The 83,919-nt window shown below is 37.4% G+C and carries 72 protein-coding genes and 1 pseudogene; 38 read left to right on the top strand and 35 right to left on the bottom strand.

The window, feature by feature from the left end:
• The 11 genes from ACI6PS_RS10340 to ACI6PS_RS10290 all read right to left on the bottom strand — a co-directional run.
• The coding region (locus ACI6PS_RS10340) for a leucine-rich repeat domain-containing protein (protein WP_421012492.1) at positions 1-1,271 on the bottom strand (1,271 nt) is incomplete at its 3' end.
• 100 nt (positions 1,272-1,371) lie between these two features.
• Complete coding sequence (locus ACI6PS_RS10335) at positions 1,372-1,800, bottom strand: hypothetical protein (protein WP_421012491.1); 429 nt, start codon at positions 1,798-1,800, stop codon at positions 1,372-1,374.
• Positions 1,801-1,970: 170 nt separating this feature from the next.
• Complete coding sequence (gene sucD, locus ACI6PS_RS10330) at positions 1,971-2,843, bottom strand: succinate--CoA ligase subunit alpha (protein WP_421012490.1); 873 nt, start codon at positions 2,841-2,843, stop codon at positions 1,971-1,973.
• Between the two features lie 96 nt (positions 2,844-2,939).
• A complete protein-coding gene (locus ACI6PS_RS10325) occupies positions 2,940-4,082 on the bottom strand; it encodes a hypothetical protein (protein ID WP_421012489.1) in 1,143 nt (380 codons plus the stop codon).
• Between the two features lie 4 nt (positions 4,083-4,086).
• Positions 4,087-4,449, bottom strand: a complete 363-nt coding sequence (locus ACI6PS_RS10320) for a nuclear transport factor 2 family protein (protein WP_421012488.1) — start codon at positions 4,447-4,449, stop codon at positions 4,087-4,089.
• A gap of 2 nt (positions 4,450-4,451) precedes the next feature.
• A complete protein-coding gene (locus tag ACI6PS_RS10315) occupies positions 4,452-5,381 on the bottom strand; it encodes a UDP-3-O-(3-hydroxymyristoyl)glucosamine N-acyltransferase (RefSeq protein WP_421012487.1) in 930 nt (309 codons plus the stop codon).
• 93 nt (positions 5,382-5,474) lie between these two features.
• A complete protein-coding gene (gene efp / locus ACI6PS_RS10310) occupies positions 5,475-6,041 on the bottom strand; it encodes an elongation factor P (RefSeq protein WP_421012486.1) in 567 nt (188 codons plus the stop codon).
• Positions 6,042-6,087: 46 nt separating this feature from the next.
• Entirely contained in the window at positions 6,088-6,873 is a 786-nt protein-coding gene (lpxA, locus tag ACI6PS_RS10305; protein WP_421012485.1) for an acyl-ACP--UDP-N-acetylglucosamine O-acyltransferase, read from the bottom strand.
• 69 nt (positions 6,874-6,942) lie between these two features.
• Positions 6,943-8,331 carry a bifunctional UDP-3-O-[3-hydroxymyristoyl] N-acetylglucosamine deacetylase/3-hydroxyacyl-ACP dehydratase gene (locus ACI6PS_RS10300; protein WP_421012484.1) on the bottom strand — a complete coding sequence of 463 codons (1,389 nt, stop codon included), beginning with the start codon at positions 8,329-8,331 and terminating at the stop codon, positions 6,943-6,945.
• Between the two features lie 22 nt (positions 8,332-8,353).
• A complete protein-coding gene (lpxD, locus tag ACI6PS_RS10295; RefSeq protein ID WP_421012483.1) occupies positions 8,354-9,376 on the bottom strand; it encodes a UDP-3-O-(3-hydroxymyristoyl)glucosamine N-acyltransferase in 1,023 nt (340 codons plus the stop codon).
• Positions 9,377-9,410: 34 nt separating this feature from the next.
• Entirely contained in the window at positions 9,411-10,646 is a 1,236-nt protein-coding gene (locus ACI6PS_RS10290; protein WP_421012482.1) for an HD domain-containing protein, read from the bottom strand.
• A 163-nt stretch (positions 10,647-10,809) separates the two neighbouring features.
• Here ACI6PS_RS10290 and ACI6PS_RS10285 point away from each other — a divergent pair, with 163 nt between their 5' ends.
• On the top strand, positions 10,810-11,601 hold the full coding sequence (locus tag ACI6PS_RS10285) for a hypothetical protein (protein WP_421012481.1): 792 nt from the start codon (positions 10,810-10,812) through the stop codon (positions 11,599-11,601).
• Between the two features lie 6 nt (positions 11,602-11,607).
• Positions 11,608-12,018 carry a hypothetical protein gene (locus ACI6PS_RS10280; RefSeq protein WP_421012480.1) on the top strand — a complete coding sequence of 137 codons (411 nt, stop codon included), beginning with the start codon at positions 11,608-11,610 and terminating at the stop codon, positions 12,016-12,018.
• Between the two features lie 35 nt (positions 12,019-12,053).
• Here the strand turns inward: ACI6PS_RS10280 and ACI6PS_RS10275 are convergent, their stop codons facing one another.
• The 7 genes and pseudogenes from ACI6PS_RS10275 to ychF form a co-directional block, all read right to left on the bottom strand.
• Entirely contained in the window at positions 12,054-14,705 is a 2,652-nt protein-coding gene (locus ACI6PS_RS10275; RefSeq protein ID WP_421012479.1) for a DNA gyrase/topoisomerase IV subunit A, read from the bottom strand.
• A gap of 30 nt (positions 14,706-14,735) precedes the next feature.
• Positions 14,736-15,142: pseudogene (locus tag ACI6PS_RS10270) on the bottom strand (DUF1016 N-terminal domain-containing protein).
• Positions 15,143-15,262: 120 nt separating this feature from the next.
• On the bottom strand, positions 15,263-17,116 hold the full coding sequence (locus ACI6PS_RS10265; protein WP_421012478.1) for a DNA topoisomerase IV subunit B: 1,854 nt from the start codon (positions 17,114-17,116) through the stop codon (positions 15,263-15,265).
• 338 nt (positions 17,117-17,454) lie between these two features.
• A complete protein-coding gene (locus tag ACI6PS_RS10260; protein ID WP_421012477.1) occupies positions 17,455-18,444 on the bottom strand; it encodes a transglutaminase domain-containing protein in 990 nt (329 codons plus the stop codon).
• Between the two features lie 74 nt (positions 18,445-18,518).
• On the bottom strand, positions 18,519-19,193 hold the full coding sequence (locus ACI6PS_RS10255; protein WP_421012476.1) for a TIGR02117 family protein: 675 nt from the start codon (positions 19,191-19,193) through the stop codon (positions 18,519-18,521).
• Between the two features lie 3 nt (positions 19,194-19,196).
• Entirely contained in the window at positions 19,197-19,724 is a 528-nt protein-coding gene (locus ACI6PS_RS10250; protein ID WP_421012475.1) for an NADPH-dependent FMN reductase, read from the bottom strand.
• A 77-nt stretch (positions 19,725-19,801) separates the two neighbouring features.
• A complete protein-coding gene (gene ychF / locus ACI6PS_RS10245; RefSeq protein ID WP_421012474.1) occupies positions 19,802-20,896 on the bottom strand; it encodes a redox-regulated ATPase YchF in 1,095 nt (364 codons plus the stop codon).
• 159 nt (positions 20,897-21,055) lie between these two features.
• On the opposite strand from ychF, the gene ACI6PS_RS10240 reads away from it, so the two are divergent.
• On the top strand, positions 21,056-21,595 hold the full coding sequence (locus ACI6PS_RS10240; protein WP_421012473.1) for a hypothetical protein: 540 nt from the start codon (positions 21,056-21,058) through the stop codon (positions 21,593-21,595).
• A 55-nt stretch (positions 21,596-21,650) separates the two neighbouring features.
• On the opposite strand, the gene ACI6PS_RS10235 is transcribed toward ACI6PS_RS10240, so the two are convergent.
• Complete coding sequence (locus ACI6PS_RS10235; RefSeq protein WP_421012472.1) at positions 21,651-22,811, bottom strand: hypothetical protein; 1,161 nt, start codon at positions 22,809-22,811, stop codon at positions 21,651-21,653.
• A 125-nt stretch (positions 22,812-22,936) separates the two neighbouring features.
• Positions 22,937-23,287: a 4Fe-4S dicluster domain-containing protein gene (locus tag ACI6PS_RS10230; protein ID WP_421012471.1), complete on the bottom strand. Its 351-nt coding sequence runs from the start codon at positions 23,285-23,287 to the stop codon at positions 22,937-22,939.
• A gap of 131 nt (positions 23,288-23,418) precedes the next feature.
• On the opposite strand from ACI6PS_RS10230, the gene ACI6PS_RS10225 reads away from it, so the two are divergent.
• From ACI6PS_RS10225 to ACI6PS_RS10210, 4 genes are all read left to right on the top strand, one after another.
• On the top strand, positions 23,419-24,477 hold the full coding sequence (locus ACI6PS_RS10225) for an acyl-CoA reductase (protein ID WP_421012470.1): 1,059 nt from the start codon (positions 23,419-23,421) through the stop codon (positions 24,475-24,477).
• A gap of 4 nt (positions 24,478-24,481) precedes the next feature.
• On the top strand, positions 24,482-24,622 hold the full coding sequence (locus tag ACI6PS_RS10220; protein ID WP_421012469.1) for a hypothetical protein: 141 nt from the start codon (positions 24,482-24,484) through the stop codon (positions 24,620-24,622).
• Between the two features lies 1 nt (position 24,623).
• Entirely contained in the window at positions 24,624-25,004 is a 381-nt protein-coding gene (locus tag ACI6PS_RS10215; RefSeq protein WP_421012468.1) for a YchJ family protein, read from the top strand.
• Positions 25,005-25,171: 167 nt separating this feature from the next.
• Complete coding sequence (locus ACI6PS_RS10210; RefSeq protein ID WP_421012467.1) at positions 25,172-25,420, top strand: hypothetical protein; 249 nt, start codon at positions 25,172-25,174, stop codon at positions 25,418-25,420.
• Between the two features lie 152 nt (positions 25,421-25,572).
• On the opposite strand, the gene ACI6PS_RS10205 is transcribed toward ACI6PS_RS10210, so the two are convergent.
• Positions 25,573-26,751: an MFS transporter gene (locus ACI6PS_RS10205; RefSeq protein WP_421012466.1), complete on the bottom strand. Its 1,179-nt coding sequence runs from the start codon at positions 26,749-26,751 to the stop codon at positions 25,573-25,575.
• A gap of 144 nt (positions 26,752-26,895) precedes the next feature.
• Between ACI6PS_RS10205 and ACI6PS_RS10200 the strand changes: the two genes are divergently transcribed.
• Positions 26,896-27,771 carry a 3-keto-disaccharide hydrolase gene (locus ACI6PS_RS10200; protein ID WP_421012465.1) on the top strand — a complete coding sequence of 292 codons (876 nt, stop codon included), beginning with the start codon at positions 26,896-26,898 and terminating at the stop codon, positions 27,769-27,771.
• 7 nt (positions 27,772-27,778) lie between these two features.
• Here ACI6PS_RS10200 and ACI6PS_RS10195 read toward each other — a convergent pair whose 3' ends face one another.
• Positions 27,779-28,141 (bottom strand): hypothetical protein, encoded by a 363-nt coding sequence (locus tag ACI6PS_RS10195; protein ID WP_421012464.1) that lies wholly within the window; start codon positions 28,139-28,141, stop codon positions 27,779-27,781.
• A 374-nt stretch (positions 28,142-28,515) separates the two neighbouring features.
• On the opposite strand from ACI6PS_RS10195, the gene ACI6PS_RS10190 reads away from it, so the two are divergent.
• Entirely contained in the window at positions 28,516-29,454 is a 939-nt protein-coding gene (locus tag ACI6PS_RS10190; RefSeq protein WP_421012463.1) for an alpha/beta fold hydrolase, read from the top strand.
• 293 nt (positions 29,455-29,747) lie between these two features.
• Here ACI6PS_RS10190 and ACI6PS_RS10185 read toward each other — a convergent pair whose 3' ends face one another.
• The gene (locus ACI6PS_RS10185; protein WP_421012462.1) at positions 29,748-33,188 is read right to left on the bottom strand and encodes a methylmalonyl-CoA mutase family protein; all 3,441 of its coding nucleotides are present in this window, start codon (positions 33,186-33,188) and stop codon (positions 29,748-29,750) included.
• A 189-nt stretch (positions 33,189-33,377) separates the two neighbouring features.
• Between ACI6PS_RS10185 and ACI6PS_RS10180 the strand changes: the two genes are divergently transcribed.
• The 4 genes from ACI6PS_RS10180 (at position 33,378) to ACI6PS_RS10165 (ending at position 36,331) form a co-directional block, all read left to right on the top strand.
• Entirely contained in the window at positions 33,378-34,301 is a 924-nt protein-coding gene (locus tag ACI6PS_RS10180; protein WP_421012461.1) for an EamA family transporter, read from the top strand.
• Positions 34,302-34,467: 166 nt separating this feature from the next.
• A complete protein-coding gene (locus tag ACI6PS_RS10175) occupies positions 34,468-35,190 on the top strand; it encodes a DUF4197 domain-containing protein (protein ID WP_421012460.1) in 723 nt (240 codons plus the stop codon).
• Positions 35,191-35,202: 12 nt separating this feature from the next.
• On the top strand, positions 35,203-35,910 hold the full coding sequence (locus ACI6PS_RS10170; protein WP_421012459.1) for a DUF4197 domain-containing protein: 708 nt from the start codon (positions 35,203-35,205) through the stop codon (positions 35,908-35,910).
• A gap of 271 nt (positions 35,911-36,181) precedes the next feature.
• On the top strand, positions 36,182-36,331 hold the full coding sequence (locus tag ACI6PS_RS10165) for a hypothetical protein (protein ID WP_421012458.1): 150 nt from the start codon (positions 36,182-36,184) through the stop codon (positions 36,329-36,331).
• Here the strand turns inward: ACI6PS_RS10165 and ACI6PS_RS10160 are convergent.
• Positions 36,326-37,132, bottom strand: coding sequence for an ABC transporter substrate-binding protein (locus ACI6PS_RS10160; protein ID WP_421012457.1), 807 nt, complete (start codon positions 37,130-37,132; stop codon positions 36,326-36,328). The genes ACI6PS_RS10165 and ACI6PS_RS10160 overlap by 6 nt on opposite strands.
• A gap of 233 nt (positions 37,133-37,365) precedes the next feature.
• On the opposite strand from ACI6PS_RS10160, the gene rlmH reads away from it, so the two are divergent.
• Positions 37,366-37,839 (top strand): 23S rRNA (pseudouridine(1915)-N(3))-methyltransferase RlmH, encoded by a 474-nt coding sequence (gene rlmH / locus ACI6PS_RS10155; RefSeq protein ID WP_421012456.1) that lies wholly within the window; start codon positions 37,366-37,368, stop codon positions 37,837-37,839.
• 28 nt (positions 37,840-37,867) lie between these two features.
• Here the strand turns inward: rlmH and folP are convergent, their stop codons facing one another.
• On the bottom strand, positions 37,868-38,695 hold the full coding sequence (gene folP, locus ACI6PS_RS10150) for a dihydropteroate synthase (protein ID WP_421012455.1): 828 nt from the start codon (positions 38,693-38,695) through the stop codon (positions 37,868-37,870).
• Positions 38,696-38,827: 132 nt separating this feature from the next.
• Between folP and ACI6PS_RS10145 the strand changes: the two genes are divergently transcribed.
• The 5 genes from ACI6PS_RS10145 to ACI6PS_RS10125 all read left to right on the top strand — a co-directional run bounded on the left by ACI6PS_RS10145 (position 38,828) and on the right by ACI6PS_RS10125 (position 42,278).
• Positions 38,828-39,370, top strand: coding sequence for a DUF1599 domain-containing protein (locus ACI6PS_RS10145; protein WP_421012454.1), 543 nt, complete (start codon positions 38,828-38,830; stop codon positions 39,368-39,370).
• A gap of 66 nt (positions 39,371-39,436) precedes the next feature.
• On the top strand, positions 39,437-40,537 hold the full coding sequence (locus tag ACI6PS_RS10140; protein WP_421012453.1) for a BT_3928 family protein: 1,101 nt from the start codon (positions 39,437-39,439) through the stop codon (positions 40,535-40,537).
• Between the two features lie 100 nt (positions 40,538-40,637).
• The gene (locus ACI6PS_RS10135) at positions 40,638-41,150 is read left to right on the top strand and encodes a thioredoxin-like domain-containing protein (protein ID WP_421012452.1); all 513 of its coding nucleotides are present in this window, start codon (positions 40,638-40,640) and stop codon (positions 41,148-41,150) included.
• Positions 41,150-41,905: a triose-phosphate isomerase gene (tpiA, locus tag ACI6PS_RS10130; RefSeq protein ID WP_421012451.1), complete on the top strand. Its 756-nt coding sequence runs from the start codon at positions 41,150-41,152 to the stop codon at positions 41,903-41,905. The genes ACI6PS_RS10135 and tpiA overlap by 1 nt, the downstream gene beginning before the upstream one ends.
• A 139-nt stretch (positions 41,906-42,044) precedes the next feature.
• On the top strand, positions 42,045-42,278 hold the full coding sequence (locus tag ACI6PS_RS10125) for a hypothetical protein (protein WP_421012450.1): 234 nt from the start codon (positions 42,045-42,047) through the stop codon (positions 42,276-42,278).
• Positions 42,279-42,322: 44 nt separating this feature from the next.
• Here the strand turns inward: ACI6PS_RS10125 and ACI6PS_RS10120 are convergent, their stop codons facing one another.
• The gene (locus ACI6PS_RS10120) at positions 42,323-43,300 is read right to left on the bottom strand and encodes a sugar phosphate isomerase/epimerase family protein (protein ID WP_421012449.1); all 978 of its coding nucleotides are present in this window, start codon (positions 43,298-43,300) and stop codon (positions 42,323-42,325) included.
• Positions 43,301-43,444: 144 nt separating this feature from the next.
• On the opposite strand from ACI6PS_RS10120, the gene galA reads away from it, so the two are divergent.
• The 6 genes from galA to ACI6PS_RS10090 all read left to right on the top strand — a co-directional run bounded on the left by galA (position 43,445) and on the right by ACI6PS_RS10090 (position 53,171).
• Positions 43,445-46,300, top strand: coding sequence for a beta-galactosidase GalA (galA, locus tag ACI6PS_RS10115; RefSeq protein ID WP_421012448.1), 2,856 nt, complete (start codon positions 43,445-43,447; stop codon positions 46,298-46,300).
• A gap of 78 nt (positions 46,301-46,378) precedes the next feature.
• The gene (locus ACI6PS_RS10110) at positions 46,379-46,936 is read left to right on the top strand and encodes a 2'-5' RNA ligase family protein (RefSeq protein ID WP_421012447.1); all 558 of its coding nucleotides are present in this window, start codon (positions 46,379-46,381) and stop codon (positions 46,934-46,936) included.
• 192 nt (positions 46,937-47,128) lie between these two features.
• A complete protein-coding gene (locus tag ACI6PS_RS10105) occupies positions 47,129-49,945 on the top strand; it encodes a TonB-dependent receptor (protein WP_421012493.1) in 2,817 nt (938 codons plus the stop codon).
• 76 nt (positions 49,946-50,021) lie between these two features.
• Positions 50,022-51,005, top strand: a complete 984-nt coding sequence (locus tag ACI6PS_RS10100; protein ID WP_421012446.1) for a metallophosphoesterase — start codon at positions 50,022-50,024, stop codon at positions 51,003-51,005.
• Positions 51,005-52,057 (top strand): phytase, encoded by a 1,053-nt coding sequence (locus ACI6PS_RS10095; protein WP_421012445.1) that lies wholly within the window; start codon positions 51,005-51,007, stop codon positions 52,055-52,057. The genes ACI6PS_RS10100 and ACI6PS_RS10095 overlap by 1 nt, the downstream gene beginning before the upstream one ends.
• Before the next feature lie 241 nt (positions 52,058-52,298).
• Positions 52,299-53,171, top strand: a complete 873-nt coding sequence (locus ACI6PS_RS10090) for a hypothetical protein (RefSeq protein ID WP_421012444.1) — start codon at positions 52,299-52,301, stop codon at positions 53,169-53,171.
• Positions 53,172-53,236: 65 nt separating this feature from the next.
• Here ACI6PS_RS10090 and ACI6PS_RS10085 read toward each other — a convergent pair whose 3' ends face one another.
• Positions 53,237-56,968, bottom strand: coding sequence for a metallophosphoesterase (locus tag ACI6PS_RS10085; RefSeq protein WP_421012443.1), 3,732 nt, complete (start codon positions 56,966-56,968; stop codon positions 53,237-53,239).
• Between the two features lie 25 nt (positions 56,969-56,993).
• Between ACI6PS_RS10085 and ACI6PS_RS10080 the strand changes: the two genes are divergently transcribed.
• Complete coding sequence (locus ACI6PS_RS10080; RefSeq protein ID WP_421012442.1) at positions 56,994-58,184, top strand: Pycsar system effector family protein; 1,191 nt, start codon at positions 56,994-56,996, stop codon at positions 58,182-58,184.
• A 14-nt stretch (positions 58,185-58,198) separates the two neighbouring features.
• Here ACI6PS_RS10080 and ACI6PS_RS10075 read toward each other — a convergent pair whose 3' ends face one another.
• The 3 genes from ACI6PS_RS10075 to ACI6PS_RS10065 all read right to left on the bottom strand — a co-directional run bounded on the left by ACI6PS_RS10075 (position 58,199) and on the right by ACI6PS_RS10065 (position 61,179).
• Entirely contained in the window at positions 58,199-58,492 is a 294-nt protein-coding gene (locus tag ACI6PS_RS10075) for a type II toxin-antitoxin system RelE/ParE family toxin (RefSeq protein WP_421012441.1), read from the bottom strand.
• Position 58,493: 1 nt separating this feature from the next.
• Positions 58,494-58,736 (bottom strand): type II toxin-antitoxin system ParD family antitoxin, encoded by a 243-nt coding sequence (locus ACI6PS_RS10070; RefSeq protein WP_421012440.1) that lies wholly within the window; start codon positions 58,734-58,736, stop codon positions 58,494-58,496.
• Between the two features lie 82 nt (positions 58,737-58,818).
• A complete protein-coding gene (locus ACI6PS_RS10065; protein WP_421012439.1) occupies positions 58,819-61,179 on the bottom strand; it encodes a GAF domain-containing protein in 2,361 nt (786 codons plus the stop codon).
• Between the two features lie 104 nt (positions 61,180-61,283).
• Between ACI6PS_RS10065 and ACI6PS_RS10060 the strand changes: the two genes are divergently transcribed.
• From ACI6PS_RS10060 to ACI6PS_RS10015, 10 genes are all read left to right on the top strand, one after another.
• Complete coding sequence (locus tag ACI6PS_RS10060; RefSeq protein WP_421012438.1) at positions 61,284-61,865, top strand: Crp/Fnr family transcriptional regulator; 582 nt, start codon at positions 61,284-61,286, stop codon at positions 61,863-61,865.
• 249 nt (positions 61,866-62,114) lie between these two features.
• Positions 62,115-62,990, top strand: a complete 876-nt coding sequence (locus tag ACI6PS_RS10055) for a pirin family protein (protein WP_421012437.1) — start codon at positions 62,115-62,117, stop codon at positions 62,988-62,990.
• A gap of 93 nt (positions 62,991-63,083) precedes the next feature.
• Entirely contained in the window at positions 63,084-63,614 is a 531-nt protein-coding gene (locus ACI6PS_RS10050) for a YceI family protein (protein ID WP_421012436.1), read from the top strand.
• Positions 63,615-63,617: 3 nt separating this feature from the next.
• Positions 63,618-63,917: a hypothetical protein gene (locus ACI6PS_RS10045; protein ID WP_421012435.1), complete on the top strand. Its 300-nt coding sequence runs from the start codon at positions 63,618-63,620 to the stop codon at positions 63,915-63,917.
• 252 nt (positions 63,918-64,169) lie between these two features.
• Complete coding sequence (locus ACI6PS_RS10040) at positions 64,170-64,457, top strand: hypothetical protein (protein WP_421012434.1); 288 nt, start codon at positions 64,170-64,172, stop codon at positions 64,455-64,457.
• A 39-nt stretch (positions 64,458-64,496) separates the two neighbouring features.
• Positions 64,497-65,219, top strand: coding sequence for a hypothetical protein (locus tag ACI6PS_RS10035; RefSeq protein ID WP_421012433.1), 723 nt, complete (start codon positions 64,497-64,499; stop codon positions 65,217-65,219).
• A gap of 162 nt (positions 65,220-65,381) precedes the next feature.
• Complete coding sequence (locus ACI6PS_RS10030) at positions 65,382-65,840, top strand: hypothetical protein (protein WP_421012432.1); 459 nt, start codon at positions 65,382-65,384, stop codon at positions 65,838-65,840.
• A gap of 680 nt (positions 65,841-66,520) precedes the next feature.
• Positions 66,521-71,578: a translocation/assembly module TamB domain-containing protein gene (locus tag ACI6PS_RS10025; RefSeq protein ID WP_421012431.1), complete on the top strand. Its 5,058-nt coding sequence runs from the start codon at positions 66,521-66,523 to the stop codon at positions 71,576-71,578.
• Positions 71,571-73,844, top strand: coding sequence for a BamA/TamA family outer membrane protein (locus ACI6PS_RS10020; protein ID WP_421012430.1), 2,274 nt, complete (start codon positions 71,571-71,573; stop codon positions 73,842-73,844). The genes ACI6PS_RS10025 and ACI6PS_RS10020 overlap by 8 nt, the downstream gene beginning before the upstream one ends.
• Positions 73,845-73,868: 24 nt before the next feature.
• The gene (locus tag ACI6PS_RS10015; protein WP_421012429.1) at positions 73,869-74,414 is read left to right on the top strand and encodes a hypothetical protein; all 546 of its coding nucleotides are present in this window, start codon (positions 73,869-73,871) and stop codon (positions 74,412-74,414) included.
• A 46-nt stretch (positions 74,415-74,460) separates the two neighbouring features.
• On the opposite strand, the gene ACI6PS_RS10010 is transcribed toward ACI6PS_RS10015, so the two are convergent.
• The 5 genes from ACI6PS_RS10010 to ACI6PS_RS09990 form a co-directional block, all read right to left on the bottom strand.
• The gene (locus ACI6PS_RS10010) at positions 74,461-74,682 is read right to left on the bottom strand and encodes a YgaP family membrane protein (RefSeq protein WP_421012428.1); all 222 of its coding nucleotides are present in this window, start codon (positions 74,680-74,682) and stop codon (positions 74,461-74,463) included.
• Positions 74,683-74,896: 214 nt separating this feature from the next.
• The gene (locus ACI6PS_RS10005; RefSeq protein WP_421012427.1) at positions 74,897-75,631 is read right to left on the bottom strand and encodes a LytR/AlgR family response regulator transcription factor; all 735 of its coding nucleotides are present in this window, start codon (positions 75,629-75,631) and stop codon (positions 74,897-74,899) included.
• A gap of 67 nt (positions 75,632-75,698) precedes the next feature.
• Positions 75,699-77,723, bottom strand: a complete 2,025-nt coding sequence (locus ACI6PS_RS10000) for a tetratricopeptide repeat protein (protein WP_421012426.1) — start codon at positions 77,721-77,723, stop codon at positions 75,699-75,701.
• Between the two features lie 385 nt (positions 77,724-78,108).
• Complete coding sequence (locus tag ACI6PS_RS09995) at positions 78,109-80,139, bottom strand: dipeptidyl-peptidase 3 family protein (protein ID WP_421012425.1); 2,031 nt, start codon at positions 80,137-80,139, stop codon at positions 78,109-78,111.
• Positions 80,140-80,227: 88 nt separating this feature from the next.
• Positions 80,228-80,449 carry a hypothetical protein gene (locus tag ACI6PS_RS09990; protein ID WP_421012424.1) on the bottom strand — a complete coding sequence of 74 codons (222 nt, stop codon included), beginning with the start codon at positions 80,447-80,449 and terminating at the stop codon, positions 80,228-80,230.
• A 185-nt stretch (positions 80,450-80,634) separates the two neighbouring features.
• Between ACI6PS_RS09990 and ACI6PS_RS09985 the strand changes: the two genes are divergently transcribed.
• Positions 80,635-81,717, top strand: a complete 1,083-nt coding sequence (locus ACI6PS_RS09985) for an SRPBCC family protein (RefSeq protein ID WP_421012423.1) — start codon at positions 80,635-80,637, stop codon at positions 81,715-81,717.
• A 93-nt stretch (positions 81,718-81,810) separates the two neighbouring features.
• Complete coding sequence (locus tag ACI6PS_RS09980) at positions 81,811-83,820, top strand: ATP-binding protein (RefSeq protein WP_421012422.1); 2,010 nt, start codon at positions 81,811-81,813, stop codon at positions 83,818-83,820.
• Positions 83,821-83,919 lie beyond the last annotated feature (99 nt).

Genomic DNA, 83,919 nt, shown 5'->3' with positions numbered 1-83,919 from the left:
CCTGTCAAATTTAAAGAAGTTAATAAATTATGATCGCAGTTAAAATATTTCAGATGGCTTAAACCATTTAAATTCAAAGATTCAATTTGATTATTCGAACAATACAGCCCTATCAACGAAGTTGCACCCGATAAATTCAAAGTTGAAATATTCGAATTAGTACAAGTTAAAGCTAATAAAGTTGTAAGTCCGCTAATATCTATTTCTCCTAGGGCTGTATTATTACACTCTATTTGCATTATCGTATCTAAACCAGTAAGAGTGATAGTAGAAATAGGACAATTAGAAAACTTTAAATTTTTTAACTTAGTTTTTCCTTCTACATCTAGCGCGGTAATTAAGTTGTTATTGCAATTTAATATCTCAAGATCAATGAGTTCGCCCACACTTATTTCTGATAGTTGATTATCAAAACATTCTAACTTTTTCAAATGCACTAGACCTCCTACATTAATACTTGATAAAACATTAGTTGAACAATTCAATTTCTCTATATTCTCCAGACCATCCATATTCAAAACGGTCATTCCATTTGTATGACATTGTAGACTTTTTAAATTTTCCAACATGCTAACATCTAGCGATCCTATTTGATTTTCTTCACATAGCAACTCCTCAATATTTATATTAGGAGTTACATCTAATGCTGTAAGATTATTTTTTGCACAATTCAAATTTGCTAGGTTTATACAATCCGTCAGATTCAATACTGTAAGTTCGTTCTCTGAACATTCCAAAGTCGTCAAATTTATACAACCTGAAATATTCAAACTCAACAAACTATTTTTACCACATTTTAAAATCCTGAGATATTCCATTCCTGAAACATCTAAAGACTGGAATAGATTTTGGGTGATATCAAGATCTTCTAATAATGAAGTACTCGTGTCAAAAATTAGATTAGTGAGATTACTATTAGTAAAACTAAGGGTTGTTAAGTTCGTAAGTGCACTTATATCAAAAGTAGATAACGAAGGTGAAACCGTTTTGAATGTTTTTAAATTTGTAAAATACTCAAGACCCGCAAAGTTCCCAATAAAATAACCAACTCCCTGTGTTAAATCCAATTCACTAACCTGAAGAGCTTCACTAACCTCTATTTGACCATTGTTGTTAGCATCAACCTTAAAATAGACCCCTTCTAGATTTTTAGCAATGTCTGTATAGTATACTAATTTGCTTTTAAAAGTACCATCAGGAAAATTAATAACCTGTCCTTTAACACTAACCACCGCAAAGATTACTATAACCAAAAAGTAAAGTTTTTTCATAAAATAAATATAAGTCGTCAAATATATAAAAACCAATTCTTTAAAATAAAAAAAGCCTTACAATTTGTAAGGCCTTCGGTAATTTATCTCTGTTGTAGTCTTAGAACGCCACGTTCCATCTTGGCAACTTCCCGTTCTCGTCCAAATAGTTTTGCAATATTTGCCCTTCTACAAAAGTTGGGATCACCTTGTTCTTCTCGTTGAAGGTTACAAACCAATCTACCTCAATACGCCCCATGTTTTCGAGCTTCATTTGTGCCGGCCAAGAATACTTTCTTCCTGTCTTGGCAAATTGGTGTCCGTTTACGATCTTGTCGTATAGGCCACCGTTTTTGCTCTTCAACGTTCCGTCGTTTTGGATTGTTCCGGTAGAACCTACCATAATCAATTCCCTTTCGCCATCTACTATATCATAAACCAAGAATACACCACTCCCATCTTCGGGTGCGTTGCAAACAGTTTCTAGGCTCTCCTCTGGTCTGAAGCCAAAGATGCTATAGGTTTTGAATTTCTTTAATTCTTTGTACATAAATTGTGTATTTGTTTATTCGTGAATTCGTTTATTCGGTCATTAGCTATCTGAAGTACAACCAAATAAACGAATAAACACTTTAAAGAAAAAGCTCCACTCTAAAAGTGGAGCCTTATTTATAGGTTTTATTGGTATTGCCTCTTGGCTCTTTTCTCTTGCCTCAAGTATTAACCCAATACTTCTTTTACTTTTTTACCGATTTCAGCAGGAGAGTCAACTACGTGGATTCCGTTTTCTCTCATGATGCGTTTTTTAGCTTCGGCTGTATCATCAGCACCACCAACGATTGCACCTGCGTGACCCATTGTTCTTCCTTTTGGAGCTGTTTCACCTGCGATGAAACCTACAACTGGCTTACGGTTACCGTCAGCTTTCACCCATTTAGCAGCATCAGCTTCAAGTTGACCTCCAATTTCACCAATCATGATGATGATTTCAGTTTCTGGATCGTTCATCAACAATTCAACCGCTTCCTTAGTAGTAGTTCCGATGATTGGATCTCCACCGATACCAATAGCAGTTGTGATTCCCAAACCTTGTTTTACCACTTGGTCAGCCGCCTCATACGTCAACGTTCCTGATTTAGAAACGATACCTACGTTACCTTTTTTGAAAACGAAACCTGGCATGATACCAACCTTAGCTTCACCCGGAGTGATTACCCCTGGACAGTTTGGCCCGATTAAACGGCACTCTTTATTTTGAATATAAGCGTAAGCTTTGATCATGTCTGCAACCGGAATACCTTCAGTAATAGTGATGATTACTTTGATTCCAGCATCTGCAGCTTCCATAATTGCGTCAGCAGCAAAAGCTGGCGGAACGAAAATGATTGTTGTATCAGCTCCGGCTTGCTCTACAGCATCCTTCACAGTGTTGAAAACTGGACGCTCCAAGTGAGTAGTTCCTCCTTTTCCTGGAGTAACACCACCTACAACGTTTGTTCCGTATTCAATCATTTGAGAAGCGTGAAAAGTACCTTCACTCCCTGTAAAACCCTGAACAATTATTTTAGAATCTTTGTTTACTAAAACGCTCATAATATATCTTTTTAATTATTTTTTGAAATGGTGATGCAAAAATAGGTTTTTAGAGGCAAAGTGTAAAGCAAAAACAGGAAAAATCGCAATAGAATTTTACTCTACCAGCCTTATATTTTTATTTCCGTACGGATAGGTGTAATAAACAAATGTTTTTTTAACCTTTGGATATTTCCCTTCAAAGCTTTCCTGTAGTTTCCTGAACACTCTTTCCTCCGGATATACCGCAACTTTCAACTCGTCCAGTGCCCATGTTGTGGTATTAATCAAGTAGCTATCATTGCAATACCTGCTGCTTCTTGCGGTAGATTGATAGGGTTTCAATTCGGGATATTCTTCTAGATCTTCCACACAGACTACCAGTGTTTTTATATTTCCAGAATATAAATTAAACGACAAATAATCATCCCATTTCCCGAAAAGGCAAAGAACAGGCATCACACCAACAAAAAGAAATGCACCCACATTAAGCTTGCTCCTAAAGAATGAAAGGGAAAAGTTTGGCTCTGCATTTTTATAGAACAATACACCAACTAGCGCCATCATGGCCAAGTTCCAAGGAAAGATGATGATGTTGTAATTCAAGCCCGAAGGTCCAAAAATCAGAACGATGATGAGATGCATAATGATGGCAACAAGAGCAAAATATTTTCTGGTTCGAACAAATAAGATACCGACTCCAATAGCCACTTCAACAACCGACAGCATCAACCCAGAATAATGATAAAGCGGATTCATAAACTCGCTATAAGAAAGACCAAACAATCGATACAAGACTATCTTATCCCAAAAAGTATAGAGGAAGCTTCCGCTGAATTTATGTATCCCACTAAAGACGTAAGTTGCCGCTAACAAAAAAGTAAAAAGCGAAAGAAACTTTTTTCTATCTTTTGCAAAAAGAAAAAAAACAAGAGTAAGCAAATATTGATATTCCCAAGGTTGCCATCGCATATAGTCCAAACTACACGAGAATAACTCGAGGATGATGACGCCTATCAGGATTATTTTTTCATTGGGAAAGAGAAAAATACTCGCAATTCCTATCAAAGAAATTGCATAAAGAATAAGATGAAATTGATTTGGGAAAGATAAAAAATCAAAAACTGGAGCAACGGGAAAATACCTGTCAATAGTCCAAACTTTGAAGGAAATGATTTTGGCAATGAGCCAGGCAATACAGGTAATTTTTATAAGTATTACTTCTTTGGGATAGGAAACTGTAATACCTCGCCATTTCATTGGCTTAAGAAATTTGACTCATTTGGTAACCGCGGAACAATTTGTCGTCCTTGATTTCCCAAATCACAAAAAAATGTGCCAAGAGCATTTCTTCGCGTGGGTTTTCGAAAGTCTTGACATAGTGTGAAAAGCGCAACGAAACCATGTTTTTCTCCACAATAATCGGGTTGATTCTGGCTTTTGATCGAATATAGGCCTTGCTCATATTTTCAGTCAGCGAAATGATCTCGTCATAACCAAGTTTCAGAAAACCTTTGGTACTGTTCCATTCTAAAATTACCTCTGGATGCAAATATTCCGCCATTACCTTGGCATCAATCAAGGCATCCGATTTATAAAAATCCTGAACTATCTTTTTAGCAGACATAATTATTTTAGTTTTTCGAGTATTTGCGGTATCTTCTTGATATTTGCCAATTGTTTCAGCTTTTCACGAGATTCTTCAATCGGCGTTCCGAAGTAGGTTTTCCCTCCTTCAACTGATTTGGTAACACCTGTTTGCCCCATCACCACAGCCTTCGATCCAATTCTGATGCCACTTGTGGTTCCTACTTGTCCCCAAAGCGTAACTTCATCCTCGATGATTACACAACCTGCAATTCCGGTTTGTGAAGCGATAAGGCATTTTTTACCAATCACTGTGTCATGTCCAACATGCACTTGATTGTCTAGTTTTGTTCCTTCGCCAATAGTCGTATCACCCGTAACTCCTTTATCGATGGTACAAAGAGCTCCAATCCCAACATTATCTTCTATGACTACTCTTCCGCCAGAAATCAATTGGTCAAAACCTTCTGGACGCTTCTTGTAATAAAAAGCATCAGCTCCAAGGATAGTTCCTGCGTGGATCATCACGTTATCTCCAATTACGGTATTGTCATAAATGGAAACATTGGAATGAATCAAGCAATTCTTACCGATAACAACATTATGTCCGATAAAAGTATTCGGCTGAATGATGGTTCCGGCTCCTATTTTTGCCGAAGGCGAAATAGATACATTCGAAAACTGGAACGGTCTGAAATGATTGGTCAATTTGTTGAAATCCCTAAACGGATCATCAGAAATAAGAAGCGCTTTTCCTTCAGGACATTCTACATTTTTATTGATTAAAACAATCGTTGCCGCCGATTGCAGAGCCTTGTCGTAGTATTTCGGATGGTCAACAAAAACAATATCCCCAGGCTCAACCACATGAATCTCGTTCATGCCGTGAACTGGGAAGTTATCATCACCAACATAATCAGTATTGATGATTGCAGCAATTTCTTTTAAAGAATGGACTTTTGGAAACTTCATATTTGATTTGAAGATTTGTAAATGAGATAATTTGAGAATTGAAAAACTTGTGATGCATTTTCAAATTATCAAATTATCTCATAATCAAATTTATTACTCTTTTACGCGCTCCATATAAGAGCTTGTAGCGGTATCAATTTTAATTTTATCACCTTCGTTGATGAACAACGGAACGTTTACAGTTGCTCCCGTTTCAACAGTTGCTGGCTTTGTAGCATTTGTAGAAGTATTCCCTTTTACTCCTGGCTCAGAATACGTTACCTCCAAAACAACTGAAGCAGGCATATCAACTGATAAAGGTGCTTCAGTCTCAGCATTTATGATCACTTTTACAGTTGTTCCTTCTTTCAACAATTCAGGTGCGTCAAGGATAGCCTTGTTCAATTGAATTTGCTCGTACGTTTCAGTGTGCATGAAGTTATATAAATCACCTTCTGCATACAAGAATTGAAATTCATGTGTTTCAACACGAACTTCGTCAATCTTATGTCCTGCAGAAAAGGTATTGTCCAATACTTTTCCGTTGGTTAAACTTTTTAATTTTGTTCTAACGAAAGCAGGTCCTTTCCCTGGCTTAACGTGTAAGAACTCAATAATTTTATAAATATCGTGATTGAACTTGATGCATAATCCGTTTCTAATATCTGATGTAGATGCCATTTTATATGTTTATTCGTTGTTTGTTAATTTGCTAATTTGTTTTCTTTTAGAAACTTCCTGTATATCCTTTCATGACACCTCTCGAAGAGTTTCTAATGAACTGTATGATTTCGTCTCTTTCTGGAGTTGCTTCCATTTCTGCTTCGATGATTCCCAAAGCTTGAGTGGTATTGTAATTTTTTTGGTATAAGATCCTGTAGATTTCCTGAATCTCCCTGATTTTCTCAGTTGAAAAACCTCTTCTTCTTAATCCAACAGAGTTAATTCCGACGTATGAAAGTGGTTCTTTTGCCGCTTTTGTAAACGGAGGAACATCTTTTCTCAACAAAGATCCACCCGAAATCATCGCGTGATCACCGATGCTGATGAATTGGTGTACTGCCGAAAGTCCGCCGATGATGGCATAATTTCCAACCGTTACGTGTCCGCCAAGCAAAACACCGTTCACGATAATCGCATTATTTCCAACATGGCAATCGTGGGCAATATGTGCCGTTGCCATGATAAGACAATTGTTCCCGATAACGGTTTGTCCTGAAGCAATGGTTCCTCTATTGATGGTTACACATTCCCTGATGGTTACGTTGTCCCCTATAATTACAAGAGAATCTTCTCCTCCAAATTTTAAATCCTGCGGTATGGCCGAAATGACAGCTCCGGGAAAAATATTGCAATTCTTTCCGATTCGTGCCCCTTCCATAATGGTAACATTTGAACCTATCCAAGTTCCGTCTCCAATAACTACGTTGTTATGGATTGTTGTAAAAGGCTCAATTACAACGTTTTTAGCTATTTTAGCTCCCGGATGAACATAAGCAAGTGGTTGATTCATTTTTTTTGTTTATCGTTTTACTGTCTAATCGATTAACCGAATAAACGATTAATCAAATCAACAAAAAAATTATTGTTTTTTGGCAATTTGCGCCATTAATTCTGCTTCCGCTACTAGTTTTCCGTTTGCATAAGCATTTGCCTGCATGTGGCAGATTCCTCTTCTTATTGGAGTTATTAAATCACATTTGAATATTAAAGTATCACCTGGCAACACTTTATGTTTGAACTTCACATTGTCTATTTTCATAAAGAAAGTAAGGTAATTATCAGGGTCTGGAACTGTACTTAAAACCAAGATTCCTCCACATTGTGCCATTGCCTCAACAATTAAAACGCCCGGCATTACAGGTGCATCTGGAAAATGTCCGACGAAAAATGGTTCGTTCATCGTTACATTTTTCAAACCAACAACATGTACATCTGATAGTTCGAAGATTTTATCGATCAACAAGAAAGGTGGACGGTGTGGCAACATCGTCATGATCTTATTGACATCCATCAACGGCTCCTGGTTCAAATCATAAACCGGAACATGATTTCTTTGTTCAATCTTGATGATTTTGGCCATCTTTTTTGCGAATTGCGTATTCACAAAATGACCAGGTTTATTCGCAATAACTTTTCCTTTGATTCGGGTTCCAATTAAAGCTAGATCTCCAACCACATCAAGCAATTTGTGTCTTGCCGCTTCATTTGGATAATGCAAAGTAAGGTTGTCTAATATTCCGTTTGGTTTAACCGAAATTTTTTCTTTCCCGAAGGCTACTTTCAAGTTCTCCATTGTTGCATCGGAAATTTCCTTATCAACATAAACAATGGCATTGTTTAGATCTCCTCCTCTAATCAAACCATTTTCAAGTAATGATTCTAATTCGTGAAGAAAGCTAAACGTTCTTGCATCGGCGATTTCTTTTTTGAAAGCACCAATATTTTTCATCGTAGCATTTTGAGTTCCTAGTACTTTTGTACCAAAATCAACCATTGCAGTTACCTGATAGTCATCGCTTGGCATTACTAGAATTTCACTTCCAGTAGCTTCATCTACAAAAGAAATTACTTCTTTTACTACATAGTATTTTCGTTCTGCTTCTTGCTCAACAATTCCTGCCTTTTCAATTGCTTCTACAAAATATTTTGACGAACCATCCATGATTGGAGGCTCTGAAGCGTTTAATTCTATAATAACATTGTCCACATCACAACCAACAAATGCCGCCAAAACGTGCTCTGAAGTTTGGATTTTTACTCCTAATTTTTCAAGGTTTGTGCCTCTTTGCGTATTTACCACATAATTGGCATCAGCTTCAATAATAGGTTGGCCTTCCAAATCAACTCTTACAAATGTAAAACCATTGTTGACTGGTGCTGGCTTAAAAGTCATTTTCACTTCTTTTCCCGTATGGAGTCCTACTCCTGTTAGAGAAATTTCGTTTTGGATGGTTGTCTGTTTAACCATTGTTTTTTGGTTTTTATTATACTTATTTATTAATCTTCTTCTTTAATTCTTCGATTTCAGTAACTATTTTCGGCAAGTTTCTGAAATGAACATAGGATTTGCTATAATCATTATAACCAAATGCAGGGCTTCCTTGTATTATTTCGCCATCCTTAATATTTTTACCTACACCTGTTTGAGCTTGGATTCTAACATTATTTCCGATGGTAATATGCCCAGCAATTCCAACCTGGCCGCCTATTATGCAATTACTTCCGATTTTGGTTGAGCCTGCAACACCCGTTTGGGCGGCAATTACGGTATTTTCACCAATTTCTACGTTATGGGCAATCTGTATCTGGTTGTCGAGCTTCACCCCTTTCCTGATGATGGTTGAACCCATTGTAGCTCTGTCAATTGTTGTGGCCGCTCCGATATCTATATAATCTTCTAATATAACGTTACCTATCTGTGGAATCTTTGTGTAAGTTCCGTCGGCATTTGGCGCAAAGCCAAAACCATCTGCTCCGATGATTGCTCCAGAATGAATGGCACAATAGTTTCCGATAATGGTTTCTGAATAAATCCTCGCTCCTGCAAAAATAATCACATTATCGCCGATAACAACATTATCGCCGACAAATGCATTGGGATATATCTTTACATTGTTTCCGATTGTGACGTTATTTCCAATGTAGCTGAAGCTTCCGAGATAAAAATCGGAGCCATATTTAACATTTTCCGAGATGGAAGATGGTTGTTCGATTCCGTTTTTGTTGTGTTTTACTTGGTCGTAAAATGCCAATATCTTTGAAAAAGCGCCATAGGCATCTTCTACCTTAATAAGTGTAGTAGAAATGGGAGCTTCTGGCACAAAAGATTGGTTGACAATAGTTACTGAAGCTTGAGTTGAATATATGAAATTGTGGTACTTAGGATTGCTTAAAAATGTTAGCGAGCCATCTGTTCCTTCTTCTATCTTAGACAATCTTGAAACTTCAGCATTAGGATTTCCTACTACTTCACCTTCTAAAATACCTGCTATTTGTTCTGCTGTAAATTTCATCCCGACAAAAATATAAAAAATAGATTTTTAATTGTTAATTTTCGGCAAGTACTTTTGGAAAACAAATATAAAATTTGGTCACCGGTTTGGTCAAGGCTTTTATATTCAATTGGTCAGAAGCGGTTACAACATCTTCAATTGACTTGTCTTTCTTGTATATCCTTATGGGTTCGGCCTCCTTGTTGTAGGCTTGGTTTTTTATTTTTCCTTTGTAAACAAAATATCCAGCATCGTGCAAGGATATGTTATTTAGCTTGGCAAAGGTTGTAATATAAACATCGGCATCTTCCTGAGAAAACTTTTCCTCGCTTATTTTTATCTTCAATAAATCGCGGTTGATGATCATTCTGCTGAGTGATTTTAAAACATAATCATCATGTGATTGCCAATTTTTCAAGGCGCTGATGATATCAAAATCATCCAGTTGGGCAAACAAATCGAGTGTTGCGTCATCAAAAGATTCCAATGTGATTTTATTCTGCAGAAAGAAGGAAAGTGATGCGCTACAATTTAAAACAATGCCTTTTTGCGTTAATTCTTTCGCTCTTTTTAGGACTTTCGTCAAAATTAATTCCGCCACTAGACTAGTTTTATGAAGATAAGCTTGCCAATACATCAATCGTCTTGCCATCAGGAATTTCTCTACGGAATAGATTCCTTTTTCTTCAATCACCAGAACATCCTCCACCACCGTCATCATTTGGATTAACCTGTCGGAATTGATGTTTCCTTCGGCTACACCGCTGTAAAAACTATCGCGTTTCAGGTAATCCATCCTGTCCATATCCAGCTGACTTGATATCAACTGCAACATAAATTTCCTGTGGTAATCGCCCTTGAAGATTTGTATTGCAAGACTCAACTCGCCATTAAATTCGGCATTGAGCTTGTCCATAAACAATAATGAAATTGACTCATGGTTGACGTCTTCAACGATACTGTGCTCCATTGCGTGCGAGAAAGGCCCGTGACCGATGTCGTGCAAAAGTATCGCAACGTATAAAGCACGTTCTTCTTCCTTTGAGATTTCAGTTCCCTTGAAACGGATGACTTCAACGGCTTTCTGCATGATGTGCATGCAACCCAAAGCGTGATGAAAACGTGTATGATGCGCTCCTGGATAAACCAAATACGATAATCCCATTTGCGAAATGCGTCTTAATCTTTGGAAATAAGGATGCTGCACTAGATCGTAAATAAGGGTATCGGGAATGGTAATGAACCCATAAATGGGATCATTGAGAATTTTTAATTTGTTTATCTGACTCACTTTTTACGTATACTTTTCAGGATTGCAAATATAAGGAAATGAAGTTATAAATAGAATATAGAAGCATCCCTAGAAGTAAGAAGTTCCATTTTATTTTTCCAAAACATGTAACAAAATGAACTATTTAGCGTTCTAATACACATCATCAATCAATTTAATAAAAATGAAACGAATATTATTAGCAGTAATCACGCTAATTACTATGCAAGGATGCACTCCATTGAAACCCGCTTTGAGTGACAATGATACAAGTAATACCGAAGAATTATCAGTAAAAGGACGCCAAGGAATTCTTATCAATCAGAAATTAGAATTTGGCAATTTTAAAACTTCTAAAGTAAAAAGATCATGGACCAAGGGAGGTAATTCAAGAGTAGGAATTTCAACCGGAACAGGCGATTTCTTCTATCCTGATATTATTTCCAAAGAATACATCAATCGCAATCAGGCATTTTATTTTCAATTGAATGATCATGAAAACAGAATTTCTGATGTTTATGCCTCTTCGGCTTTTGATTCTGAAAGCTTGACAATTGGAAAAAATCCTAATAGTGTCCTAAATATTTTTCATGACTTGGTTAACATCGAAACCAACGTCAACAGTTTCTTTTACCTACAAGTATATGTAGAAAATGGTATCAAACCTTGGCAATTGATTTTGGACAATCAGGCCTCGCAATTGAAAGCAGACAACTACACTGGCGTTTTTGCTTTCGACGAAAAAAACTATTATACTTTGAAGCCTATAACCAAGGTAGCTTCTAAAAAAGGACCAAAATCTATTCTATTTGGCTCTGTTGGATATGAAATCTTTGATGCCAATAATAAATCAGTAGCCGCCGTTTCCCTCATCGACAGAGGAATGGTATTCCTAAAAACTACTGACAATCAAGAACGCTTCCTGCTTTCCAATCTGTGCAGCGGTTTATTATTACAGCAACAAATTGATAACTAAAAATTTATGAAACCTCTTTTAAAATCAGTCATATTCCTATTCTTCCTCATCAGCTGCAGTCTTGACAAGGAATATTCTTTTCAGGAAAGCCAATCGGATATTGTACAGAAATTCAGAAAAGAAGGTTATTATGAATATAATTCTAAATTCAATGATGTATTGATGGCCGAATTAAACGGAATAGACAATGAAGTTCTATCTCCTTCCATGTTGGAAACCATTGAAACCTTATCTGAGAAAATAAAGAATGAAAAGAATGCAATTGGCTGTTATTTAATCGAATGGGAAAACTGTAAAGATGCTTCCGAAGATCGCAATTTTATTACACTTGAATGGAACACTAAATATGGCGTCATAGTTCGAATGTTTACAAAATCATCTGCCATCAAGCAACAACTTCCTCATAGTTCCTACTAAAAAAGAAACTCCTGTCTTTCGGCAGGAGTTTCTTTTTAATCTAAGCTCAAAGTGATTTGTCCGTCGTCGTCTAATTGGACATCACCAAAATCCTCTTCAATAACTTCTATCTCCTCTGGAATTTCTTCCACTGGAGGTTCATAAGGCAATGGCTCTAAAAGATTGACCTGCTTTAACTTTTCACCCGTCAATTGATTACCGATTGCTTTAATTCCTTTTACAGCAATAAAATTTTCCAAATCAATGGTCTGGTTATCTTTCTGAACGCCTTTAATTTTGGTAAAAACAATCTCGGCAACCGGACGATAATCTGTAGAGACTATTTCCAATTGAGATTTTGGATGTTCGGTGATGAAAATTTCTTCTTTATTTTCGTTTTCTATCAAGAAACGTTTGATGAAATATTTTTCTTTTTCTCCGTCGTAATAAATGGCCGAAACTGGTTTCTTGGGAATCCATTTTTCCAACACCACCATATCTTCATCAAAATGTGTAGTTAATTCAGGAATAATAGTTTTCAATTTTCCTGATTGATTGATAATCAAAAGTCGGTCATTTGGACGGAACTCACCCAACAACTCTCCTCTTCCATCTACATTTAGTTTTTGAACAGTATCGTCAAACCAGATTCTTCTTGGTTTTAAAGTAGAAATTCCCTTTTCTTTTAATTCGATTTTCTTGATCGGATATTTGGTCACCAAATTCCCTTTCGAAGCTCTTCCTTTGATCGCCAAATCGGCAAAATCAATATCAAATTTCAGCTTTTTTACAGAACCTACTTGGCGTAGTAAAATCGTAATGACTTCCGCTTCACCATTCGGATTATGCGAAAAATAAAGTACCTGAGACCCTGGCTTTTCTTGCGAAAGCGCATAAGCCTTGTCCCTTGTAATCCCGGAAACATTGAAACGCTTGATGTACGAAGGTCCGGATTTCCCGTCACGGTAAATCATATTATAAATCGTTCGCTTGTCTTGCTTGTCAAAAATCGCCACGTGAATGATGTCTTTGCCGATGAACTTCTTTTCATCCACTTTGGAAACCATCATGGTTCCGTCGCGAAGAAAAACAATAATATCATCAATATCAGAACAATCGGCAACGTATTCGTCTTTTTTAAGTCCGGTTCCAATGAAACCTTCCTCGCGGTTGACGTATAATTTTGTATTTCTCAAAACCACTTTTGTTGCTTCAATATCATCGAAAATTCGCAGTTCGGTTAGACGCTCTCTGCCTTTTCCGTATTTCTCTTTTAATTTCGTAAAAAAAGCAATTGCAAAGTCAGTAATATGTTCCAAATCATATTTCACTTGTTCGATATCACCTTCTAAAGCTTCAATCTTTTCCTGGGCTTTATCGATATCAAATTTCGAAATACGCTTGATTCGGATTTCCGTCAGACGCGTAATATCCTCTTCAGTTACGGCACGTTTCAAATGCTTGGTGTACGGTTTCAATCCTTCATCAATAGCCCTGATGACGCCTTCCCAAGTTGATTCTTCTTCAATATCGCGGTAAATTCTATTTTCAATAAAAATACGTTCCAAGGAGAGGAAATGCCATTGCTCTTCCAATTCATCCAACTGAATTTCAAGCTCTCTTTTCAACAAATCAACCGTTCTGAAAGTAGAAATTTTCAACATTTCGGAAACTCCGAGAAACCTTGGCTTGTGGTCTTCGATAATACATCCCAAAGGCGCTACCGAAGTTTCACAGGCTGTAAAGGCAAAAAGCGCATCGATGGTCTTATCAGGAGAAACCCCAGGAAAAAGATGAATTAAAATCTCAACTTCTGCTGCCGTATTGTCTTCAATTTTCTTGATCTTGATTTTTCCTTTTTCATTGGCTTTCAAGATACTTTCAATCAAAGATCCAGTGTTCGTTGAAAATGGAATCTGGGTAATCACCAACGTTTGCTTATCGAGTTGACCAATTTTGGCACGAACTCGAACACGACCGCCACGCATTCCATCATTATAATTGGAGACATCAGCAATACCAGCTGTTGGGAAATCAGGGTATAAAGTGAACGATCTTCCTTTCAATATTTTTATCGAACTGTCAATCAGTTCATTGAAATTGTGTGGCAAGACTTTCATCGAAAGTCCAACGGCAATTCCTTCGGCACCTTGAGCTAGCAAAAGCGGGAATTTTACCGGAAGATTTATCGGTTCGTTTCGTCTTCCGTCATAAGAAGCTTGCCAAGAAGTAATTTTTGGAGAATATAAAATATCATGGCCTAATTTACTGATTCTCGCCTCAATGTAACGAGATGCCGCGGCACCATCGCCTGTGAGAATATTTCCCCAGTTTCCTTGCATGTCGATCAGCAGATCCTTTTGCCCGATTTGCACCATAGCATCGCCGATACTCGCATCACCGTGAGGATGATACTGCATCGTATGCCCGACAATGTTGGCTACTTTGTTGTAACGACCGTCGTCCAGCTCCTTCATCGAGTGCATGATTCTACGCTGTACCGGCTTGAAACCGTCTTCAATCGCAGGAACGGCACGCTCCAGAATTACGTAAGACGCATAGTCCAAGAACCAATCCTTGTACATTCCAGTTACCTTGGTGATGGTATCCTGACTGTCGTCTTCTTGGTTGTCGTAAAAATGCTGCCCCGAAGATTCCGTCGATTCTTGACCTTCTTCTATTGGCTCTAAATTTTCTTCTTCGTCCATGTTATTTAACTCAAATTTTAAATCTGAAGATTAATTTTGCTTGATTAATTGCTCTAAAACTTCTTTACTTGGCAAAACTGTTTTGTATTTGCTTGCAAAAATTTGTTGGTTATCTTCTGACCACGTTAAAACGAACGGTAAATTCGTAGTTTCAAAATTCGCAGACACTGTCGACGATTTTTCATCAACTTTAGAAATACGAGACAGTGTCTCGGATATTTGCTCTGAATCAGAATTCGCAGACAGTGTCTGCGAATTTGAGTAGGTGATAAAAAACTTTCTTATTTGCTCTAAATTTCTAACTGAAAACCCTTTTCCAAATTCCTCCGTCAATCTTTGCGAAAGTCCAGCAAGTGTTTTCCATATTCAGCACGCTCTTTTCCATTCTGTTCTTCTTCAACAATCATTTTTCCAATGTTATAATACGTGTAAACCATTGTGTGATTTACCGTTCTCACAACCTGCAGCCTAGCCTCTTGCAAAAGCAAAACTATCTGATGAAAAAAGTTATTTTGAAGATTGTCTTGCATATTAAAAAATCAAAAACGAAAAATTAGCTACTTCTCCACCACATCCAATTCAACCTTCAAGTTGTTGATGATGAATTTCTGTCTGTCAGGGGTGTTTTTTCCCATATAAAACGACAAAAGTTGTTCGATTGAAGTTCCTTTGTCCATCATCACAGGATCCAAACGAATGGTTTCTCCAATGAAATTCTTGAATTCATCCGGAGAAATTTCACCCAAACCTTTAAATCGTGTGATTTCTGGTTTTGGCTTTAATTTTTCAATCGCATCAATACGCTCCTGTTCCGAATAGCAATAAATCGTTTCCTTTCTATTTCGAATCCTGAACAATGGCGTTTGGAGAATATACAGATGACCTTCCTTGATCAATTCTGGAAAAAATTGCAGGAAGAATGTGATCAGCAACAATCGAATGTGCATTCCATCAACATCAGCATCGGTTGCGATTACGATATTGTTGTAACGCAAATCGCCCATGTCTTCCTCAATATTCAAGGCCGCCTGAAGCAAATTAAATTCTTCATTTTCATACACAATTTTCTTGCTCATTCCGTACGAATTCAAAGGCTTTCCACGCAAACTGAAAACGCCTTGCGTATTCACGTCACGAGATTTTGTAATCGAACCCGAAGCAGAATCTCCCTCAGTGATGAAAAGCGTACTTTCTAAATATCTTGGGTTTTTAATATCGGTCAAATGCACGCGGCAATCACGCAATTTCTTGTTGTGAAGATTGGCTTTCTTTGCCCTGTCTTTTGCCAACTTTCGGATTCCAGAAAGCTCTTTACGTTCTCTTTCGGCTTGTAGAATTTTACGCAAAAGCAAATCTGCCGTTTCGGGATTTTTATGTAGAAAATTATCTAGTTTATTCTTTACGAAGTCATTGACAAAAGTTCGAACCGAAGGCAAATCTGGACCCATATCGGTTGAACCCAATTTGGTCTTGGTCTGCGATTCAAAAACAGGTTCCATCACTTTTACTGAAACCGCACTCACGATTGATTTACGGATATCGGAAGGTTCAAAACCTTTGTTGTAAAACTCACGAATTGTCTTTACAACCGCTTCACGAAAAGCCACCAAGTGCGTTCCTCCCTGTGTCGTATTCTGACCGTTCACAAAAGAGTGATATTCCTCAGAATATTGCGACTTGCTGTGTGTCAACGCAATTTCGATATCATCGCCAAGCAGATGGATAATCGGATACACCAAATCGTCTTCTGCAATGTTTTCTTCCAACAAATCCTTCAATCCGTTTTCAGAAAAATATTTTTCACCGTTGTAGATTATTGTCAAGCCTGTGTTCAGGTAGCAATAATTTTTCAGCATTTTCACCACATATTCGTTCCTGAATTTGTAGTTTTTAAAGATGGCTTCATCTGGCGTAAAGGTAACTTTTGTTCCTTTTCGCTTTGTTGTATCGATCACGTCTTCCTCCAGAACTAAATTTCCCGCAGAAAATTCGGCCGCTTTTTGTTTGTCCTCACGAACAGATTCTACCCTGAAATAATTAGACAAAGCGTTTACCGCCTTGGTTCCGACACCATTTAAACCTACGGATTTCTTGAAGGCAAGCGAATCATATTTTCCACCCGTATTCATTTTTGAGACGACATCAACGACTTTTCCAAGCGGAATTCCACGGCCATAATCTCTAACAGAAACCGTTTTATCCCTGATGCTCACCTCAATAGTTTTTCCGGCACCCATAACGAACTCATCGATACAGTTGTCGAGAACCTCTTTCAATAAAATATAAATACCATCGTCTGGCGAAGAACCGTCACCCAATTTTCCGATATACATTCCGGGACGCATTCTGATGTGCTCTTTCCAGTCGAGGGAACGGATATTGTCTTCGGTATACTGATTTTGTTCTGACATTTGAAATTTGTGGATTTGGTGCTAATATACAGTATTCACAAGAAAAAAGAAAGTCTTGAAAAGTAATTTTTTCAAGACTTGTTGACAAGTGGGTTGAAGATTTTTGTCCCGAAACTTCGGGAGAGGATTTTTGTTTTTTGAAGCGCAAATTTGAATGAAAAATAAATAATTTGAACATAAACACGGACTCTGCCCCAGATTGTAATGGAAAGCCCGGAATTCAAAAAGCTATTTTTTCCTGGCTGTAAAGAGCGACCAACGGAAGCTCCTTTTCAGCCTTGGAAAAAAAGCTTTTTGAATGAGGACTTGTAATGGAAAGCTGGAAATTGGCCCTAAAACTATCTCTGAATTTTATAGGTTGCGATTCCTTTATTGTTGATGTAAATCGTTAGATATCCGTTGGAATTATCAGGTAGAAAGACATTGAATTCTGTAATATCGCCGGTTACTTTCAGTTCTGGCAATTCGATTTTTCTGAAACGAGTTAAAGCGTAGGTTACTTGGTCTTCGGGGTTTAGATTTTTGATCTTGAATGCGATTGTATTGTATTTCTTCCCAGTGAAAATTCCTGTTTTTGGAGCTAGAATTGTATAATCGTCACGTATATATTCTCCAAAATATAAGGGGTAGGAAGCAAATTCCTGTTCTGTAAATTCACCCAAGAGCCATTTTTTGTTGTCGGGGAAATGGGTATAAACAAATATTTCTGGCGGTGTAAAAAAGTAACCGTCGTTGAATTTTGGAGTGAAAATTTTCTTGGCAGGATCTACCACTCCGGATGCCCAGGTTGGTTCTACCAATTTCCAATGTCCGTTGATTTTTACGGCATTCCATGCGTGGTCGCTGGCTCCGGGAAGCTTGCCTATCTGGGTTGCAGTTGTTTTTGCTGTTCCAGTAACGGTGACACTTTCGAGTCCGGTGAGTGCTGCCAGATGATCAAACAAGGCGGTGTATCCTTGGCAGACTGCTTTCTTGGATTTGAATGCATTCAAGGCAAAATCGAGCTTGAATTGGCGTTGCTTGGCTTCTTTTTCTTCCTGATTTCGAAACGTAAAAGCTACAGGGCGGTTGTTTTTTTGGGTATAAAAAGTTTTTACATCGTATTTGATATTTGTGGCAATCCAATAGAAAATTGCCCTTGCTTTCTCGTCTTCCTTTGTGAAATCCTTATTTATTTTTTCGGCTAAATCTTCGGCTTTTGAAAATGATTTTGGATAATTGCTTACCAATAAATCAACTTGTGAATAATCCTGGGCGAATGAATTTGTCGTAATAAAAAGAATAACGAGAACTGTGATTTTTTGTAGGTTTAGAATGAGGTTTTTCATACCCAAAAATAAGCAACTTTCCTGCCATAGAAAACTGACGAACAAAGATTTAATAAAAAATTAAGCTTTGAAGTTTATTGATAATGACAAAAAATACCAGTGTCGGAAGGCGTCCAGAGTGCGGCTTTTTGGTTGGCACTTTTTAAGGCATTGTTGGCCCAAGTGTTGCAGGTGTAAAACAGATGGTATTTGCGATTGGCTTCGTAAAAACTGTCGTTTTGACCGTAGGTCGTGGCGTTTATGAGGATTGGGCTTCCGTTTTTGTCGTATTGGAAACTCTCTTCGATGTAGGCGATTAATTGCTGATATTCAGCCTGACTGATCTTGATTTTGACACAGCTTTCGGTTTCTTTTACCTGTTTGAGAAACGTGGCGTGCATGGCGGAGGTTCCTAAATAAAATACGGCGTTAAAGGCGGTACTGAATTTCAAATCTGCCCATTCTGGCGTGTTGAGATAGAATCCTTTATCGCCCCAGCCGAAACCGATGTATTGCATAGTGGAATCTTGGGATTTGATGTGTGCGAACTGGACTTTCTGGCTCCAATCCTTGTATTCGGTTTTTATAGGCACGACAATATCGGTATGGACACCGTTGGTTTTGATGTAGATGGTGACGTCTTCGTTTTTATTTTTATTTTCTGAATTTACTGGAATTCTTGATAAAATGAAAGCAAATAGCACATAAACCACAACGAAACCAACGATTCCTAGTAGTATTTTACCGAGTATTTTGAAAGCTTTTTTCAATTATTAGAACTTGAAATTGGAAACGGTTTGCTTGAGTTCATTATCCAATTCTTCATTAGAAATCGTATTGTTTTCCACATTAAAGTTGTCATTGAAACTTGGCAATGAGAATACGGCTTTAATGTCTGCACCGTAACGAGGTAGGTTACTTTGGGCAATTTCCAGAACGCCCTTTCCTCCTCTTCCGCCAGGAGAAGTAGCCATCAAAAGGGTTGGTTTTTTTTGAAAGACATCTTTTTCAATTCTGGAACACCAGTCGAAAATATTCTTGAAGGCGGTTGAATAGTTACCGTTGTTTTCTGCTAAGGAAATCAATAACATATCGGCGGATTTCAGCTTTTCTAGGAACGCCAGCGCTTCTTCGGCTTGACCGATTTCCTTTTCGACATCTACACTAAAAAGTGGCGCCTGATAATCTCTTAAATCTAGAATTTCTACTTCTGCATTATTAAAAAGACTTGATGCGTAGGTTACTAATTTTTTGTTGATGGATTTGGAGCTGTTGCTTCCAGCGAATGCGATGATTTTCATGGTTTTTTATTTTATTTTTAAAAGTAACAAAAAAGGAGCCAAAAATGACTCCTCAATATTAAATATGTAAAATGGAATTATACATTGAAACGGAAGTGCATCACATCGCCATCCTTTACAATATACTCTTTTCCTTCCACTTTGAATTTTCCTGCTTCTTTGGCTTTTGCCTCAGAACCGTATTGCACGTAATCATCATACGAAATAACTTCTGCACGGATAAATCCTTTTTCGAAATCGGTATGGATCACTCCTGCGGCTTGTGGCGCGGTTGCTCCGATATTGATTGTCCAAGCACGAACTTCTTTTACACCAGCCGTGAAATAGGTTTGCTGTTTCAATAATTTATAGGCAGCACGGATTAAAACTGAAGCTCCTGGCTCGGTTAATCCCATATCTTCAAGAAACACTTGACGCTCTTCGTAGCTTTCCAACTCAGTGATATCAGCTTCGGCTCCAACAGAAAGAATGATTACCTCTGCGTCTTCGTCTTTTACCAATTCGCGCACTTGATCTACATATTTGTTTCCGTTTACAGCTGAATTTTCATCTACATTACAAACGTATAAAACGGGTTTTGCAGTAATCAATTGAAAGGATTCCAACAAAACTTCTTCGTCGTTACTTTGTGGTGTAATTGTTCTTGCAGATTTTGCCTGCAATAATGCTTCACGGATTCTGTTTAATAAAGCTTGCTCTACCTGCGCTTCCTTGTTTCCTGTTTTTGCCGCACGGTTTACTTTTTCAAGGCGTTTTTCAACCGTTTCTAAGTCTTTCAATTGCAATTCGATATCGATAGTTTCTTTATCGCGGATTGGATTTACATTTCCGTCAACGTGAACTATATTATCGTTATCAAAACAACGCAAAACGTGGATGATTGCATTACATTCTCTGATGTTTCCAAGAAATTGATTCCCTAATCCTTCGCCTTTGCTTGCTCCTTTTACCAATCCGGCAATATCTACTATATCTACGGTTGCCATCTGAACGCGTTCTGGCTTTACCAATTCTTCCAACTTATTGATTCTTGGATCCGGAACATTCACTACTCCGATATTAGGTTCAATTGTACAAAACGGAAAGTTTGCACTTTGTGCTTTAGCATTAGACAAACAATTGAATAATGTTGACTTTCCTACATTTGGCAATCCTACAATTCCTGCTTTCATTTTATTTCTTATTTTAAAAGTGTGCAAATATAAACTTTATATCGCAAAAATGGTTTAAATATTCAAGTGTGTATTTTATAATCTTTTATCAGAATTCGATAAGCGAATTTGAGTGTGATGAAACTAAATTTGTTTGTATAATTATTAAAACCAAGAATTATGAAAACGATATTTTTAATGGCTGGTGTTCTTTTATTTACAATAAATACCCAAGCCCAAAACAAGAATGTTACAGATGTTACGAAAACGACCGTGACTACTGTTAAGGATTCTGACGGACAGAAACAAGTTGTGAAACAGCAGGAAGTACAGGAAGTGCAGAATATTGAGCTTCAGAATGCAGAATCTAAAGCCCTGAACAAGGATATGAAAGAAACTCCTGTTCAAGTAACTTCTAAAACAACTGTAACCAATCCGGATGGAACAACCAGAACAGTTGATATTGACCGTTCATCCTATTATACTTCTGACGGAAAAAGCTATCAATTGGCTTTGGATCCTTCAGGATATGTGATTTCAACTCCTGAAAATAAGAAGATTGGTATCTTGAGAGCTACTTCTACTAATAGTTATATCTACAGAGGAAAAAACTCTACTTCGATAGGGTATTTCGATACGAATGGAAATTTGGTTTTGGAAACGTATGATGATAAATCAGACAAGGTAACTATTCAAACGTATACACGTTCTCAGCAATAATCAGAAACACCAAAATGAAAAATCCTGAATTCAATAATTCAGGATTTTTTTGTTTTTATAATTTACTGATTGCTTCGATGATGCTCTTTTCTTCATCCGTAGGAACAAGACCTGAATCGTTCCAGTATTCGGTAAGGATGGTGTTTTTTTTATTGAAGAGGTTTTTGTCTTTGAATACATCACTATCTTCAAATGAGAAATTTTTTGTACTGAAATTTGTGGTTACAAAATAATTCCTGACTTCAATATCAGTTGTCTTATTTTTATCATTGCGTTCAAAAGCTATTTCTTCTTTTGATGTCAGCAAATAATAATTACTTCCATCCACTCTGTAAATGGTTTTAAACAACGATTTATAGATATTTCTGGAACCTCTACTGCTCTTTTCTTTCATTTTTGCAACTATAGCTGGCGACACAAACGAGCTTACCTCAATTATGATTTTCTTATCTGGATCATAGATTACGGTAAAATCATCGAGCAATCCTTTTGCGTTTTCTGACGGACTGGCGGTTAGTAAGTAATAATCCTTATTGGAGGAATATATCTTTATGGCAAAATCATATTCCTTAAGCGCCTTTGAGTCCAAAAGTGGCTCCAGATACTTGAAGTTGTAGTAATTCTCCATGATGTTGTTGAAGTTATACCCCAAAAGGTTTTCAGTAATCTCCTGTTCTACCAAACCGTAGGATCTGTTTTGCTCTACCAATATATTCGACTTGAAATTATTAGCCCTGCTAAAAATTTGGAAGTTCATCAAGCCATCGGTGTAGTAGGAATAAGTACCGTTTAGTTTAAAAAACTCTCGTGAATACACCTTCAATCTTGCCGGAACATTTAGCTTGGCAACTGAATTTTTGATTAGGTCCTTGAGTATCTTCTGCGGATGTTTACGGCTTACAATAATTTCATCTAGATCGTTCAGATTACTTTTTAGATAGATGGTATATTGCCTATCCTTTATAGTAGCCGATTTCATTGTAATTCCGTCATAGGCAGTATGAGAAATGACAATATTGGTATTGCCTTTTAAATCAAAAACTACAACACCATTTGAATTTGTAAGCAACGATTGCTTGGTTCTAACGATATATACAGTAGCGTCTTCAATAGGAAGATTTGTTTCAATATCTTTTAAAATCAGTTCCTTTTCTACGGTTTGTGACCAAATACTTGAAGATAAAAGCAAAAAAAACAGCAGGGTAATTTTGTTCATTTTGAATTTGTTTTTAACAAAATTAACAAAATAAGTTTACAGCAACCGCTTTTTTTGAAAGAAAATTCTAATTTATTTTATAAAATACGATTGAGAGTGAAAGGATTAAAAAAACCCTCATCTAATTATTCATTATGCAAGAATGCCTGACGATTTAGGAGAGTTTCGTCACTTTCAACATGATTGTCATCAGGAACACAACAATCAACAGGACAAACAGCGGCACATTGAGGTTCCTCATGAAACCCTTTACATTCGGTACATTTATCAGGCACTATGTAGTAAATATCATCAGAAATAGGAGTTTGAGCTTCATCAGAATCTACTTCGGTTCCATCTGGAAGAATAATTTTACCTCTCAATTTGGTTCCGTCTTTATACCTCCAGTCGTCTGCACCTTCGTAAATTGCTGTGTTTGGACATTCTGGTTCGCAAGCACCACAATTGATGCATTCGTCTGTTATTATGATTGCCATTTCTTTTTATTTAGCTTTAGGCCATATGCTCAAGGTCTTAAGCTTATTGCTTGTCGCCTATTGCCTACTGCCTAGAAAAGGTTTATTTTTGTTGCAAAATTACGTCCAAAACAATTCATAAGCAAATCAATATGACTTTAGAATCTAAAAAAAATATTTTCGTTGAACTAGGAAAATTTCTGAGCCAGTTTTCTGAAAATGAAAGCACTAGAAATGAAAACGTTTTGCATAACGATTTGTTTTTTAATGAATTTCAGGATTTAATTCATCTTTCGCAATCACATAACGGCTGGTACACGCCCGAGCAAGTGTTTTTTTCAGTAAATTCTTGGGCGCAAGCCTTAACAAAAGACAACCTTGACAAGTGGCTTTCTGAATATGACTTATCGAATATTGAGCCTAAAACAGTTGGTTTGATTCTGGCCGGAAATATTCCACTGGTTGGATTTCATGATTTTTTATCCGTGTTGATTTCTGGGCATAAAGTTTTGGTAAAAACATCTTCGAATGACCAACATTTATTGCCTTTTTTGGCAAAATATTTAATCGCAGTAGAGCCAAAATTTGTAGATTACATCACTTTCGTGGATGGAAAACTGGAAAATTTCGATGCTGTAATTGCTACAGGAAGCAATAACACTGCCCGTTATTTCGAATATTATTTTAAAGACAAGCCTTCTATCATTCGTAAAAGCAGAAATTCTGTTGCCGTTTTGGACGGAACCGAATCCGAAGCACAAATGATTGCTTTGGGGGAAGATATCTTCCGTTATTTTGGTTTGGGATGTAGAAATGTTTCTAAATTATTTGTTCCGAAAGGCTATAATTTTGATGCTTTCTTTGGAGGAATTTTTCCTTATCAGGACATCATCAAGTATGAAAAATATGCCAATAATTACGATTACAACAAGGCTGTTTTCCTGATGAGCAATTTCAAATTGCTGGACAATGAATTCCTGACGATCAAGGAAGATAAAAGCTATGCCTCGCCTATTTCGAGTGTTTTCTATGAATATTACGATGATTTGGAAGAGCTGAAAAAACGATTGCAAACAGAAAATGAACAAATTCAGTGTATTGTTTCAAAAGGGATAATTGAAAAAAGTGTTCCTTTCGGAAAGACACAGCAACCTGAACTTTGGGATTATGCCGACAATGTGGATACCATTGCATTTTTGAAAAGCATCTAAAATCATGGGCAGAAACAACGAAAAGAACATCAAGAAGCACAACGATAAACTTCACAAGGCTCAAGCTAAAGCAAAAGAAGCCGAGGCATTGCGCAAGGAAAAACTGGCTTTGATTATGAAGAAGTTTAACGAAGCAAATAAATAATATGCCTGCAATGAACTGTTATTGCGGGAGCGAAAAAACATTCGACAATTGCTGTGAACCATATATCAATGGTATTCAAAACCCACCAACTGCCGAAACCCTAATGCGCTCAAGATACAGTGCCTACTGTACTCAAGCTGGTGACTATTTGGTAGCAACCACTCATATTTCTACTCGAAAATTTCACAGCAAGAAAGACATCTTGGAATGGTCCAAAAGCAATCAGTGGCTTAAACTTGAAGTGTTGAATGCAACGGAAAACACGGTAGAATTTAAGGCTTATTTTCTAGACAATAGACTAAAAGCAACAGTTCATCATGAGAAATCTACTTTTGTAAAGGAAGATGGAAGATGGTTTTATGTGGATGGAGTATTCTATTGACGATTACTACCGCTTAATATTTCATCCATAACTATTGAAAACTTTGGAAATTAGCGCTTTATAAAAATGAAACTTCATTACACTTTTATAAAATTTCACTTACACTTTCGTCTTTAAGATGAAAATGATATATTTGAAGTACTTTTTACCCCAAAAGCCCAAATAGAATGAAAAATAAGAGCCTTTCTGAATTGAATTTAGAAGAGTTGTATGAAAAGAAAAAAATGCTAAAATCAAAATTACTTGTGTGTGCTTGCTTTACGTTGATTATTTTGGCTGGCATTACTTTTTTTAATCTAAATGAAGGTAATCGCGTTGTTTTTTTTATAATACCGGTTTGCTTTATTTTGATTTTACCTATTTCTAATAATTTAGGGACTGTAACTAAAGAAATTAAAGATCGTGAAGCGAGATAATTTACTCCAATTTTTTAGCCTTAAGTTTTCTGTCTAGCCCTGATGCTAGGGAAAATCCTTTTTATTTTTTCTTTAAAAATAAAAAGATTTGGAAAGGCAGCAGGAAAATGACTTTATTCTCTGCCCAAGCGTTTTGCTCCTGATAATGGCAATTATACTTTTAAGATTTTGGTTTTCTTCAATCTATCCAACATATACAAAAATCCTAAAAAGGCTATTCCAGCTGATGCGTATAATAATGTGGGTACTCGTGTGATGATGTCGTGGTAGAACCAACCTGACAGTAGCGCTCCGAGTCCAATTCCTGCTTCGAGGGCGATATACATGGTGGCCATTGCTTTTCCTCGGTGATCGGGATGGCTCATATCGACTGTCCAAGCATTTAATGCCGGTGAAAGTACGCCTGTGGCAATTCCGTAGGCAACTGACCCCAAGAGAAAGCCCATGAAAGTATTGGCAAACCCCAAGATAAACAGGGCGATGACGAGAAGAAAGAGACCAACGGTTATAACGCGAGTTCTGCCGTACTTGTCTGAAGCTCTACCGGCAAGAAAACGAATCAGTAATGATGATATGGTAAAGACAATAAAGAACAATCCTTTGTTGGAAATACCGAGATGCTGTGTCCAATCTGGAATCAGAGTAAGGATTGTCCCATAGGCGATGTAGGACAAAAACGTAATCAAAGCTGCAGGGAGAACTTCTATGGCAATGATGTCTTTTCTAGAAATTTTGAGAAGCGATATACTGAAGCGCTGTTTTTGTTTGAGGGTTTCCTTCATATTCATTAGAATCAGAATTGAAAGCAGGGCAAATGCAGAGGAGATGTAAAACAATACATCGATGGAATAATAGAGTGTGACCGTACTCCCGATCGCAGGACCGATGGCCATACCTATGCTGAAACAGAGTCCGTGAAAGCCGAGTGCTTCGCCCCAGCGTTCTTTTGGAATTATATCGGCAACGTATGCTGCGGTTGCAGTTGGCTTAAAGCCTGTTGAAAAACCGTGTATCAATCTCAGAAATAGAAATCCTGCAATGCTACCGAGTATTGGATATAGAAATCCGCAGATGAAACACACAAATGAGCCAAAAGCCATTACTGGAACTCGACCTAAAGTATCTGTTAGCCTGCCACTGAAAGGTCTTGATATTCCTGCCGTAAGCGTAAAAAGGGCAATGATAAAACCTTTGTATTCTGCTCCTCCCATACTGCTCAGATAGGAAGGCAATTCTGGTATGAGCATATTAAAGCTAGCAGAAAACAGAAGCGAACTCATGCAAACGAGTGCGAACTGAAGATTATAAATGGGATGCGGGGTTTTTATCATTATCTAAATGGAAGAACTAAGCTACGTTCTTCGGATTGCAAAAATAGGATTTTATTTAACTCTAAATAGCAACTTTGTGAAGGCATGACCTGCACATCAAAAAAATATTATCTTTAAAATTCATTAACCCCTTTTTGGAATTTTATGTTTTATTCAAAAGCCTTGCACACCGCATTGTTACTACTTTTAACTACTGTCTGTTTTTCGCAGGAAGCGAAATGGACAAACCTTTTAGACAGAAATTTATCGGAATGGGAAATGTATCTCAGCTACCGTCATAAGCCTGATTATAAAGGAGAAGTTCCTGTTGATGGAAATGGAAAGAAGATAGCCCCTATCGGATATAATAAAAATGAAGCAAATGTTTTTTCTATCATTGAAGAGAACAAGGAAATTATTTTGAGGGTAAGCGGCGAAATTTATGGATGTGTTTTTACCAAGCAGGAATATGAAAACTATCATTTGAAGCTGCAGGTGAAATGGGGCGAGAAAAAATGGATGCCTAGAACTGATAAATTGCGCGATACGGGAATTCTGTATCATTCTGTTGGCGAATGCGGCGTTGATTATTGGAAGGCTTGGATGCTTTCGCAGGAATTGCAAATTATGGAAGGCCATGTAGGCGATTATTGGAATATTGCAAATTCCGCCATTGATGTCAGAGCTTTCATTCCGGAAGGTATAATGAATCCTGTGGCAAATGAAAACCAACCATTTTTACCTATCGCCGCAGGAACTGGGATTGACGGATTTTGTTTGAGAAGTGAAAACCTAGAAAGCAAACCGGGAGAATGGACAACGGTGGAACTTATTTGCTATGGTGGTAAAAGCCTCCATATTGTTAACGGAAAAGTCGTAATGGTTTTAAAAAATTCCCGCTATGTAAAAGATGGAAAATCGTATCCTTTGACGAAAGGAAAAATTCAGCTACAGAGTGAAGGTGCCGAGGCTTATTTTAAGGAGGTCAAGATTAAACACCTAAGCCACTTGCCAAAAGAGTGGCAGCGTTATTTTGAATAGTTAAAGCTTAGGAAAGGTTTATTGAGATTGATTTATTTTCGAAATCAATAGCAAACAACTCTTCATTTTTATATCCTGGAAAAGTGCTTTTGAGATCAAGACCTTTAGATAAAGAGCTTAAGGCCTGATAACCAAAATTCACATACAAATCAAATTCTATACGACCATTCTTGTCTACAAAAGCTTTTAGAACAACTTGCTTATGGTCTTTTACATATTCAACAGAACAATTTTCAGGATTTGCTATTTTGATATCTTTACACCACATCTTAAAATTTTCTTTAGGACGGAGCCGTTTATGTAATTTGGAAATTTTATATTCTAAATATTCCAAAAAATCTTGGTCGATATTTCTTCTAATTCTAGCCATTTTAAACTTTATTTCGGGGCGAAATAGTTATAAATAATATTTTTTTATCTTAGAAAACGAAATTATATAAAATAAATCAATTGTAATATACAAATCTAAAAAAATACACAAGTTAGCAACTATTAATCCTCTTTTACATTAAATAATTTTAGCAAGTGTATATCAGTAATTTAATACAACTAATCGTAAATTGTATTCCAAAAAATTTCCTCATCATAAAAAACTACCATTCCTTATTACTTTTATTCTCATTTTTCATTTGTGGCACAACATTATTTAATATTATGATTACTGTTTTAATTTGATACTTTCAATCATAATCTTGTAGCATAAATTTTTTTGATTATAAGTATCTTTAGCCAAATAAAAATCTGATGCAGAAATTTGTTATCCTACTCCTATTTGCTTTGGTACTTTCTAGTTGTGGTGGCTCAAAAGCTAACCGCATCGACGATTATGTTTTTAAGAGGAAAACCGAAAAGGCGGCCTATATCAAGTCCTATAACAATGCACTGAAACTTTGGAAGGTTCCTTTTAAGGAAGAAGATGTGCAGACCAGCATCGGGACGGCACACGTTATTATTGCCGGACCAAAAGAAGCCGAACCCTTGGTATTGCTTCACGGAATGGACGCCAGCTCTACCATGTGGTATCCCAATATCGAAGCACTTGCAAAAAACCACCGCGTTTATGCCATCGATTTTTTGATGGAACCTGGGAAGTCGGTTTCAACCGGAAGTCGCTTGAATACAACCGAAATAGTGAGCTGGTACAACCAAATTTTCGATCATTATAAATTAAAGAAATTCAAGGTAATTGGCGCCTCCCGTGGCGGATGGATCGCTACCCTGTTGGCTACGCAGGACAACAGCAAAATCTCTAAACTGGTATTATTGAGCCCGGCCCAAACCTTTGAATCTATTGATAAAAAAGGAAAAGCGATGCCGGCCTTGCTGTTGAAATTGTTTCCCAACGAGAAAAAATTAAAGCGAACGTTGGATGCCTTTTCCTATTCTCCTAAAAAAATTGATACGATTTATAAGAAACAATTCTATCTGGCCAACAAATATGCCAAGAGCAACACCAGTATGCTGCAGATGCTCCCTTTCTCTAAAGATGATTTAAAGAAAATCAACATTCCTGTTTTAGTATTGATAGGTGATCACGACGTTATCAATTCAGAAGATAGTCTAGAAAAAGCATCTGAATTCATCCCGAAGAGCAAGACCGAAAAAATAAAAGATGCCGGACATTTCTTGACCATCGATCAGGCAAAATTGGTTAATAAAAAAATGATAGATTTTTTGGATTAACGCTTTCGAAAGTTTTTCATTGAAATTTATAAACTGCAGCTGGTATCTACTTCCTAACATTCATCTTCTTAAAACTTTCAACTGAATCTTCTTTCTAACCAATTTGTCTTTTTCTATAAGTTGCTGGCAGAGTTCCTTCTTCTCTTCCGTTTCAAACGGAATTTTCAAAACGTTTGCCCAAATTCATCAGAGTATTCTATTTAGCCATAAAAAAAAGACCTCACTTTCGAAAGGTCTTTTGGCTTTATTAAATCTGTAAGTCTAAAAATCTAAGAAGTCTAAGAAGTCCAGCATTACATATTCCTTCTATATTGTCCACCCACTTCAAACAACGACGAAGTGATTTCTCCCAAAGAACAAATCTTGGTAGCTTCCATCAACTGTGCAAAGATATTCTTGTTGTTAATGGCAATATCTTGGATAATGGAAAGCTGTTGTTCGGTTTCATCTGCATAAAATTTATGAAGATTGTCCAGCATCGTGATTTGGAATTGTTTCTCCTCTTCCGTCGCACGAATTACTTCCGCAGGAATAACCGTTGGCGAACCTTTCGAACTCAAGAACGTATTCACACCAATAATCGGGAATTCACCGGTGTGCTTCAGCATTTCATAATACATACTTTCTTCTTGGATTTTCGAACGTTGGTACATCGTTTCCATCGCACCAAGTACGCCACCTCTTTCGGTAATTCTGTCAAATTCCAATAAAACAGCTTCTTCCACCAAATCCGTCAATTCTTCGATGATGAACGAGCCTTGGATTGGGTTTTCGTTTTTCGCCAGACCTAATTCCTTGTTGATAATCAACTGAATCGCCATTGCTCTGCGAACCGATTCTTCTGTTGGCGTTGTAATCGCTTCATCATAAGCATTGGTATGCAACGAGTTACAGTTATCGTAAATTGCATATAAAGCCTGCAAAGTCGTACGGATATCATTGAAATCAATCTCTTGCGCGTGCAAAGAACGACCCGAAGTTTGAATATGATATTTCAACATCTGGGCTCTTTCGTTGGCTCCGTATTTATTTTTCAAGGCTTTCGACCAAATTTTTCTTGCCACACGTCCAATCACTGCATATTCAGGATCGATTCCGTTTGAGAAAAAGAACGACAAGTTTGGTCCAAAATCGTTGATGTCCATACCACGGCTCAAATAATATTCCACGTAAGTGAAACCATTTGCCAAGGTGAACGCCAATTGTGTAATTGGATTAGCACCTGCTTCCGCAATATGATAGCCTGAAATCGAAACCGAGTAGAAGTTTCTGACGTTGTTTGCAATAAAATATTCCTGAACGTCTCCCATCAACCTCAAGGCAAATTCTGTAGAGAAAATACAAGTGTTCTGAGCTTGATCTTCCTTTAAAATATCAGCTTGAACGGTTCCACGAACTTGCGAAAGCGTTCTTATTTTGATTTGCTCATACACTTCTTTTGGCAGTACCAAGTCTCCAGTAACTCCTAAAAGCATCAAACCTAAACCGTCGTTTCCAGCCGGAAGTTCTCCATTATATCTTGGTCTTTCTAGTCCTTTTTTCTTGTAGATTTCGTTGATAGTCGCTTCCACTTCATCTTCAAGATTATTTTCTTTGATGTAAATTTCACATTGCTGATCAATCGCCGCGTTCATAAAAAAACCAAGCAACATTGGAGCCGGACCGTTAATCGTCATACTCACAGAAGTCAGCGGATGCGCCAAATTGAAACCAGAATATAATTTCTTTGCATCATCCAAACAGCAAATAGAAACTCCGGCATTACCGATTTTCCCGTAAATATCTGGACGCAAATGCGGATCATTTCCGTATAAAGTAACACTGTCAAAAGCAGTTGACAAACGTTTTGCAGGCAAACCGGCACTCACATAATGGAAACGTTTGTTGGTTCTTTCCGGACCACCTTCACCAGCAAACATTCTCGATGGATCTTCGCCTTCACGCTTAAATGGATATAATCCAGAAGTAAAAGGAAATTCCCCAGGAACATTTTCTTGCAAATTCCATTTCAAGATATCGCCCCAAGCTTCGTATTTAGGCAAAGCCACTTTCGGGATTTGCGAATGCGAAAGCGATTCTGTGTGCGTTGCAATCTTGATTTCCTTGTCACGCACTTTAAACGTATAGACAGGATTTTTGTATTTGTTTACTTTTTCGTCCCAAGTCAAGATAATTTCCCAGTTGTAAGGATCCAAATCCATTTTGACTTTGTCAAATTGGTTTAGAAGTAAATTCAAGAAAATTCTATTTTCATCTTCACCTTCGATAGCACTTTTGTAAACCGTACTATCATCAATTCCAGCTTTATTGATTTCCGGCTTTTTACCCGAAACCGATTCGATAGTTTTGAAAATTCCGTATAATTTTTGAGCGACTTGCTGTTGAGTCAAAGCCGTTGCATCGTATTTTCTATTGTTTTCAGCAATTTCAGAAAGATAACGTGTTCTATGAGGCGGAATCACGAAAATTTTCTCGCTCATTTCGCGTGTGATTTGGAATGTAGAAACCAAATCTGATTCGGTTTTTTCTACAATCTTATCCATGATTGCTTTGTAGAGCGTGTTCATTCCCGGATCGTTAAATTGCGAAGCAATCGTTCCGAAAACCGGCAAATCATCTGGATTGGCATCCCAAAGATTGTGGTTTCTTTGGAATTGTTTTTTCACGTCGCGCAAGGCATCCAAAGAACCTCTTTTGTCAAATTTATTAATCGCAACCAAATCAGCAAAATCAAGCATATCGATTTTTTCCAATTGTGTTGCGGCACCAAATTCTGGCGTCATTACGTATAACGAAACATCAGAATGATCCATAATTTCCGTATCCGATTGTCCGATTCCTGAAGTTTCAAGGATAATGATGTCATATTTCGCAGCTTTCAACACTTGAATCGCTTCAGCGACATATTTTGACAACGCCAAATTCGATTGACGAGTCGCCAAAGAACGCATGTAAACACGAGGATTGTTGATGGCATTCATTCGGATTCTATCCCCCAACAAAGCACCACCTGTTTTTCTCTTTGAAGGATCGACCGAAATCAAACCGATTGTTTTTTCTGGAAAATCGATTAGAAATCTTCTAACCAACTCATCCACTAAAGATGATTTTCCTGCTCCACCGGTTCCGGTAATACCCAAAACTGGAATTTTACTCGTTTCATTCTGTTTATGAATCGTATCTAAAGTTTCTTTTGCGATTTCTGGGAAATTTTCTGCAGAAGAAATTACGCGGGCAATTGCTCTTGGATTTTTTTCCTCCAAATGTTTTGCTTCTCCATTTAATTTATCACCAATTGGAAAGTCTGATTTTTGAACCAAATCATTGATCATTCCTTGCAAACCTAATTCACGTCCGTCATCTGGAGCATAAATTCTTGTAATTCCGTAATCCTGTAATTCCTTGATTTCGTCCGGAAGAATTACTCCACCTCCACCGCCAAAAATCTTGATATGTCCTGCTCCTTTTTCTTTCAAAAGGTCGTACATGTATTTAAAATATTCGTTGTGACCACCTTGGTAGGAAGTCATTGCGATTGCATTTGCATCTTCTTGAATAGCGGTATTTACAACTTCTTCCACACTTCGGTCGTGACCCAAATGGATTACTTCCACACCCGTTGACTGGATGATTCTTCGCATTATATTGATAGCGGCATCATGACCGTCGAAAAGGGCTGCGGCCGTTACAATTCTTACTTTATTTTTAGGAATATAAGGTTTTGCTTGTTCCATATTAAAATATCTGTCGATTTTAGATGCGCAATTTACGATTTTCTTAAAAATTTGAAAGTATTAATTTAGTAATTGTGATGGTTTTGGCAGGCGATGATAACGATTGCGTAAAATATCATAACGAATTCATAAGAAGCAACTTTATCAACTCTGTATTTCGCTACATTTGTGTCGACTTTTATTTGATCGATGAAACTGACAAAATATTATCTTGCCGCTGTCTTAGCATTTGTAATTTGGGGATTTTTCAGCTTGGCTTTAAAGCCTTTACATAATTATCCGTCTTTGGATATTTTGTTTTATCGGTTGTTTTTTTGTGTGGTACTGATGATGGTCATCAGTTTAGGTTTTAGACGAAAAACTATTACTGAAACGGCAGTTCATTTTAAGAGTCTTGCTGTAAAGCAAAAACAAAATTTGATTTTACTAACTGTTGGCGGTTCGATGCTTTTAGCTGCAAATTGGTTCCTTTTTATTTTTGTAATGAATCATATCAGTGTGAAAGCGGCTTCTTTTGCCTATCTTGTTTGTCCTATTTTGACAACAGTTTTCGCCTTTTTTATATTGAAAGAACAATTGTCTAAAATTCAATGGAGCGCAGTGGGACTGAGTATTTTTAGCTGTATTCTTTTGGGTTATGGACATTTTGAAGATGTTTTTTATAGCCTAATTGTAGCCACAACTTATGCCTTATACCTAGTAATTCAGAAGAGAAATACTTCAATTGACAAGTTCTTTTTGCTTACGATTCAGTTGGTTATTTTAGCTATTTTCCTTTTACCTTTTTATCCGGTTTACAGTGCTCAAATTCCAACGGAAATTTCATTCTATCTCTACATTTTAGTTATTGCAGTTGTATTTACTATTGTTCCGTTGTTTCTAAATTTGTATGCGTTAAAAGGTATAAACTCTTCTACCGTGGGGATATTGCTTTACTTGAATCCGATTATTACATTTATCCTTGCGATCTTTTACTATAATGAATCAATCAGTTTTTTTCAGATTGTGGCGTACTCTCTCATATTACTTTCGATTGTACTATTTAATTCGAAACTATTCTTTAAATCGAAACCAGAGGGAACGATTCCTAGAGCAAAAATGGATTCCCTCTAGCCCTGATGGTAATGGAAATCCTTTTATTTTTTTCTTAAAAAAATAAAAGATTGGAATGAACAGCAGGAAAATGGATTCTAAAAATGCCCTAACTTTCGCTCCTAATTATAATGCTTCGATTGAAACGGTATGCTATTTGTTTAACTGAAAATATAAAATTACGATCATGAAAAAATTATTTTTGATGCTGTTATTGGCTCCGATAATGAGTTTCGGACAATTGAAAGGCTTGCTGGACAAGGCAAAAGATAAGGTTTCGACGGTCACGGGAACGAACAGCAATGTTGATATCGGTGCTGGTTTGAAGGAAGCTTTGAACAAGGGAATTACCGAACAAGTTTCGAAACTGACGGCTACTGATGGTTTTTACAAGAACGAAGCCGTTAAGATTTTGATGCCCGAAGAATTGCAAAAAGTGGACAAGGCTTTGCGTAAAATTGGAATGTCGAGTTTGGCAGATGAAGGAATCAAGTCCTTGAACCGTGCTGCGGAAGTTGCGGTGAAGGAAGCGACTCCGATATTTGTTTCGGCTATTAAAAATATGAGCATTACCGATGCCAAAAATATTTTGTTAGGGAATGACAATGCTGCGACAACCTATCTTGAAAGTTCCACTTCTACGGCTTTGTATTCTAAATTTAATCCCGTTGTAAAAGAATCCATTGGGAAAGTTGGTGCTGATGTTGTTTGGGCAAAAATCATTGACAAATACAACGCTATTCCGCTTGTTTCTAAGGTAAATCCAGATATTAACGATTATGTAACGAACAAAGCCATGGACGGCGTTTTCACAATGATTGCGGTTGAGGAGAAAGATATTCGTACTAATTTAAATGCAAGAACTTCAGATTTGTTGAAAAAAGTGTTTGCTTTGCAGGATAAAAAATAAATTGAAAAAGCTATGAAAAAAATTATGATGATTGCCCTGGTTTTTGCCCTTTCGGGATGTGCAGAATTGCAACAAATTGCGAATCAATATCCACAATTGGGAACGCTCGGAAATGCTGATATTGCAGCAGGTTTGAAGGAAGCTTTAAACAACGGAATTACCAAACAAGTTTCTAAATTGACTGCGACGGACGGATTTTATAAGAACCAAGCCGTGAAAATTCTTTTGCCTGCTGAATTGCAGAAAGTCGATAAGGCCTTGAGAGGAATTGGTTTGAGCAGTCTTGCCGACGAAGGTTTGAAAGTTTTGAACCGTGCAGCGGAAGATGCCGTGAAGGAAGCAACGCCAATTTTTGTAGGTGCTGTAAAAAACATGACGTTTACAGATGCTAAAAACATTTTAATGGGTAGTGATAATTCGGCTACAGCTTATTTGCAGAGTTCTACAACAACGGCATTGTATTCGAAATTCAATCCTGTGGTGAAAAATTCACTTGGAAAAGTGGGTGCCGATAAAGTTTGGGCAAACATCATTACAAAATACAATGCAATTCCGTTGACGGCGGATGTGAATCCAGATTTGAACGATTATGTTACCGACAAGGCTTTGGAAGGCGTTTTTAAAATGGTTGCTGTTGAAGAGAAAGATATCCGTACGAATTTAAGTGCAAGAACATCGGATTTATTGAAGAAAGTGTTTGCGATGCAGGACAAAAAATAAGAAATTTTATACAGCTAGTTTTTTAGAAATCAACTAGATAGAAATAACATAGCCTTAACATTAGGTTGCGAAAATTTGTCGGATATTTGCAGAGTAATAAAATACAAAATTTGGTTTGGTTAGTTAGAGTTTAGAAATCCGGGATGAAAGTCTCGGATTTTTTACATTGTAATGTTAACATATTAGCCTGAAATCTTATAAAAGTTAACATTTTTTAAGCACTCTAAAGTATTTTGAAGGCGTAAATTTGCAATCATAAAATTCACCCCTCATGAGCTTATTATTGATAGAGAAAAATGAAATTGAGAAAATTCAGAAAGAATTTAAAATTCTAGCCGAAAAAACTACAGCAGTTACTTCAACACAAAAAATAAATACGGTTACAAAAGAAGAATTGGTTTTGGAAGAGTGCGAGCTATAAACGCTCTTGAATCTTTTTAAAATAATCAAAAGCCTTCGCTAAACGGCTTCCGTACCACGAAAACATTTCACCATCCACAAAAATAGTTTTGGCATGATGCGTGAATCTTCCAATTTCAAAAGCATCTTCTTCCTTGAAAGGATAAGGTTCCGAAGATAGAAACACAATCTCCGGGTCGCCTTGTATTTTCATTTTCTGGATAATTATTTCAGGGTAACGTCCTGGAAATTTTTCTGGATTGTCATAGATATTTACAAAGTTGTTCAGCTTCAACATTTCATTGATAAAATTATCCGAACCGGCCACCATGTGTGGATTTTTCCAAATGAAATAGGCCACTTTTTGAGATGGCTTGTCTTTTATAAAATGCTTGAAATCTTTTAAGGCAAACTGAATCTTGTCGTTCCATTTTTGGGATTCGGTACGGCAATTGAAAATCTTTCCAAAATCGGTAATCATCTGAAAAACATCATCAATTGTAATGATATCGGTTACCCAAACCGGACAAATCTTGCGCAACTCCTCCACTATTTCCAACGTATTTTCTTCCTTATTGGCAATGATAATATCGGGTTGCAACAATCTTATTTTTTCAAAATGCACTTTCTTGGTTCCGCCAATAATCTTTTTAGTCGACTTCAAATGATACGGATGTACACAGAATTTTGTGATGCCTACGATTCGTTCTTCCAAACCCAAATCGTGCAACAATTCAGTTTGCGAAGGAACGAGCGAAATAATCCTTTTTGGAGCCGTTGTAAATTCGAAAGTGTTTCCTATTTGGTCTTTTAAGATGGGCATTGTTGAATTTTTGAATTGCAAAGTTAAGGTTTTCTCGCAAAGGCGCGAAGTCACAAAGCTAGATCCTTTATATTCATTTCAAATATATCCTTTTAGACAAACTTTGCGTCTTTGTGACTTTGCGAGATAAATTATTCAATTTCTAAAATACACTTAAGACTTACTTTTTTAAATATTATTTTATAAGTTTAAAAAACTTTGCACCTTTGTACCTGAAATCTTTGCTCCTCAAAATGAACATCAAACTTATTGCAATCGGCAAAACGGATAATAAAGCGTTACAAACCTTGATAGACGATTATCAAAAGCGTTTGTCGTTTTACATCAAATTTGATTTGGAAATTATTCCGGACATCAAAACTGTAAAGAATTTGTCCGAAAGTCAGCAAAAGGAAAAAGAAGGTGAATTGATTCTGTCGAAACTCACGCCAACCGACCAATTGATTTTATTGGATGAAAATGGCAAGAATTTTTCGAGTGTAGGTTTTTCGGAAGAATTGCAGAAGAAAATGAATTCCGGAATGAAAACTTTAGTTTTCGTGATTGGTGGTCCTTATGGATTTTCAGAAACGGTTTACAGCAAGGCTCAAGGGAAGATTTCGCTTTCGCTGATGACATTCTCGCATCAAATGGTTCGACTGTTTTTTATTGAACAATTGTACCGCGGATTTACGATTTTACGGAACGAACCTTATCATCATCAGTGATTTAGGCAAAAGGCATAAGTTAGAATTACTATCTTTTAATCATTCTTTCATACAAAGCAACACATTCAACTGCTTCTTTTACATCGTGAACGCGTAGGATATTTACTCCTTTCATCAGGGAAATTGTATTCAAAACCGTCGTTCCGTTCAAGGCTTCAGAAGGTCCATTTTCTAATGTTCTATAAATCATCGATTTTCTGGAGATACCCGACAGCAAGGGCAAATCAAGCATCTGAAACAATTCCAACTTGTTCAAGACTTCAAAATTCTGTTCCAATGTTTTGGCAAAACCAAATCCTGGGTCAACGATAATATCGGAAATTCCAAGGCTTCTGGCTTTGTTTACTTTTTCAGAAAAATAAAACAATATTTCTTTTAAGATGTCTTGATAATCTGTCAGTGATTGCATTGTTTTTGGCGTTCCTCTCATGTGCATCATAATGTACGGAACTCGCAAATTGGCAACGGTTTGCATCATGTTTTCGTCCAATTCACCAGCTGAAATGTCGTTAATGATGGAAGCTCCAGCCTCAATTGTAGCTTTGGCAACCTTGCTTCGGAACGTATCTATCGAAATAATAATTTTTGGAAAAATGTTCACCAATAGCTTTACAATTGGAAGTATTCTATCCAGTTCTTCTTCCTCTGAAACAAATGCTGCATTTGGTTTTGAAGAATAAGCTCCAATATCAATGAATATAGCGCCATCATTGAGCATTTTTTGAACCTTATCGATGATTAATTGTTCACTATCATTCTTTCCGCCATCGTAAAAAGAATCAGGTGTAACGTTTAAAATCCCCATTACTTTGGGAGTTGTTAAATCGATAAGTTGTCCTTTGCAGTTTATTGTCATCTCAAAAGTAAATTTTAAACCATTGAAGGTATTAAGTTTATTAAGGCTTAATGTGACTTAATTTCTTAATGGTTTAATTTTAGAAAAATTATTCCTTATTTTTGAAGAAATTTCTACAAATATAAACCAATAATGAAGAATACTTCTCAGGAATTCGACAATATAATCGGTATTTGCCGAACGCTTTTTATCAACAAAATGACCGACTATGGAAGTGCTTGGCGCATTTTGAGACTCCCATCCCTAACCGACCAAATCTTTATCAAAGCACAACGAATCAGAAGCTTGCAGGAAAATGAAATTCGAAAAGTAGACGAAGATGAAACGGGAGAATTCATCGGAATCATCAACTATTCCATTATGGCTTTGATTCAATTGGAGCTTGGCGTTGTAGACCAACCGGATTTGAATGTTGAAAAGGCAACGGAATTGTACGATGCAAAAGTGAAACTTACCAAAGATTTGATGGAAGCCAAAAACCACGATTATGGTGAGGCTTGGCGCGAGATGAGAGTAAGTTCCCTAACCGATTTGATTTTACAAAAATTACTTCGTGTGAAACAGATCGAAGACAACAAAGGAAAAACACTTGTTTCCGAAGGAATTGATGCCAACTATCAGGACATGCTCAATTATTCGGTTTTTGCCTTGATATTAATGGATTTTCACAAATAACAACTCATTAACAAAAATAAAAAAGTGAGGGAATTACTTTTGTATTTTCACCCCTAAAGAAATAAAATGAAAAACATCCTTACCCAATTTTCAAGAATTTTTGTCGGATTACTATTTATCATATCAGGATTAATCAAATTAAACGACCCCGTTGGTTTCTCCTTTAAATTAGAGGAATATTTTAGTGAAGGTGTTTTAAATTTGCCTTTCCTGATTCCTTATGCATTAGCTATTGCTGTTTTCATTGTGATATTTGAAGCCGTTTTAGGAGTCATGCTTTTAGTTGGATTCAAAACTAAATTCACCGTTTGGAGCTTGCTGTTGATGATTATATTTTTCACGTTCCTTACCTTCTACTCTGCCTATTTCAATAAAGTTACGGATTGCGGATGCTTTGGAGATGCACTGAAATTAACTCCTTGGGAATCGTTTACGAAAGATGTTGTTTTATTATTTTTCATCATAATTTTATTCCTCAATCAGAAATTGATTCGACCTTTATTTTCTAAAAAAATAACCAATGCAATTGTAATTATCAGTACTGTTTTGTGTTGTTTTATGGGCTACTGGGTATTGAATCATTTGCCTTTAAAAGATTTCAGAGCCTATAAAGTAGGCACAAACATCCAAAAAGGAATGGAAATCCCAGAAGGTGCGGAACCATCAGTTGTAGAAATGGTATTTATCTATAAAGTAAATGGTGTTGACCAAGAATTTGGAGCGGATGACTTAGGAAAACTTCCTGAAGGAGCTGTTTTTGTCGACCGAATTGACAAAGTTATCTCACAAGGATATATTCCGCCAATCCACGATTTTACGATGGAATTGAATAGTTCTGACTATAAAGATGAATTACTCGTTGAAGCAAAATTGTTGATGTTTGTTTCCTATGATCTAGCTTCTTCAAACAAAGAAGCAATGCAACAATTAGAAAAATTGCATAAAGATGCTGTTGCAAAAGGCTACAAAGTAATTGGGATGACGGCTTCAAGCGAAGAAGAAATAGCAGAAGTAAAAAAAGAAAATAATTTGACTTTTGACTTCTATTTTTGTGATGGGACAACGTTGAAAACCATTGAAAGAGCCAATCCAAGTATTGTAGTTCTTCATAATGGAACAATTGTTCAAAAGCTGCATTATAACGATGCCTCGGATATAAAGCTATAATAAATTTAGTTCAATACTCTTATTCTTTTATACACCAAAGATTTAAGAAGTTATTATAAAAACTAAATGTTATATTTGTTGAATACTTAATTTTAAAACAATGAAAAAAATATTTTTATCGTTAATCGTAGCTTTTTCAACCCTCTCATGCGTTCAAGCTCAAAAAACAAGTTTCGACAAGGAGGCTTTGAATGACGTGATGTGGACAACGCAGCAAAAGGATATTACATTTGCCGAAATTCTAAAAAAATACGAAAGCAAGACGGTTGTGATTGATGTTTGGGCTTCTTGGTGTTCAGATTGCATCAAGGGAATGCCGAAAGTCAAAGAGTTACAAAAAAATAACCCAGATGTAGTTTTCTTATTCATTTCAATGGATAAAACATTTGAAAATTGGATAGTTGGTGCTGAAAAACATGAGCTTTTTGGTGAGCATTACATGGTTAAAGATGGAATGAAAGGCGTTTTCGGACAATCTATTGATTTGGATTGGATTCCGAGATATATGATTGTAGATCCAAATGGAAAAATTGCGCTGTATAAAGCTGTTGAAGCTGACGACGCTAAAATTGCGGAAACATTGAAAAAACTAAAACAAAAAAACAAAAGATAATGAGACAAAAGATTGTTGCAGGTAACTGGAAAATGCACAAGAATGCGGAAGAAACGGAAGATTTATTAAACGATCTAATTGAAAAATTACCGTCGGATGCAGAAGTTCATATTATTGTGGCGCCAACATTTGTAAACTTGGCTTCTGCAGTTGAGCATTTGGAATTTACAAATATCAATGTTGCCGCACAAAATATGCATCAGGCTGAAGGTGGTGCTTTTACAGGCGAAATCTCAGCAGACATGTTGAAGAGTGTTGGTGTAAACACCGTTATCTTGGGACATTCTGAGCGTCGTGCTTATTTCCATGAAAACAATTCATTGCTTAAATCTAAAGTTGATACTGCCTTGAAACATGAGCTGGTTGTAATCTTCTGTTTTGGTGAAGAATTGAAAGACCGTCAAACCGGAAATCATTTCAATGTAGTTGAAAATCAACTGAAGGACAGCTTGTTCCATTTGCAGGAAAAAGACTGGAGAAACATCATCCTGGCTTACGAACCTGTTTGGGCAATTGGAACTGGTGAAACGGCAAGTCCTGAACAGGCTCAGGAAATGCACGAATTCATCAGAAATACCATTGATTCCAAATTTGGAAGAAATGTATCTGAAAATGTTGCCATCCTTTACGGTGGAAGCGTGAAGCCGGACAACGCTAGAGAAATTTTCTCAAAACCGGATGTTGACGGTGGACTTATTGGCGGAGCAGCTTTAAAGGCTGATGATTTTGCCGCAATAGTAAGTGCCGCAATTTAATAGAAACATACCTATTTCCTATATTAGAATCCCTTCCCTTTCGAAGGGATTTTTTTATTTTAATGCTAATGTTTCCCTAAAGTAATTTCATCCAACAAGGCATTTTTGTAATTTTAGATAAATAAAAAATAAAACTGCTATGATTACAAACGACAGAAACTCGGATGGACGGGACGTTCAAAACGAGCACAACGACGACGAAAAAAGAGATTTTACAGGAGCCAACCAAGATGTTTCGGGAAATGACCGGACTGAGGAAGAAAAAGAAAATCGAAAAATTCACGACCACGGGAGAACGAAATACAAATCCCACTCCAATCACTCATCGGCCGACAATCAGCCGAAGACCAATACCGGACCTGGTACTGTTTAAAAAATTTATACTGATAGAAGAGCAACCATACATGTTGCTCTTTTTTATTTGGATAATGACTGCGCTACTTTTAAGAGCAACTTTTTGGTAGCAAGGATTCCATCCATCTCCTTTAGATTATTGCCTTCATATTCCACACCTATAAAGCCATTGTAATTTGCTTTCTTTACAATTTCCAGCATCTTATAGTAATCAATAGTAGTTTCATTTCCATTCGAATCAAAATCAAATGATTTGGCACTGACTCCTTTTGCAAAAGGCATCAATTCGGCTACACCCTTGTATTTATCATATTCTTCTATACAGGCGGATCCCCAGCGTTCACCATTTTCCCTTTTTACACAAAAATTACCAAAATCAGGAAGCACACCACAATTTTTCATATTGACGGCCTTGATCACTTCGGTAAGTTTTGATGCATCGGATGATAGTCCGCCATGGTTTTCCACTACGACATTGATCTTGTTTTTGGCGGCATATTCGCAAAGGCTTCCCAAACCAGCGATTGAAGTTTCCTTCCAAACAGTGAAATCTTTTTCGGCTTGCAAGCCAAATAAATTCACACGTACCGTTGGGCAATTCAATTCTGTTGCAACATCAACCCATTTTAAATGGTTTTCCACCGCATTATTCCGCTCGACTTTACTTGTAGAAGCCAGTTCACCTTCGTTGTCAATCATAATCATCACATTCTCAATCCCATTGTCATTGCTTCGCAGTTTCAATTCCTGGACAAGCTTTTTCCTGCTCGAAATTTCGTTGCCCGTATCAATGGAATAAAGTTGCGTCACATATTCTACGCCTTGAAAACCAAGCTCTTTTGCCTTTCGCGCAAAATCAAGATTTGATAATGTCTTCTCTTCATTAATTGCCTTGTGCAAAGACCATTGTGCAAGCGATAACTTAAAAAAGGGCTTGAAATTATCCGATCCATCTTCTGTAAAAAGTGCTGTCATGGGATTTAAAATTGAAACTGCAAGACCCGCCTGTGCAGTGTTTTTAAGGAACAAACGTCTATCCATACCATTCGATTGAGGGGAATTGAAGCGCCTAAATTATACTTTTATCTTGATATATGATAATTCTATACTGTTTTGACAAAATACTACATACCCAGACAGAAGCAATCGTATATTTTTATTGTTATTAAATTGATCCACCTTTTTATGAAGATTCCTCATTTAAAATATCAAATTCTTTTCATTTTCTTAATTCATGCTGTTGCTTTCGCACAAGAGAAAAGTCCAAGAGATTTGGCACTAATCGATAATGGATGGCACTTTGCCTTTGGTCACCTGAATGACACCGATAAAGATTTCAATCATGGAACAGCTTACTTTTCCTATCTTTCCAAAACAGGGAATGGGGACGGTCCTGCATCAAAATTGTTTGATGACAGGGCATGGCGATTGCTCGACCTTCCGCACGATTGGGCAGTAGAACAACCCTTCAATGAAAAAGGAAGCTTCAGTCATGGTTTTAAAGAAGCCGGAAAAGGCTTTCCAGAAAAGAGCATTGGATGGTACCGTAAGAAGATTGATATCCCTGCAAGTGATTTGGGACAGGTTATTTCGCTGAAATTCGATGGTGTCTTCCGAAATTCAAAAGTATGGTTCAATGGGCATTTCCTCGGTACTGAAGAAAGTGGTTATAACGGTTTTGAATATGATGTGACGCCGTACATCAATTATGGTGGAGAAAATACAATAGCCGTCCGGGTCGATGCTTCCATGGAAGAAGGCTGGTTTTACGAAGGAGCAGGAATTTATAGGCATGTCTACCTTCAAAAAACAAATCCTTTGCATATTAGTACAAATGGCACCAGCATTACTACCGAAATTGAAAAAGATTTTGCAACGGTCCTATCATCGGTAACAATTGAAAACAAAGGACATTACAAAGGTTTGATCGCTGTAACCTATACCATTCTTGATTCGAACGGAAAACAAGCTGGTACGTTTACCGAAAAAGTCATCGCACCGGAATTTTATAAAAAGGCTGTTTATTCTTCCCGGATTAAAGTCTATAATCCAAAGTTATGGGATGTAGATGACCCGAATTTATATAGCTTGATTGTAGAAATAAACCAAGAAAATCAATTAATTGATCTTCATAAGACCGAGTTCGGTATCAGGAGCATACGATTTGATGCGGAGGAAGGCTTCTTTTTAAACGGAAAATCACTCAAACTGAAAGGAAGCAACAACCATCAGAATCATGCCGGAGTTGGAACCGCAATTCCAGATGAACTGCAGTATTTCCGCATCAAGAAACTGAAAGAGATGGGGTCGAATGCCTATCGCTGTTCCCACTATCCTCCTACTCCGGAATTACTTGAAGCCTGTGACCGATTGGGAATGCTGGTTATTGATGAGACCCGCTTGATGGGCGTCAATGATTTGCATTTAGAAAATCTAAAAAAACTGATTGAGCGCGATCGTAATCATCCGAGTATCATTTGTTGGTCGGTTGGCAATGAAGAATGGAACATCGAAGGAAATAGTACAGGAGAACGTATCACCACCACTATGCAGGATTACGTTAAAAGCATTGACCCGACCCGACCAGTTACAGTGGGCATAAGCAGTGGTTTTAGGAGCGGCATCTCTTCGGTTGTAGAAATTATGGGCTACAACTATATGGGCAATGGCGATATTGATGCTCATCGAAACGACTTCAAGCACCAACCAGGAATGGGAACAGAGGAAGGCTCTACCTTTGCAACCCGTGGCATTTATTTTACGGATGATGCAAAACACTATAAAAGTACCTATGATAAAAAGCCCAGACCGAGTTTTTTCAGCATTGAGGAAGGTTGGAAATTTTATGCAACAAGACCTTATCTTGCGGGCATGTTCATCTGGACCGGTTTTGATTATCGTGGCGAACCAACACCTTATGGATGGCCGTCGGTTACTTCCTATTTTGGGATGATGGATATTTGCGGTTTCCCAAAAGACAATGTCTTCTACTTGAAATCATGGTGGGGAAATGAGCCTGTCTTACACCTCTTGCCACATTGGAACCTGGACGGGATGGAAGGCAAGGAAATTGATGTCTGGGCCTATTCCAACTGTGAGGAAGTCGAACTTTTTCTCAATAAAAAAAGTCTGGGTAAAAAGAAAATGGAACAATACGGTCATCTGGAATGGAAGGTGGCTTACCAACCTGGCACTTTAGAAGCTGTGGGCTATAAGAATGGAAAAAAGATACTCTCCTCCACACGAAAAACGAGCGGAAAGCCTGAAAAAATAAAACTTACACCGCATCAAAAAATCCTTGAAAAGAAAGATGGCATTGCAGTTGTAACCGTTGAAGTTGTTGATAATAATGGGTGGCATGTTCCAACAACTAACAATGAAATTACATTTGACATCAAAGGTGGCGGAAAAATAATAGGTGTTGGAAATGGCGATCCTACATCACACGAAAAAGACAAGTTTATTGATACGATTACTTCAGTAGCACTAAAAAATTTAGAAGAGCAGGCATTGGATAATTCTCTTTTACTTCAACAATTACCGGTGTTCAATGAAAACAATTGGAAGCAAGCTTTTGAAAAAAGAGATTATAAAAATCCAGCACCCGCTTATGTTTACAGGGCTTCATTCGATTTGAACACACTTTCAAAGAAGGATGCTTTTACTTTCTTTTATCAGAAGATTGGTATTGATGCTGCAGTTTTTTTAAACGGAAAAATGATTGCTCCTTCAAGTGCAGATGCTCAAGCCTATTTACTCGATGCAGAGGATTTAAACGAAGGAACAAATACGCTCCATATCATTGCGACTCCAATCAAGAAAGTGAATGATTGGGATGTAGTGAATACAAATCCTGGAATAATTCAAGTCCTTAAGCATGCCGAACCTTGGAAACGCAAATTATTTAATGGTCTGGCCCAGATTATCATCCAAACGGATGGAAGTGGCAAACCAATTGTTTTATCGGCGACAGCCAAAGATTTGAAAGCCGGATCAATTCACTTGGATGTAAAACACTCTGTTTTCCCAAAGTTGAATTAAATAAATTATTTATTTCTCTATAAAACTATTCCAAAAACCCACAACTTTTTTACCTTTAGGCGATCATTAGAACCTACCATGAACATTTCTAAAAAAGGACAAGTGCTTCTCTTCCCACCGCCAGATTTGAATGATTATCTTATCGTTGTTTCTCCTCCGATTGAAATAAAAAAAGAAACAAAGAAATTGAACGCCAAACTCAATAAGATGATTGGAAGTGAAGGCAACCATAATGCCCACATTTCTATGTTCAGCCAAGCTTGGGAAAAGGACAATCACCTATTAGAACGATTGAAAAAAGCCATTGCTGATGTAAACTCTTTTCCTATAATCATTAATGGTGTAGATGTTTTTTCGCATGGAACAAAAAAGAAAACGGTTTATCTAAAAGTGGAGAATCCAAAACCAATTCAGCAGTTGTACGAAGCTTGTAAGTCTGAACTAAAGCTCAAGAAAGAGTTTGTGCCACATTTAACTATTGAAAAAAACATTCCAGTTACCGACTTTGAGAAAATCCAAAACGATCTCAGTATTTTCAATTATCAATGCGAATGGGTTTGTGATAGAATTACGGTTTTAAAATTCAATAAAAAAAGCAATTCCTATAAGCTTGTTGAAGAAATTTTATTGAAGTGAGCTTAGCTTTTTTCTTTTAATTTCTCCTTTTTACATCTATTTTAATTCATCCACTAATCTGTAATTTTTAACAAACATTAATTTTCTTAACATTTACAACACTAAAAAAACATCATTTCCTAATAGGGTCTTAACATCGGCTTTATAAGGAGCAACTACTTTCGCATCATTAAAACAACACAAACATTAATGATGAAAAATTTACTTTTATTACTTACTTTTCTAGCAATCGGCTTTAGCGGATTTGCCCAGAAAAACGGAGTCATCTCTGGAAAAATCACCGATTTTGACGGGAACTTTTCATTGCCGGGTGCAACTATCAAATTGAATATCGGAAACAAATACACGGTTTCCGATCAGATTGGAGATTTTGAATTTTTGAATGTTCCTGCAGGAGATTATACGGTAGAAGTACTGTACATCGGATACCAGACGCTTTCACAGGAAGTGAAGGTTGAAGAAGGAAAAAACGTGGTGATCAATTTCAAATTGTCTTCCGGTTCAGAAAACCTAAGCGAAGTGGTTGTAATTGGAGACCGATTGAAAGGCCAGGCAAAGGCGTTGAACCAGCAGAAAAACAACCGAAATATTACGAATGTGATTTCTTCGGACCAAGTGGGTCGTTTTCCGGATTCGAATATCGGTGATGCCTTAAAAAGGGTTCCGGGAATCACAATGCAGAACGATCAAGGAGAAGCTAGAAACATCATCGTGAGAGGTCTGGCACCTACTTTGAACTCTGTTACCATTAATGGCGATAGGATTCCATCTGCTGAAGGCGATAACAGAAACGTTCAGATGGACCTTATTCCATCGGATATGATCTCGACAATTGAAGTAAACAAAACGCTTACTCCTGATATGGATGGAGATGCGATTGGTGGTTCGGTAAACTTGATTACCAGGGCAACTCCAAACGGCGAAAGGATTTCGGCTACTCTTTCTGGCGGATACAATCCAATCAGGGAAAAAGCACTTCACACGGGAGGCTTCGTATATGGAAACCGCTATTTGAATAACAAATTCGGAATGGTTGTCAGTGGATCTTACAACAATAACGACTACGGTTCAGACAACGTTGAAGCGGCTTGGGTAAAGGATGATTTCGGAAATGTGTACATCGAAGAATCAGACATTAGAAAGTATGATGTTCAAAGGATTCGTAGAAGTGCCTCGTTGGCTTTGGATTATAAATTCAACAACAATAATACGATTTTTGCAAGTGCGATCTACAACTGGAGAGACGACAGGGAAAACCGTTTCAAGACTTCATACACCGATATCGAAGCGATTTATGATGATGCAGATAGAATTACAGGCTACAATGGAACTGTTGTGAGAGAAACCAAAGGAGGAATCGACAACAAACGCAACAAGAACAGACGTTTGGAAGACCAAAGAGTGCAGAATTATTCGTTGAGAGGTGAGCATTTATTAAGTCCAAAATTGGATTTGGATTGGTCGATGAATTATGCAAAGGCCAGAGAATACCGTCCAAGCGAGCGTTATATCGAGTTTGAACAAGAAGGTGTTGATATGCTGGAGGATTTATCGAATACGAAATATCCGTTGATTGCTGCCATTGGCGAAGACCCGGATTCTTTTGAATTGGGAGGACTTACTCAAAATACAGATGAAACGGAAGAAAGTGAATTTGGAGCAAAGTTGAACATTCGTTTTCCTTTTTCGATAATGCCCGATCAAAAAGGTAGAATCAGGACCGGTTTGAGAGTGCGATTGAAAGACAAAATGAGAAATAACACTTTCTTTTCTTACGAACCAATTAACGGATTTGAAACTTTGGCTGATGTTCCGACAAGCTTCTTCGGTGGAGAAAATTTTAACCCCGGTGTAAAATATGTTCCTGGAATGTACGCATCTGCTAACTTTTTAGGTGGATTGGACTTGAACAATGCTGGACTTTTTGAAAGTGAAATTGACCCTTCGGAGTTTTTGGCTGAGAATTATAAAGCAAAAGAAAACATCTTCGCAGGTTATGTGAGATGGGACCAAGATTTATCTACAAAATTATCGATGATTGTAGGTTTCAGAATCGAAAACACGCAGATAGATTATACCGGAAATAGGGTTTTGGACGAAGAAGAATTGGAAGGTCAAATCACGACTTCAAACTCCTACACAAACGTTCTTCCTAGTGTTTCTTTTAAATATGATGCCAATGAAAGCTTGGTTTTACGTGCAGCATTAACCACAGCTTTGGCCCGTCCTGATTATTATGCCCTGGCTCCGTTTGTAAATAATATTGCTTCGGACTCTGAGATTTTCGCAGGAAATCCCAACCTTGATGCAACACTTGCCTATAATGCCGATTTTATGGCTGAAAATTATTTCAAATCGGTAGGTTTGGTTTCTGCGGGTGTTTTCTATAAGAGATTGAACGACTTCATCTATACTTACAGTGATCCGGCTTATACAACGGAACAATTTGCAAATGATTTCCCTAATCAGGCCAATCCAATTCCGGCAGGAGAAAACTGGACGTTCACACAATCCAGAAACGGTGACAAAGTAGATGTTTACGGATTTGAAGTAGCCATCCAGAGACAATTGGATTTCCTTCCTGGAAAATTTCTGCAAGGTTTCGGAATTTATTTGAACTATACGTTTACAGAATCAAAAGCATTCGGAATTTCGGATGAAGATGGAAATCCAAGAGCCGATGTGAGCCTTCCAAAAACAGCTCCACATACTTTCAATGGTTCACTTTTCTGGGAAAACAAACGTTTCTCTGCAAGAATTTCTACCAACTTTACTTCTGATTATTTAGATGAATTGGGTTCGGAAGCATTTGAAGATTCGTACTATGACAAGCAACTTTTTGTGGATGCAAATGCTTCTTACAAAATCACTAAAAACCTACGTTTGTTTGCTGAAGCAAATAACTTGACGAACCAACCTTTGCGTTACTATCAAGGCATTTCTTCAAGGACAAAACAATTGGAATACTATCAGGCACGCTATAATTTCGGCATCAAATTGGATTTTTAATCCTTTAAAATCAACATTTAAAAAAACGTTTGACGGGATTGATTTCCTGTCAGCGTTTTTTCAGTAAAATATAATTATGAAACATATTCTTTACATACTTCTTCTTTTTGTCTTCGGAACTACGTTCGCGCAAGATTATCTTGAAGAGGCACAATCCGGCTACAAAGGCGGTTTTATACCCGAACTGAAAGTATTGGACAAAAGCCTTAACTTTATCGTGATGGGCGATTTTGGCAGAAACGGACAATATTTCCAAAAAGAAGTAGCCGAACAAATGGGAAAAGCATCGATGACAATGGGTTGCAAATTCACGGTTTGCGTAGGCGATAATTTTTATCCGAATGGCGTTCAGAGCACTACGGATTACCAATGGATTTCATCGTTTGAGAATATTTATACAAATCACAGCCTTTACGAAAATTGGTATGTGGCTTTAGGGAATCACGATTACAGGGGGAGTATCCAAGCCCAGATTGATTACTCAAATGTGAGCCGAAGATGGAAAATGCCGGCCAAATATTATTCGAAAACATTTGAATTGAAAGACGGCAACAAGGTTTTGATGGTCGTGATGGATACCAATCCATACATCGACAGCTATCATAAAAAGGGAACGGATATGTATGAAAACATCATCGCTCAAGATACCACAGCCCAAAGAAAATGGCTGGTTGAAACCTTGAATACATCTGATAAAGCAATCAAATGGAAAATCGTTGTGGGACATCATCCATTATATTCTGGAGGAAAACGCAAGGAAAATCCCGATACAAAGGCATTTGAAAAGAAATTTGCAGGTTTGTTCGACCAATATAAAGTGGATGCTTATTTGTGTGGACACGAGCACGATTTGCAAATTATTAAACCAAAGGGAAGGTACACAACACAATTCCTATCCGGTTCAGCATGCGAAATCAGACCGACAGGAAACCGAGAAGGAACTTTATTCTCAGCTTCAGAACCAGGTCTTCTGACGTTTTCTATCAATGATAAAAAACTGCAGGTGCAAGCCGTCAACGAAAAAGGAAAGATACTTTATACAACAGAAATCACTAAATAATGAGACAATTTTTAATTGCAATAACAACAATCGGAGTTTTGAGTATTTCATGCAGCGACAAGCTGGCTCCCGTAAAACCAAATGCCTTAAAACCAATCACCATAACCGAACCCGCTCCTCACGACACGGATGACCCAGCGATTTGGATTCATCCGACCGATGCTTCCAAAAGCTTGATCATCGGGACAGATAAAGACACTGATGGAGGTTTGTACGTGTATAATTTGGAAGGAAAAATTGTCAACAAGATTTTGGGAATCAAGCGTCCGAATAATGTTGACATTGCTTATGGGTTGATTTTAAACGGAAAGAAAACCGATATTGCCGTTACAACTGAACGCGAAATGAACCGCATCCGTATTTTCAGCCTGCCGGATATGAAACCTGTTGACAACGGCGGCATTCCTGTTTTTGACGGTGAATTGGAGCGTGATCCAATGGGAATTGCTTTATATACAAGGCCGAACGACAAGGAAATCTTTGCCGTTGTGGGAAGAAAATCGGGTCCGAGCGAAAGTTATCTGTGGCAATATAAATTGACGGACGACGGCACTGGAAATGTAAAAGCCGAAGTGGTGAGGAAATTTGGAAAGTACAGCATGAAGAAGGAAATCGAAGCCATTGCAGTGGATAACGAGCTTGGCTTCATCTACTATTCTGATGAGCAATCGGGAATCAGGAAATATGTGGCAGACCCGGATGCAAGGGACAACAACGAACTTGCTTTTTTCGGTCAGAAAGATTTCAAGGCCGATAATGAAGGGATTGCCATCTATAAAAAAACAGCCACAACTGGCTATATCTTGGTTTCCAATCAGCAGGACAATACCTTTAATGTTTATCCAAGAGAAGGTGCAAACGGAAACCCAAATGAATATCCGCTTCTGGCTGTAATCCCTACTTCTACCGTTGAATGTGATGGTGCCGATGTTACCAATGTAAACTTGGGAAGCAATTATAAAAACGGAATGTTTGTAGCGATGAGCAACGGAATGACATTTCATTTCTACGATTGGAATCAGATTCAAGAGTTGATCGACAAGAAGAAATAAAGAATTAAGATTTTTTTATCATATGACCAGGAGATACTCAAATCAAAGAGTATCTCCTTTTTGTTTTTAGCTTTGATTATTTCAATCTCGCAAAGACGCTGAGACGCAAAGCTAGTGATCGTTTTTTTTTTGCGACTTCGCGACTTTGCGAGGTTTATTAAAATAGTAAACCCTAAAAACAATCCTTTAAAAGTTTGCGCTTTTTATTGAACAACAATAATTACTTTTATGCAAAAAAAAGATGTTTTCAAAAACCATAAAAGTTTTATTGGCAAGTGTGGTATTTATTTCCTGTGCAACCTCATCCCAGGAAGTGATCCAGGAATTGTTTTCGATGCCGAAAAAGATAAAGGAATCTTCGGCAGTTGAAGTAACCGAAAAATCTGATTTGATTTGGACCTTGGAAGACAGTGGCAACGAGCCTCAACTTTTTGCATTGAATGTAAAAGGCGAATTAATAAATACTGTTGAAATTACAAATGCCCAAAACAACGATTGGGAAGATCTGACTTCCGATAAAGATGGAAATCTCTACATTGGTGATTTTGGAAACAATGATAATGAACGTAAAGATTTAGCGATTTATAAAATAAATGCCGAAGATTTGACCAAACAACAAGCTTCGGTTGCCGAAAAAATATTCTTCTTTTTTCCAGAACAAACCTTGTTTCCTCCTAAAAAATCGGAACGTTTTTATGATGTGGAATCTTTTTTCTTGTTTGAAGACAATTTCTATCTGTTCACCAAAAACAGAAGTTCAAATTTTGATGGTACTACCCTGCTCTATCAAATTCCGAACAAATCCGGAAACCATCCGGCCAAATTAATTTCATCGTTTAAAACCTGCGATAACTTCAATCATTGTGCAGTGACGAGTGCCGATATCAGTCCAGACGGAAAAAAAGTGGCGTTATTGAGTTCCGACAAGGTTTGGATTTTCACCGATTTCACTTCCAACAATTTCCTTTCAGGAAAAGTAGAACAGATTGACTTAAAAAGCTTCACTCAAAAGGAAGGTATCTGTTTTGTAGGCAATGAAAAGCTTTACATCACCGATGAAAAAGATAAAAAAACGGGCGGAAAATTGTATCAGTTGGTTTTGACAAAAAAATAAGCCACAGATTCACAGATTAAATTTGAATATAATCTGTGAATCTGTGGCAAAAAAATATAACAGTTCTAGAACCCAAATCCTATCCCAGCCGAAATCCTAACGCCATCTTCCGAATGGAAAAGTGCTATTTTTCCAGTGATGACATTTACGCCATTCAGCCAAAGTCCAGCGCCATACGAATTGTGCCATTTGGTTGAAAAATCGTCCTGAAGCCAAACCCTTCCGTAATCAAATCCGGCTAGGAAACCGTATTTTATCGGTACGATGCCGTTTTTGAATTTTCCCATCTCATATCGGATATCCGATGTTTGAAAGAACGATTGTTTTCCTGAAAAACGCTGGAAACGGAACGCCCTCAAATCAAAATCGCCTCCAATGGTTGCCATCTGATAAAACTCGTAATCGTTGCTGAAAAGCATTCTGGTCTTGGCCAAAGTCCCTATGACAAGCTTCCCTCCTTTTGTAATCTTATGGCTGAAACCCAATGCCATTTCTGCGTGAGGAACCTGTCTGTTTGAATCTTCAAGGTTGACGCGGTATCCACCTTCGATATAAAATTTCATCCCCAAGGTTGGATTCGACGGATTGTCATAATTCTCATAACCGTAGCGGATTTCTGCTCCAGCAAAATTCTGAGTGGTAAAAACTTCGGGGTTTACTAATCCTGGTGTGGTAATAAATCTATCCCCCGTTCTATCCACTTCCATGGATTCAAAAATAGCTTTCGCCGAAAAATAAGCACCAAAATCCCCTTTCCAATTGATAGACGGCGAAGCTTTAATCGTTTGGATTTTCACCCGATTGAAGTCCATTCCCTTGTCATTATCTTCATTTGCCGTTTCATTTCCATATCCAAAAAAGTTAGAACTGAAATTCGGACTTGTGATGCTTGCATCCATTTCTACAAACCAATTGTTGACGATATTAGGAAATATTCCCTTATAAATCAACTCATATCCGCTTGTCGCAAAATAATAATTCGCCCTGATGTTGTGTCTCTGCGAAAATGGATTTCGCTTGAACGCATTCACCGTATAAGTAATCGAAACGCCCAATTTCACGCCATCATCGGGATTGAAACCTGCATTTGGAAAACCAGCAATAATATTGTATTTCGGTTTCTTGTAATCGTACCAGTTGAGTTCGTAGCTGTCGTGGAGGTTTTTACGGGTAGCCCTATCAATATCAAATGTGTTTTCTTTTGACTTATAATCGTATACTTCAACTTTCTTTCCGTTTTCAACCAAATAAGTATCGTGGTTCAAACCGCCAAGAATTCGCAAGGTGATGTTGCCATTTTCGTTTCCTTTCACTTCAAAAACATCATCGTCATCCAAACCATACAACCAAATTTCCTTGGTTTCTTTTTTGTTGTAAATACGGGTATATTGCAATTCTTCTCCATCCTTTTTTATCCTGAAAACCTTTACTTCGGTCTTGGAATCAGGAAGTCTGTTGATTACGAATTTGTCTTTTTTATCAGTTCCGACAATCAAAACAGTCCTTTGCAGAACCTTGTAATAATCACTTGCCGTTTCGCCAAGGTCATTTTTACGTTCTTTCAAATAGCCCTTGATTCGCTCGATGGTATTGTCCTGAACTTCTTTCGGCAGATTTTTGAATGCCTTGTCGATATCTGAGTCACTCAATTGCGTTTGTATTTGCTTGGCTTCCTCTTTCCAAACATTTTCATCCGAAGTTTTAAGGAAACGCAAATCCAATGGATAGGCTTCCATATTGAACCATTTTACATTCCTGATTTCCCCACGGAAACTCTGCATGTGACGCAAAGCCGGCATTTTCATCAGAAGCGATAATAAAGCCCCACCGTATTTTGGGAAAGCTTGGTCGCGGTCGCGTGGAATTGGTCGGTAAAGTACTTTTCCATCAATCTTGTATTCGCCCCAACGCCATTGGTCGTAATGACGGTCCCAATCGCCAATAAGCATATCGAACAAACGTGCTCTGATGTAGGCTTTTTCATCAACAGCATATTTTTCGTCCTTCATTAGATTTTTTAAAACATCATCAGTACTTACGATTGCATCTGGTTTCCCGAAACTTTCCAACTTCTCAAAACCTTCTGCCGGACGCTCTTCAATCATGTACAATTCATCACCAAAATTCTCATTGAAATCAGCCAATGCGGTTTGCTTCGGAACATAAAACAGTTTCGGATTGGAATGGTTTACGCCAACTTCATCCGCCAAATCTCCAACAACAAATGGTGTGTAGGGATGTGAAGAAGTATAAAAATCCAACAGAAAATCTTCGGCATACGTGTCACGGAATTCCTTTTCCACATATTGGTCCTTGAAAGCAACCGATTGCAAGAAACGAGTTGCACTCTTTTTCAAGGCCCTCATTACATATTGTTTTCCATCCTTGTCTTCCAAACGCAAGGATCTTGATTGATGTCCGCCACCTTCTTTCAAAGGTTTCAATCCTCCGTAAAGCGTATCAAGGTTTACGTTTCTGACCCTTACCGGCTTGCTGTAATATTCGCGGTAGTGCTTCCCGAAAAGGAAATTATGAAACCCACTTTTGGACGTCATTGTGGAATCGTAAACAGAAGAGCGTGTAAATTTTGAAAACGAATTGTTGTATTTTTTCTTCGGAATTTCAATCTTATCGGCAATCAATTGATGCCTGAAAAGAAGCTTTTCTTTTTTGTCTACCATTCCGTAGAAGGAAACATTGGCGACACCTTTATCCGTCACTTCCAAAACCGAATAACCATTTCCGCCAAACGAAAAATCCTTTGGGTTGATGGCTCTCGAAGCTTCGGCTTTCGAACCTGCCCCACTGATGATTTGCTTCACATTATCTTTCTCAATGTATTGTAAATTATGGTCGTGGCCGGAAACAATAACGACATTGTCCTTATCCTGAATCAACGCCTTGATGCGTTTTATAAGCTTCGTATATTGTTTGTTTTGAATGTCTTGTGGACTAACTCCGGTTGTTTTTCGAAGCAGATTAATCAACGACCCAATTACCGGCAACGGAATTTTGGATTCCAACGGAAAAAGCTGTTTCTCCAACGAAAATTGTCCACCGTGTGTTCCGTTGCTCATCAACGGATGGTGGATGGCGATAACCGTTGTTTTTTTCTGATTCTTATTCAAAACATCTTCCAGTTCTGTAAAAAAATCCTCTCTTGTCTTGATGGTACAATTGTCGTTTATCGTCGGATTATTGTCCCAGTCCTCCAAATACCATTGCGAATCAATGATGACCAACGCCAAATTATCATTGATGGAAATATCATCAATCGCACAGCCGTCCTTCGGAAGGAACGATTTTTTCTGTTTCAGCTTTTCGTTTACATAATTTTCTTGGCGTTTCAAACCCACAACACCGTCGTTGTACCAATCGTGATTGCCTGGAATAACAATGGTTTTTCCTTTGAAATTATTGGCTAAAGCCAATTGGTTGTCCATCTTTTCTTCGGCCAATTTTCGATTTTCATCTTTGACATCAGGCATCCCGTACGGATAAATATTATCTCCCAGAAAAAGAAGGGTACTGTTTTGTCCAGCTCTGTTCAATCTTTTTTTCAAAGAAGCCAACGTATTCTTGGCATCTTCCTCATCGGCATTTCCGGCATCGCCTATTAAAAAGAAGGTATGCTTTACGGTAGTCGCTGTTACTGAATCCTTTGAAACTGTTCGGGCTTCTTTTCCGTATTTTGGCTTTTTTACAGCACAGGAATACAATAGAAAGAGTGCAAATACGTTTACAAGTACGACGCTAATATTATATTGAAATCTACCATTTAGAGAAAATAATTTCATATTTTGGCTGTATAAAATTTTGATTATGACTATTGTTCAAAAAGCCGAGAATTACATATTCCAGTTGTTCAAAGATAATTTATCTTCTGATTATATCTATCATAATTTTAACCATACTTTGAGGGTCGTAAACAGCGTAAAAACGTTGATTGAGGCGGAAGAAATTAAAGACGATGAAGCTGAACTATTGTTTGTTTCCGCTTGGTTCCACGATGCTGGATATATTCATGGATATGAAAACCACGAGGATAATGGAATTAAAATTGTAACCGATTTTTTAAACAACAATAATTACGATGCTCAAAAGACGGCTCAAATAGCGAAACTCATCAAGGCAACCCAACTCAACCTTGAACCTGTTGAAAAGCTCGAGAAAATTCTTCGTGATGCCGACAATTCACATTTTGGAAGCCGTAATTATTTTGAAGTGTGTGATTTGCTTCGGGAAGAATTCAAGCATACCAAAAAAATGGATTTCTCGGAATTGGAATGGGCTCATGAAAACTTGAAATTCTTCAACACTTTCCACCGATTTTACACCGAATATGCAAAGCAGCATTGGCAACCTATAAAAGACGAGAACATCTCGATGCTTCACAACCTTATCACTTCACTTGAAAAAGGGAAGAAAGAAAAGAAAAAAACCAAGGAATTGCTGAGCCAGAAAAAGCTCGACAAGATGGACACTCCCGAACGTGGCATTGAAACGATGTTCCGTGTTACCCTCAACAATCATACGCAATTGAGCCAAATTGCCGACAGCAAGGCGAATATTTTGCTTTCGGTAAACGCCATTATCATTTCGATTGCCCTATCAACTTTAATTCCGAAATTGGACAGTCCGAGTAATGCTCATTTGGTTTTACCAACGTTTGTGATGCTGATGTTCAGTGTAATTTCCATCATTTTTGCGATACTTTCAACACGACCAAAAGTGACCAACGGCTCCTTTACCCGAAAGGATATTGAAGCCAAAAAAATCAACCTTTTGTTCTTTGGGAATTTTTATAAGATGCCACTCGATGAATATACTTGGGCCATGAAGGAAATGATGAAAGACAGGGAATATCTGTACGATTCAATGATAAAGGATTTATACTTTTTAGGATTGGTTTTAAACCGAAAATACAAGTTGCTTCGAATTACTTATACGGTTTTTATGATTGGGATTATTATTTCGGTGGCGACTTTTGTGATTGCTTTTAAGAGGTTGTAATTTATCTGATGCTTCTATATTTTACTTTTTAAATCCATCATTGAATGTAAAATTCTGGCGATTTCAATTTCGTTTCTTGAAATCTCACGATAGAAAATGATGTGTTCCCCACATCTGTAACCGAGAACATTTAAAGTTACGATTCCATAAGATTTACCGAGTTTAGGGTTATCGGCTAAGTCCATGCACGAAGCAATTATAAGATTATAGTATTTTTCGGCTTGATTTTCTGACCACTCTTCAACTGTATAATCCCAGATTTCTATTAAATCATTAACTGCTCTTCTAGTAAAATGATATTTTGCCATTTTACTTAGTTCTCGCTTTTAGGTCTTGCAAAAACTTTTTAGGTTCAAAATTTTCAACAATTCCGCTATCAATTCCTTCTTGGATAGCTTTTCGCAAAGAAATTATTCTATTTTCTTCATCTTCAAGAAGCCTAAGTCCGGCACGTACAACCTCACTTGCGTTATTAAATCTCCCATTATTGACAGTACTTTCAATAAAATTCTCAAAATGATTTCCTAGCGATATAGATGTATTACGTCCCATATTTATTTTTTTAGCTAAGTTACCAAAAAATGGTAACTTTCCAGTTTTATCCGCAATTTTTCTGAAACCATTTTACTTTAGCTTATTTAAAATCCTTCAACAATTCCTGATACGTATATTCTTCTGTCAAAGCTTCGTTATAAACAACCGCCACGCGAAGTGCCTTCAAACCGGTAACTCCCTGTAAATCCTCTACATCAAAATTTTCGATTTCAGTACCTAGAATATTCTTGAATTGCAGTAGCTGGATGTACTTTCGGTACTCCATTTCCTCCTGATGTTGCGAATACACAATCGTGATTTTACCTTTTTGGGTAATACGTTCTTTGGTTCCTTTGATGTTCGATTTATCGATTCTTTTCTTTACGACTTCGTATCGTGCATTGTAGGTTCCATCCACATCAAAACGCTTTTCATCCATACGGAAACGGATGGAAATCGGCGTGCTGAAAACCAGAATCAGCGACGTAACATCCAAATCATAAGGCAAGGTTTTTCTTAAATGGAAATATTCGTTTTCCATCTCGCAGATGGCCTGCAATTGCCACAATCTCAGGTTACTTAAATACAACGGATTATAAGGGTGCTTTGGCGAAATTGACGCTCCAATATACAAGTTATGCTCCACTCCATCGGTCTTGAAACGCTCGTAATAATGCGGATAAAATTCTTGGGCCTGCTCCTGTTTTTTATCCAAAACCGAAGCCATTTTTTTATTGATGAGCGAAAGCGTACTATCGAAATCCTTTCGGGCATTGTACACCATCTGGATGTTTGGGTCCAAGGCTTCAAAATAAGCCGTAATCCTCTGTTTTACTTGAACATTCGATGAATTGAAATGTTGTAAAATAGGATGAATTTCGTTCAAAATATACGTCTGCACAATTGATTCCGTATCGGCTTTCAAGCTTTCTTTCAGCTGGGTTTGGTATTTTTCCAGTTCAAAAATATTCTGATAGATAACCGGCAATTGGAGGTTTTCACTGATGAATTTGAAAAGTTCAATCAGCATATCAATCTGCAAGGCCAAATCTTTTTCAATCGCCAGATTCCTTGCTGTCGAGGAACCTTTAATGTCAATCTGACCGTACAAAGGCGTGATATTCTTGAAAACAATTTCCTTGAAAGGCAAATCCCTTGTGTTCTTATTGCCGATATGAAGCATCGCCTCTTCACGGAATTTCCAATACACACTTGGATGGATGGCGGTATATTCTTTCTGGATAATGGCCTCGATTTCATTTTCGGTTTCGAAGTAAAAGCGTTCCATCGTATCTACGATATACGGCATCACAATATCCATTTTATGGGCATTGATGCTGTTGAGTTTTCCTTTTTGGGAAGAAACAAGCTCAATAATTCCGAGAATCTTATCATCCTTGACCATCGGTGCAAAAATTACACTCCTTATGCCCATTTTCATAAATTGAAGAGCCAATTTGTTTTCGGGATTTTCGGTTGCAAACTTTTCAACATCCGAAATACTCATGTAATTATTCTTCTTGATTAGTCCGTCGAATGATTTGTCGCAGATGAGTTCCTTGCAATCATTTTCCATCGCCTCACTCAATATAAAACTCTGTACATTTTTATCAAAAGGAGCTGTAACAAACTTATTTTCTTCGTAATTGATGGCCGTATAACCAATCTTTAAATCAGATATCTTATAAATCGACCTGAAGATGGTTTCAAAGTTCTGCTCGATTGAAAAATCTTCATCCCTTTTTCCGATAAGATTCGTCTTCAAATTGGAAACGGCACTTTCAGTCGTGGCATCGTACATCGACATGATTCCGAAACCTTTCAGAACCCAGCTGTCTTTAGGGAATTTCTCCATCCAGAGTTCCAGATTATCGTAATTATCGATTAGCATATCGATGTCATCCGGCGTAATTGCAATTGCCTTTTCGGTTGGAAGTATTTCCATAAAATCGGCATTGTATAAAATTCTGTAATGCTTCAAGATACCTTCTGCATCGGGAATATCATAGAAAAAAGGCTTTCCTAAATCCAAAGGATACTTATAATATTGCATCAGAATCAGACAACAACCCATCACATAAAACTCGTGGTCGTCGAAGTCGCGAATGGTCATATCGAAATCAGGCCCGGCATTGTTGAGAATACCCTGAAAACGTTCGGTAAAATTGAATAATATATTGTGGAATGGAATGGCAACCGCTTTAATTTCATTTTTGGTCAATGCTGTTGGAAACAAATCCGACATCAAATAACGAATCAATACCTTATGTTCCTCCAGTTGCTTTATGTCTGAAATTCCTTCTCTCAATTCAGGAAATTTGTTCACTTCATTGAGCAATCCTTTTGCATAATTCGACCTGTAATCTACATCCGACAAGGCAATTTCCTCCAACGCTTCAATTACTTTATGGAAAGAAATATGAACCTGAAACGGATTATCTTGGTGTTTTTCGTAAATCATTTATGTGCGAGAAATTTAGGCTACAAAGATACTAATAAGTTGTCTCCAATTAAGTTGTCCTACTTCAATAAATTGAATAACTTTAGGGTTTAAATCCCGAAACCTTGTACACACAAATAAACAACAGCATCAGCCGATATGTTTCTTTTTCCGAAGAAGAACTTAACCTTTTTAATTCTTTATTGGAATACAAAAAAGTCCCGAAGAAAACCATTATGCTCCACGAAGGCGAAATGTGCAATTTCGAAGCATTTGTCATCAAGGGATGCATCCGAAAGTACTTTATTGATGCCAATGGTTTTGAAGTCATCCTGCAATTCGGAATCGAGAATGCCTGGGTCAGCGATATTTCCTTTAGTATATATGAAGATAAACCAAGCCAGGTTTTTATTGAAACACTGGAAGATTGTGAGTTTTTTATGTTCAGTCCTGAAACCAAGGAAACACTTTTTGAAAAAGCACCCCGTTTTGAAAGGGCTTTTAGAATCCTAATGCAACGTAATCTTTCGGTTACCCAACACCGCCTTTTCAATACCATCTCTAAAACCGCAATGGAAAAATATGTGGAATTTTTAGAGCTTTATCCCACCATTCCACAACGTGTCGCACAACATTATATCGCGTCCTATTTGGGGATTTCCGCAGAGTTCCTGAGTAAGGTTCGAGCGAAAATGGCAAAGGGGTAAATTCCAAAAAACAATTTCCAAATTCCAAATAAATTCCAATACTTTAAAAATCAATTTTTCAAACCTTTGTTTGCAGAATTATATTGGATGGATTTAAGGTTTCAAAAATTTGGAAATTGTTTTTTGTAGCTTATTTGGAATTTGGAAATTGTTTTTTGGAATTTTTCATTTCTTGTCCTAGTTCAATGCCCACCTCTTTTTTCTAACGCAACTTTGTACCATAATAATCACAATAAAAAATAACTCATTATGGACAGAAAAGATTTTATAAAAAAAGGACTGATGGGAACCGGAATGTTCGTGACATCAGCAACAATTGGCGATGTGATGAAAAACGACATCGACGAGATTAAAGAATTAGAGCCAGTTGGTTTCAATCATATTCCCAATACCGATTCAAAGGTTTTAGAAAGCACGGTTTTGCACAAAGCCAATACCAGAGGCCACGCCAATCACGGTTGGTTGGATTCGCACCACACTTTTAGTTTCGCCAATTACCATAATCCAGAACGTATGCACTTTGGTGTATTAAGAGTTTTGAACGACGACCGCGTGGATGCCGGAATGGGCTTCGGAAAACATCCGCACGACAATATGGAAATCATTTCGATTCCGCTTGAAGGCGATTTGCGACACGAAGACAGCATGGGAAATAAAGCGGTTATCAAGAAAGGTGACATTCAAGTGATGAGTGCCGGTACTGGAATTTTCCACAGCGAATACAACAACAGCTCCGAAAATTTGACCAAGTTCCTGCAGATTTGGGTCTATCCGAACAAGAAGAATGTTTCGCCTCGTTACGACCAAATTACCTTGAACGAAGCCGACCGTCATAACAAATTACAGCAGATTATTTCCCCAAATGCAGACGATGAAGGGGTTTGGATCCATCAAGATGCGTGGTTTCACTTGGGTGATTTCGATAAGGATTTCAACACCACTTATAATCTTAAGAAAGCTGGAAACGGAATCTATGCCTTTGTCCTTAAAGGAGATTTTACAATTGGAAACATTGAATTGAATCAGCGCGACGGACTTGGAATCTGGGATACTTCTTCAATTACTATCAAAGCAAATTCACAAGATGCACAAATTCTTTTGATGGAAGTGCCGATGATGATGTAAGATTAGGCAAAAGTAAATAGCCAAAAGGCAAGAGTTATAACGAATAACTTAATAAAAATAAATAATAGTAATAAATAATAAAAATCAGAAATTATGTCAACAACAAAATGGTCAATCGACCCAACACACTCAGAAATTGGTTTTAAAGTAAAACACATGATGTTTACAAATGTTTCAGGTAGCTTTCAAAAATTTGATGCTACGATTGAAACCGAAGACGATAACTTCGAGAATGCAAAAATTGAATTTACAGGCGATGTAGATTCAATCACAACAGGAAATGCCGACCGTGACAAGCATTTATTGAGCCCTGATTTTTTTGATGCAGAGAAACATCCAAAACTAACGTTCAGTGCTTCGTCTTTCAAGAAATTAAATGAAGAAGAATACGAATTGAAAGGCGATTTGACGCTTAACGGCGTTACAAAGCCAGTAAAATTGGATGTAGAATTTGGTGGATTGGCAAAAGACCCTTGGGGAAATTTGAAAGCCGGTATGTCCATCACAGGAAAAATCAACCGTAAAGATTGGGGATTGAATTGGAACTCGGCCCTTGAAGCAGGTGGTGTGCTGGTTGGTGAAGAAGTGAAATTGAATATCGAATTGCAGTTTGTAAAACAATAAATAATGATAAAGATACTCTACATCGGGAGGCATGCCGAAATCCTGGAAACGGTTGTTCGGTTGCTGAATGTAAATGAGGAATGGTTGGGTATTGGTGCATCAACCGATGAAGAGGCTTTGGAAATGTTTTCCAAATATGATTTTACTCTTGTACTGCTGGGTTGCGGGATTGAAGAGGAAAGTGAGCATCTCTTGATAACCGCTTTCCGGAACCTGAAACCTGATATTGTCATCATCCAGCATTATGGTGGCGGTAGTGGTTTGCTCAGGAATGAAATTACTTCGGCATTAGAGGTTGGTTAACTGGAAACTGCAGGCTTATGGCTTGCAGTTTTTTTTTGTGTTTTGTATTTGGATTTTTTGAAGTTGTCGGAGGGAATTTTGAAATTCCTTTAGAGATTTACTATTGTAGGAAATAAATTATTACTTTAGTGGGGAATAAAATCTACTTTATCATACTTATACGCCTTATTTTGGGATATGTTTGATAAAGTCATACATATAAACAAATTCGTGGCAATTTTTTAAAACGATATCTAATCATAAAGCAATTATATGGCAATAGAATTCCCAGGATTAACAATTAACGAATCGGACTACAAAACAAAACATGGTAAAGGAAGAATAGCCGTGTTTTTGTACGCGGGAAATAAAGACCCTAGACAGGTATTAGATTATGCAATTTATCAATACGTAGGCAATAATGGTTATCACGAACTTGTAGACGCAAATATGGACAATCCGTGGATGCGTGTTATACTTAGTGATATCAATAGTATTGAACAAAAACAATTCGACGGAGATATTCACAAAATTGATGCAAAATTAAATGAGGCACAATAAGGTAATTGAAGAAAAATTTGCTTCAATAGTAGATTCAATTTGTTAGGATATCAGTCCAAGATAGGGCGAAGACAATTCATCCACGAAGCCAGTCTAAGATATCCAATCGCTGACTCAATTACGGGAAACGGGATAGCAATACATAGAGTTGTCCTAGAGAAATTGCACCCAAGTTTTAAAAGTAAAAAGATTGACTTAGTAATCTATAATAATTCTTTAACAAAGGCAGCAAAGAAAAGTGATAAAGACTTACTTGAGTTTTATGAATTCAAACTCGCTAAAAGCGGTACCGCAAAAGAAAATGGGAAAGAGCATCAAAGAGTTTTTGACGATGTTGTACGTCTTGCATATTGCAATTCTTGGGAAAAAAAAGATTGCTTTTTCCTGATGTGTGGAACTTATGAAGAATTTAGGGCTTACTTTGTTGGCCAAAAGACACTGGTTGTAAGTAATGGAAAAACAAACACAGTAAAGACTTCTACTAAATTAAATCCGAACGCACCAAATTATGAAGAGTGGAAACCCGATGGGATATACAAAGATTGGTTTAGTTTTGAAATTGGCGAATCGAAAGTCAAGGTTTTTAATAATGCAAACCAAGATTGGGGTTTATTACCTTTTCAAAAAAACTACAATATAAGGCATCCAAAAAATACTTTTGGAACCAGCATAACTGTTAAAACAACTTGTTTAGCAATATCTCCCGTAGGCGATAAAAATAAAACTCATGTCGCTGGAATATGGAAAATCGAAGGAAGTTAAAACTGCCACCAACAGCCGGTAAGTGAAATCGCTGAGAATCTGCAAGATTCATGTTCTGTTTTCACGAAGAAATATTATCTTGTTAGAGAGAACTCAGGTCGCATTGATCAGCGACTTCGCTTACCGGCGAAACGTTAGCAAACATATTACAGACCTACAAAGATGAACTTTAGCATTAAAAAAACAATAATACTTGGAGTAATAGTCATTAATTTACTAGGTGCTTGGGCCTTTTATGATATGTTTTATGGAAAAGAAAACTCTTTCGATTATTCTAAAAGAGCATTAATTATTTCATCAAAAATCAGAAAGATAGAAACCGATCTGGGAACATGGAAATTAAATGATTCAATATTTGATTTTTACAAGGATTACAAAGTTGAATTTGAGAAACGAAATGACATAGAATCGTTTTGTAGAATTATTCAGAATTCTAAACCAAAATATATTGAAAGTCGAGCTCAGTATTTTATTGATATTTATTTAAATAAAGTTGATATGGAACCTGAAATACGACTATTACGAACTATGTCAAACGAAGTATATTTCGAGTACGAAGATTATACTTATGAAGGAAAAGAATTAGCTGAGTATATGGAAAAGAATAAAACTAAACAATAATAGTTTCCTAACAGCTTTTTCACACAATGGCTGAGTTTTTTTCTTAGGAAAAATATTCAATTGGAAAGTTTCTTATCTTTAAAACTATCCCTGTCTAATAATTCTTCTCATCCTGTTTTAAATTCATTCAAGCACTAAAACTTCAAGTCCAGTACTTTTCACAATAAAGCTTTTCAAGAATAATAATGTCTATTTCGGCGCCGAAACGCTTGGGTAGTAGCTCTACTATGTCCATTTCGGTGCCGAAATGCCTTGTATATAGCTATAGGGTATCCATTTCGGCGCCGAAACGCTTGGGTAGTAGCTCTACTATGTCCATTTCGGTGCCGAAATGCATATATAGTAGCTCCACTATGTCCATTTCGGCGCCGAAATGCCTTGTATATAGCTATAGGATGCCCGTTTCGGCGCCGAAACGTGTTGATAGTAGCTCCACTATGCCCGTTTCGGTGCCGAAATACATAATCTCTAGCTATCAGATGCGCATTTCAGTATTTAAATTACTCCTGAAAACCAAATCTTTCGCCATTTAGCCCTAAAGCATTCTCCTTAAATATTACAACCTTTCTGCCCTAAACTATAAACACACTTCCGGGCAAAATCATCATCTTTGTAGTAAAATTTAGTCAGAATAGAATGTTTTTATTCGGCTTAAATTGAAATCCAAAACATTACTGCATTTGAAAAAGTACATCAGAAAAGGGTTGCGAATACTGGCTTGGACGTTGGGAATAATTGTTATATTACTCCTGATCCTCCTTATTGCGATTCAGATTCCTGCGGTTCAGAACCTGATTAAGGACGAAGCGGTCAGTTATCTGGAAGACAAAATCAAGACCAAAGTGGTGGTGGACAATCTTTCAATTTCGTTTCCGAAGAAGGTGGTTTTGGAGGGCGTTTATCTGGAAGACCAACAAAAAGACACGCTTTTATACGGAAAGAAATTGGCGGTTGACATAAGCATGTTCAAGCTTTTGAGCAATACGGTGGAAATCAACTCGATTGTTTTGGAAGACATTGTGGCGAATGTTTCGCGCAACAATAAATCGGAATTCAACTTTGATTATATCGTCAATGCCTTTGCCTCGAAGGAAGAAAAAAAAGAGGATTCGGCTCCAATGGAGTTTTCCATAGGGAAAGTGAAACTCGATAAAATCCGCGTTAAATATGACGATGCGATCACTAAAAACGACATCAGTCTCAACCTGAATCATTTTGACACAAAAATAGAAGTGTTTGATTTGAATGAGATGAATTTCGAAATTCCGAAAATCACCTTGGATGGTTTGGCCGTGCAATTGAAGCAAGGAATTGTGGAAGAATTAGCCCAGCAAACTGAGGAAGTTGTAGAGGAACAATCGAAAAATCCGACGTTGAAATTAAAGTTGGGCGAAATTAATTTGTCCCGCATCAACCTGGGCTATGAGAACGAAACCACGAAAATGGTGACACAAAACACGCTTGACAAACTGCTGGTAAAATTCAACGCGATTGATATTGAAAAACAGGACATCGATATCCAAAGCCTTGCTATCAGCAACATCAAGAGTTCAGTAGTGTTTGGAAAATTGGCCAACAAACCGGTAGCAACCGAAGTCGACACGGTTCAGATTGCCAAGCAAGACAACAACTGGAAAGTAAAACTCAACAAAGCCGACCTGAAACAGATTGCGGTTTACTTTGATGATGCCAATTCGGCTCCGCTTAAAAAAGGAATCGACTACAAACACCTTGACATCAAGGATTTCAACCTTGAAGCCGAAGACCTTGCCTACTCTACTACGACCATTTCTGGAAGCATCAATAATTTCAAGGTGAAAGACAAAAGCGGTGTGGACATTCAGAACCTTCAAACCGATTTCTTTTATGGCGAAAAAGGGGCTTCGCTTAAAAAACTATACCTGAAAACACCTCAAACGGAAATCAAGGACGAGATCATCATTGGCTATGCCTCTCTTGATTCCATCAGCGAAAACATTGGCGATTTGGAAGTGAAAGCTTCCATTGATGGCAGTAAGATTGGGTTTAAAGATGTATTGCTTTTTGTGCCAACCTTGGCCGACACCAATCCATTCAAGAGCAATCCGAACGCCATTTTGCACATCAACAGTGAGGTTTCGGGGAAGGTCAGCGACATCAATATTCCACAACTTGAAATTTATGGTATTGGAAGAACAAAAGTCAGCGCGAGCGGAAGAATTACTGGTTTGCCTGATGCGAAAACGGCGTACTTGGACATCAATTTGAAGAACTTTGAATCGTCTGCCAAAGACCTGAACGACTTTGTTCCGAAAGGCACGATTCCAAATAACATACAACTTCCAGCAAGCTTTAGAGCTAAGGGAACGTTTAAAGGAACGCTTGATAATTTTAGGACCGATATGAATTTGGCGACAAGTTCCGGGAATGCGAAAGTGAAGGCTTTGTTTGACAGCCGAAGAAAAAATGCCGAACGTTATGATGCGGTGGCTTCGCTTGATAATTTCGATTTGGGAAGGTTGTTGCGTAATGATTCCATCGGAAGAGTCAGCTTGAATGCGAAGGTGAAAGGAACGGGATTGAATCCGAAAACGGCGAATGCGGTTGTGGATGCGAAGTTGATTAAAGCAGGATTCAATGGCTATACGTATAAAAATTTAGACCTAAAAGGAAACATCAAAGGCGGAAATTTCAAGGCTGTAGCCGATATGAACGACCCTAATTTGACGTTTGATTTGGATGCAGAAGGTGGATTTGGCGGTAAATATCCGAAGGCGAAAGTCAAACTGAACGTGGACATTGCCGATTTGGATAAACTAAATCTCCACGCCGGACCGATGAAGTTGAAAGGAAACATTGATGCCGACATTGAAACCGCAGATGTGGATTATTTGAACGGAACGATCAATGCGACCAACATCAATATTGCGAATGCGAAAGAACAGTTTATTTTGGATACTATCAGTATTGTTGCAACTTCAACGGCTGAAAGAAACTCCATAGTGGTGCAGTCTCAATTTGTAAAAGCAGATGTAAATGGAAAATACAAGCTTTCGCAGATTGCAACGGCTTTGCAAAATTCGATTGCAAAATACTACGACACCAATCCTTCTGCCAAAAAACAAACCACCGAAGCACAGCAAGTTGCCTTTACGCTTGACGTAAAAAGCGACCCAATTTTGATGAAATTGGTTCCTGAATTGAAAAGTTTGGAGCCTATCAATATCTCTGGAAGATATAATTCTGTGAACGATACTATCATTTTAAATGGTAGAATTCCGAAAGTTGTTTACGGCACCAACACCATCACTAATGCCGTTATTGATGTGAATACCGAAAATGATTCGTTGGTGTATAATGTAGTGGTAGATGATATTCAGAGTGGAAAATTGAGATTGCCTTATACTCGAATTTCGGGTGGTGTGAATGATAATGTAGTGGCGTATGACTTGCTTTTGAGAGACGTTGCCGACAAAGACCAATATGCGATTTCAGGGAAATTGGAAGCAAAAGGAAACAATACCGAAGTCGTTCTCAATCCAGAGTTGATGCTGAATTATCAAGACTGGAACTTGCCTGCCGATAATAAATTGGCGTTTGGAAAAGACGGCATCTTGGCGGATAATTTCGAATTGAGCAATGAAGGAAGCTCGTTGAAGGTACAATCGCAATCAAACACGCCGAACTCCCCTATTGCAGTTGATTTTACTGATTTTAAAATCGAAACCATCACGAACATCGTTCAGATGGACAGCCTTCAAGTGGCAGGGAAATTGGACGGAAATGTGTTGTTGCGCGACTTGAAAAACAATATGGTCTTTACTTCTGATTTGAATATTCAAGATTTTAGTTTCAGAAAAGATACTTTGGGGAACATCAACATCAAGGTGGATAATGAAACGGCGAATGCATTCAATGCAAAAGTGGCGATTACCGGGCAAGATAATGCAGTGAATCTTGACGGAGTTTATCGTTCGGACAACAGCAGTTTCGATTTGAACCTGGATATCGACAAATTAAATATGAAAAGCATTCAAGGCTTTACGATGGGCAATTTGGCCGAAAGCACTGGATTCTTAGACGGACAGTTTAAGATTACGGGAACCGCGAGTGCTCCAAACGTGAACGGTGACTTGCAATTTAACGACGTTGGATTTAAAGTGACGCAACTGAATTCCAAATTCAAATCCATCAACGATAAAATTACGGTTGACGGAAACGGATTGAACTTTAGAGAGTTTACGATTACTGATGAAAACGACAATACATTGGTTTTGAAAGGTAGTGTCTTAACCAAGACTTTTACTGATTTTGGTTTCAATATGGACATTGAAGCGGATAATTTCAAAGCCGTCAACTCCGGTGCAAAAGACAACGATGTATATTATGGTGAGTTGTTTATCGATACGCGTTTAAAAGTTCGTGGCGACATCAGCAAACCTGTTGTAGAAGGGAATATCAAGATCAATGAAGATACTAAATTTACGATAGTATTGCTTCAATCTGACCCGTCTTTGGTGGACAGAGAAGGCATTGTAGAATTTATCGATCAGGATAATCCACCAATGATTACGAATGTTTCGGTAAATGATTCGCTTAGCAAAACGCAATTCAAAGGCATTGATGCTTCGGTGAATATTGAGATTGACAAGGATGCCGAGCTTTCCATAATCATCGATAAAGGAAACGGTGATTATTTAAAACTAAAAGGAGAAGCGCGATTGAATGGTGGAATTGACCCATCTGGAAAAACATCTTTGACGGGACGATATGAGTTTACGGAAGGTTCGTATGAAATGACCTTCAGTGCCATCAAACGAAAATTCGACATCAAGAAAGGAAGCTATATTCTATGGACAGGTGAGCCTACTTCTGCCGATGTGAGCATTACGGCGGTTTATAAAGTAGCTGCCGCACCTATCGATTTATTGGCACAATCTCAAACCACTGATGCCACTTATCGTCAAAGAATTGATTTTGAAACAGAATTGAAAATGAATGGAGAGTTGCTAAAACCAGACATTACTTTCGACATTGTTTTGCCAGAAGGTAATAATAACGTTTCGACTACCATTATCAATCAAACACAGACAAAGCTCGCACAATTAAGACAAGAGCCTTCTGAATTGAACAAGCAGGTTTTTGCCTTATTGCTTTTGAATCGTTTTGTAGGAGAAAATCCTTTTGCAAGCGAAGCTGGTGGCGGTGGTGCAGAATCGATGGTTCGACAAAGTGCGAGCAAGATTCTATCGCAACAAATGAACAATTTGGCTGGCGATTTGATTTCGGGTGTTGAGTTGAATTTTGACTTGGAATCGACCGATGATTATACGACAGGACAAAGAGAAAACAGAACTGATTTGAATGTTGGTGTTTCCAAAAGATTGCTGGACGACCGATTGAAAGTAACCGTTGGAAGCAGTTTTGGATTAGAAGGTCCACAGCAAGCCAATCAAGAAACCACGAATATCGCTGGAGATGTTGCCTTGGATTATCAACTGACGAAAGACGGCAGGTATATGGTTCGAGCCTATCGCAAAAACCAATACCAAGTAGCCTTGCAAGGTCAGGTTGTGGAAACTGGAGTTGGATTCATCATCACGATGGATTATAATAAATTCCGTGAATTGTTTCATAGAACCCAAGAGGAAAAAGACTTGAGAGCGAAAGAAAAGCTGGACAAGGAAAAGAAAAAACAAAAGGAACGAGAGCGAAAAGAAAAGGAAGCACAAGCCACTAAAAATAAATCAGATGAATAAGAAGCACTTACTTTATTTGTTCGGAATTCTGCTTTTTGCGAGTTCGTGCAGCAACACCAAATATTTAAAAGATGGTGAATTGCTTTACACAGGCGGTTCGGTAAAAGTGGAAGGAAAAGATATTCCTAAGAAAGAACGCAAGGCTTTAAAGAAAGAATTGGAAGATTTATTGCGGCCAAAACCGAATGCTACTATTTTAGGTTTGCGTCCGAAATTATACTTTTACAATATTGCAGGAGAAACAACAAAGGACAAAGGTTTCAGACATTGGTTGAAATATAAAGTGGGCCAGGCTCCGGTTTTATTTAGTCAGGTTGACTTGCAATACAATGCAGATGTGCTTCGAAATTACTCTGAAAACAAGGGCTATTTTAAAGCGCAGGTTACCTCCGATTCCACCCGCAGAAAGAAAAAAGCTACTGCGGAATATGTGGTGACTCCAGGAAAACAATATAAAATCAAATCGGTAACCTTCCCTACTGATTCCTCCGATGTAGCAAAAGCCATTCGAAGAACGCAACGTAGAAGCTTGCTGAAAGTTGGAAATGCGTATGATCTAGAAGTTATAAAATCCGAAAGAGAAAGAATCGACGAGCGTTTGAAAGAACGTGGTTTCTTTTATTTTGGACCTGATTTTATAAAAGTCCAAGTGGACAGTACCGTTGGAACACAACAAGTCGATTTGATTGTAAAGGTAAAAGAGGAAACTCCGGAGCGTGCGAAAGACATTTACAAAATCAATGACATTGTGGTCTATCCGAATTATTCGCTTCGTGACAGTACAGCTAATGCCGATAACAATCCAATTGAATATAAGGATTTTACAATCATTGATAAGGAAGACACATTTGATCCACGAATTTTCGACCGAACGTTGTACTTCCATAAAGGCGATGTTTACAACCGAACCGACCATAATTTATCGTTAAACCGATTGGTGAATCTGGGTACTTTTAAATTTGTAAAAAACCAATTTAAGGTAGCCGATACCACTGGAAATTATCTGGATGCCTATTACTACCTCACGCCTCTTCCGAAGAAATCGTTCAGGGTTGAAGTGTTGGGTAAAACCAATTCTGCCAACTATACGGGTACGGAATTGAACATCAATTGGAGTAACAGGAACACTTTTAAAGGTGCGGAATTGTTGACCGTTTCTGCATTTGGAGGAATGGAAGTTCAGGTTTCTGGGCAGAATAATGGTTTCAATGTCTATCGAATTGGTGGTGAAACCAGTTTGATTTGGCCACGATTTATTGGACCGTTCCGACTAAAATCGTCCAGCGGATTTGTTCCGAAAACCAAGGCCACTTTAGGGTATGAATTTCAACAGCGTTCCAAATTATATTCGTTGAATACTTTTAAAGGTTCGTTTGGTTATTTATGGAAGGAAAATATCCGAAAGGAACATCAATTGAATGTGACCGATATAACCTATGTTAGTCCGCAAAATGTAACGCCTTTGTACGATAGTTTGGCCAATCAAAACATTGCACTACAAAGAGTCATCGACAAGCAATTGATTTTTGGTCCGACCTACACTTATACCTATACCAACACGATGCGCAAAAGAAAGAAGCATACGTTTTATTTTAAAGGCGGTCTTGATTTGGCAGGAACAATAGCTGGTTTGGCAACCGGGGCCGATGTAAAAGCGGGAAAAGAAAAAGAAATTTTGGATGTTCCTTTCAGTCAATTTGTTCGTTTGGAAGCTGATTTCAGACATTATATGCGATTGGGAGAAGAAACACAATTGGCGAGTAGGATTATTGTAGGTTCTGGTTTTGCTTATGGAAATTCGCAACAAATGCCTTTTATCAAGCAGTTTTTTATTGGAGGAACCAATAGTATTAGAGCGTTTAGAGCGCGTTCCATCGGACCGGGTTCATCTGAACCAGTAGAAACAAATACTTTCCTTCCCGATCAATCTGGTGATTTAAAATTAGAGCTAAATACAGAATATAGGACTACATTGTTCAGTATTGTGAAAGGTGCTGTTTTCATTGATGCTGGAAATATCTGGATGCTGAATGATACAGATGAGAAAAAGAATTTCTCGAGTAAATTCCTAAACGATATAGCAGTTGGAACCGGTGTAGGTTTGCGTTTCGATTTATCGTTCTTGGTATTAAGAACCGATTTAGGCTTTCCGATAAGACTGCCTTATGGCGATAAAAGATGGGTTTTAGACGACATTGCTTTTGGCGACAGTTCTTGGAGGAAACAAAATCTTATTTTTAACCTCGCAATCGGATATCCTTTTTAACTTTGCAGGAAATTCTTGCTTGCTTTGAACGATAAAATCTACAACAAAACCAATTTCCATCGACATACTTTTTGTGTTTTCAAAGAGGTGAAATTGGAGCAACTTATTGGCTTAAAACCAAATTATAACAGCAAATCGGGAAGCAGTTATTATTTTACTTCAGATGGAGTTTACCGTGTTTCCAATCATTGGGGAAGAGCGGCAAATTGCAAATGGCGTTTGCAGTCTTTGGAGGAAGTTTCGTCTGATAGAACCAGAGCCGGATATGCCAATTGGAATGAATTCCACACCGATAATGATCTCCAAAAATTATATTTTATAGAAGTCGATTTTGATTCCAATAGCGTCAACTACAATCATATTGGCAATCAGACGGAAATTCAAGCCATGTTGCGAACAGCATCTGAAACTACTAAAAGAATCAAGCAAATCAGGCTTCTATTCAAATCCGATGATTGGGCTAAGCATTTGGATTATGATGACTTTGAATCACTGAGAAAACATATCATACAACAATTAATTTCTACTGATAAAAGTTTACAAGAAATAAAAAAAGCACTTTTTCTGTAAAAGAAAAAATGCCTTATTATCAAGAAAAACTATAAAAAAACTAAAATTAATAAAGATTATTTCTTCGCCTGTGCCTTGTTTTTATTCCTAATAGATAATAAATAAAACAAAATTCAAAAACAGCAGAGGCTAAAAGAATTAACCCAATAATTCCAATAACTGTTTCAAGTAATTCATCTCCGAATAGGTGCATGAAAAAAGCAGCAATACAGGCTAAGCCCAAGAGAAGCCTCACGAAGCCATCTCTTCTGTTTAGATTTTTTTTCATTAAGTAGGTTGTTTTAGATTTGGGAAAAATTTGGACAAGCAAACGTTTAATGATAAAATTACCGCCCCCAGTTATTTCATCCGGCTCATCCAAATTTTCATTAAAAGTAGATTTAATAATCTAAAATTCAATTATAAATGTGATAAGCTTGTGTTAAATTGTGACCAAATTATGACTGGAAGGGATGAAACAAAAATGACCGTAAAAAATTGGTTTACATAATTTTAAGCCGTTTCAATAATTCATCAGAAAAAGACTTCGAAATTGGTATTTTGGTATCGATGATGGTAACGTATGGTGTTTCGAACTTGGATAAATAATTGAGATTTACGATATACGATTTATGTGTTCTGAAAAAGTTATTCCTATTTAATCTCTCCATAAAACCAGACATCGTAGCACGGATGATTTCCTTTTTATTGTGGGTGCAAATTTCGAGGTAGTTTCCATCGGACTTTATCCAGAGTATGTCGTTTATGATGAGTTTGGTATATTTAAATTTGTCTTTGATAAATAAGGCATCTTTTATAATTAATGTGTCGCCATAATTTGCGTCTTCCTGCGAAATTGGATCAGATTTCTTCGCAATATTAAACATTGCTATTTCTATAGCTGTATAAAGCTGTTCTTTTTTAAAGGGCTTAACGAGATAATTTACGGGATTTACTAATTTGGCGCGTTCTAAAGTGCTAACATCAGTATAAGAAGTAGTAAAAATAAATGGTATTGAGAAGCGTCTATTGATTTCCTGGGCAAGCTCTATACCGTCACGCTTTCCCGAAAGATTAATATCCAATAAGATTAGATCTGGTTTTTCATTTTCCAAAACGGTAATTGCTTCATCAAAATCTATTGCAATACCTATTACATTATAACGCATATTTTCCAATATGTTAGTCATGTCTTCGGCAATGATTAACTCATCTTCAACTAGTAGTATATTAATCATAGATTACAGGATTAGGATCTGGGAGATTGCTAATGTAATTATTTTTTAACATCTAAAAAAAAAAATGTTAATTTGAAGAGTACTGCGCTTTTAAATCTTTAAACTTAACTACAAATGATGTGCCTCTATCTGAATTAAAACTCATTGTTCCTCGTAATTGACGGCTCAAAATGCTCACCAATTTTAAACCTAACGATTTACTTTTTTTAGGATCGAAATCAGCCGGTAGACCATTTCCGTCATCGTTCACATCCAACTCGTATTCAACATCCGAAAGGGCTTTTATCTTAATCTTTATTTTGCCTGAATCCCTTTTATTAAAAGCATATTTGTAGGCATTGGAAACCAATTCATTGACTATCAATCCCAAAGGAATGGCTGTATCGATATCAAATTGGATATTGGAAGCATCTACATCAACTTGAATGGATTTGTCGTCGCCCACAAACATTTCCGATAAGTAAACCACCAGTTCCCGAAGATAGTTCTCAATATCCACATTGCTCAAATGCTCCGATTGATAAAGATTTTGATGGATCAAACTCATCGCCTGCACACGACTCTGCCCTTCTTGAATGGACGAAAGCACATTTTCATCTACAATATGTTGGGATTGGATATTGAGCAAACTTGAGATAATCTGCAGATTGTTTTTTACCCGATGATGAATTTCCCGCAATAATGTTTCTTTTTCTGTCAAGGATTGTTGGATTACTTCATTTTGCTTTTCAACTGTTTTTTTCTGTTCGGCAATCGTTGCTTTCTGTTTTTGATTCTTTTTAAGGTTAAAGAAAATGCCAAGGGTTAAAACCGCAACGCAAAACAACACAACCATCACAATATTTTTCATGTTGCGTTGCTCTTCGGTTTCTTGGTTAAGTTTATGCAATTTCTCTCTCTGAACCAGCTCTGCATGATCTTGAATTTTATCAAAATCATACTGCATTTGCATCTGTGTAATTTTTTTATCCTTTTCAGCATTAAATAAGGAATCGTTTATTTTCTTAAACAAAACCTGATTTTCAAATGCTAGTTTATAATTGGAACTCGAACTATAAATTTCCGAAAGGTATTTATAGGCATTTTTTTGCGATAAAAGTAGTCCAGATTCCTTTGCCGATTCCAATCCTAGATTGATGCTCGAAATTGCTTTTTGGGTATCGCCTTTTTTAAAGTAGCAATAACCTCTGTTGATATTGGAATTGGCAATACCCGATTTATCGCCTATTTCATTGCAATAGTCAATCGCTTTTGAATAGAATCCAAGTGAGGTATCATATTTTCCAAGCTTAAGGTAATTTTCGCCAATAGATTGGTAGGCTTCCGCAAATTGATAAGGATTATCAAATTCCTTCCCAAGATCCAATGCTTTATGGAGAATTTCTAGGGATTTTTCATGATGACCCTGCTCTAAATAAATGTTACCAATATTGCTGTAGGTACTTGCCGTTCCAAACCTAGAATCAAGAGTATTCAATTTTTTGAAAATGTCAATACCCTTTGTGTAATATTCTAAAGCTTTCTTATAGTCCTTACGCTGTTTGTATGAGATTCCAATATTTATATAAGTATAACCAACGGAGAGTTCATCTTTCATTTTTTCATATCCTTTTAAAGCCTTGAAAAAATTACTTACAGCTTCTGGGAAGTTTCCTTTCTTACTAAACACAACTCCAATCTGCGCATCATTGTGTGCAACTTGCAGATAGTCCTTTAATTCCTTAAAAATTTGATTAGAACTTCTTAAACTTTTTAATGCCAAGTCGAAGTTTGACCTGCTGCTGTGAATCCTTGCCAAATCGGCATAAGAATAAGCTATTCCTTTTGTATACTTTATCTTTTTTGAAATATCAAGTGACTCGGTGGCATATTTAAAGGCATTATCTGGCTCATAATTTACGGTATAATAATACAAGTCATTGAGCAGATGAACCTTTACAGTATCCGCTAAAGTAAGGGATTTACCTTTATGCAGCTCGTTATATTTCCTTAAAGCGATATTAAGACTATCTACTTTGCTTTGCTGAGCATTGAGCGAGACAGCCAGTAACAATAAAACTAAACCAATTATTTTTTTAATAGTTAACATCATAGGTAATTTAACTATGTAAAAATAAAAGATTTAAATTCAATATTACATGTTATTTTTGATGCAAATAAAAACATCCTGCATCAGGAAATATTATTTACCAGAGATAAATAGAATAGTAAACATAACATAAACAACAAGCATGGTGAGGGAGATAGAAACCCTGTGCATGTCAAAAAAACGAGAACTAGTTCTCACAAATCTTTTTATAGCTTTCCTTTCCATAACATCAATTTTTATATTCTTATTTCAAAGTTCACAAATTTAATTCTTACTAGAATCTTAAATGTTATGAAATTACTTTATGAGGTTATGAAATTTGGACATTAAGGGGTTAACAAAAAAAAGGACCAGCATTTGCCAGTCCCTAATAAAATATTTACTCAAATTAGTTTTCTAATGGTAAAAATCCAAAATCCTTCGAGTAGCTCAACATCTGTTCAGCAAACGATTTTGGCTGTGTTACCAGGATGTCGATAATCTTTCCGTCATCGTCTAATTTTGGAACCAAAACCGGATTGATAAAACCATTGTAAGGAGGCGATTTGAACTTCTCATTTCGCGCTAGAACCTCTTTATGAATCGCCTGATCTACTTTTACGCCGTAGTTCTCAACCAAAGCTTTCCCTGCCTTGAAATCGCCTTCAGATTTGATTCGCTGTGTTTCTTTCAGCAATTCACCAAACAATGCGTGCAATTTTTCATAATCAGTAATATTGAAATACGTCTTTCCGTCACGAGTAATTTTCTCAATCACGTTGTCCTTCTTCCCTTTTTCAAAAACCCAGGCACTCACCCATTGGCGGTTTCTCATGTGCGCTTCTTCGATGTTTGCTCCCGGCTCCAAACGGATCAGTTGTGTCATCAAACCATTACGGATATAACCATCATAAGCCGCCTTTCCTAGGCTTTTCCAATCGTCAACCAAGCCTAATTCCTGCAATTTTGGGTTATACAGATAAAATAATCCAACCAAATCAGCTCTTCCTTCTTCCAAAGTTGAAGCATAGCTTTTCAAGGTTTCCTTTGGTGTTCCTACACCCGGATTGATTTGTCCCGAAGCATGTCCCACTACTTCATGCAAAGCCGTATGCAACTTTCCTGCTAATTCACCGTATTTTTCCTCAAGGGCAATTTCGTCCTTGTCGTTGGCAAATTCCTTCAGCTTTTCCGTACCGCCCGATTTACTGTAAGCATCGGTGATATTCCCTAAAGAAACCGATTTTGAACCGTGTTCTGCACGAATCCAATCGGCATTTGGAAGGTTCACCCCGATTGGCGTACTTGGAGAAGAATCGCCGGATTCTCCAGCAACCACAACCACTTTATAGGAAACGCCAACCACGTTTTTCTTTTTATGAGCCGGCATCAAAGGCGAATTATCTTCAAACCATTGTGCATTTTCAGCAACTACCGCCATCTTTTTTGACATATCAAAATCATTGATTTGCACTACGCTTTCATACGAACCTCTGTAGCCCAAAGGATCATTATACACCTCAACAAAACCGCTGATGTAGTCGATATTTCCTTTGGTAGCTTTTAGCCAAGCGATGTTGTAATCGTCCCAAGTTTTCAAGTCGCCCGTTTTGTAATAGCTGATCAACAGCGCCAAAGCATCGCCTTGTTCTTTATTCTCAGCAACGGTTTTTGCTTTTTCTAACCAATAAATGATCTTGTCGATAGCCGCACCATACATCCCACCGCTTTTCCACACTTTTTCTTCCAATTTTCCGCTTGCATTTCGAACTAATTTTGAGTTCAAACCAAACGAATACTGCCTTTCTTTATCCGGACTGCTTTTCGTTTTATAAAAATCCTCTACTTCCTTATCGGTAATGCCACTTCCGTAAAAATTGACTGCCGAACCCGCCAATAGACCTTTGGATTCGTCGAGATTCACCTTCTTTGCATCAACATTATTAAACAAAATTTCAACAATTTCTGGAGCCAAAGTCGAGTTTGTTTCCTTCAAAAGCGTGTTGAAGTATTCCTTAGAAAAATCAGGCTTGATTTTGTCTGACGAATAATGGTGGTGGATTCCATTAGAGAACCAAACCCTCTTCAGATAGATTTCAAAGTTTTTCCAATCGGCGGAAGCCTTATCACCGTTATAATTTTGGTAGATATTTTCCAATGCCTTACGGATTTTCAAATTATGTTTGTAGTTCTGATCCCAGTGGATATCACGCCCTGCCGTTCCAGCTTGTGTCAAATAATAAACCAGTTCCTTTTCTTTCAAGGTCAGGTTTTCCCAGCCCGGAACTTGGTAGCGCAATACCTTGATATCGGCAAATTCTTCGGCAACATATTCAAATGGAGCTTCGGCTTTCACCTCTATCGTTTCGGTTTTTTCTTTATTGCATCCTACGAGGACACTGGCTGTCAAGAAAATCCCTGCAATTGTGTTTAATTTCATAATTCATTATGGTTTAATTAATAATTGATGTACAACAAATATAGGAATTCTAAAATTTAGAAATTACTGCACTGCTTTAATAGAAAAATTACTTTCTCGAAGCAAAATACTGCTTCACTTTCTTAATGCAGAACAGCAATGCAAAAAAATTAATCGCAAGCAAAATGAAAATCAAGACACTCATCATCCCAATTTCGAAGACATTCATGAAGATGTTGGGATTCTTTTTTCCATCTAAAATAAAGAAGAAGCTCACTGAAGCTATAAAGGAAAGTACGGCAATTACGATGAGTTTTTTTTGAGAAGTCATGTTGATAAATTTGTATGCAAATGTAAAAAAAACAATACGAAATGAGGAGCAGGATAATACACCTGAAAATCACATAGTAGGCACTTTTTACTTCATTTAAATAATCATACAACCATTATAAATAATATAACCTTTACTTAAATTTAATTTATAACTTTACACCTGCCCTATAATACTTACAAAGCATGAGAATTCTAAAATATATATTCCTCCTCCTTTTGCTCGCCATTATTGGTATCAGCGTGTATGTTGCTACCCAAAAAGGCGATTTTGTAATCGAACAATCGACGGTTATCAAAGTTCCGAAGGAAATTGTTTTCAACTACGTCAACGATTACAGAAACTGGGAAGAATGGGGCTCGTGGAAGGAAGACGATGCTTCGATGGAATTTGTATATCCCGACAACACGGTGGGGCAAGGTGCTTTTTATTCTTGGAAAGGCAGTAATGGTGAGGGGAAAATGACCACCACTTTCGTGAAACAAAACGATAGTATTGCTCAAAAGGCAACAAGCGATTCCAATGAATATGCATCGAACATCACTTTTAAGGATACCGTTGGGGGTACAAAAGTAACATGGCGTTCAGAAGGAAGTGTTGATTTTATGAGCAAGGTATATGCTACTTTCAGCGGTGGTGTGAACAAGATGATGAACAACATGTATGAAAGAAGTTTGAACAATTTGAAACAAGTCATCACGAAAGAAATCAATACTTTTAATGTAACCGTGAATGGTGTGGTGCAAAAGCCTGCTACTTTCTACATAAAGCAAACAACCACTACAAAGCTAAAAGACATGCACTCCAGGCTGAACCCGATGTTGCAGAAGATGATTGCGTTCTTCAAGAACAATTCTATTTCCATGAATGGCAAGCCGTTTGTAATCTACGAAAGTGTGGATACACAGGCGGGAACTATTACTTTTTCGGTGTGTGGTCCCTTGAAGGAAGAAATTTATGTAACGCCTGGAAGCGACATCATCGTAGGTAAACTCGAAGCTTTTTCTGCTCTAAAAACAACCCTTACGGGAGATTATTCGCACAGGGATGAAGCCATAAAAAAAGCAAAAGACCATCTGTCGAAAAACAATATCCAGCAGAACACGGCCTTGAAATATATTGAGGTTTACGTGCAAACCGCATCGGAGGTTAAAAGCCCATCCAAATGGGTGACAGAAATTTTAATTCCTGTACAATCTGCTGTTGTGGTGCCAGTTCCTGTGGTTGTAACGCCTCCGGTGCTTTCTCCGGAAGTTATCACGGATTAATATCATTTAGGTTTTATATAACAACAAAATGTTTTAAATTTTATACATTTGGAACGTTGCCTTCTTTGTATTTAAAATTTTCAATTATTAGTAATGCCTGATAACAACATCCTACCTATTCCCGCAAATGAAATTGAAAGGCTAGATGCCTTGAAACACTATAATATCCTTGACACTTTATCTGAAGAAGAATTTGATGCTATTACCCAACTGGTATCTTATATCTGCCAGGTCTCGATGGCTCATATTTCATTTATTGATGAGAACCGCCAGTGGTTCAAATCTGTAATTGGTTTTGAAGCTTCGGAAATGCCAAGGGAAGATACCTTTTGCCAATATACCATACTTGAAGAGGGATTAATTGAAATTTCAGACACATTAGAAAATCAACGTTTTAAAAACCACCCTGAGGTAACGGGAGGATTAAAAATTAGGTTTTATGCGGGAATTCCGCTTACCACACCAGATGGTTATAATGTAGGAACTTTGTGTGCCTTGGATAGTGCTCCTAAAATTTTAAAGGAAGAACAAAAGAAAGCATTGGCTACTTTGGCAAAGCATATTATTACACAGTTAGAATTAAGAATAACCAACGTAGAGTTACGTCATCAAACGCATGTTGCCAATCTTGCCGTTGCCGCCAAAGATATTTTCCTGGCCAATATGAGCCACGAGATTAGAACGCCAATGAATGCAATTATTGGTTTTACCGATTTGTTGGCACAGAGTAATCTGGATCCGGCACAAAGTGTCTATATCAACAATGTGCAAACTGCTGGGGATAATCTGCTAACGCTTATCAATGATATCCTTGATTTATCAAAGATAGAATCCGGAAATTTATCCATAGAAACGCATCCCTTCAATCTTAAAAATACGCTCAAGCATATTTATGATCTTTTAAAAGTAAAGGCTACAGAGAAAGATTTGGAATTCAATTTATTTCTAGATGCCGATATGCCTGAATTTATTGCTGGCGATAAAGGCCGATTGAACCAAATTATAATGAACCTTGCCGGAAATGCTGTGAAGTTTACTCATGAGGGTGAAGTGACCATTTCGGTAAAGAAAACGGCAGAAACAGAAGACAAATATACTATTAGATTCTCTGTAAAAGATACTGGGATTGGGATTCCAGAAGACAAGTTACAGACCATATTCGAGCGATTTTCTCAAGCTGAAGAAAGTACAACAAGACTTTACAAAGGAACAGGTTTAGGACTGAATATCGTTCAGCAATTGGTAGAACTGCAAAACGGCACCATTGAGGTGAAAAGCAAAATGGGCAGAGGCTCGGAATTTTTCTTCTCTTTGGATTTCAAAAAGGTTGACCTTTCAGAAATGATTCCAGCACAAGAAGTTGTTTCTCCACAAAAATCGGTTGAAAAGCTAAACATATTGCTTTGCGAGGATAATATTTTAAATCAAAATTTAGCCAAAAGCGTTATCCGTAATTTCGGATTTGATTTGGACATTGCCAATAATGCAGCAGAATGTATTGACATGCTGTTGAACAACAAATATGATGTAATCCTGATGGACCTCCAAATGCCAATCAGAGATGGTTATCAGACTACAACATTTATCCGGGAAGAGTTAAAACTTGATATTCCAATTATCGCAATGACAGCCCATTCGCTTGTTGGCGAACAACAAAAATGTTTGGATGCTGGCATGAATGGTTATATCACGAAGCCTTACAAGCAAGCCGATTTACTTAATATCATTATTTCTGTTTTAGACACTAAGCCATTTGATAAAGAACAAGCAATAGATTTTTCCTATCTGGAAGAGCTTTCAGATGGTAATCAGGAATTTATAAAGGAAATGATTGAACTCTTTCTGAACAAAATTCCAGAAGATCTGCAAGAATTAGAAGCCGCAATTGAAGCTAAAGATCATAATTCTATCAAAGGAATTGCACATACAATGCGTTCTTCATTATCCATTTTCAGACTTGAAGATTTGTTTGAGCATTTGGATCCTATCGAAAAGGAAGCCATTGATTCTAGCTTTAGCATGATCGCCTATCAGCACTTTGTGAGCCTAAAAGATAAACTTACCCAGACACTTGAACTTCTCAAAAGTATTTCTCTTAAATAAAAAAGACCGTCTTTGCTGACGGTCTTTTTTTGTATAAGTCCAAAAATCTTTCAATCAAAAAACTTACCAAATCACCACCCTCAAGCTATCCGGCTGATA

Source organism: Flavobacterium sp. PLA-1-15 (assembly GCF_049060005.1).
Taxonomy (GTDB): domain Bacteria; phylum Bacteroidota; class Bacteroidia; order Flavobacteriales; family Flavobacteriaceae; genus Flavobacterium.
This window is presented reverse-complemented; position numbering and strand designations above follow the sequence as displayed.

What these genes read in the sequence shown, in the direction of transcription:
- ACI6PS_RS10335 (WP_421012491.1), bottom strand. Translation starts at nt 1,800, where the DNA reads ATGTACAAAGAATTAAAGAAATTCAAAACCTATAGCATCTTTGGCTTC.
- sucD (WP_421012490.1), bottom strand. Translation starts at nt 2,843, where the DNA reads ATGAGCGTTTTAGTAAACAAAGATTCTAAAATAATTGTTCAGGGTTTT.
- ACI6PS_RS10325 (WP_421012489.1), bottom strand. Translation starts at nt 4,082, where the DNA reads ATGAAATGGCGAGGTATTACAGTTTCCTATCCCAAAGAAGTAATACTT.
- ACI6PS_RS10320 (WP_421012488.1), bottom strand. Translation starts at nt 4,449, where the DNA reads ATGTCTGCTAAAAAGATAGTTCAGGATTTTTATAAATCGGATGCCTTG.
- ACI6PS_RS10315 (WP_421012487.1), bottom strand. Translation starts at nt 5,381, where the DNA reads ATGAAGTTTCCAAAAGTCCATTCTTTAAAAGAAATTGCTGCAATCATC.
- efp (WP_421012486.1), bottom strand. Translation starts at nt 6,041, where the DNA reads ATGGCATCTACATCAGATATTAGAAACGGATTATGCATCAAGTTCAAT.
- lpxA (WP_421012485.1), bottom strand. Translation starts at nt 6,873, where the DNA reads ATGAATCAACCACTTGCTTATGTTCATCCGGGAGCTAAAATAGCTAAA.
- ACI6PS_RS10300 (WP_421012484.1), bottom strand. Translation starts at nt 8,331, where the DNA reads ATGGTTAAACAGACAACCATCCAAAACGAAATTTCTCTAACAGGAGTA.
- lpxD (WP_421012483.1), bottom strand. Translation starts at nt 9,376, where the DNA reads ATGAAATTTACAGCAGAACAAATAGCAGGTATTTTAGAAGGTGAAGTA.
- ACI6PS_RS10285 (WP_421012481.1), top strand. Translation starts at nt 10,810, where the DNA reads ATGAAACGAATATTATTAGCAGTAATCACGCTAATTACTATGCAAGGA.
- ACI6PS_RS10280 (WP_421012480.1), top strand. Translation starts at nt 11,608, where the DNA reads ATGAAACCTCTTTTAAAATCAGTCATATTCCTATTCTTCCTCATCAGC.
- ACI6PS_RS10275 (WP_421012479.1), bottom strand. Translation starts at nt 14,705, where the DNA reads ATGGACGAAGAAGAAAATTTAGAGCCAATAGAAGAAGGTCAAGAATCG.
- ACI6PS_RS10265 (WP_421012478.1), bottom strand. Translation starts at nt 17,116, where the DNA reads ATGTCAGAACAAAATCAGTATACCGAAGACAATATCCGTTCCCTCGAC.
- ACI6PS_RS10260 (WP_421012477.1), bottom strand. Translation starts at nt 18,444, where the DNA reads ATGAAAAACCTCATTCTAAACCTACAAAAAATCACAGTTCTCGTTATT.
- ACI6PS_RS10250 (WP_421012475.1), bottom strand. Translation starts at nt 19,724, where the DNA reads ATGAAAATCATCGCATTCGCTGGAAGCAACAGCTCCAAATCCATCAAC.
- ychF (WP_421012474.1), bottom strand. Translation starts at nt 20,896, where the DNA reads ATGAAAGCAGGAATTGTAGGATTGCCAAATGTAGGAAAGTCAACATTA.
- ACI6PS_RS10240 (WP_421012473.1), top strand. Translation starts at nt 21,056, where the DNA reads ATGAAAACGATATTTTTAATGGCTGGTGTTCTTTTATTTACAATAAAT.
- ACI6PS_RS10235 (WP_421012472.1), bottom strand. Translation starts at nt 22,811, where the DNA reads ATGAACAAAATTACCCTGCTGTTTTTTTTGCTTTTATCTTCAAGTATT.
- ACI6PS_RS10230 (WP_421012471.1), bottom strand. Translation starts at nt 23,287, where the DNA reads ATGGCAATCATAATAACAGACGAATGCATCAATTGTGGTGCTTGCGAA.
- ACI6PS_RS10225 (WP_421012470.1), top strand. Translation starts at nt 23,419, where the DNA reads ATGACTTTAGAATCTAAAAAAAATATTTTCGTTGAACTAGGAAAATTT.
- ACI6PS_RS10220 (WP_421012469.1), top strand. Translation starts at nt 24,482, where the DNA reads ATGGGCAGAAACAACGAAAAGAACATCAAGAAGCACAACGATAAACTT.
- ACI6PS_RS10215 (WP_421012468.1), top strand. Translation starts at nt 24,624, where the DNA reads ATGCCTGCAATGAACTGTTATTGCGGGAGCGAAAAAACATTCGACAAT.
- ACI6PS_RS10210 (WP_421012467.1), top strand. Translation starts at nt 25,172, where the DNA reads ATGAAAAATAAGAGCCTTTCTGAATTGAATTTAGAAGAGTTGTATGAA.
- ACI6PS_RS10205 (WP_421012466.1), bottom strand. Translation starts at nt 26,751, where the DNA reads ATGATAAAAACCCCGCATCCCATTTATAATCTTCAGTTCGCACTCGTT.
- ACI6PS_RS10200 (WP_421012465.1), top strand. Translation starts at nt 26,896, where the DNA reads ATGTTTTATTCAAAAGCCTTGCACACCGCATTGTTACTACTTTTAACT.
- ACI6PS_RS10195 (WP_421012464.1), bottom strand. Translation starts at nt 28,141, where the DNA reads ATGGCTAGAATTAGAAGAAATATCGACCAAGATTTTTTGGAATATTTA.
- ACI6PS_RS10190 (WP_421012463.1), top strand. Translation starts at nt 28,516, where the DNA reads ATGCAGAAATTTGTTATCCTACTCCTATTTGCTTTGGTACTTTCTAGT.
- ACI6PS_RS10185 (WP_421012462.1), bottom strand. Translation starts at nt 33,188, where the DNA reads ATGGAACAAGCAAAACCTTATATTCCTAAAAATAAAGTAAGAATTGTA.
- ACI6PS_RS10180 (WP_421012461.1), top strand. Translation starts at nt 33,378, where the DNA reads ATGAAACTGACAAAATATTATCTTGCCGCTGTCTTAGCATTTGTAATT.
- ACI6PS_RS10175 (WP_421012460.1), top strand. Translation starts at nt 34,468, where the DNA reads ATGAAAAAATTATTTTTGATGCTGTTATTGGCTCCGATAATGAGTTTC.
- ACI6PS_RS10170 (WP_421012459.1), top strand. Translation starts at nt 35,203, where the DNA reads ATGAAAAAAATTATGATGATTGCCCTGGTTTTTGCCCTTTCGGGATGT.
- ACI6PS_RS10165 (WP_421012458.1), top strand. Translation starts at nt 36,182, where the DNA reads ATGAGCTTATTATTGATAGAGAAAAATGAAATTGAGAAAATTCAGAAA.
- ACI6PS_RS10160 (WP_421012457.1), bottom strand. Translation starts at nt 37,132, where the DNA reads ATGCCCATCTTAAAAGACCAAATAGGAAACACTTTCGAATTTACAACG.
- rlmH (WP_421012456.1), top strand. Translation starts at nt 37,366, where the DNA reads ATGAACATCAAACTTATTGCAATCGGCAAAACGGATAATAAAGCGTTA.
- folP (WP_421012455.1), bottom strand. Translation starts at nt 38,695, where the DNA reads ATGACAATAAACTGCAAAGGACAACTTATCGATTTAACAACTCCCAAA.
- ACI6PS_RS10145 (WP_421012454.1), top strand. Translation starts at nt 38,828, where the DNA reads ATGAAGAATACTTCTCAGGAATTCGACAATATAATCGGTATTTGCCGA.
- ACI6PS_RS10140 (WP_421012453.1), top strand. Translation starts at nt 39,437, where the DNA reads ATGAAAAACATCCTTACCCAATTTTCAAGAATTTTTGTCGGATTACTA.
- ACI6PS_RS10135 (WP_421012452.1), top strand. Translation starts at nt 40,638, where the DNA reads ATGAAAAAAATATTTTTATCGTTAATCGTAGCTTTTTCAACCCTCTCA.
- tpiA (WP_421012451.1), top strand. Translation starts at nt 41,150, where the DNA reads ATGAGACAAAAGATTGTTGCAGGTAACTGGAAAATGCACAAGAATGCG.
- ACI6PS_RS10125 (WP_421012450.1), top strand. Translation starts at nt 42,045, where the DNA reads ATGATTACAAACGACAGAAACTCGGATGGACGGGACGTTCAAAACGAG.
- ACI6PS_RS10120 (WP_421012449.1), bottom strand. Translation starts at nt 43,300, where the DNA reads ATGGATAGACGTTTGTTCCTTAAAAACACTGCACAGGCGGGTCTTGCA.
- galA (WP_421012448.1), top strand. Translation starts at nt 43,445, where the DNA reads ATGAAGATTCCTCATTTAAAATATCAAATTCTTTTCATTTTCTTAATT.
- ACI6PS_RS10110 (WP_421012447.1), top strand. Translation starts at nt 46,379, where the DNA reads ATGAACATTTCTAAAAAAGGACAAGTGCTTCTCTTCCCACCGCCAGAT.
- ACI6PS_RS10105 (WP_421012493.1), top strand. Translation starts at nt 47,129, where the DNA reads ATGAAAAATTTACTTTTATTACTTACTTTTCTAGCAATCGGCTTTAGC.
- ACI6PS_RS10100 (WP_421012446.1), top strand. Translation starts at nt 50,022, where the DNA reads ATGAAACATATTCTTTACATACTTCTTCTTTTTGTCTTCGGAACTACG.
- ACI6PS_RS10095 (WP_421012445.1), top strand. Translation starts at nt 51,005, where the DNA reads ATGAGACAATTTTTAATTGCAATAACAACAATCGGAGTTTTGAGTATT.
- ACI6PS_RS10090 (WP_421012444.1), top strand. Translation starts at nt 52,299, where the DNA reads ATGTTTTCAAAAACCATAAAAGTTTTATTGGCAAGTGTGGTATTTATT.
- ACI6PS_RS10085 (WP_421012443.1), bottom strand. Translation starts at nt 56,968, where the DNA reads ATGAAATTATTTTCTCTAAATGGTAGATTTCAATATAATATTAGCGTC.
- ACI6PS_RS10080 (WP_421012442.1), top strand. Translation starts at nt 56,994, where the DNA reads ATGACTATTGTTCAAAAAGCCGAGAATTACATATTCCAGTTGTTCAAA.
- ACI6PS_RS10075 (WP_421012441.1), bottom strand. Translation starts at nt 58,492, where the DNA reads ATGGCAAAATATCATTTTACTAGAAGAGCAGTTAATGATTTAATAGAA.
- ACI6PS_RS10070 (WP_421012440.1), bottom strand. Translation starts at nt 58,736, where the DNA reads ATGGGACGTAATACATCTATATCGCTAGGAAATCATTTTGAGAATTTT.
- ACI6PS_RS10065 (WP_421012439.1), bottom strand. Translation starts at nt 61,179, where the DNA reads ATGATTTACGAAAAACACCAAGATAATCCGTTTCAGGTTCATATTTCT.
- ACI6PS_RS10055 (WP_421012437.1), top strand. Translation starts at nt 62,115, where the DNA reads ATGGACAGAAAAGATTTTATAAAAAAAGGACTGATGGGAACCGGAATG.
- ACI6PS_RS10050 (WP_421012436.1), top strand. Translation starts at nt 63,084, where the DNA reads ATGTCAACAACAAAATGGTCAATCGACCCAACACACTCAGAAATTGGT.
- ACI6PS_RS10045 (WP_421012435.1), top strand. Translation starts at nt 63,618, where the DNA reads ATGATAAAGATACTCTACATCGGGAGGCATGCCGAAATCCTGGAAACG.
- ACI6PS_RS10040 (WP_421012434.1), top strand. Translation starts at nt 64,170, where the DNA reads ATGGCAATAGAATTCCCAGGATTAACAATTAACGAATCGGACTACAAA.
- ACI6PS_RS10030 (WP_421012432.1), top strand. Translation starts at nt 65,382, where the DNA reads ATGAACTTTAGCATTAAAAAAACAATAATACTTGGAGTAATAGTCATT.
- ACI6PS_RS10020 (WP_421012430.1), top strand. Translation starts at nt 71,571, where the DNA reads ATGAATAAGAAGCACTTACTTTATTTGTTCGGAATTCTGCTTTTTGCG.
- ACI6PS_RS10010 (WP_421012428.1), bottom strand. Translation starts at nt 74,682, where the DNA reads ATGAAAAAAAATCTAAACAGAAGAGATGGCTTCGTGAGGCTTCTCTTG.
- ACI6PS_RS10005 (WP_421012427.1), bottom strand. Translation starts at nt 75,631, where the DNA reads ATGATTAATATACTACTAGTTGAAGATGAGTTAATCATTGCCGAAGAC.
- ACI6PS_RS10000 (WP_421012426.1), bottom strand. Translation starts at nt 77,723, where the DNA reads ATGATGTTAACTATTAAAAAAATAATTGGTTTAGTTTTATTGTTACTG.
- ACI6PS_RS09995 (WP_421012425.1), bottom strand. Translation starts at nt 80,139, where the DNA reads ATGAAATTAAACACAATTGCAGGGATTTTCTTGACAGCCAGTGTCCTC.
- ACI6PS_RS09990 (WP_421012424.1), bottom strand. Translation starts at nt 80,449, where the DNA reads ATGACTTCTCAAAAAAAACTCATCGTAATTGCCGTACTTTCCTTTATA.
- ACI6PS_RS09985 (WP_421012423.1), top strand. Translation starts at nt 80,635, where the DNA reads ATGAGAATTCTAAAATATATATTCCTCCTCCTTTTGCTCGCCATTATT.
- ACI6PS_RS09980 (WP_421012422.1), top strand. Translation starts at nt 81,811, where the DNA reads ATGCCTGATAACAACATCCTACCTATTCCCGCAAATGAAATTGAAAGG.